Origin of the sequence: Inquilinus limosus (assembly GCF_002195995.1) — a bacterium.
In the GTDB taxonomy this organism is placed as follows: Bacteria; Pseudomonadota; Alphaproteobacteria; order DSM-16000; family Inquilinaceae; genus Inquilinus; species Inquilinus limosus_C.
This window is the reverse complement of the sequence record NZ_NHON01000018.1, coordinates 1-86,971: the sequence shown is the minus strand read 5'-3', so window position 1 is coordinate 86,971 and position 86,971 is coordinate 1. Positions and strand designations below refer to the sequence as shown.

The 86,971-nt window shown below is 70.6% G+C and carries 97 protein-coding genes and 1 tRNA gene; 53 read left to right on the top strand and 45 right to left on the bottom strand.

Going from position 1 to position 86,971, the window contains the following annotated elements:
• The coding region (locus tag BWR60_RS12560) for an ABC transporter ATP-binding protein (RefSeq protein WP_429913023.1) at positions 1–357 on the top strand (357 nt) is incomplete at its 5' end.
• Entirely contained in the window at positions 354–1,019 is a 666-nt protein-coding gene (gene ccmB / locus BWR60_RS12555) for a heme exporter protein CcmB (protein WP_088151352.1), read from the top strand. The genes BWR60_RS12560 and ccmB, both read left to right, overlap by 4 nt.
• On the opposite strand, the gene BWR60_RS37005 is transcribed toward ccmB, so the two are convergent.
• The gene (locus tag BWR60_RS37005; protein WP_179221739.1) at positions 1,016–1,291 is read right to left on the bottom strand and encodes a hypothetical protein; all 276 of its coding nucleotides are present in this window, start codon (positions 1,289–1,291) and stop codon (positions 1,016–1,018) included. The genes ccmB and BWR60_RS37005 overlap by 4 nt on opposite strands.
• A gap of 147 nt (positions 1,292–1,438) precedes the next feature.
• Between BWR60_RS37005 and BWR60_RS37000 the strand changes: the two genes are divergently transcribed.
• The 16 genes from BWR60_RS37000 to BWR60_RS12475 all read left to right on the top strand — a co-directional run bounded on the left by BWR60_RS37000 (position 1,439) and on the right by BWR60_RS12475 (position 13,530).
• Positions 1,439–1,855, top strand: a complete 417-nt coding sequence (locus BWR60_RS37000; RefSeq protein ID WP_179221738.1) for an SET domain-containing protein — start codon at positions 1,439–1,441, stop codon at positions 1,853–1,855.
• 60 nt (positions 1,856–1,915) lie between these two features.
• Positions 1,916–2,677: a heme ABC transporter permease gene (locus tag BWR60_RS12545; protein ID WP_088151350.1), complete on the top strand. Its 762-nt coding sequence runs from the start codon at positions 1,916–1,918 to the stop codon at positions 2,675–2,677.
• Positions 2,674–2,853, top strand: coding sequence for a heme exporter protein CcmD (ccmD, locus tag BWR60_RS12540; RefSeq protein WP_179221737.1), 180 nt, complete (start codon positions 2,674–2,676; stop codon positions 2,851–2,853). The genes BWR60_RS12545 and ccmD overlap by 4 nt, the downstream gene beginning before the upstream one ends.
• Positions 2,850–3,335, top strand: coding sequence for a cytochrome c maturation protein CcmE (gene ccmE / locus BWR60_RS12535; protein ID WP_088151349.1), 486 nt, complete (start codon positions 2,850–2,852; stop codon positions 3,333–3,335). The genes ccmD and ccmE overlap by 4 nt, the downstream gene beginning before the upstream one ends.
• Complete coding sequence (locus tag BWR60_RS12530; RefSeq protein ID WP_088151348.1) at positions 3,332–5,299, top strand: heme lyase CcmF/NrfE family subunit; 1,968 nt, start codon at positions 3,332–3,334, stop codon at positions 5,297–5,299. Before ccmE ends, BWR60_RS12530 begins: the two co-directional genes overlap by 4 nt.
• Before the next feature lie 19 nt (positions 5,300–5,318).
• Positions 5,319–5,855 carry a DsbE family thiol:disulfide interchange protein gene (locus BWR60_RS12525; protein ID WP_088151347.1) on the top strand — a complete coding sequence of 179 codons (537 nt, stop codon included), beginning with the start codon at positions 5,319–5,321 and terminating at the stop codon, positions 5,853–5,855.
• A 104-nt stretch (positions 5,856–5,959) separates the two neighbouring features.
• A complete protein-coding gene (locus tag BWR60_RS12520; RefSeq protein WP_230983033.1) occupies positions 5,960–6,400 on the top strand; it encodes a cytochrome c-type biogenesis protein in 441 nt (146 codons plus the stop codon).
• On the top strand, positions 6,397–7,785 hold the full coding sequence (gene ccmI / locus BWR60_RS12515) for a c-type cytochrome biogenesis protein CcmI (protein WP_088151346.1): 1,389 nt from the start codon (positions 6,397–6,399) through the stop codon (positions 7,783–7,785). Before BWR60_RS12520 ends, ccmI begins: the two co-directional genes overlap by 4 nt.
• A gap of 211 nt (positions 7,786–7,996) precedes the next feature.
• Positions 7,997–8,734: an ABC transporter ATP-binding protein gene (locus tag BWR60_RS12510; RefSeq protein WP_088151345.1), complete on the top strand. Its 738-nt coding sequence runs from the start codon at positions 7,997–7,999 to the stop codon at positions 8,732–8,734.
• 103 nt (positions 8,735–8,837) lie between these two features.
• A complete protein-coding gene (locus tag BWR60_RS12505; RefSeq protein WP_088151344.1) occupies positions 8,838–9,632 on the top strand; it encodes a transporter substrate-binding domain-containing protein in 795 nt (264 codons plus the stop codon).
• Positions 9,633–9,727: 95 nt separating this feature from the next.
• Positions 9,728–10,525, top strand: coding sequence for a transporter substrate-binding domain-containing protein (locus BWR60_RS12500; RefSeq protein ID WP_088151343.1), 798 nt, complete (start codon positions 9,728–9,730; stop codon positions 10,523–10,525).
• Positions 10,526–10,581: 56 nt separating this feature from the next.
• On the top strand, positions 10,582–11,319 hold the full coding sequence (locus BWR60_RS12495) for an ABC transporter permease (RefSeq protein WP_052120096.1): 738 nt from the start codon (positions 10,582–10,584) through the stop codon (positions 11,317–11,319).
• Between the two features lie 2 nt (positions 11,320–11,321).
• A complete protein-coding gene (locus BWR60_RS12490; protein ID WP_088151342.1) occupies positions 11,322–12,020 on the top strand; it encodes an ABC transporter permease in 699 nt (232 codons plus the stop codon).
• 184 nt (positions 12,021–12,204) lie between these two features.
• On the top strand, positions 12,205–12,681 hold the full coding sequence (locus tag BWR60_RS12485) for a GNAT family N-acetyltransferase (RefSeq protein WP_088151341.1): 477 nt from the start codon (positions 12,205–12,207) through the stop codon (positions 12,679–12,681).
• A gap of 107 nt (positions 12,682–12,788) precedes the next feature.
• Positions 12,789–13,223 (top strand): CBS domain-containing protein, encoded by a 435-nt coding sequence (locus BWR60_RS12480; RefSeq protein WP_088151340.1) that lies wholly within the window; start codon positions 12,789–12,791, stop codon positions 13,221–13,223.
• Between the two features lie 142 nt (positions 13,224–13,365).
• Positions 13,366–13,530 carry a DUF1328 domain-containing protein gene (locus BWR60_RS12475; RefSeq protein WP_218823471.1) on the top strand — a complete coding sequence of 55 codons (165 nt, stop codon included), beginning with the start codon at positions 13,366–13,368 and terminating at the stop codon, positions 13,528–13,530.
• Between the two features lie 66 nt (positions 13,531–13,596).
• Here the strand turns inward: BWR60_RS12475 and BWR60_RS12470 are convergent, their stop codons facing one another.
• The 3 genes from BWR60_RS12470 to BWR60_RS12460 form a co-directional block, all read right to left on the bottom strand.
• Positions 13,597–13,893 carry an addiction module antidote protein gene (locus tag BWR60_RS12470; protein ID WP_088151339.1) on the bottom strand — a complete coding sequence of 99 codons (297 nt, stop codon included), beginning with the start codon at positions 13,891–13,893 and terminating at the stop codon, positions 13,597–13,599.
• Complete coding sequence (locus BWR60_RS12465; RefSeq protein ID WP_088151338.1) at positions 13,890–14,186, bottom strand: type II toxin-antitoxin system RelE/ParE family toxin; 297 nt, start codon at positions 14,184–14,186, stop codon at positions 13,890–13,892. Before BWR60_RS12465 ends, BWR60_RS12470 begins: the two co-directional genes overlap by 4 nt.
• A 112-nt stretch (positions 14,187–14,298) precedes the next feature.
• Positions 14,299–14,374, bottom strand: a tRNA-Ala gene (locus tag BWR60_RS12460).
• Between the two features lie 192 nt (positions 14,375–14,566).
• On the opposite strand from BWR60_RS12460, the gene BWR60_RS12455 reads away from it, so the two are divergent.
• The gene (locus BWR60_RS12455; protein ID WP_088151337.1) at positions 14,567–15,529 is read left to right on the top strand and encodes a complex I NDUFA9 subunit family protein; all 963 of its coding nucleotides are present in this window, start codon (positions 14,567–14,569) and stop codon (positions 15,527–15,529) included.
• Between the two features lie 50 nt (positions 15,530–15,579).
• Here the strand turns inward: BWR60_RS12455 and BWR60_RS12450 are convergent, their stop codons facing one another.
• Together BWR60_RS12450 and BWR60_RS12445 are read right to left on the bottom strand one after the other, a co-directional pair.
• Positions 15,580–16,593: an alpha/beta hydrolase gene (locus BWR60_RS12450; RefSeq protein WP_088151336.1), complete on the bottom strand. Its 1,014-nt coding sequence runs from the start codon at positions 16,591–16,593 to the stop codon at positions 15,580–15,582.
• Positions 16,594–16,660: 67 nt separating this feature from the next.
• Positions 16,661–18,211, bottom strand: coding sequence for a glycosyltransferase family 39 protein (locus BWR60_RS12445; RefSeq protein ID WP_179221736.1), 1,551 nt, complete (start codon positions 18,209–18,211; stop codon positions 16,661–16,663).
• A 467-nt stretch (positions 18,212–18,678) separates the two neighbouring features.
• Here BWR60_RS12445 and BWR60_RS12440 point away from each other — a divergent pair, with 467 nt between their 5' ends.
• Positions 18,679–20,124 carry an NAD(P)-dependent oxidoreductase gene (locus tag BWR60_RS12440; protein ID WP_088151334.1) on the top strand — a complete coding sequence of 482 codons (1,446 nt, stop codon included), beginning with the start codon at positions 18,679–18,681 and terminating at the stop codon, positions 20,122–20,124.
• Between the two features lie 16 nt (positions 20,125–20,140).
• Positions 20,141–24,706: a glutamate synthase large subunit gene (gene gltB, locus BWR60_RS12435; protein WP_088151333.1), complete on the top strand. Its 4,566-nt coding sequence runs from the start codon at positions 20,141–20,143 to the stop codon at positions 24,704–24,706.
• Between the two features lie 162 nt (positions 24,707–24,868).
• Here gltB and BWR60_RS12430 read toward each other — a convergent pair whose 3' ends face one another.
• Positions 24,869–26,356 (bottom strand): FAD-binding oxidoreductase, encoded by a 1,488-nt coding sequence (locus tag BWR60_RS12430; protein WP_088151332.1) that lies wholly within the window; start codon positions 26,354–26,356, stop codon positions 24,869–24,871.
• Positions 26,357–26,420: 64 nt separating this feature from the next.
• Positions 26,421–26,801, bottom strand: a complete 381-nt coding sequence (locus BWR60_RS12425) for a tautomerase family protein (protein ID WP_088151331.1) — start codon at positions 26,799–26,801, stop codon at positions 26,421–26,423.
• A 118-nt stretch (positions 26,802–26,919) separates the two neighbouring features.
• On the opposite strand from BWR60_RS12425, the gene BWR60_RS12420 reads away from it, so the two are divergent.
• The 3 genes from BWR60_RS12420 (at position 26,920) to BWR60_RS12410 (ending at position 29,331) form a co-directional block, all read left to right on the top strand.
• Positions 26,920–27,771, top strand: coding sequence for a LysR family transcriptional regulator (locus tag BWR60_RS12420; protein ID WP_088151330.1), 852 nt, complete (start codon positions 26,920–26,922; stop codon positions 27,769–27,771).
• A gap of 134 nt (positions 27,772–27,905) precedes the next feature.
• A complete protein-coding gene (locus tag BWR60_RS12415; RefSeq protein ID WP_088151329.1) occupies positions 27,906–28,574 on the top strand; it encodes a glutathione S-transferase family protein in 669 nt (222 codons plus the stop codon).
• Between the two features lie 172 nt (positions 28,575–28,746).
• Positions 28,747–29,331, top strand: coding sequence for a nitroreductase family protein (locus tag BWR60_RS12410; RefSeq protein ID WP_179221735.1), 585 nt, complete (start codon positions 28,747–28,749; stop codon positions 29,329–29,331).
• A gap of 172 nt (positions 29,332–29,503) precedes the next feature.
• Here the strand turns inward: BWR60_RS12410 and BWR60_RS12405 are convergent, their stop codons facing one another.
• Complete coding sequence (locus tag BWR60_RS12405; protein ID WP_088151327.1) at positions 29,504–30,430, bottom strand: LysR family transcriptional regulator; 927 nt, start codon at positions 30,428–30,430, stop codon at positions 29,504–29,506.
• 117 nt (positions 30,431–30,547) lie between these two features.
• Between BWR60_RS12405 and BWR60_RS12400 the strand changes: the two genes are divergently transcribed.
• On the top strand, positions 30,548–31,561 hold the full coding sequence (locus tag BWR60_RS12400; RefSeq protein ID WP_218823467.1) for an aldo/keto reductase: 1,014 nt from the start codon (positions 30,548–30,550) through the stop codon (positions 31,559–31,561).
• A 9-nt stretch (positions 31,562–31,570) separates the two neighbouring features.
• Here the strand turns inward: BWR60_RS12400 and BWR60_RS12395 are convergent, their stop codons facing one another.
• From BWR60_RS12395 to BWR60_RS12385, 3 genes are all read right to left on the bottom strand, one after another.
• Positions 31,571–31,963 carry a type II toxin-antitoxin system death-on-curing family toxin gene (locus BWR60_RS12395; RefSeq protein WP_088151326.1) on the bottom strand — a complete coding sequence of 131 codons (393 nt, stop codon included), beginning with the start codon at positions 31,961–31,963 and terminating at the stop codon, positions 31,571–31,573.
• Positions 31,964–32,188, bottom strand: a complete 225-nt coding sequence (locus BWR60_RS12390) for an AbrB/MazE/SpoVT family DNA-binding domain-containing protein (protein ID WP_034831167.1) — start codon at positions 32,186–32,188, stop codon at positions 31,964–31,966. It lies immediately after the preceding gene.
• An 84-nt stretch (positions 32,189–32,272) separates the two neighbouring features.
• Positions 32,273–33,031, bottom strand: a complete 759-nt coding sequence (locus BWR60_RS12385; protein WP_088151325.1) for an MOSC domain-containing protein — start codon at positions 33,029–33,031, stop codon at positions 32,273–32,275.
• Between BWR60_RS12385 and BWR60_RS12380 the strand changes: the two genes are divergently transcribed.
• A complete protein-coding gene (locus tag BWR60_RS12380) occupies positions 33,030–33,782 on the top strand; it encodes a YcxB family protein (RefSeq protein WP_088151324.1) in 753 nt (250 codons plus the stop codon). The genes BWR60_RS12385 and BWR60_RS12380 overlap by 2 nt on opposite strands.
• A gap of 176 nt (positions 33,783–33,958) precedes the next feature.
• Entirely contained in the window at positions 33,959–36,568 is a 2,610-nt protein-coding gene (gene clpB, locus BWR60_RS12375) for an ATP-dependent chaperone ClpB (protein ID WP_088151323.1), read from the top strand.
• Positions 36,569–36,802: 234 nt separating this feature from the next.
• On the opposite strand, the gene BWR60_RS12370 is transcribed toward clpB, so the two are convergent.
• Positions 36,803–37,708: a LysR family transcriptional regulator gene (locus BWR60_RS12370; RefSeq protein ID WP_088151322.1), complete on the bottom strand. Its 906-nt coding sequence runs from the start codon at positions 37,706–37,708 to the stop codon at positions 36,803–36,805.
• Positions 37,709–37,820: 112 nt separating this feature from the next.
• Between BWR60_RS12370 and BWR60_RS12365 the strand changes: the two genes are divergently transcribed.
• Genes BWR60_RS12365 through BWR60_RS12355 form a run of 3 tightly spaced genes read left to right on the top strand, consistent with a single transcriptional unit; the run spans position 37,821 to position 39,356 of the window.
• A complete protein-coding gene (locus BWR60_RS12365) occupies positions 37,821–38,552 on the top strand; it encodes an SDR family oxidoreductase (protein ID WP_230983032.1) in 732 nt (243 codons plus the stop codon).
• An 11-nt stretch (positions 38,553–38,563) separates the two neighbouring features.
• On the top strand, positions 38,564–38,926 hold the full coding sequence (locus tag BWR60_RS38105; RefSeq protein ID WP_088151362.1) for an Atu4866 domain-containing protein: 363 nt from the start codon (positions 38,564–38,566) through the stop codon (positions 38,924–38,926).
• A gap of 46 nt (positions 38,927–38,972) precedes the next feature.
• Entirely contained in the window at positions 38,973–39,356 is a 384-nt protein-coding gene (locus BWR60_RS12355) for a VOC family protein (protein WP_088151320.1), read from the top strand.
• Here the strand turns inward: BWR60_RS12355 and BWR60_RS37630 are convergent.
• Together BWR60_RS37630 and arfB are read right to left on the bottom strand one after the other, a co-directional pair.
• Positions 39,353–39,631, bottom strand: coding sequence for a hypothetical protein (locus BWR60_RS37630; protein ID WP_144445606.1), 279 nt, complete (start codon positions 39,629–39,631; stop codon positions 39,353–39,355). The two genes, BWR60_RS12355 and BWR60_RS37630, sit on opposite strands and share 4 nt — an antisense overlap.
• Positions 39,628–40,044 carry an alternative ribosome rescue aminoacyl-tRNA hydrolase ArfB gene (gene arfB / locus BWR60_RS12350; RefSeq protein ID WP_088151319.1) on the bottom strand — a complete coding sequence of 139 codons (417 nt, stop codon included), beginning with the start codon at positions 40,042–40,044 and terminating at the stop codon, positions 39,628–39,630. The genes BWR60_RS37630 and arfB overlap by 4 nt, the downstream gene beginning before the upstream one ends.
• An 81-nt stretch (positions 40,045–40,125) precedes the next feature.
• Here arfB and BWR60_RS12345 point away from each other — a divergent pair, with 81 nt between their 5' ends.
• The 4 genes from BWR60_RS12345 to BWR60_RS12330 all read left to right on the top strand — a co-directional run bounded on the left by BWR60_RS12345 (position 40,126) and on the right by BWR60_RS12330 (position 43,774).
• Positions 40,126–41,034 (top strand): LysR family transcriptional regulator, encoded by a 909-nt coding sequence (locus BWR60_RS12345; protein WP_179221734.1) that lies wholly within the window; start codon positions 40,126–40,128, stop codon positions 41,032–41,034.
• Positions 41,035–41,129: 95 nt separating this feature from the next.
• Positions 41,130–41,864, top strand: a complete 735-nt coding sequence (locus tag BWR60_RS12340) for a gamma-glutamyl-gamma-aminobutyrate hydrolase family protein (RefSeq protein WP_088151317.1) — start codon at positions 41,130–41,132, stop codon at positions 41,862–41,864.
• Positions 41,864–42,763: a serine hydrolase gene (locus BWR60_RS12335; RefSeq protein WP_088151316.1), complete on the top strand. Its 900-nt coding sequence runs from the start codon at positions 41,864–41,866 to the stop codon at positions 42,761–42,763. The genes BWR60_RS12340 and BWR60_RS12335 overlap by 1 nt, the downstream gene beginning before the upstream one ends.
• 9 nt (positions 42,764–42,772) lie before the next feature.
• Entirely contained in the window at positions 42,773–43,774 is a 1,002-nt protein-coding gene (locus BWR60_RS12330) for a peptidoglycan-binding domain-containing protein (RefSeq protein ID WP_088151315.1), read from the top strand.
• Positions 43,775–43,785: 11 nt separating this feature from the next.
• On the opposite strand, the gene BWR60_RS12325 is transcribed toward BWR60_RS12330, so the two are convergent.
• Together BWR60_RS12325 and BWR60_RS12320 are read right to left on the bottom strand one after the other, a co-directional pair.
• A complete protein-coding gene (locus BWR60_RS12325; RefSeq protein ID WP_144445605.1) occupies positions 43,786–44,442 on the bottom strand; it encodes a hypothetical protein in 657 nt (218 codons plus the stop codon).
• A 14-nt stretch (positions 44,443–44,456) separates the two neighbouring features.
• Positions 44,457–46,724: an ATP-dependent helicase gene (locus tag BWR60_RS12320; RefSeq protein ID WP_088151313.1), complete on the bottom strand. Its 2,268-nt coding sequence runs from the start codon at positions 46,722–46,724 to the stop codon at positions 44,457–44,459.
• Positions 46,725–46,828: 104 nt separating this feature from the next.
• On the opposite strand from BWR60_RS12320, the gene BWR60_RS12315 reads away from it, so the two are divergent.
• Complete coding sequence (locus BWR60_RS12315) at positions 46,829–47,311, top strand: GNAT family N-acetyltransferase (protein WP_179221733.1); 483 nt, start codon at positions 46,829–46,831, stop codon at positions 47,309–47,311.
• Here BWR60_RS12315 and BWR60_RS12310 read toward each other — a convergent pair whose 3' ends face one another.
• From BWR60_RS12310 to BWR60_RS12260, 11 genes are all read right to left on the bottom strand, one after another.
• Positions 47,312–47,845, bottom strand: coding sequence for a hypothetical protein (locus tag BWR60_RS12310; protein WP_088151312.1), 534 nt, complete (start codon positions 47,843–47,845; stop codon positions 47,312–47,314).
• 40 nt (positions 47,846–47,885) lie between these two features.
• Positions 47,886–48,404, bottom strand: coding sequence for a pentapeptide repeat-containing protein (locus BWR60_RS12305; protein ID WP_088151311.1), 519 nt, complete (start codon positions 48,402–48,404; stop codon positions 47,886–47,888).
• Between the two features lie 194 nt (positions 48,405–48,598).
• A complete protein-coding gene (locus BWR60_RS12300) occupies positions 48,599–49,531 on the bottom strand; it encodes a DMT family transporter (protein WP_088151310.1) in 933 nt (310 codons plus the stop codon).
• Positions 49,532–49,685: 154 nt separating this feature from the next.
• Positions 49,686–50,621 (bottom strand): ABC transporter substrate-binding protein, encoded by a 936-nt coding sequence (locus BWR60_RS12295; RefSeq protein WP_088151309.1) that lies wholly within the window; start codon positions 50,619–50,621, stop codon positions 49,686–49,688.
• 80 nt (positions 50,622–50,701) lie between these two features.
• Positions 50,702–51,703 (bottom strand): ABC transporter permease subunit, encoded by a 1,002-nt coding sequence (locus BWR60_RS12290; protein ID WP_088151308.1) that lies wholly within the window; start codon positions 51,701–51,703, stop codon positions 50,702–50,704.
• Between the two features lie 13 nt (positions 51,704–51,716).
• The gene (locus BWR60_RS12285; protein ID WP_230983031.1) at positions 51,717–53,270 is read right to left on the bottom strand and encodes a sugar ABC transporter ATP-binding protein; all 1,554 of its coding nucleotides are present in this window, start codon (positions 53,268–53,270) and stop codon (positions 51,717–51,719) included.
• Positions 53,251–54,507 (bottom strand): ROK family transcriptional regulator, encoded by a 1,257-nt coding sequence (locus BWR60_RS12280; RefSeq protein WP_088151307.1) that lies wholly within the window; start codon positions 54,505–54,507, stop codon positions 53,251–53,253. Before BWR60_RS12280 ends, BWR60_RS12285 begins: the two co-directional genes overlap by 20 nt.
• A 181-nt stretch (positions 54,508–54,688) precedes the next feature.
• Entirely contained in the window at positions 54,689–55,402 is a 714-nt protein-coding gene (locus BWR60_RS12275) for a class I SAM-dependent methyltransferase (protein WP_088151306.1), read from the bottom strand.
• A gap of 10 nt (positions 55,403–55,412) precedes the next feature.
• Positions 55,413–56,354, bottom strand: coding sequence for a methylenetetrahydrofolate reductase [NAD(P)H] (gene metF / locus BWR60_RS12270; RefSeq protein ID WP_088151305.1), 942 nt, complete (start codon positions 56,352–56,354; stop codon positions 55,413–55,415).
• Positions 56,351–57,301 carry an ArsR/SmtB family transcription factor gene (locus BWR60_RS12265; protein WP_088151304.1) on the bottom strand — a complete coding sequence of 317 codons (951 nt, stop codon included), beginning with the start codon at positions 57,299–57,301 and terminating at the stop codon, positions 56,351–56,353. The genes metF and BWR60_RS12265 overlap by 4 nt, the downstream gene beginning before the upstream one ends.
• A gap of 219 nt (positions 57,302–57,520) precedes the next feature.
• Positions 57,521–58,162: an HAD family hydrolase gene (locus BWR60_RS12260; protein ID WP_088151303.1), complete on the bottom strand. Its 642-nt coding sequence runs from the start codon at positions 58,160–58,162 to the stop codon at positions 57,521–57,523.
• A 66-nt stretch (positions 58,163–58,228) separates the two neighbouring features.
• On the opposite strand from BWR60_RS12260, the gene maiA reads away from it, so the two are divergent.
• From maiA to BWR60_RS12245, 3 genes are all read left to right on the top strand, one after another.
• Positions 58,229–58,870, top strand: a complete 642-nt coding sequence (maiA, locus tag BWR60_RS12255) for a maleylacetoacetate isomerase (RefSeq protein WP_088151302.1) — start codon at positions 58,229–58,231, stop codon at positions 58,868–58,870.
• Positions 58,871–58,933: 63 nt separating this feature from the next.
• On the top strand, positions 58,934–60,199 hold the full coding sequence (locus tag BWR60_RS12250) for an MFS transporter (protein ID WP_088151301.1): 1,266 nt from the start codon (positions 58,934–58,936) through the stop codon (positions 60,197–60,199).
• On the top strand, positions 60,186–61,076 hold the full coding sequence (locus BWR60_RS12245; protein ID WP_230983030.1) for an amidohydrolase family protein: 891 nt from the start codon (positions 60,186–60,188) through the stop codon (positions 61,074–61,076). Before BWR60_RS12250 ends, BWR60_RS12245 begins: the two co-directional genes overlap by 14 nt.
• On the opposite strand, the gene BWR60_RS12240 is transcribed toward BWR60_RS12245, so the two are convergent.
• Entirely contained in the window at positions 61,073–62,065 is a 993-nt protein-coding gene (locus tag BWR60_RS12240; protein WP_088151300.1) for a quinone oxidoreductase family protein, read from the bottom strand. The two genes, BWR60_RS12245 and BWR60_RS12240, sit on opposite strands and share 4 nt — an antisense overlap.
• Before the next feature lie 93 nt (positions 62,066–62,158).
• On the opposite strand from BWR60_RS12240, the gene BWR60_RS12235 reads away from it, so the two are divergent.
• Positions 62,159–63,037 (top strand): LysR family transcriptional regulator, encoded by an 879-nt coding sequence (locus BWR60_RS12235; protein ID WP_088151299.1) that lies wholly within the window; start codon positions 62,159–62,161, stop codon positions 63,035–63,037.
• A 5-nt stretch (positions 63,038–63,042) separates the two neighbouring features.
• Here the strand turns inward: BWR60_RS12235 and BWR60_RS12230 are convergent, their stop codons facing one another.
• From BWR60_RS12230 to BWR60_RS12210, 5 genes are all read right to left on the bottom strand, one after another.
• A complete protein-coding gene (locus BWR60_RS12230) occupies positions 63,043–63,507 on the bottom strand; it encodes a hypothetical protein (protein WP_144445604.1) in 465 nt (154 codons plus the stop codon).
• A gap of 154 nt (positions 63,508–63,661) precedes the next feature.
• On the bottom strand, positions 63,662–64,963 hold the full coding sequence (locus BWR60_RS12225) for an O-acetylhomoserine aminocarboxypropyltransferase (RefSeq protein ID WP_088151297.1): 1,302 nt from the start codon (positions 64,961–64,963) through the stop codon (positions 63,662–63,664).
• 5 nt (positions 64,964–64,968) lie between these two features.
• Positions 64,969–65,475, bottom strand: a complete 507-nt coding sequence (locus BWR60_RS12220) for a CoA-binding protein (protein WP_218823466.1) — start codon at positions 65,473–65,475, stop codon at positions 64,969–64,971.
• A gap of 24 nt (positions 65,476–65,499) precedes the next feature.
• Complete coding sequence (locus BWR60_RS12215) at positions 65,500–66,342, bottom strand: enoyl-CoA hydratase (protein ID WP_088151295.1); 843 nt, start codon at positions 66,340–66,342, stop codon at positions 65,500–65,502.
• Positions 66,343–66,426: 84 nt separating this feature from the next.
• On the bottom strand, positions 66,427–67,290 hold the full coding sequence (locus BWR60_RS12210) for a hypothetical protein (RefSeq protein WP_088151294.1): 864 nt from the start codon (positions 67,288–67,290) through the stop codon (positions 66,427–66,429).
• Positions 67,291–67,761: 471 nt separating this feature from the next.
• Between BWR60_RS12210 and BWR60_RS12205 the strand changes: the two genes are divergently transcribed.
• From BWR60_RS12205 to rpsI, 5 genes are all read left to right on the top strand, one after another.
• Positions 67,762–68,346 carry a DUF308 domain-containing protein gene (locus BWR60_RS12205; RefSeq protein ID WP_088151358.1) on the top strand — a complete coding sequence of 195 codons (585 nt, stop codon included), beginning with the start codon at positions 67,762–67,764 and terminating at the stop codon, positions 68,344–68,346.
• A gap of 125 nt (positions 68,347–68,471) precedes the next feature.
• The gene (locus BWR60_RS12200; protein WP_088151293.1) at positions 68,472–68,894 is read left to right on the top strand and encodes a PaaI family thioesterase; all 423 of its coding nucleotides are present in this window, start codon (positions 68,472–68,474) and stop codon (positions 68,892–68,894) included.
• 228 nt (positions 68,895–69,122) lie between these two features.
• A complete protein-coding gene (locus BWR60_RS12195) occupies positions 69,123–70,265 on the top strand; it encodes a helix-turn-helix transcriptional regulator (RefSeq protein ID WP_088151292.1) in 1,143 nt (380 codons plus the stop codon).
• Between the two features lie 202 nt (positions 70,266–70,467).
• Entirely contained in the window at positions 70,468–70,926 is a 459-nt protein-coding gene (gene rplM, locus BWR60_RS12190) for a 50S ribosomal protein L13 (protein WP_088151291.1), read from the top strand.
• 4 nt (positions 70,927–70,930) lie between these two features.
• Positions 70,931–71,407 (top strand): 30S ribosomal protein S9, encoded by a 477-nt coding sequence (gene rpsI, locus BWR60_RS12185; RefSeq protein WP_088151290.1) that lies wholly within the window; start codon positions 70,931–70,933, stop codon positions 71,405–71,407.
• On the opposite strand, the gene BWR60_RS12180 is transcribed toward rpsI, so the two are convergent.
• The 3 genes from BWR60_RS12180 to BWR60_RS12170 all read right to left on the bottom strand — a co-directional run bounded on the left by BWR60_RS12180 (position 71,325) and on the right by BWR60_RS12170 (position 73,914).
• A complete protein-coding gene (locus BWR60_RS12180) occupies positions 71,325–72,311 on the bottom strand; it encodes a hypothetical protein (RefSeq protein ID WP_144445603.1) in 987 nt (328 codons plus the stop codon). The two genes, rpsI and BWR60_RS12180, sit on opposite strands and share 83 nt — an antisense overlap.
• 122 nt (positions 72,312–72,433) lie before the next feature.
• On the bottom strand, positions 72,434–73,387 hold the full coding sequence (locus BWR60_RS12175; protein WP_088151288.1) for a PDR/VanB family oxidoreductase: 954 nt from the start codon (positions 73,385–73,387) through the stop codon (positions 72,434–72,436).
• 8 nt (positions 73,388–73,395) lie between these two features.
• A complete protein-coding gene (locus tag BWR60_RS12170; protein WP_088151357.1) occupies positions 73,396–73,914 on the bottom strand; it encodes an MOSC domain-containing protein in 519 nt (172 codons plus the stop codon).
• Positions 73,915–74,066: 152 nt separating this feature from the next.
• Between BWR60_RS12170 and BWR60_RS12165 the strand changes: the two genes are divergently transcribed.
• On the top strand, positions 74,067–74,681 hold the full coding sequence (locus BWR60_RS12165; RefSeq protein ID WP_144445602.1) for a helix-turn-helix domain-containing protein: 615 nt from the start codon (positions 74,067–74,069) through the stop codon (positions 74,679–74,681).
• Here BWR60_RS12165 and BWR60_RS12160 read toward each other — a convergent pair.
• Complete coding sequence (locus BWR60_RS12160; protein ID WP_218823465.1) at positions 74,659–75,207, bottom strand: helix-turn-helix domain-containing protein; 549 nt, start codon at positions 75,205–75,207, stop codon at positions 74,659–74,661. The two genes, BWR60_RS12165 and BWR60_RS12160, sit on opposite strands and share 23 nt — an antisense overlap.
• Before the next feature lie 85 nt (positions 75,208–75,292).
• On the opposite strand from BWR60_RS12160, the gene BWR60_RS12155 reads away from it, so the two are divergent.
• From BWR60_RS12155 to BWR60_RS12135, 5 genes are all read left to right on the top strand, one after another.
• On the top strand, positions 75,293–76,414 hold the full coding sequence (locus BWR60_RS12155) for an aminotransferase class I/II-fold pyridoxal phosphate-dependent enzyme (protein WP_088151355.1): 1,122 nt from the start codon (positions 75,293–75,295) through the stop codon (positions 76,412–76,414).
• 344 nt (positions 76,415–76,758) lie between these two features.
• Complete coding sequence (gene argC / locus BWR60_RS12150) at positions 76,759–77,718, top strand: N-acetyl-gamma-glutamyl-phosphate reductase (protein WP_088151286.1); 960 nt, start codon at positions 76,759–76,761, stop codon at positions 77,716–77,718.
• Between the two features lie 7 nt (positions 77,719–77,725).
• On the top strand, positions 77,726–78,277 hold the full coding sequence (locus BWR60_RS12145) for a gamma carbonic anhydrase family protein (protein ID WP_088151285.1): 552 nt from the start codon (positions 77,726–77,728) through the stop codon (positions 78,275–78,277).
• 86 nt (positions 78,278–78,363) lie between these two features.
• Complete coding sequence (locus tag BWR60_RS12140; protein ID WP_088151284.1) at positions 78,364–79,269, top strand: SPFH domain-containing protein; 906 nt, start codon at positions 78,364–78,366, stop codon at positions 79,267–79,269.
• Between the two features lie 4 nt (positions 79,270–79,273).
• Positions 79,274–79,441 (top strand): Arc family DNA-binding protein, encoded by a 168-nt coding sequence (locus BWR60_RS12135; RefSeq protein ID WP_088151283.1) that lies wholly within the window; start codon positions 79,274–79,276, stop codon positions 79,439–79,441.
• Positions 79,442–79,598: 157 nt separating this feature from the next.
• On the opposite strand, the gene BWR60_RS12130 is transcribed toward BWR60_RS12135, so the two are convergent.
• On the bottom strand, positions 79,599–80,522 hold the full coding sequence (locus tag BWR60_RS12130; RefSeq protein WP_088151282.1) for a lysophospholipid acyltransferase family protein: 924 nt from the start codon (positions 80,520–80,522) through the stop codon (positions 79,599–79,601).
• Between the two features lie 315 nt (positions 80,523–80,837).
• Between BWR60_RS12130 and BWR60_RS36995 the strand changes: the two genes are divergently transcribed.
• Together BWR60_RS36995 and BWR60_RS12125 are read left to right on the top strand one after the other, a co-directional pair.
• Positions 80,838–81,014, top strand: a complete 177-nt coding sequence (locus tag BWR60_RS36995; RefSeq protein WP_179221732.1) for a hypothetical protein — start codon at positions 80,838–80,840, stop codon at positions 81,012–81,014.
• A 24-nt stretch (positions 81,015–81,038) separates the two neighbouring features.
• Positions 81,039–82,409: a tetratricopeptide repeat protein gene (locus tag BWR60_RS12125; RefSeq protein ID WP_088151281.1), complete on the top strand. Its 1,371-nt coding sequence runs from the start codon at positions 81,039–81,041 to the stop codon at positions 82,407–82,409.
• Between the two features lie 166 nt (positions 82,410–82,575).
• On the opposite strand, the gene BWR60_RS12120 is transcribed toward BWR60_RS12125, so the two are convergent.
• Entirely contained in the window at positions 82,576–83,304 is a 729-nt protein-coding gene (locus BWR60_RS12120; RefSeq protein WP_088151280.1) for a DUF6065 family protein, read from the bottom strand.
• Positions 83,305–83,403: 99 nt separating this feature from the next.
• Here BWR60_RS12120 and BWR60_RS12115 point away from each other — a divergent pair, with 99 nt between their 5' ends.
• Positions 83,404–84,180 carry a transporter substrate-binding domain-containing protein gene (locus tag BWR60_RS12115; protein ID WP_088151279.1) on the top strand — a complete coding sequence of 259 codons (777 nt, stop codon included), beginning with the start codon at positions 83,404–83,406 and terminating at the stop codon, positions 84,178–84,180.
• A gap of 58 nt (positions 84,181–84,238) precedes the next feature.
• Here BWR60_RS12115 and BWR60_RS12110 read toward each other — a convergent pair whose 3' ends face one another.
• The 5 genes from BWR60_RS12110 to coaA form a co-directional block, all read right to left on the bottom strand.
• Positions 84,239–84,472 (bottom strand): hypothetical protein, encoded by a 234-nt coding sequence (locus BWR60_RS12110; RefSeq protein ID WP_088151278.1) that lies wholly within the window; start codon positions 84,470–84,472, stop codon positions 84,239–84,241.
• 24 nt (positions 84,473–84,496) lie between these two features.
• Positions 84,497–84,661, bottom strand: coding sequence for a hypothetical protein (locus tag BWR60_RS36990; protein WP_179221731.1), 165 nt, complete (start codon positions 84,659–84,661; stop codon positions 84,497–84,499).
• Positions 84,662–84,762: 101 nt separating this feature from the next.
• The gene (locus BWR60_RS12105; protein WP_034847508.1) at positions 84,763–84,972 is read right to left on the bottom strand and encodes a cold-shock protein; all 210 of its coding nucleotides are present in this window, start codon (positions 84,970–84,972) and stop codon (positions 84,763–84,765) included.
• 209 nt (positions 84,973–85,181) lie between these two features.
• Positions 85,182–85,946, bottom strand: coding sequence for a phosphotransferase (locus BWR60_RS12100; RefSeq protein WP_218823464.1), 765 nt, complete (start codon positions 85,944–85,946; stop codon positions 85,182–85,184).
• Positions 85,947–85,948: 2 nt separating this feature from the next.
• Positions 85,949–86,971, bottom strand: a 1,023-nt coding sequence (coaA, locus tag BWR60_RS12095) for a type I pantothenate kinase (RefSeq protein WP_144445601.1), incomplete at its 5' end; no start/stop codon positions are given.

Genomic DNA, 86,971 nt, shown 5'->3' with positions numbered 1-86,971 from the left:
CGCCAGCGGCACATGCGTCGCCAGCATCACCAGCCCGCCGGCGGCCAGCGGCACATGCGTCGCCAGCATCACCAGCCCGCCGGCGGCGCGGTGCCGGGCGATGCGCCCCTCGTCCAGCAGCCACAGCGCCGCCGCCTGGCCCTGGCGCGGCTGGAGCTCGGCCGGGCGGCGCTGTGGCTGCTGGACGAGCCGACGCTCGGCCTCGACACCGCCTCGGTGGCGCGGCTGGAGGGGCGCATCGCCCGGCACCGCGCCGCCGGCGGGCTGGTGATGCTGGCGACGCATGTGCCGCTGGCGCTCGATGGTGCCCGTGGCCTGGCGCTGCAGGATTACGCGGCGGAGGAGCTGCCGCTGTGAGCGCCTTCCTCGCCCTGCTGTCGCGCGACCTGCGCCTGGCCCTGCGCTCGGGCGGCGATGTCGCCGCGGTGCTGGCCTTCTTCGTCATCACCGTGGTGCTGTTCCCGCTCGGCGTGGGGCCGGAACTGGCGCTGCTCGGCCGGATCGCCGCCGGCGTGGTCTGGGTCGCGGCGCTGCTGGCGACCCTGCTGGCGCTCGACCGCCTGTTCGCCCAGGACTATGAGGACGGGTCGCTCGACCTCCTGATGCTGTCGCCGCTGCCGCTGGAGGCCGCGGTGCTGGCCAAGGCGCTGGCGCATTGGCTGCTGACCGGCCTGCCGCTGATCCTGCTGTCGCCGCTGATGGCGGCGATGCTGGGGCTTCAGGCGGCGTCCTGGCCGGTGCTGGCGCTGTCGCTGCTGCTCGGCACGCCCTGCCTCAGCCTGATCGGCGCGGTCGGCTCGGCCCTGACCCTCGGCGCCCGGCGCGGCGGGGCGCTGCTGGCGCTCCTGATCCTGCCGCTCTTCGTGCCGGTGCTGATCTTCGGCGCCGCGGCGGTGGAGGCGGTGGCCACTGGCCTGACCGCCCGGCCGCACCTGCTGCTGCTCGGTGGCTGCCTCGCCGCCGCTTTGCCCCTGGCCCCGATCGCGGCGGCGGCGGCGTTGCGCCAGGCGCAGTCTTAGGCCGTTTCGGGCGCTGGGAGGTCTGACGCGTCGCGATCCGGGTCTTTGCGAGGCACATACTCAGTCACGAAGCCCTCGGTCCAACCCGTCCGGCCGAGTGTGACCTCGTGGATCTGGAAGCCTTCGGGATAGTCGATGAATCCCGGCTTTCCGCGCAGCCGGGCGATCGCGGCCTCGGCCTCCCCGACGGTCGCATAGGCGCCGATATGCAGCTCCGTGTCCTCGCGGTGGTCGTACTCGCGCACGAACCAGAGATCGTAGATGACCGTCATCGCCGCGTATCCCGGAGGCCTCGACGTCCGAACTATGGACAGGCCGGGCGAGAGCGGCAATGCGCACGAAGGAGTCGTCTCGGCCCTTCGTCCGGGGTGACGCGGGGGCCGGGCTCGCGTAATGCTGTGGGAAAAGGAACCCGGCCGATGCTTCTCGTCCCCACCACCGTCGGTCCCAGCCGGATCCAAGGGCTGGGCCTGCTCGCCGCCGAACCGATCGCCGCCGGCACCGAGGTCTGGCGCTGGCATTCGGTGTTCGACGTCTTCGTGCCCGACGCCCAGCTCGCCGGCCTGCCCGAGACCGGGCGCGACTTCCTCGAGCGCTACGCCTATCCGGCGCCGGAGCTGCCGGGCGGACTGTCGCTGAACCTCGACGACGCCCGCTTCATGAACCACAGCGACGACCCGACGCTGGAGACGGTGGGCGAGGTCTGCGTCGCCCGGCGCGACATCGCGGCGGGGGAGGAGCTGACCTGCGACTACGGCGCCTTCCACCCGGAGCTGCGCGACGCCATCCACGCCTCGGGCGCGGCCGCCGGCGGCCCGGCGGGGCGCGGCAATTGAGCCGCCGACACGCGCCCCGGCTTTGTCTATCCTGAGACCAACGACCGCCACGCCACGCCCATGCATCGCTTCGCCAACCCGGCCCGCTTCCTGCGCCTGAGCGCCGCCCTGCGGCCCTGGGCCCTCGGCGTCGCCCTGCTGACGCTCGGCGCCGGGCTGTGGTTCGCCCTGTTCGATTCGCCGCCGGACTACCAGCAGGGCGAGACGGTGCGGATCATGTACATCCACGTGCCCGCGGCCTGGATGGCGATGATGGTCTACACCACCATGGCCGTGGCCTCGGCCGTCGGCCTGGTGTGGAAGCACCCGGTGGCCGAGCTCTACACCAAGGCCGCGGCGCCGCTCGGCGCCGGCTTCACCGCCCTGTGCCTCTTGTCCGGCTCGCTCTGGGGCCAGCCGATGTGGGGCACCTGGTGGGTATGGGATGCGCGGCTGACCAGCGTGCTGATCCTGTTCTTCATCTATCTCGGCTACATCGTGCTGGTCTCCGCCTTCGACGACCCGCAGCGTGGCCTCAAGGCCGGCGCGGTGCTGACCCTGGTCGGCGCCGTCAACCTGCCGATCATCAAGTTCTCGGTCGATTGGTGGAACACGCTGCACCAGCCAGCCTCGGTGATGAAGCTGGGCGGCTCCACCCTGGACTCCTCGATGCTGGTGCCGCTGCTGCTGATGGCGGTGGCCTTCACCGCGCTGTTCGCCTGGCTGGTGCTGCTGCGCACCGAGACCGAGATCGCCGAGCGCCGCATCCGCGCCCTGCGCCTGGCCACCGCCATGGCGGCGCGCCGGGGCGAGACCCCCGGACTGGAGCAGCCGGCCGCATGACCAGCGTGACCGAGTTCCTCGCGATGGGCGGTTACGCGCCCTATGTCTGGACCGCCTATGGCGCCGCTTTGGTGGTGCTGGTCGGGCTGACCGTCGCCACCCTGGCGCGGCGGCGCAGCAGCCGGCGCAGCCTGGAGGCGCTGGAGCAGCTGCGCGGCCGCGGGAGACGGGCATGACCCGCAAGCGCCGCCGCCTGATGCTGCTGGGCCTCGCCGCCCTCGGCCTCGGCACCGCCTCGGCTCTGGCGCTGAGCGCCTTCCAGGACAATCTGCTGTTCTTCTACAGCCCGACCGAGCTGCATGACGGCAAGGTGGCGGAGGGCCAGCGCTTCCGCCTCGGCGGGCTGGTGGTCGACGGCTCGCTGCAGCGCCTCCCGGACGGGCAGACCATCACCTTCACCGTCACCGACACCGCCTTCGATGTGCCGGTGCGCTATGCCGGCATCGTCCCCGACCTGTTCCGCGAGGGCCAGGGCGTGGTGGCGCATGGCCGGGTCGCGGCCGACGGCACCTTCGTCGCCGACGAGCTCCTGGCCAAGCACGACGAGAAATACATGCCGCCCGAAGTCGCCAAGGCCCTCCAGGATGCCGGCCATCCCGGCGCGCCCGGCGCCGCCGGCAAGCCCGCCCTCCCGACCGGCACGGTGGCCGCGCAATGATCCCCGAGCTCGGCCATTACGCCCTGGTGCTGGCGCTGATCCTGGCCCTGGTGCAGTCGACCCTGCCGCTGTGGGGCGCCGCCCGCCGCCATCCCGGGCTGATGGCGATCGCCGAGCCGGCGGCGACGCTGCAGCTCGCCGCCATCGGCATCGCCTTCGCGGCGCTGACCTGGGCCTATGTCGTCTCCGATTTCTCGGTGGCGCTGGTGGCGAACAACAGCCTGTCCACCAAGCCGATGCTGTACAAGGTCACCGGCGTCTGGGGGAACCATGAGGGCTCGATGCTGCTCTGGGTCCTCATCTTGGCGCTGTTCGGCGCCGCGGTGGCGCTGTTCGGCGGCAACCTGCCGGCGACGCTGAAGGCCCGGGTGCTGGCGGTGCAGGGCATGATCGGCGTCGGCTTCCTGGCCTTCATCATCCTGACCTCGAACCCGTTCCTGCGGTTCGACCCGGCGCCGATCGACGGCCGGGACATGAACCCGTTGCTGCAGGATCCCGGCCTGGCCTTCCACCCGCCCTTCCTCTATCTCGGCTATGTCGGCTTCTCGATGGCCTTCTCCTTCGCCGTCGCGGCGTTGATCGAGGGCCGGGTCGACCCCGCCTGGGCGCGCTGGGTGCGGCCCTGGACCCTGGCGGCCTGGTCGTTCCTGACCGTCGGCATCGCGCTCGGCTCCTACTGGGCCTATTACGAGCTGGGCTGGGGCGGCTGGTGGTTCTGGGACCCGGTCGAGAATGCCTCGCTGATGCCCTGGCTGTCCGGCACCGCGCTCCTGCACTCCGCCCTGGTGGTGGAGAAGCGTGACGCGCTGAAGAGCTGGACCGTCCTGCTCGCCATCCTCACCTTCGGCCTCAGCCTGGTCGGCACCTTCCTGGTGCGGTCCGGCATCATCACCTCGGTGCACGCCTTCGCGGTGGATCCGGAGCGCGGGGTGTTCATCCTGCTGCTGCTGGCGATCACCGTCGGCGGCGCCTTCACCCTCTACGCCCTGCGCGCGCCGCGGCTGAAGCTGGGCGGCGTCTTCGCCCCGATCAGCCGGGAAGGGGCGCTGGTGCTGAACAACCTCCTGATCTGCACCGCCACGCTGACCGTGTTCTTCGGCACGCTCTATCCGCTGCTCGACAAGACCGTGTCGGTCGGCAAGCCCTACTACCAGCTCACCTTCGTGCCGCTGATGACGCCGGTGGTGGTGGCGATGGTGGTGGCGCCGCTGATGGCCTGGAAGCGCGGCGACCTATCGGGCGTGCTCGGCCGGCTGAAATTCGCCGCCGCCGGCGCCGTGATCGTCGCCCTGGCGGCGCTGTGGCTGCAGGGCGGCGGGCCGGTGCTGGCGCTGCTCGGCATCGCCTTCGGCGCCTGGGTGGTGCTCGGCGCCGCCACCGAGATCGCGGAGCGGGTGCGCCTGTTCCGGATCCCGCTGCGCGACAGCCTGTCCCGCGCGGTCGGCCTGCCGCGCAGCGCCTGGGGCACCGCCTTCGCCCATGCCGGGCTCGGCATCGCGCTCCTGGGCATGATCGGCTCCAGCTACTGGTCGACCGAGCGGCTGGTGCTGGCGAAGCCGGGCGACCGTATCGACCTTGCCGCCGGCTACGCGGTCGAGTTCGACGGCGTGACGGCGCAGCAGGGGCCGAACTACCAGACCAGCCTGGGCGACCTGAGGCTGCTGCATGACGGCGCCTTCGTCACCGACATGGCGCCCGAGAAGCGCTTCTACCCGGTGGCGCAGATGCCGACCAGCGAGGTGGCGATCCACACCACCCTGGCCGGCGACGTCTATGTCGCCCTGGGCGAGCCGCAGGCGGATGGCCGCTGGAGCCTGCGCCTCTACCACCACCCGCTGGTGCCGTGGATCTGGGGCGGCGCCCTGGTCATGGCCTTCGGCGGCGCCCTGTCGCTCAGCGACCGTCGGCTGCGGGTCGGCGCGCCGCGGCGGGCGGCGGCGCCGGCCGCGAGCCAGCCGGCCTGAGGATCGCGGAAGACCATCGATGCGCCGTCTCCTGTTCCTCCTGCCGCTGCTGCTGCTCGTTGGCCTCGCCGTCGGGGTCGGCACCAAGCTCCTGTCCGGCAGCGACCCGCAGGCCTTGCCCTCGGCCCTGATCGACAAGCCGCTGCCGGCCTTCGACCTGGCGGCGCTGCCGGGCCGGTCCGACGGGCTGTCGACCGGTGATTTCGGCAGCCGGCCGATGCTGCTGAACGTCTTCGCCAGCTGGTGCGTGCCGTGCCTGGCCGAGCATCCGGTGATCACCAAGCTCGGCCGCGAGGACGGCATCCCGGTGGTGGCCATCAACTACAAGGACAAGCCGGAGGACGCGCTGGCCTGGCTGAAGCGCAACGGCGATCCGTATCGCCGGATCGGCGCCGATGTCGAGGGCCGCACCGCGATCGACCTCGGCGTCTACGGCGTGCCGGAGACCTTCGTGATCGACAAGGCCGGCCGCATCCGCTACCGCCACCCCGGCCCGCTGACCCCCGACATCGTCGACCGCGAGATCCGGCCGCTGCTGGCGGAGCTGGCGAAGTGACCGGTTTTTCCTCCAGCAGAGCTGCTCTTTCTTGTCCCTCCCCCCGCGGGAGGGGGGTAGGGGGGACTCGGTGGGGGCAAGCGGTTCGGCTGGCGGTGACGGCCGTGTTCCTCGCTCTGGCTTTTGCCACCCCTGCCGGCGCGATCGAGCCGCAGGAGCAGCTGGCCGACCCGGCGCTGGAGGCGCGGGCGCGGGAGCTGGGGCAGGAGCTGCGCTGCCTGGTCTGCCAGAACCAGTCGATCGACGATTCCAACGCCGATCTGGCGCGCGACCTGCGCACCATCGTGCGCGAGCGGCTGAAGGCCGGCGACAGCAACGCCCAGGTGCTGGACTTCGTCACCGCCCGCTACGGCGACTATGTGCTGCTGCGGCCGCCGCTGCGGGCCGGCACGCTGGCGCTGTGGTTCGGCCCGGTGGTGCTGCTGTTCGCCGCCATCGCCCTGCTGATCCTGCGCCGCCGCCGGCGCCCGGCCGAGGCGCAGCCGCTGTCGGCGGAGGAGAGCCAGCGCCTGGCCCGGCTGATCGATGAGGAGCCTGCCCCGTGACCGGCTGGGTCTTCTGGGTCGTCGCCGCGCTGATGACCGCGGGCGCCGTCGCCCTGCTGCTGCGCCGGCTGTTCGCCACCAGCGCGCCGGGGTCGGCGGACTCCGACGCCGCGATCTACCGCGACCAGCTGAAGGAGCTGGAGCGCGAGCGTGCCGCCGGCGAGATCGGCGCCGCCGAGGCCGAGGCGGCCAAGGCGGAGATCGGCCGCCGCCTGCTGGCCGCCGCCGGCCAGGCGCAGCCGGCGGTCGCCGCTCCGGCCCTGCCGCCGCGCCGCGTGGCGTTCGGCCTGGCCGTGCTGCTGCCGGTGGCGGCGCTGGCGATCTATCTTGCCGAGGGCACCCCGAACCTGCCGTCGCAGCCCTTCGCCAGCCGCGACCCGGGCGAGCGCCAGGCGGTCCAGACGGCGATGACCGAGGCGCTGGCCCTGGAGCAGCGCATGGCCGCGAACCCGCAGGACCGCGCCGGCTGGGTCGAGCTCGGCCGGCGCTGGAGCCAACTGGGGGAGAGCGCGAAGGCGGCCGACGCCTATGGCCGCGCCATCGGTCTATCGGGAGGCGGACTGGATGGAACCGATCCGGAGCTGATCAGCCTCTACGGCATGGCCTTGGTCGGCGCCAATGGCGGCACCGTCACCGAGACCGCCCGCGCCGCCTTCCAGCAGGTGCTGTCGCTGCGCCCCAACGACATCCGCGCCCGCTACATCCTGGGGGTGGGCAACGCCCAGGCCGGTGACGACCGGGCGGCGCTGGAGTTGTGGCAAGGCGTCGTGCGGGATTCGCCGGCCGATGCACCATGGCTGCCGGAGCTCCGGCAGCGCCTGACCGAAATGGCGCAGCGCCTTGGCCTCGACCCGAAGACCGTGATCCCGGAACCGCAGCCGGCAGCCCGGCCGGCGACCGGCGCGGCCGGCGCCATCGCCTCGCTGTCGCCGGACGAGCAGGAGAAGGCGATCCGCGGCATGGTCGACGGGCTGGCGGCCCGGCTGCAGCAGTCGCCGGACGACCTGGAGGGCTGGGTCCGACTGGCCCGCGCCCGCGGCGTGCTGGGCGAGGCCGATGCCGCCGCCGACGCCTATGCCAAGGCCGCGGCGCTGGCGCCGGACAACAACGACCTGCTGCGCGCCTATGCCGATGCCCTGCTGAACGCGGGGCGGGGCGAGGATGTGCCGCCGGTGCTGGAGACCGGGCTGCGCCGCATCCTGGCGTCCAACCCGAACGACCTGCAGGCCCTGTGGTTCCTCGGCGTCGCCGCGCAGAAGGCGGGCCAGCCGGAGGAGGCGCGGCGCCTGTGGGGCCGGATGCGCGACCAGTTCCAGGAGGGCAGCGCCGAGCGCCGGGCGATCGAAGGCCGCATGTCCCAGCTGCCAGCCCCTGGCGCCGGATGACCGTGGCCCGACTGAATCCGCAACAATGCAAATGAAAACCGGCCCTGGACTTTCGCTCTCGCGGCTTCGGCGGCGCGCCGTCGGGCCGCGGTTGACCGGAGCCGGGAAACAATGCTTGTTTCGACTGCAACAAGAACTCGGGTGAGGCTTTTCCATCGTGGTCTCTGTTGCTGACGCCGCGGCCCCTGCGGGGGCGATCGTCGTCGAGGACATGCACAAGCGGTTCGGCAAGCTCGAAGTGCTGAAGGGCGTGTCGCTGAAGGCCCAGCAGGGCGACGTCATCTCGATCATCGGCTCCTCCGGCTCGGGCAAGAGCACGCTGCTCCGCTGCATCAACCTGCTCGAGATCCCCAATGACGGCCGCGTCTGGGTCAACCGCGAGCTGATCCGGATGCGCAAGCTGCGCTCCGGCGAGGCCGAGCCCGAGGACAGCAAGCAGGTCGACCGTATCCGCGCCCAGCTCGGCATGGTGTTCCAGAGCTTCAACCTGTGGTCGCATATGACCGTGCTCGAGAACGTGGTCGAGGCGCCGATCCATGTGCAGAAGGTGCCGCGCAAGGAGGCGACGGAGCGCGCCCTGGCGCTGCTGGCCAAGGTCGGCATCGCCGACAAGCGCGACCACTATCCCAGCCACCTGTCGGGCGGCCAGCAGCAGCGCGCCGCGATCGCGCGGGCGCTGGCGATGCAGCCCAAGGTGATGCTGTTCGACGAGCCGACCTCGGCGCTCGACCCCGAGCTGGTCGGCGAGGTGCTGCGGGTGATCCGCCAGCTGGCGGAGGAGGGCAACACCATGCTGCTCGTCACCCATGAGATGCGCTTCGCCCGAGAGGTGTCGAGCAAGGTCATCTTCCTGCACCAGGGCCGGACCGAGGAGGAGGGGACGCCCGCCGAGGTGTTCGACAACCCCCGCTCCGAGCGGATCCGGCAATTCCTCGCGGCACAGCATTGATGGGGGCCGCTTCGCCGCGCCGCTTGACCTCGGCCGGCGGTTTCGCGGAAATCGACCCATCCAACCCGGGGCCGCAGGGCCCCAGATCCGAACGGGAGACTTCATGATGAAGAGCTGGTTGTCGTTGGCCGCCGCCGCGGTCTTCGTGCTGGCCGCCGGCACCGCCTCGGCCCAGGACACGCTGAAGATCGGCACCGAGGGCGCCTACCCGCCGTACAACGCGACCGACGCCTCGGGCAAGCTGGTCGGCTTCGAGATCGACCTCGCCAACGCGCTGTGCGAGCGCGTCCAGATGAAGTGCGAGATCGTGCAGCAGGATTGGGACGGCATGATCCCCGCCCTGCTGAACAAGCGCTTCGACGGCATCATGGCCGGCATGTCGGTCACCGAGGAGCGGCTGAAGCAGATCGCCTTCTCCAAGCCCTACAGCACCACCCCGGCCTGGTTCGTCGGCGCCAAGGACGGCCTACTCAAGGACGCCAAGACGCTGGACGACATCAAGGCCGCGCTCAAGGGCAAGTCGGTCGGCGTGCAGCGCTCGACCATCCACCAGAATTTCCTGGAGCAGAAGATCCCGGACATCGACGTCCGGCTCTACGACACCCAGGACGACCTCAACCTCGACCTGCAGAACGGCCGCATCGACGCCGGCCTGGCCGACAGCCTGGGCTGGAAGGACTTCCTGGCCAGCGACGCCGGCAAGGGCTTCACCCATTTCGGCCCGGGCCTGACCGGCAAGGACGACCCGATCTTCGGCCTCGGCGTCGGCATCGGCCTGCGCAAGGAGGATACGGCGCTGAAGGACAAGCTGGACAAGGCGCTGGACGCGATGAACGCCGACGGCTCGCTGGCGAAGCTGTCGGTGAAGTGGTTCGGCTTCGACACGTCGATCAAGTAAGGCGAGGATCAAGCCGGCAGGGCAGGGCCGGGGCCGGCGATGCGGTGCCGGTCCCCGGCCCCAACCGGGACCGCAGGTCCCAACGGGAGAGGTTCATGAACAAGATCTGGTTGTCCCTGGTCGGGGCGGCGGCGCTGGCGCTGGGGACCGGTGCTGCAGCCGCCGATACGGTGCGCATCTGCATGGAAGGCGCTTACCCGCCCTTCAACAACACCGATTCCACCGGCAAGATCGTCGGCTTCGAGGTCGATGTCGCCAACGCCCTGTGCAAGCAGGCCGGCCTGACCTGCGAGGTCGTGCAGCAGGATTGGGACGGTTTCATCCCGGCGCTGCTGAACAAGCGCTGCGGCGCCCTGATGGACGGCATGTCGATCACCGAGGAGCGGCTGAAGCAGATCGCCTTCTCGGTGCCCTACACCGACACGCCGGCCTGGTTCGTCGGCGCCAAGGACGGCATCCTGAAGGACGCCAAGACCCTGGCCGACCTCCATGCCGCGCTGAAGGGCAAGACCATCGGCGTGCAGCGCTCGACCACCCACCAGAACTTCCTCGAGGCCGAGTTCAAGGACGCGAACATCAAGCTCTACGACACGGTCGACGAGCTCAATTTCGACCTGGTCAACGGCCGCATCGACGCCGGGCTGGGCGACAGCACGTCCTGGGATTCGTTCCTGAAGAGCGACAACGGCAAGAACTTCGTCCATTACGGCCCGACCCTGACCGGCAGGGACAACCCGCTGTTCGGCCAGGGCATCGGCATCGGCCTGCGCCAGGAGGACAAGGAGCTGAAGGCCAAGTTCGACAAGGCGATCGACTCCATGAAGGCCGACGGGTCGCTCTCCAAGCTGGCATTGCAGTGGTTCGGCTACGATCCGCTGGCTCCCGGCAAGTAAGAAGGCTGCGGGCGGCCTGACCGGCCGCCCCTCCCCATTCAGGCAGCGCGGCAAGGATGCAAGGACTGATCGATTCGCTGTCCCACTGGGCGCAGCTCTTCTCCTGGGGCGACCAGGGCTGGGGGGACGAATTCGTCCAGGCCGCCGGGATGACGGTGCTGCTCTCCACCGCCGCCTACATCTTCGGCGTGGTGGTCGGGCTGATCGCCGCCTGCCTCAAGGTCTGGGGCGGCGTCGTGCTGCGCGGGCTGATGGAGATCTACACCACCGTCATCCGCGGCGTGCCGGAGCTGCTGATCATCTACCTGCTGTTCTTCGGCAATGAGCGGGCGATCAACGCCATCCTCGGCATCTTCGGCATCACCCAGCCGTTCCAGCTGAACGAGTTCGCGATCGGCGTCTTCGCCGTCGGGCTGATCTCCGGCGCCTATTCGACCGAGGTGCTGCGCGGCGCCATCCAGGTCATCCCGCACGGCCAGATCGAGGCCGGCCGCGCCTTCGGCATGCACGGCTTCATGGTGTTCCGCCGCATCATCCTGCCGCAGACCATCCGCCTGGCGCTGCCGGGCCTGGGCAACATCTGGCAGCTGATCCTGAAGGACACGGCGCTGGTCTCCGTCGTCGGCGTGACCGAGCTGATGCGCATCAGCCAGGTGGCGGCGCGGTCGACGCGCGAGCCGTTCCCGTTCTTCATCACCGCGGCGATCCTGTTCCTGGTCATCACCACCTTCTCGACCAAGATGTTCCGGAAGGCCGAGGCGCATTACGACCGCGGCGTGCGGCGGGCGGGCTGACCATGGATCTCGACCTGATCCTCGACACCTTCGGCAAGCTGCTCGGCGGCGCCGTGGTGACGATCGAGCTGATCGCGCCGGCGCTGGCCGTCGGCGTCGTCCTGGCCATGGTGCTGGCGGTGATGCGGATGTCCGGCAACGGCGTCCTGTCGCGCATCTCCCGCGCCTATGTCTTCGTGTTCCGCGGCACGCCGCTCCTGGTGCAGATCTTCCTGATCTATTTCGGCCTCGGCCAGTTCCGCCCGCTGTGGGAGGCGCTGGGCGTGTGGGACTGGCCGCTGCGCGAGGCCTTCCCCTGCGCCGTGATCGCCTTCGCCATGAACACGGCGGCCTACACCAGCGAGATCATCCGCGGCGGCCTGCAGGCCGTGCCCTTCGGCCAGATCGAGGCGGCGCGCGCCTGCGGCATGTCGCGGTCGCTGGTGTTCCGGCGGATCACCGTGCCGATCGCCATCCGCCAGGCGCTGCCGGCCTATGGCAACGAGATCATCCTGATGGTGAAGGCCAGCTCGCTGGCGTCGATCATCACCATCATGGAGATCACCGGCATCGCCAAGCAGATCAACTCGCGCACCTTCGCCCCGTTCGAGGTGTTCACCGCCGCCGGCATCCTCTACCTGATCATGAACTTCGCGGTCGCGCAGGGCGTGCGGGCGGTGGAGTGGAGGCTGACCCCGCATCTGCGCCGGCGGCAGCACTGAGTGTCTGGCCCGAAACCCGCCCCGGCGGCCGTCTGACGCGGTTTTCTGCGCTTCCGGTGCTCACGGACCCAATGTCCGCTGCGCTCCGGTTCTCGAAAACCACGCCAGCCGACTCACCGGAACGGGTTTCGAGCCAGACACCGGCTGGCTGTCGTCGCCGGCAAACCCGGCTAGACTGGCGCCGATGTTCACCTTCACGCCGCTTCGCCCCGCCGACCTGCCGCGCCTGCGCCACTGGCTGATGATGCCGCATGTCCGGGCCTGGTGGGGCGACCCCGAGGCCGGCATCCGCGAGATCCGCCGGCTGATGGCGTCGGACTGGGCCGAGCCGATGCTGGTCGCCTGGCAGGGCCGCCAGATCGGCTATCTGCAGGCCTATGACGCGGCCTCGGCCGTGCCCGAGGGCGATGCCGAGCCCGGCAGCTTCGGCATCGACCTGTTCATCGGCGAGCCGAGCTATGTCGGCAAGGGGCTGGGCACCGCCTTCCTCGGCGCCTACACCGACCGGCTGCTGAAGGGCGGGCGCGCCGCGCGCATCCTGGGCCGGCCGGCGCGCGCCAACCACCGCGCCGTGCGCTGCCTGGAGGGGGCGGGGTTCCATCCGCTGGAGGATGAGGGCGGCCCGCTGCTGGCGATGGCGAAGGACCGGCCGGGCGCCTAGGTCCATGGAACGAGACGGCCGGGAAACTGCCGAGTCGCGGTCCGGCGCAGCCGTGTTATGCTTCCCAAAAAAGTTCGTTCCAAATCAGAACAGATCGGGGAATCGCCATGAACGTTGCCCGCATTCTGAGTGTGAAGGGGAACAGCGTCATCCATGTCGCGCCGGAGCTCCGGCTGGCCGAGGTCGTGGCGCTGCTGCGTGACAAGCGCATCGGCGCCGTCCTGGTCAGCGGCGATGGCCGCCACATCGACGGCATCCTGTCCGAGCGCGACGTTGTCCACCGCCTGGCCGACAGGGGCCCGGCGCTGCTGGACGAGCCGGTGTCCGCCATCATGGTGCGCACCGTCATCACCTGCGGCCTGGACGACACCGTGGCCGAGCTGATGGGGATGATGACGCAGCGCCGCTTCCGCCATCTGCCGGTGGTCGACGAGCAGGGGCTGATCTGCGGCATGATCAGCATCGGCGACGTGGTGAAGGCGCGGCTCGACGAGATCGAGAGCGAGGCCGAGAGCCTGCGCGAATACATCACGACCGGGTAGTCTGGCGGCTGATCCGGGCCCGATCCGGCCGGGCGAAGCGGGAACTGCCGGGCGGCAGGCCCTGTTCCTGGGAGTGAAGGTCCGTGCCGGCATCGCCGGCCGGCCGGCTCACAAGACCGAGGTGCCTGACATGTTCGGCAGTCTGCTCCACTGGGCCGTGGTGTTCCTGATCGTCGCGCTTGTCGCGGCCCTGCTGGGCTTCGGCGGCGTCGCCGGCACGGCCATGGCCGGCGCCAAGCTCCTGTTCTGGGTCGCGATCGTGATCTTCGTGATCATGCTGGTGGCCGGCCTGGTCAGGCGCGGCTAGCGCGGCCCGACGGCACGGCATCGACGGCCGGGCGTCCCGACGGATGTCCGGCCGTTGTCGTGAACGTCAGGCCGCCTCGTCCTTGCCCACGGGGGCTGCCGACAGACGCAGGCCCAACGCCTGCAGCACTCGCATTACGGTGCCGAGCTCGGGATTGCCGCCGCTGCTGAGCGCACGGTAGAGGCTCTCGCGAGACAGGCCGGACTCCTTGGCGATCTGGGTCATGCCGCGGGCGCGGGCGACAGTCCCGATCGCCTCGGCGATGAAGGCAGGGTCTTCGGTCTCGAAGGCGGCCGTCAGATACTCGGCCTGCGCTTCGAGGGTGTCGAGATAGCGGGCGGAATCGTAGGGGCGGGCAGTCATTCCGGTTGCTCCTTGGCCAAGGCCTTGGCCCGCGTGATGTCCTTTGCCTGTGTGCTCTTGTCGCCGCCGCACAGCAGGATCACCGTTACATCGCCCCGCTGGGTGAAGTAGACCCGGTAACCTGGACCATAGTCGATGCGCAGCTCACTGACGCCGTCGCCGACGGGCTTGGCGTCGCCGGGATGGCCGGCAGCCAGCCGATCAATGCGGACGGCGATGCGAGCGACCGCACGCTGATCCTCGAGGGCGTCGATCCAGCGGGAGAAGGCGACGGTCTCGACGATCGAACGCATGGTCTATTGTAGTTTATAAGCTACAGCCCGACAAGGCGTGCGGAGACGGGGCTGACACACATATGTGTGGGCCGTCGCCGGTTCGTCAAAGAATGCTATCGCCGAAGGGAGATGGTGGAGCTGAGCGGAATCGAACCGCTGACCTTCTCATTGCGAACGAGACGCTCTCCCAACTGAGCTACAGCCCCACTGAGTTCGGTCCCGGGCGGTTGGGCATCCCGGCGAACGGCGCGGAATATCGTGCCCGGTTGATGGCTTGTCAAGCGCCTGATCCGGCCTGCCGGCGTTTTTCCGCAGCGGTCGTTTGAAACCTCCGGCGGCTCGGATATAAGGGGGCCGGGCCGCAGCCAGGGCGGCCTGATCGGCTCGCAGGCGGGATCATGACGGACTCAATCGGCCAAAAGACGGTCACCCTTTTCGGCGGCACCGGATTCGTCGGCCGCTATGTGGCGCAGATGCTGGCCCAGCGCGGCTGGCGCATCATCGTCGCCTCGCGCCACCCGGACCGGGCGCTGCCGCTGAAGACGGCGGGCGCGGTCGGCCAGATCGTCCCGGTCTTCGCCGACATCCGCGACGACGGCTCGGTCGCCGCCGCGGTGGCCGGCGCCGATGCGGTGGTCAATCTCGTCGGCATCCTGTTCGAGCGCGGCAAGCAGCGCTTCGATTCCATCCATGGCGAGGCCGCGGGCCGCGTCGCCCGGGCCGCGGCGGCGGCCGGCGCCGGCCGCTTCGTCCAGATCTCGGCGATCGGCGCCTCGGCCGACAGCCCGTCCGCCTATGCCCGCACCAAGGCGGCGGGGGAGGCGGCGGTGCGCGCGGCGTTCCCGGGCGCGTCGATCCTGCGGCCCAGCGTGATCTTCGGGCCCGAGGACGGCTTCTTCAACCTGTTCGCCAACCTCGCCCGCACCGCGCCGTTCCTGCCGCTGTTCGGCGGCGGCACCACCAAGTTCCAGCCGGTCTATGTCCGCGACGTCGCCGCCGCCATCGTCGCGTGCCTGGAGCAGGACGGCACCGCCGGCCAGACCTATGAGCTGGGCGGCCCGCGGGTCTACACCCTGCGCGAGATCATGCAGCTGACCCTGCAGCAGACCGGCCGGAAGAAGCGCCTGGTCTCGCTGTCCTGGGGCATGGCGGCGTTCGAGGCGAAGCTGCTCGGCCTGCTGCCGAAGCCGCCGCTGACCTCGGACCAGGTGACGCAGCTCAAGATCGACAACGTGGTCGGTGCCGGCGCGCGGACGCTGGCCGATCTCGGCATCACGCCGACCCCGGCCGAGCTGATCCTGCCGAGCTATCTCGACCGCTACCGCCCCGGCGGCCGCTTCGGCAACAGCCAGGTCGCCTGATACGGCCGCAGGCCGGGTTCGCCACCCGCGAACCCGGCCTGCGCGATAATTCAGCCCTGGGTCAGCGCCCGGCCGAGGAAGGGCAGGCTCTCATCCATGCGGTAGTCGACCGAGGAGTGGTTGTCGGGGAACTCCTCATAGCGGTGCGGCACGCCCAGCCGCTCCAGCGACCGGTGCAGCCGGCGGGCGCCATAGACCAGGTTGTACTGGTCGATGTCGCCGCAATCGATGTACAGGCCCTTCAGCGACGTCAGCGCGTCGGCATGCCGGTCGGCGAGCAGCGCCGGGTCCCATGCCAGCCAGTTGGCCCAGCGCTCCTCGATCAGCTCGCAGGTGTCGGGATTGACCGGCAGCCGGATGCCGAGGAACTGCGACGGATCCGGGTCGTAGGTCGCCGCCATCGCCAGCCACATCAGGATGTGGAGGTCGGCATCCTGGATCTTCTTGGCCGATTCCAGCGCGGTGATGAAGCGCTCGATCGACCCCTCATGCTTGGCCAGTGCCCGCAGCACGCTCGGCATCTCCAGCAGATAGGCCAGCTCGAACGCCATGTCGCCGGAATGGCAGGCGGCGGCGCTCCAGGTGTCGGCCCGGCGCATGGCGTGGATGATCGAGCCGTAGCCGCCGGAGCTCTTGCCGAACACGCCGCGCCGGCCCGGGCCGCCGCAGCCCAGCCGCGCCTCCACCGCCGGCAGCATCTCGTCGATCAGGAAATCCTCCCACCGGCCCATGGCGGCGGAGTTGATGTACTGGTTGCCGCCCAGGCGGGTGAAGCAGTCCGGGAAGGCGATCACCACCGGCGGCAGCTTGTCTTCCGCGATCAGCCGGTCGGCCCGTTCCGGCACGTTCTCGCCGAAATTCTTCCAGTTGGTGTGGGCCGGCCCGCCGGCGGTGAAGCCGACCAGGTCGACCAGCAGCGGCAGGCCGCGCCCGTCATGCCCGGCCGGGATGTACAGGTCGACGCGACGCTCATGCGGGTCGCCGAGCAGGTTGCCCCGCAGCACCTGGCTGTCGATGGTGAAGCTGTCCAGCTGCCCGCGCGGGGCGGTCCGGTCCTTGCGCATGCGTTCGCTCCCCTTGGGGTTGTTGTCCCACCCTAGACCGAGTCCGCAGCGGCCGCACGCTCGGGGCTCAGAACTCGCGCAGGCGGATCGGCTGCAGCGGCAGGGTCTGGCCGGGCTTGACGAAGAGGACGACGAAATCGAAAGGCCGGCCGGTCACGCCGCGGACCCGCTTGGCGAGGCCGATCTCGGTGCGCCAGCTGTCCAGCCCCTGGTATTTCGCCGCCTCGCCCAGGCACCACTCATCATCCTTCAGGCAGATCACGGCCAGGCCGCCGCGGCGCAGCCGCTGGGCGTCGATCCAGGGGGCATAGGCCGGGGCGAAGGCGGTGAAGTCGGTCGGGTGGTCCGGGCTGTAGAAGGTGGCGCCCAGGGCATAGCTCTCGGTGCCGGCAACGATCGCCAGCGGTGTGCCGATCCGCTCGTGCCACAGCGTCGTCACCCGCTTGGCCAGCAGCCGGCGCGGCTCGGCCGCGTGCTCGATGTCGTGCCGCAGGGTCCAGGCGCCGGCGAAGGGCGCCACGGCGAGCAGCAGCAGCCCGACGATGCCGGCCAGCCGCGCCAGCCGGCGCAGCGCGTCCCGGTCGATCGCCAGGCGCAGCCAGACGATCGCGGCCAGCGGCGACAGGCTGAAGATCGGGATGGCGAACTGGGTGACGATCTTCACCTTGAAGGCCAGGGCGATCGCGACGGTCAGCAGGAACGGGCCGAGGGCGAAGATTGCCAGCGACCGGCGATCGCCCATGGATGACTCGGCGGGCCGGTCCTCCGGTGCCGACGCCCGGCCGCGCCGCCACAGCCAGGCCAGGGCGGCGCCGAGCAGCGCATGCAGGGCGAGGCATCCGGCGACGAACAGCCCGGCCTTGCCGAGGATCCTCAGCGTGTCGGAATGGCTCTTGCTGGCCATGTATTGCAGCGGGCCGATGGCCGCGTGCAGGTGCCACAGCACATGCGGCGCCACCGCCGCGGCGAAGACGGCGATGGCGACATAGGGGGCGGCGCTGCCGAAGAAGCGGCGGCGGTCGGGATGGGCCAGCGCCGCGGCCAGGCAGCACAGCAGGATGATGCCGCTGTAGTATTTCGACAGCATCGCCGCGGCGGCGGCCAGCCCCAACGCCACGGCGTTCGCCACGGCGCCGGCCAGGTCGCGCCGGTCGAAGGCGCGCAGGAACAGTAGCGTCACCAGCGGCCACAGCGACAGCAGCACCGAATTGGCGTTGAAGTTGAACGACTGGACCGTGAAGAAGGGCAGGGTTTCCAGCAGCAGCACCGCCGCCAGCCGGGCTGGGCCGGACAGGTACCGGCCGGCGATGGCCCAGACCGCGGCCAGCCCGATCGCGGCATTGGTCGAGGACAGCAGGTAGAAGGCCCAGTCGCGGGTGGGGAACAGGCTGAACCAGCCATGCACCACCCAGGCGTAGAAGGGCGGGTGCTTGTAGGTGCCGAGCGGCATCTCCTGCGCCCAGGAGAAGGCCTCGGTCATGTCGTTCTGCAGGTCCGACGGCCCGAGATAGAGCAGGCAGAAGCCGGTCCACAGCACGACATGCGCCGCCAGCAGCAGCAGGATGTCGCGGGTGTCGCTCTCGCAACGGCGGAGCGGGGCGCTGATCGCGATCGACATGAGGGCAGGCGGCCGGCAAGGGGAACCGGCCCGAGCGGTTAGGCCCGGCCGGGAGCGGTGTCCACTTACCTTCTCGTATGCCGGGGCGGGATCCCGCTCCGTCATTGCGAGGAGGCGAAGCCGACGAAGCAATCCATCGTTCCGCAGGGACTGCAGCATGGATTGCTTCGCTGCGCTCGCAATGACGGTTGTGAGTTTGACAACAACAGCACGCCGAGTGGCTTTCTTTCTCCTGATGCGTCCAGGGAGTATGTGATTCACCAATAGATCCGAAACGGATCTATTTTCCTTGAAACAATCATTCCGAAATGCTGCTCTAGCTGCGAGCGGCTCTTAACAACGGGAAATTAGTCAACAAATATGACCTAATCGCGAAAAATGGCTCGCCATGGCTGCACGAAATCCGTAAATGTCGTGGGCCTCGCCGATGCGGGGCGTATTCGACTCCGCGGGACCAGGAGCCGCCCATGGCGACGACGAAGATGCTGCAGTTCGTGAAGACCGCCGGCGAGATGCCGTCGAAACGCGCTGCCGAGACTCGCCGGCACGACTGGCTCGAGGTCTACGGGCCCTATGTCCGGCAGAAGGCGGAGGAGCAGTCGTCGCGCTGCTCGCAATGCGGCGTGCCGTTCTGCCAGGTGCATTGCCCGCTGCACAACAACATCCCCGACTGGCTGAAGCTGACCGCCGAGGGCCGGCTGGAGGAGGCGTATGAGATCTCCTCCGCCACCAACTCGATGCCCGAGATCTGCGGCCGCATCTGCCCGCAGGACCGGCTGTGCGAGGGCAACTGCGTGATCGAGCAGTCGGGCCACGGCGCCGTCACCATCGGCTCGATCGAGAAGTACATCACCGACACCGCCTGGGCCGAGGGCTGGGTCAAGCCGCCGGTGCCGCTGCGCGAGCTCACCCAATCGGTCGGCATCATCGGCGCCGGCCCGGCCGGCATCGCCGCGGCCGAGCAACTGCGGCGCCTGGGCTACCAGGTCCATCTCTACGACCGCTACGACCGGGTCGGCGGGCTGCTGATCTACGGCATCCCCAGCTTCAAGCTGGAGAAGGAGGTCGTGGCCCGCCGGGCCCAGTGGCTGGCCGATGCCGGCATCACCCTGCACCTGAACTTCGAGGTCGGCCGCGACGCCACGCTGCAGGAGCTGCGCGGCCGCCACGACGCCGTGCTGATCGCCACCGGCGTGTACAAGGCGCGCGACCTGCAGGCCCCGGGTTCCGGCCTCAAGGGCATCGTCGCCGCGCTCGACTACCTCACCGCCTCGAACCGCACCGGCCTGGGGGACGATGTTCCGGAGTTCTCCGACGGTACGCTGAACGCTGCCGGCAAGAAGGTGGTGGTGATCGGCGGCGGCGACACGGCGATGGACTGCGTCCGCACCGCCGTGCGCCAGGGCGCCGTCTCGGTGAAGTGCCTGTATCGCCGCAACCGCGCCAATATGCCGGGCAGCCAGCGCGAGGTGCTGAATGCCGAGGAGGAGGGCGTGGAGTTCGTCTGGCAGGCGGCGCCGGAGGCCTTCCTGGGCGACGACACCGTCACCGGCGTGCGCGCCCATTCGATCCATCTCGGCGTCGCCGACGCCACCGGCCGGCAGAGCCCGGTGGTGATCGAGGGGTCGGCCACCACGATCGAGGCCGACCTGGTGGTCAAGGCGCTGGGCTTCGACCCCGAGGACCTGCCGACCCTGTTCGACGCGCCGGGCCTGCCGGTGACGAAATGGGGCACCGTCCGGGTCGACCACAAGACCATGATGACCGCGGTCGAGGGCATCTTCGCCGCCGGCGATATCGTCCGCGGCGCCAGCCTCGTCGTCTGGGCCATCCGCGACGGCCGCGACGCCGCCGCCGCCATCCACAGCCACCTCGCCGCCAGGGCCGCCGTTCCGGCGGTCGCGGCGGAATAAGCGCGGGGAGCCAGCCATGAGCCAGTCCGAGAAGATGTCCGCCGGCCAGCGCTTCGTCCGCGAATACGACGCCAATGTCGCCCGGCTGGTCGAGGCCCATGCCTACGACCCGGCGGAGGAGCATGACGCCTGCGGCGTCGGCTTCGTCGCCACGCTGGACGGCAAGCCGCGGCGCGAGGTGGTGCAGGCCGGCATCGACGCGCTGAAGGCGGTGTGGCACCGCGGCGCGGTCGATGCCGACGGCAAGACCGGCGACGGCGCCGGCATCCATGTCCAGATCCCGCAGCAGTTCTTCCACGAGCATGTCGAGCGCGTCGGCCACCGGCCGCTGCCCGGCCTGATCGCGGTCGGCCAGGCCTTCCTGCCGCGCACCGACCTGGAGGCGCAGGAGAAGTGCCGCTGCCTGGTCGAGGGCGAGATCCTCAGCTTCGGCTACTACATCTACGGCTGGCGCCAGGTGCCGATCGACGTCGCCATCATCGGCGACAAGGCGAATGCCGCCCGGCCGGAGATCGAGCAGATCATGATCGCCAACCCCAAGGGGGTGCCGGAGGAGCAGTTCGAGCGCGACCTCTACGTCATCCGCCGGCGGATCGAGAAGGCGGCGCAGGCCGCCGGCATCGCCGATTTCTACCTGTGCTCGCTGTCCTGCCGGTCGATCATCTACAAGGGCATGTTCCTGGCGGCGCAGCTGACCGCCTTCTACCCGGACCTGCTGGACGAGCGCTTCGTCTCCAACTTCGCGATCTACCACCAGCGCTATTCGACCAACACCTTCCCGACCTGGCGCCTGGCCCAGCCCTTCCGCATGCTGGCCCACAACGGCGAGATCAACACGCTGAAGGGCAACAGCAACTGGATGCGCGCGCATGAGACGCGCATGGCCAGCCCGGTGTTCGGGGACGCGATCGAGGACATCAAGCCGGTGATCCAGGGCGGCAGCTCGGATTCGGCTGCGCTGGACGCGGTGTTCGAGGTGATGGTCCGCGCCGGCCGCGACGCGCCGATGGTCAAGGCCATGCTGGTGCCGGAGGCGACGCCGGCCGATGCCGATATCACCCAGACCCACCGCGCCTTCGTCAGCTACTGCAACGCGGTGATGGAGGCCTGGGACGGCCCGGCCGCGCTGGCGATGTATGACGGCCGCTGGGTGATGGGCGGCATGGACCGCAACGGCCTGCGGCCGATGCGCTACACCATCACCGAGGACGGGCTGCTGATCGCGGGGTCGGAGGCCGGCATGGTCCGGCTGGCGGACAGCCGCATCATCGAGAGAGGGCGCCTGGGGCCCGGCCAGATGCTGGCGGTCGACCTGCAGGAGGGCCGCCTGTACCACGATCGCGAGATCAAGCAGGTGCTGGCCGGCCAGCAGCCCTATGAGGACTGGACCAAGCGCATCAAGGTGATCGACGGGCTGATCCGCGCCGGCGGCGAGGACACCGGCGCGGCGATGCCGCGCGAGGAGTTGCGCCGCCGCCAGGTCGCCATGAACATCACCATGGAAGACCTGGAGCTGATCCTGCACCCGATGGTGGAGGACGCGAAGGAGGCGGTGGGGTCGATGGGCGACGACACGCCGATCGCCATCCTGTCCGACCTGAACCGGCCGCTGCACCATTTCTTCCGGCAGAATTTCAGCCAGGTCACCAACCCGCCGATCGACTCCTTGCGTGAGCGGCGGGTGATGAGCCTGCGCACCCGGCTGGGCAACCTGGGCAACATCCTCGACGAGGATGCCAGCCAGTGCGACCTGCTGCAGCTCGACAGCCCGGTGCTGACCAACGCCGAATACGAGGCGATGCGTGCCTATATGGGCACCACGGCGGCGGAGATCGACTGCACCTTCGACCGCGCGGGCGGGGAGCAGGGGCTGCGCGACGCGCTGCGCCGGGTGTGCCGCGAGGCCGAGGACGCGGTGCGCGGCGGCGCCACCCACATCGTGCTGACCGACCAGCATGTCGGGCCGGACCGGGTGGCGATCCAGATGATCCTGGCCACCGGCGCCGTCCACACCCACCTGATCCGCCAGTCGCTGCGCACCTTCACCTCGCTGAATGTGCGGTCGATGGAATGCGTCGACGTGCACCATTTCGCGGTGCTGATCGGCGTCGGCGCCACCACGGTGAACGCCTATCTGGCGCAGGAGGCGATCGCCGACCGGCAGCGCCGCGGCCTGTTCGGCGACCTGTCGCTGGACGCGTGCATGAAGCGCTACCGCCAGGCGGTGGATGACGGGCTGCTGAAGATCATGTCCAAGATGGGCATCTCGGTGATCTCGTCGTATCGCGGCGGCTGCAATTTCGAGGCGGTCGGCCTGTCGCGCTCGCTCGTCGCCGAGTACTTCCCGGGCATGCCCAGCCGCATCTCCGGCCTCGGCATGGCCGGCCTTCAGATGAAGGCGATCGAGATGCATGAGGCGGCGTGGACCGGCAACGTCGTCACCCTGCCGGTCGGCGGCTTCTACCGCTACCGCCAGGGGCAGGAGCGTCACGCCTGGGAAGGGCGGATGATCCACATGCTGCAGCAGGCGGTGGCGACCGACAGCTACTCGCTGTACCGCAAGTACTCCGACATGCTCCGGCACCAGGCGCCGGTGGCGCTGCGCGACCTCCTGGACTTCGTGCCGGTGCGGGAATCGGTCTCGATCGACGAGGTCGAGAGCATCACCGAGATCCGCAAGCGCTTCATCACCCCCGGCATGTCGCTGGGCGCGCTGAGCCCGGAGGCGCATGGCACGCTGAATGTCGCCATGAACCGGATCGGCGCCCGGTCCGACAGCGGCGAGGGCGGCGAGGACCCGGCCCGGTTCCGGCCGGACAAGAACGGCGACAACTGGAACTCCGCGATCAAGCAGGTCGCCTCGGGTCGCTTCGGCGTCACCGCGGAATACCTGAACCAGGCGCGCGAGCTGGAGATCAAGGTCGCCCAGGGCGCCAAGCCCGGCGAGGGTGGCCAGCTGCCCGGCTTCAAGGTGACGGTGGAGATCGCCAAGCTGCGCCACGCCACCCCGGGCGTGATGCTGATCAGCCCGCCGCCGCACCACGACATCTACTCGATCGAGGATCTGGCCCAGCTCATCTACGACCTGAAGCAGATCAACCCGGACGCCAAGGTCACGGTCAAGCTGGTCAGCCGCACCGGCATCGGCACCATCGCCGCCGGCGTCGCCAAGGCCAATGCCGACATCATCCTGATCTCGGGCCATGTCGGCGGCACCGGCGCCTCGCCCCAGACCTCGCTGAAATTCGCCGGCGTGCCGTGGGAGATGGGCCTGTCCGAGGTGCATCAGGTGCTGACGCTGAACCGGCTGCGCCACCGCATCCGGCTGCGCACCGATGGCGGCATCAAGACCGGGCGCGACGTGGTCATCGCCGCCATCCTCGGCGCCGAGGAATACGGCATCGGCACCGCCAGCCTGATCGCGATGGGCTGCATCATGGTGCGGCAGTGCCATTCCAACACCTGCCCGGTCGGCGTCTGCACCCAGGATCCGGAGCTGCGGGCGAAGTTCTCCGGCTCGCCGGAGAAGGTGGTCAACCTCTTCAGCTTCATCGCCGAGGAGGTGCGCGAGATCCTGGCCCAGCTCGGCTACCGCTCGATCAACGAGATCGTCGGCCGGACGGAGCTGCTGCGCCAGGTCAGCCGCGGCGCCGCCCATCTCGACGACCTCGACCTCAACCCGCTGCTGGCCAAGGCCGACCCGGGCGAGCATGCGATGTACTGCACGCTCGAGGGCCGCAACCCGGTGCCGGACACGCTGGACGCGCAGATGATCGCCGACGCCCGGCCGCTGTTCGAGCTCGGCGAGAAGACGCAGCTGACCTACTCGATCCGCAACACCCACCGCGCGGTGGGCACGCGGATGTCGTCGATGATCACCCGCAAATTCGGCATGACCGGGCTGCAGCCGGGCCATGTCACGGTGCGGCTGCGCGGCAATGCCGGCCAGTCGCTCGGCGCCTGGGCGGTGCAGGGGCTGAAGCTGGAGGTGTTCGGCGACGCCAACGACTATGTCGGCAAGGGCCTGTCCGGCGGCACCATCGTGGTCCGGCCCTTCGCGGCCTCGTCGCTGAAGACCAACGAGAACACCATCATCGGCAACACGGTGCTGTACGGCGCCACCTCGGGCAAGCTGTTCGCCGCGGGGCAGGCGGGCGAGCGGTTCGCGGTGCGCAACTCCGGCGCCACGGTGGTGGTCGAGGGCTGCGGCTCGAATGGCTGCGAGTACATGACCGGCGGCACCGCCGTGATCCTCGGTCCGGTCGGCGACAACTTCGCCGCCGGCATGACCGGGGGCATGGCCTTCGTCTATGACGCCGATGGCAGCTTCGCCCGCCGGGCCAATCCGGAGAGCGTGCTGTGGCAGCGGGTCGAGACCCGGCACTATGACGACCAGCTGCGAGCCCTGATCGCCGAGCATGTGCGCGAGACCGGCAGCGCCTGGGCCGCCTCGATCCTGCACGACTGGCCGATCGAGCGGTCGAAGTTCTGGCAGGTGGTGCCGAAGGAGATGGTGTCGCGGCTGCAGCACCCGATCCGGGCGGAGGCCGCGGACGAGGCGCTGCGGATCCCGGCGGAGTAAGTGCTCGGGTGGATTTGAGATCGACTCGTCGATCTCTTCCCCGTCATGGCGAGCCCCGAAGGGGCGTGGCCATCCAGGGCGGCTCGCACTGGCCCCTGGATGGCCACGGCGCTACGCGCCTCGCCATGACGGATCAATATTTCCAACCAACGGTATGATGGATCACGCCTCCGCGTAGCGCCGGAACAGCCCGTTGCGGAACACGCCCTTCGGGTCGTGCCGGCGCTGCGTCGCGACCATCTCATCCCAGGCGGGGTAGGCGCGGCGCAGCTGCTCGCCGGTCGCGTGCAGCCTGTAGGGCAGATAATAGGTGCCGCCGGTGTCGAGCGCGGCGTCGATCAGGCCGCGGGTCATGCGCTGCATCCGCTCCTCGCCGGCGGCGGACTTCTCCTGCACGAACAGCATGACCAGGCCGAACACGTCCTCGCGGGCATAGGCCAGGGCGCTGCGCTCGTCGCGGCGGACGTCGCGCACGGTGACGTTCAGGAGGTTGCCCTCGTCGCGCCGGATCACCGTCCGGGCCGCCTGGGCGAAATCCCACAGCCGGGCGCGGGGGACGAAATACTCGTGCAGGATGTCGGTCGATCCAGGCTTGCGGTTGGCGAACACTGCGGCCGGCTCGTTCAGCAGGCTGTTGCGGCTGGTCCGCTCGGCCAGCCAGGGCCCGGCCTCGCGCTCCAGCCACCAGCGCACCGCCTTGCCGGTGTCGCTGCCGGCGGCGTTGCGGAACACCAGCCGCTGCATCCCGCCAGTGTCCAAGGCGGGCAGGGGCAGCACCGTGCCGCGGGTCTCCGGCACTGGCACGTACCAGCCCAGCACCGCCTCCTCGAACAGGCTGCCGGGATCGACCGACAGCCTTCCATAGGCCATCTCCACCGGGGCGACCACGCGCTCGGCGTAAGCGGCGGCGTAGTCGCGCGTCGGCAGGCTGGCGAAGTCCGGCACGTACATCGCGTTGGGCAGGATGGCGATCTCGGCCTCCAGAATCACCCCGAACAGGCCGTAGCCGCCCAGCACCAGGCCGAACAGCTCATCGCCCGGGCCGCACTCCGCCACCGTGCCGTCGGCGGTCAGCAGCCGCAGCCGCCGCACCGTGCTGGCCGCCGGCGGGCTGTTGGCGTGCCAGCCATGGGCGTTGACGCTCAGCGTGCCGCCGATGCTGAAGTCGTTGTTCGACTGCATCACGGCGGGGGAGAAGCCCGCCGCGTTCAGCGCCGGCACCACGTCGCGCCATAGCGCCCCGCCGCCGACCCGCATGGTGCGGGCCCCGGCGTCGATCGCGATCCCGTTCAGCGGCAGCGCGTCCAGCGCCCAGCCGTCGCGCAGCAGGCTCTGCCCGCCCATCGAATGGCGCGCGCCGGACACGGCCAGGGGCGGCTCCTCGCCGGCCGCGATCCGCCGCAGCAGCGGCGCCAGCCGGGTGGCCGCCGCATCCGGTTCCGCCTCGGCGAAGGCGACGCCGCGCACCGGCGTCGGGTTCAGGCCGCTGGCATCGTCCAGCAAGGTGCGGGGCGGGGCCGGCGGCGGCAGCGCGGCGGCGTCGGACAGGCGCTGCAGCCAGGCCCCGCCGATGCCGCCCAACGCCGCCGCGCCCAACGTCACGGCACCGGTCGCCAGCACGCGCCGGCGCGTCGAACCCGTCCTGGCCATGATCTCCCCCCCTCGTCCCCGCCGGACATTCTAAGGCGGGGATGGGGGCGGAACCATGGCGGGGTCAGACGTACTGGGCGATGCCGTTGCCGAAGGACCAGTTCTCCTTCGCCACCTCGACCAGGCTGATGAACACGTCGTCGCCGCGCAGGCCGGGGCTCTCGGCCAGCCGGTCGGCGATGCGGCGGTACAGCGCCTGCTTCTGCTCGACCGTGCGGGTGTTGTTGGCGGTGATCTGGATGAACACGACATCGCCGGTCCGGGCCAGGCCGGGATAGGCCGGGTCGTAGTCGAAGCCGGTGTCGTCATGCTCGTGCACCAGGATGAAGCGGTCGTTCTCCGGCACGTTGAAGGTCTCGCGCATGGCCAGGTAGACGCCGTCGCGGATGGCCTCGATGTGGCCGGCGGGCTTGCCCTTGCGCAGCGAGATCCGGACGAGGGGCATGGCGTGTCTCCGATGTCGGGCGGCGGGTGCCGCGGTAATGCAGATGTAGCGCGGCCTTGATCATTTCGGAATGAACTTGATATCACTATCAGTGATTTCAGTTTGAAATGATGAAGCCATGCGCGCCCTCGATCTCGATGCCGTTCAGGCCTTCGTCCTGGTCGCCGACCACGGCAGCTTCACCCGGGCGGCCGACGCGCTCGGCGCCACCCAGTCCGGCATCAGCCTGCGGCTGAAGCGGCTGGAGGACCGGCTCGGCATCCGGCTGTTCGAGCGCACGCCCCGGCTGGTGCGGCTGACCCCGCAGGGCGAGGCCTTCCTGCCGCGCGCCCGGCGGCTGCTGGAGGCGCAGGACGAGGCGCTGGCCGCGGTCACCGCCGGGCCGCAGCGCCTGGTGCTGGGCATCAGCGACCATGTCGCGGGGCCGGAGCTGCCGATGCTGCTGGCCCGGGTGGCGGGGCAGGGGCCTGGCCTGGCGCTGGAGGTCCGCCTCGACTCGTCGCTGGATCTGCTCCAGGAATACGATTCCGGGGCGCTCGACGCGGTGATCGTCCGCCGTGACGCCGGCCGCCGCGACGGCGAGGTGCTGTTCCGCGACGAGTTCGGCTGGTTCGCCTCGACCGGCTGGCATCATCGGCCGGGCGAACCCCTGCCGCTCGTCACTCACAGGGAGCGCTGCGGCGTGCGGGTCGCGGCGTTGCGCGCGCTCGATGCGGTCGGCGTTCCCTGGGTGGAGGTCTTCGTCGGCGGCGGCGGTGCCGCTGTCGCAGCGGCGGCCATGGCCGGGCTCGGCGTCTCGCCCCTGGCCCGCCGGACGGCGCCGCCCGGCACGGTCGATATCGGGCCGCGGCTCGGCCTGCCGGCGCTGACGTCGAGCGAGGTGACGCTGCATTCCCGCCTGTCCGACGCGCGGCTGTCCGGCGCGCTGCGCGGCCTCGCCGCCGCGTTCCGCCTGCCGGTGGCGGCGTGACTCGGCGTCGCAGCCGGGCCGCAGGCATGATCAAACCGATTGGTTCCCGGCATCGGCGCGGGGGTGGCATGTGCCGGCGCAGCGCAACGCGGCCCTTACCGAAACTCCGTGCGATCGGTTAGAGTTCGCGCGCCATGCGAACCCTCTATCACATCTGGCTCTCCGCCCAGTCCCGCATCGTCCGGCTGCTGCTGGCCGAGAAGGACCTGCATTGCGACATCAAGGTCGAGCGGGTCTGGGAGCGCCGCGAGGAGTTCCTCGCCCTCAATCCGACGGGCGAGGTGCCGCTGCTGATCGAGCCGGACGGCACGACGCTGACCGATGTCTGGGTCATCGTCGAGTACATGGAGGAGATGCATCCCGAGGTGCCGCTGCTGGGCGACACCACCCTGGCGCGGGCCGAGACCCGGCGCCTGCTGGTCTGGTTCGACCAGAAGTTCGGCCGCGAGGTCACCGAGAACCTCGTCGGCGAGAAGTTCATGAAGCGGGTGACGCGCAGCGGCCAGCCCAGTTCGGATGCGATCCGCGCCGGCCGGCAGAACGTGCACTACCACCTCGACTACATCTCCTACCTCGCCGAATCGCGGCGCTGGCTGGCGGGGGACGAGTTCAGCCTGGCCGACATCGCCGCCGCCGCCCATCTCTCGGTGGTCGACTATCTCGGCGACGTGCCCTGGGACAGCCACCCCGAGGCGCGGCAATGGTATTCGCGCATAAAGTCCCGCCCCAGCTTCCGGCCGCTGCTGGAGGACCATGTTCCCGGCATTCCGGCGCCGGCGCATTACCGCGACCTGGATTTCTGATCCGGGTGCCCTTATGTTGGTTGTTGAGAGTGAATCTCAACTAGATGGACTCACAATGATCGTCATGGCGAGCCCCGCAGGGGCGTGGCCATCCAGCGGCTCGATAGTCGAGACAAGAGGCCCTGGATCGCCACGTCGCTGCGCTCCTCGCGATGACGGCAAGGGGTGCGAGATGGACGCGTTGGACCTTCTGCTGAAGCGCCGCTCGGTGCCGGCCCGCAACATGGTCGAGCCGGGGCCCGACGCCGCGGCGCTGGAGCGGATCCTGCGGGCCGGCACGCGGGTACCGGACCACGGCAAGCTGGCGCCCTGGCGCATCCAGGTGCTGCGCAAGGACGGGCAGCGGCGCCTCGGCGAGACGATGGCGGAGATCTTCGCCCGCGAGAACGCCGAGGCCAACGAGGCGCAGATCGAGGCAATGCGGCAGAAGCCGGCCCTGGCGCCGCTGCTGCTGGTGATCACCCACAAGCCGCAGCCCGGCAAGATCCCGGAGCTGGAGCAGATCCTGTCCGGCGGCGCGCTGTGCCAGAACATCCTGATGGCGGCGCACGCCCAGGGTTTCTGCGGCAGCTGGATCACCGGCTGGCCGGCCTTCCACCCGAGGATCGTCGAGCTGCTGGGCCACGACCCGGCGACCGACAAGATCCTCGGCTTCATCTATCTCGGCACCCCGTCCGAGCCGATGGAGGACCGCCCGCGCCCGGCGCTGTCCGACGTGGTCTCGGAGTGGTCCGGTCCGCTGGTCCAGGTGGCCTGAAGGGCCGTACTTTCCCAGCCTCGAAGCCCTGCACAGTCATTGCGAGCGCAGCGAAGCAATCCAGGGGCCAATGCGCACCGGCCCCTGGATTGCTTCGTCGGCTTCGCCTCCTCGCAATGACGGTGAAGGATAGGCGTTCGGAACGTCGGTCTTCGATCAGCCCTTCGCCCCCTCACGCTGCCGCGGCGGCCACGCGCTCCGACTCCATCAGCGCCAGGAAGGCCCGGGCCGCGGGATTGACCGGGCCGTCGCCGGCGCCGCGCTCGGCATGGGCGACGCCCAGCTCCCAGCAGATCTCGGGCGGGGCCAGTGTCGCCACCGCCAGCGGCGGGCGATGCGGGTCGGCCGGATGCGCGGCGATGATCGCTTCCGGCACCAGGGCGATGCCGAGTCCGAGGGCGACGAGGTCCAGCGCGGTCGGCAGGTCGTTGACCTCGAAGCCGGTGCGGCGCTCCACCCGGATGCGGGCGAAGGCCTGGTCGACCAGCTGGCGGGTGCCCCAGTCGGTCTGGAAATCGACGAAGGTCTCGCGGCCCAAGCGACTGAGAGGTACGTTCTTGCGGCCGGCCAGCGGATGGTCGTGGCGGCAGGCGGCCACCAGCTCCTCACAGGCCAGCATGGTGGCCTGCACATCGGGCGGCGGCGCCGGCTGCATCGGCACGAAGGCCAGGTCCACCCGGCTGTCGCGCAGCTTCTCGAACAGCCGGTCCGATCCACCCTGGCACAGCCGGATCTCGACCCCCGGATGGGCGGCGTGGAAGCGGGCCAGCAGCTCCGGCAGGTCGACGAAGGGTGCCAGGCTGTGGGTGGTGCCGATCGCCAGCCGGCCGCGGGCCAGGCCCTGCACCTGGGCCACGGCGTCGCGGGCGCCCTGCGCCGCGGCCAGCACCCGCCGCGCCTCCTCGGCCAGCACCCGGCCGGCGGCGGTCAGGTCCACCCGCCGGGTGCTGCGGATGAACAGCGGCGCGCCCAGCTCTTCCTCCAGCGCCCGGATCGAGGCCGACAGGCCGGACTGCACGATGTTCACCCGCCGGGCGGCGCGGGTGAAATGCTGCTCCTCCGCCACCGCCAGGAAATGCTCCAGCTGCCTCAGATCCATGGGTGCGCCCGATCCTGCGATTGTTCTCGGATCATGCTGAATGCGATCTGAACATTCAATTGGAACGCTGAATGCGATGCCGTCATTCTCCATGTCTGACATGACGGGAGCAGACCGATGAGCGAGACCCACCTGCCGACGCGGCGTTTCGGCACCACCGACATGGCGATCACCCGGGTCGGCTTCGGCGCCTGGGCGATCGGCGGCTCCGGCTGGGCCGCCGCCTGGGGCGAGCAGGACGACGACGCCTCGGTTGCCGCCATCCGCCACGCCGCCGCGGTCGGCATCAACTGGATCGACACCGCCGCCGTCTACGGCCTCGGCCATTCCGAGGAGATCGTCGGCCGCGCCCTGCGCGAGATCCCGGCGGACAAGCGGCCCTATGTCTTCACCAAGGGTGGGCTGATCTGGGACGAGGCCAACCGCACGGCGGTGCCGAAGCGCGTCGGCGCCCCCGCCAGCCTGCGGCGCGAGGTCGAGGCTTCGCTGCGGCGGCTCGGGGTCGAGCGGATCGACCTGTACCAGCTGCATTGGCCGGCCGAGGACGGCACGTCGATCGAGACGCTATGGCAGACCTTCCTCGACCTCAAGGCGGAAGGGAAGGTGCGGGCCGTCGGCCTGTCCAACCACAATGTCGAGCTGCTGGCGCGGGCCGAGGCGGTCGGCCACGTCGACACGCTGCAGCCGCCCTTCTCGGCGATCCGGCGCGACATCGGGGCGGCGGAGTTGCCCTGGTGCGCGAAGCACGACACCGGCGTCATCGTCTACAGCCCGATGCAGTCCGGCCTGCTGACCGGCGCCTTCACGGCGGAGCGGGCGGCGGCGCTGCCGAAGGACGACTGGCGCTCGCGCTCGCCGCATTTCACCGGTGACGGCCTGGCCCGCAACCTGGCGCTGGCCGAGGCGCTGAAGCCGGTGGCGGCGCGCCGCGGCACCTCGGTCGCCGCCGTGGCGGTGGCCTGGACGCTGGCCTGGCCGGCGGTCACCGCCGCCATCGTCGGCGCCCGCGGCCCGGCGCAGGTCGATGGCTGGCTCGACGCCGCGACGCTGGAGCTGACGCCGGAGGATGTCGCCGAGATCGCCACGGCCATTGAGGCCACGGGAGCGGGCACCGGTCCGGTGCGGCCGTAACCGTCGCGACTATGGCTGCAGGGGGATGAGCCGCGGCCTCAGCCAGGCCGCGAGCTCATCCTCCGACACCTCGCCGGCCGCCAGGGCCAGCCAGATCGTCAGGCATTCGGCATCGTCCGCGGCGATCTCCTGCCCCGCGAGGGCCAGGAAGGTTTCGGTGACCACGAAGGCCACCCGCTTGTTGCCGTCGACGAAGGGGTGGTTCCGGATCAGGCCGAAGCCATAGGCGGCGGCGAGGGCCGCGAGATCGGGCGCACCATAGGCGAGCAGGTTGCGCGGCCGGTCGAGGGCGGAGTCCAGCAGGCCGGCATCGCGCAGGCCCGGGGCGCCGCCATGCTCCGCCAGCTGCTCGTCATGCAGCGCCAGGACGACCGCGCGGCTGATCCAGCGCGGCGCGTCCACCTACTTCGCCAGCTCCCGCAGCAGGTTGCGCCGCTTCTTCATCACCTTGCGGGCGGCGTCCATCTGCGCCTCGAAGTCGGGGTCGTAGGGCGTCAGCCGGTAGCCGTCCGGCGCCTCGGTCAGGTAGAGCGTGTCGCCTTCCTGGACATGCAGCCTGGTCAGCACATCCTTGGGCAGGACCGCTCCGACGGAATTGCCGATCGCGCGCAGCTTCAGGGCGACCATGGGAACCTCAAGGATCGTGATCACGCATGTAATAACATGCGATCGATCCTCGTCCGGTCAAGACTGCTGTTGCCTGCCGGCGGCCTAAGCGACCGTCAGCGTGTCTCCCTGCGCGATCCGGCCCTCTCCGATCACCTCGACATAGATGCCGCAATCGGCGTGGCGGAAGCCGGTCATCAGTGCCTTCGGGATGTTCAGGTCGCGCTCGCCGGTCGCCGGGTTGACATTGGTGGCGGCGCAGCGGGTGATCCGTGACACGACCTTCAGCCGCGCCGATCCGATCGTCAGCTCCCGCCCGATCCAGTCGAACTCGGCCCAGGCCGGCAGGCCGCCAAGGATCAGGTTGCCGCGGAAGCGCCGCGGGTCGACCGGGGCGCGCGTCACCCGCTCGATGTCCTTCACCGAGGCCTGGTTGATCAGCGAGACCAGCTTCTCCGGCTTGTCGGTGAAGGCGATGCCGGGGGCGGCGACGATCTTCAGCGCGCCGCGCGCATCCTTCATGAAGGCATTCAGGAACTGGTTGATCAACTCCTGCCCGATCGGCATCGACAGCAGGCCGCGCGCCACCTGCTTGCCGTCGCGCTTCAGCGTCAGCGCCTCGGTGGCGTCGTCATAGTCGATGCCCAGCAGGGCCAGTCTCTCATCAGTCATCAACTGCAGGAACTGCCGCTTCGGCTGCCAGCTCGGTGCCGTCGGGTCGCACTGGCTGGCGCCGTGGACGATAGCGAAGCGCCGGTCATGCGGCAGGGTCCCGCCGGACGACAGATCGGCGGCAGCGAGCTTCTGCCCGGCCAGACCCTTGACGGGGTAGCGGTACAGGTCGACGAGGCGGGCGGCGGTCATGGCGGTCGATCCGACGATACGGGAGAAAACCCTAGCGCGTTATCGCCAGCGGAAACAATCAGCGCGCCGAGGATCGCCGCTATGCGCGATTGGTACGTCCTGGCGAGCCGCCCCTCAGCTTTGCCGACGGCACTTCACCAGCTATGCTTGGCATAAATTTTTAGGATGGCCGATTTTGAGCACGCCACTGTCATCCGTCGAGCAGAAGCGGATTGAGTTCTCCTATAGCCTCGACAGATCGGATTATGTCGAATTCAGCGTCTCTCGGGCCAATCGGCCGGAACTCAGGGCGAGGAATCGGAAGCGGTTTGCTGTCGAGTTTCCCGTATGGGTGTTGATCGGACTGGCACTGCTGGCTCTGATGAGAGGTGGCCTGGACAAATATATAACACGCTCGACGGTGTTGTTCTTCTGTCTGGGGCTTATGCTGGTTGGATTGGCGTGCATCGTCTTTCGACAGCAAATTCTCCGCCGCTCCATCCGTCGAACCATCGGTTCCAATCCTGGCGCCACATTCGAGGGGCGGGTGGATCTTACCCTTGACGAGCAGGGCGTCGACTGCCGTTCCGACGGGACCCGCTCGCGGATGGAATGGCGGGCCTTCCACGGAGTCGAGGAAAGTCCGACCCACATCTATCTGATGCTGAGCGAGATCCAGGGCCTGATCATCCCGAAACGCGATCTCAGCCCCGCGCTAACATCGGAGATCGTTCGCTTTTCGAAGGAGTGCCTGGCGCTGAACCGCATCTGAGACCCGGCCTTCGCGACACGATCGCTACTGCCGGCGGGAAGGTTGCGACGGCCCTTGTTGCGGCGCGGCCACACCCCTACATCAGTCCTGCATCCTCCCGGATCGCACATGACGTGGATCAGGGCGGGGTCGGGCTTCGAGCAAGACGACCGCGCCGGACAGTGGAGACAGAGTGTATGGACCTTCAGAAGTTCACCGAGCGCAGCCAGGGATTCCTCCAGGCCGCTCAGACCGCGGCCTTGACCCGCGGCCACCAGCAGCTTTTGCCCGAGCACCTGCTGAAGGTGCTGCTGGATGACGAGGAGGGCCTGGCGGCCAACCTCATCCGCAGCGCCGGCGGCCGGCCCGAGGCCGCGTCCCAGGCGGTGGAGCAGGCGCTGGCCAAGCAGCCCAAGGTCGAGGGCGGCGGCGGCCAAGTCTATATGAGCCGCGAGCTGGCCCGCGTTCTGGACCAGGCGCAGGATCAGGCGAAGAAGGCCGGCGACCAGTATGTCGCGGCCGAACGCCTCCTGCTCGCGCTCGCCATCGCCAAGGAGACCGGGGCCGGCGCGGCCCTGGCCCAGGCCGGCATCACGCCGCAGACGCTGAACCGCGCCGTCGACGCCATGCGCAAGGGCCGCACCGCCGACAGCGCCACGGCCGAGGGCCAGTACGATGCCCTGAAGAAATACGCGCGCGACCTGACCGAGGCCGCGCGGTCGGGCAAGCTCGACCCGGTGATCGGCCGCGACGAGGAGATCCGCCGCACCATCCAGGTGCTGTCGCGCCGGACCAAGAACAACCCGGTGCTGATCGGCGAGCCCGGCGTCGGCAAGACCGCGATCGTCGAAGGGCTGGCCCTGCGCATCGTCAATGGCGATGTGCCGGAGAGCCTGAAGAACAAGCGCCTGCTGGCGCTCGACCTCGGCGCGCTGGTGGCCGGCGCCAAGTTCCGCGGCGAGTTCGAGGAGCGGCTGAAATCGGTGCTGCAGGAGGTGACGACCGCCGCCGGCGAGATCGTGCTGTTCATCGACGAGATGCACACGCTGGTCGGCGCCGGCAAGGCGGACGGCGCCATGGACGCGTCGAACATGCTGAAGCCGGCCCTGGCGCGCGGTGAGCTGCATTGCGTCGGCGCCACCACGCTCGACGAGTACCGCAAGCATGTCGAGAAGGACGCGGCGCTGGCCCGGCGGTTCCAGCCGGTCTTCGTCTCCGAGCCGACGGTCGAGGACACCATCTCGATCCTGCGCGGCCTGAAGGAGAAGTACGAGCTGCATCACGGCGTGCGCATCACCGACGGCGCGATCGTCGCGGCGGCCACCCTGTCGAACCGCTACATCACCGACCGGTTCCTGCCCGACAAGGCGATCGACCTGGTCGACGAGGCCGGGTCGCGGCTGCGCATGCAGGTCGACAGCAAGCCCGAGGAGATCGAGGCGCTGGACCGGCGTGCCATGCAGCTGAAGATCGAGCGCGAGGCCTTGAAGAAGGAGACCGACACCGCCTCGAAGGACCGCCTCGCCAAGCTGGAGCAGGACCTGGCCGAGCTGGAGGAGCAGTCCTCCACCCTGACCGCGGCCTGGACCGCGGAGAAGGAGAAGCTGTCCGCGGCGACCAAGGTGAAGGAGCAGCTGGACCAGGCCCGCGGCGAGTTGGAGCAGGCGCAGCGTTCCGGCAACTGGGCGCGCGCCGGCGAGCTGACCTATGGCGTGATCCCGGACCTCGAGAAGAAGCTGAAGGAGGCCGAGGCGGCCCAGGCCTCGCACATGGTGCGCGAGGAGGTGCAGGCCGACGACATCGCCGCGGTGGTCAGCCGCTGGACCGGCGTGCCGGTCGACAAGATGCTGGAGGGCGAGCGCGACAAGCTGCTCCATATGGAGGACAAGCTGAAGACCCGCGTCGTCGGCCAGGACGAGGCGCTGACGGCGGTCGCCAACGCGGTGCGGCGCGCCCGCGCCGGGCTGCAGGACCCGAACCGGCCGATCGGCAGCTTCCTGTTCCTGGGCCCGACCGGCGTCGGCAAGACCGAGCTGACCAAGGCGCTGGCCGAGTTCCTGTTCGACGACGACACGGCGATGGTCCGCATCGACATGTCCGAATACATGGAGAAGCACGCGGTCAGCCGGCTGATCGGCGCCCCGCCGGGCTATGTCGGCTATGACGAGGGCGGCGCGCTGACCGAGGCGGTGCGGCGCCGGCCCTACCAGGTGATCCTGTTCGACGAGGTCGAGAAGGCCCATCCGGACGTCTTCAACGTGCTGCTGCAGGTGCTGGACGATGGCCGCCTGACCGACGGGCAGGGGCGGACGGTCGATTTCCGCAACACGCTGATCGTCATGACCTCGAATCTCGGCTCCGAGCATCTTGCCGTGGCCTCGATCGAACAGGGCGAGACCGAGGGCGAGATCGACTTCGTCAGCCGCGAGAAGGTGCTGATGGCGGTGCGCCAGCACTTCCGGCCAGAGTTCCTGAACCGGCTCGACGAGATGATCGTGTTCCGCCGGCTCAGCCGCGCCAACATGACCGGCATCGTCGAGATCCAGCTGCAGCGCCTGCGCCAACTGCTGGCGGACCGCAAGGTGGTGCTGGAGCTGGACGACAAGGCCAAGGGCTGGCTGGCAGACCAGGGCTACGACCCGATCTACGGCGCACGGCCGCTGAAGCGGGTGATCCAGCGCGAGCTGCAGAACCCGTTGGCGACGGCGATCCTGGAGGGTCGGGTGGCCGATGACAGCACGGTCAAGGTCACGGCCGGCGAGGACGGGCTGGTGCTCGAACCTCAGCCGCTCGCCGCGGCAGCCTGAAGGCCGGGACGGGAAGGGGCGCTGCGGCGCCCCTTTTTCTTTTGTCTCGGGATGCCGAGCGTTTTCGCGTTGCCTCTCCCGCCWGGCGGGAGAGGTCGGGCTCGCGCAGCGAGACCGGGTGAGGGCTGGCCCGGGCCTCGACGAAATCCCCTCACCCGGAGCCGCTTCGCGTCTCCGACCTCTCCCGCAAGCGGGAGAGGCAACGCCTTACCAGCCGGGCTGAATTCCGATGGCCTACACCGTGATCTCGAACACGAAGTCGAGAAAGGCGCGCACCCGGGCCGAGGGCAGGCCGCGGGAGCGGTGATAGGCGTAGACCGGGAAGCGCTCATCCGACCAGTCGGGCAGCAGCCGGACCAGCCGGCCGTCGGCCAGCAGGTCGCGCACGCTGAACTCCAGCGGCTGGCCGATGCCCTGGCCTCCCAGCAGCGCGCCGATCAGGCCGCCGGCGTCGTTGACCGTCAGCCGGCCCCTGACCGGCACCGACAGCACCTCGGCCTTGCGCCGGAACTCCCACTCATAAGGCCGGCCGGTCGCGGCTTCCTTCACCAGCACGCACTCATGATTGTCCCGCACCAGGTCGTCCGGGTGCTGCGGCCGGCCGCGCCGGGCCACATAGTCGGGCGCGGCGCAGGTGATCACCCGCGTCTCCAGCAGCAGCCGGCTGTTCAGGCCGGACGGTTCCGGCTCGCCGAAGCGGAGCGCGATGTCGAAGCCTTCGGCCACCAGGTCGCCGATGCGGTCGCGCACCACCAGCTCCAGCTCGATCTCCGGATGCCGCGCCATGAAGGCGCTCAGGCGCGGCGCCAGGACATAGTGGCCGAAGGCGGCGTCGGCATTCACCCGCAGCCGGCCGCGCACGGCGGTGGCGCCGCCCGACGCCTCGGCCGCCCGCTCCTCGATGCCGGTCAGATGCGGCATCACCCCGTCATAGAAGCGGCGGCCCTCCTCGGTTAGCGTCACCGCCCGCGGCGTGCGGTCGAACAGGCGCACGCCCAGCCGCGCCTCCAGCCGGGCCACGGCGCGGCTGACGCCGGACTGGGTCAGTCCCAGGCTGTCCGCCGCCCGCACGAAGCTGCCGGCCTCGACCACCGCGGCCAGGGCGCTGATGCCGCTCAGCAGGCGACCGTCGAAGGGCATGAGCACGACTTCCAGTCATCGAAATGATGTCGACTATGCGCTCGTGTCGTGGCGGGTCAAGCCATAGGGTCCCCGGCAGCGGCGATCGCCGCCGCAACCGATGGAGATCCCCATGGAAGGCAAGATCATCGCCGTCACCGGCGCATCGAGCGGCATCGGCGAGGCCGTGGCGCGTCATTTCGCCAAGGCCGGCGCCGCCGTGATGCTGGGCGCCCGCCGCCTGCACCGGCTGGAGGTGGTGGCGGAGGAGATCCGGTGCGACGGCGGCCGGGTGGCGCTGCGGCGCCTGGACGTCACCCGCCGCGAGGATGCCGAAGCCTTCGTCCAGGCCGCGGTGGCGCAGTTCGGCCGGCTCGACGTCATCGTCAACAATGCCGGGGTGATGCCGCTGTCCCCGGTGGCGGACCTCAAGGTCGAGGAATGGGACCGGATGGTCGACGTCAACCTCAAGGGCGTGCTGTACGGCGTCGCCGCGGCGCTGCCGGTGTTCCGGGCCCAGGGCAGCGGCCACATCGTCAACGTCACCTCGGTCGCCGACCGGCGCATCGTGCCGACCGCCGCGGTCTATTCGGCGACCAAATACGCCGTGCGCGCCTTCTCCGAGGGGCTGCGGCAGGAGATCGGCGGCGGCATCCGGGTCACGGTCGTGGCGCCGGGCGCGACAGAATCGGAATTGGCCAACGGCATCTCCGACCCCGAGCTGCGGCGGGCGGCGATCGAGGATTACCGCCGCGACCTGCTCCCGGCCGAAGCCATCGCCCGCGCGGTCGCCTATGCCGTCGCCCAGCCGCCGGAGGTCGACGTCAACGAGCTGGTCGTGCGCCCGACCGCCCAGGCCTATTGAGCGCCGGCATCATGGCACCCTCCCGCATCGCCCTGGCGGTCCTGGCGGTCCTTGCCGCCCCGGCCGTCGACGCCCGAACCCCGACCACCTCCGCGCAGGCCACCACCATGACACGCACTGACCTCTCCGAAGCCGACCTCGTCGGCATGTGGGTGACCGAGAACGGCCATATCCGGCTCGAGCTGCTGGCCGGCGGCCGCTATGACGAGGCGCGCGGCGCCCGGCGCAGCGCCTATACCGGGCGCTGGGAGATCCGCGGCCCGGGCCGGATCTTCTTCGCCGACGATTCCGGCTTCACCGCCACCGGCACGGTCGCCGACGGAACCCTGGAGGTCGGCGGCGACCACTTCCGCCGGGAGGGGCGCTGGGACTGACCGGCGCGCCGTCCTATCCTCCTCGGAACGAGGAGAATAGGACGGCATGATCCGCATCGACCATCTCGACCATCTGGTGCTGACCGTGGCCAGCATCGAGGCGACCTGCGACTTCTACATCCGCGCCCTGGGGATGCAGGTCGAGACCTTCGGCCAGGGCCGGACGGCCCTGCGCTTCGGCAACCAGAAGATCAACCTGCACCAGGCCGGGCATGAGTTCGAGCCGAAGGCGCTGCGGCCGACCCCGGGCTCGGGCGATCTCTGCTTCATCGCCGCGACGCCGCTGGAGGAGGTGATCGGCCATCTCCAGCGGCTCGGCATCGCGATCGAGGAAGGGCCGATGCCCCGCACCGGCGCCACCGGCCCGCTCCGCTCGGTCTATCTGCGCGACCCGGACGCCAACCTGATCGAGATCTCGAACCCGGCCTAGGCCTGCGCCTCCGGGCTGTTCGGATCGTGCCGCCAGGCCTTCAGCACCTGCGGCGCCGCGAACAGCGCCACCAGCAGCAGCACCGGGCTGGGCCGGACCAGCAGCAGCCCCAGCATGATCGGCGCGCCCAGCAGCCAGACCCGCGGCGACAGGATCGCCGTGATCCGGCCGCCGTCCAGCGGCGACCAACATAAGCGGGCAAGATGGCGGCAATTTGAAGCGAATTCCGGTTTACGCCGGCAGCGACCTGATCCCGCCGGCGCGCGTGGCGTCAATCGTCGCCGGTGCTGCCGCGCAGCCGCTTCACCGATGCCCGCTTGCTCTTGCTGTCGAGTCGCCGGATCTTGCTGCCCAGCGTCGCCCGGGTCGGCCGGCGTTTCTTGGGGGCGACGGAGGCACGCTGGAACAGCTCGACCAGCCGGGCCAGCGCCTCGGCCCGGTTGCGCTCCTGGCTGCGATGCTCGCGGGCGGTGATCACCAGCACGCCGTCCTTGGTCAGGCGCTGGCCGGCCAGAGTCTCCAGTCGCGCCCGCATGTCCTCCGGCATCCCGGCGCGGTCGATCGGGTAGCGCAGCTGCACCGCGGTGGCGACCTTGTTGACGTTCTGCCCGCCCGGGCCGGAGGCGAGGATGAAGCTCTCCTCGAAGTCGCGCTCGTCCAGCGCGATGCGGGCGGTGATCCGGATCATGGCCGGGACCCTCGCACGGCCGGGCGCGCTTGTCATGCCTTCACCAGTATGCCATCCCGGTCCGGGGAGGATGACGGCACGATGACCATCAGGCTGAGGCATATCGAGGCGCTGCAGGCGGTGCAGAAGGCCGGGTCGATCACCGGCGCGGCGGAGCTGCTGAACGTCTCGCAGCCGGCGGTCAGCAAGCTCTTGCGCCATGCCGAGGACCAGCTGGGCCTGCGGCTGTTCGAGCGGGTGAAGGGCAAGCTGGTGCCGACCCGCGAGGCCAAGCTGCTGGAGGTCGAGATCGACCGCACCTTCGCCGGGCTGGAGCGGATCTCCAGCATCGCCGCCAATCTCCGGCGCGGGCGCGAGGGCCATGTCCGCATCGCCTGCCTGCCCAGCCTCGGCTTCGGCTTCATGACCGAGCAGATGGCGTCGTTCCATCGCCGCCACCCCGGCGTCAGCTTCGACCTGCGCACCCACCACACCCGCGAGATCCTGGATCTCGTCGCCACCAACGATCTCGATCTCGCCATCGCCTATGAGCCGGCGCTGCCGCCGGGCATGCGCAAGATCGCGATCGGCACGTCGCGGCTGGTGCATCTGTCGACCACGCCGCTGGCGAAGGGGGAGGCGGCGGAGATCACGCTCGACCGGATCGATGTGCAGACGCTGATCGGCGTCGACCCCGACACCTCGATCGGCGCCACCCTGTCCGACGCGTTCGGCCGCGCCGGCATCCGCTACGCGCCGCGCAACCTGATCCAGACCTACTATCTGGCGTTGCCGCTTGTGCGTTACGGCACCGGCTCGGCCATCGTCGATGAGCACACCGCCCAGGCCTGGGCGGTGCCGGACGTCACCGCCCGTGCCATCGTGCCGGAGATCACCCTGCCGATCACGGCGCTGCACCACGAGAACTACCCGCTGTCGCAGGCGGCGCATCTGTTCCTCGACCACCTCACCGGCAAGCCGACCCAGCGGACGCGAAGCTCCAGGCGATAACACCCGGTGCGGAGCCCATAACCGGCCGGAATTTGACACCCGCCAAGGCGGCGGGCATCACCGAAGGACCCGTTCCGCTTTCCCGCAGGACCGCCATGCCGACCGCGAAACCCGTCATCGGAGTGACCCTGGATGCCGAGGAGCCGGGCGGCTACTCCGCCTCGCCCTGGTATGCGCTGCGGCAGAACTATTGCGGGTCGCTGGCCGAGTTCGGCGCCGTGCCGCTGGCGCTGCCGCATCTGGTCGACGCGGCGGAGCATTACCTGGACCTGTGCGACGGGATCGTCGTCACCGGCGGCGGCTTCGATGTCGACCCCGCGCTCTGGGGCGCCAGCTCGGTGCATGAGACGGTGAAGACCAAGCCGGTGCGCACCCAGTTCGAATGGGCGCTGGTGCAGGGCGCGGTGGCACGGAACAAGCCGGTGCTCGGCATCTGCGGCGGCGAGCAGCTGCTGGCGGTGGTGCTGGGCGGCACGCTGGTGCAGCACATCCCGGCCGAGATCGACAACGCGCTGGACCACAGCCCGGAGCGGAAGATCCACGACCCGGCCGGCTGGAAGGCCGCCCATGAGGTCGAGGTCACGCCCGATACGCTGCTGGCCCGGATCACCGGCGCGGCCCGCTTCGGCGTCAACAGCTCGCACCACCAGGCGGTGAAAGCGGCCGGGCCGGCGCTCATCGTCTCCGGCGTCGCCCCCGACGGGGTGGTCGAGGCGGTGGAGCATCCGGGGCAGCGCTTCTGCCTCGGCGTGCAGTGGCACCCCGAGTACCTGCGCAGCGAGGCCGACCGCGCCGTGCTGGCGGCCTTCGTCGCCGCCTGCGCCGCGTGATGGCCGGGCTCGACGCGGCCGCGGCGGGGGCGGCGCTGGTCCGGGACCTGCTGGACGAGTTCAAGGGCGAGGTCGGGCCCGGGGATTTCGGCCTGACGGTCCGGATCTATCCCGGCCGGCTGCGCGACGGTGCCGCCGACCGCTATTCCGACGGGGCGGTGTTCGGCCATCGCGACGAGGTCGCGGTCTACCCGGCCAGCACCAGCAAGAGCTTCTACCTGGTGGCCTTCCAGCATTGGGTCGAGACCGGGCAGCTGCAGCCGGACGGGGAGGATCTGCGGGCCCTGTCGGCGATGATCCGCCAGTCCAGCAACGACGCCACCACCTACCTGTTCGGCCGCATCACCGGCACCACGCCCGGTGGCCCGCTGCCGGAGGCGGAGATGGCGGCGTGGTGGGAGAAGCGCCAGGCGATCCATCGCTGGTTCGAAAGCTGGGGCTGGCCGGAATTCGAGCGGCTGCGGCTGTGGCACAGCACCTACGAGGATTCGCCCTATGGCCGTGAGAAGGCGGCGCGGGCGCATGGCGGCAACCTGATCGCCCCGCGCGCCGCGGCGGCGCTGCTGCACGGCATCGTCGCCGGCCAGCTGGTCTCGCCCGCCGCCTGCGGCCGGATGCTGGACCTGCTCGACCGGGAGCCGGAGCGCGACCCGGACCGGCTGCCGCCCGACTACACCGACCAGGTGCGCGGCTTCCTGGGCGAGGCGCTGCCGCGTGACGCCCGGCTGTGGTCCAAGGCCGGCTGGACCAGCGAGACCCGGCACGACATGGCCTATTGGGAAGCCCCCTCCGGCCGCAGCCTGATCGCCGCAGTGTACACCACCGGCCCGCATATGGCGCAGAGCCGCCGCTTCCTGCCGGCGGTCGGCGCCCGGCTGCACGCGCTGCTCGAAGGGTAGGGGATCCGGATGTCGCCTGTCTGGCACGATGACGACCGCTCGCCGAACTATGCCCATCTGGCGGCACCCTTCGCCGACACCGTCTTCGCGGTGGAGGCAGGGACCTTCGAGACGCTGTGCCGCCTGTCGCGCTTCCGGCTGCGCGGCGCGCGGATCCTGTTCGGGCTGCGCGGCTGCGCCCTGGCCGAGCCGGACTCGGCCGGGCACTGGGCCGGGGCGCTGCGGCTGCGCGAGGCGCGGCCGGATCACCACGTTCCGCGCTGCGTCCTCGGCGTCTGGGACCGGCCGGCGGGGCGGCTGATCGCCTGGCCCGGCTCGACCGTGCCGAACGCCCACTACATGCGCCGCCAGGCCGAGGCGCCGGAGCAGCGCATCGCCAACATGCTGGCGCCCGGGCTGCACCCCTATGTGATCGGCCCGCATGTGCCCGCCGGCCGCCCGGCGGAGGAGGGGGCGTTCCAGCTCGACCGCACCGTCGAGGTGCCGGTCTGGCGCTCGCCCGACGCCGCCGGCTACGACCTGTCCGGCCGCTTTGACATCTGCGCGCCGGAGGACAATATCCACGCTGCCGGCTGGTCGGGCGACGGCATCGAGTTCTCCTCGGCCGGCTGCCAGACCCTGCCGGGCAGGCATCTGCCGCCGGCCGCGCCGACCGGCGACTACGCCGCCTTTCGCGTCGCGGCCGGGCTTGCCGCCAGCCCGGACCTGGCCGAGACCGGCCTCGCCTTCGACGACCTGCTGGTCACGGGCCGGCATCTGCGCCTGGTGGTGGAGCGCGGGGCGGACCTCGCTTTGGCGCGGCTGATGCCGGGGTCGAGCGGCCCCGAGGTGCGGCTGCTGCAGGACGCCTTCATCGGCCTCGGGCTGATCCCGGACTGGGGCTTTACCGCCGGCGTGCTCAACGGCTTCACCGCCAAGGCGCTCTACGACTGGCAGGCCGCCTCCGGCCGGGTCGCGGACGGCGTGCTGCGGCCGCAGGAGGCGGCGGCGCTGGGCTTTTCGCTCGGCTGAGCTGCCGCCGGTTACGGCGCGGCCTTCAGCACCAGCGGCGACAGGTCGGTGATCTGGTCCTTCAGCGCCGCGGCCAGCCCGGCCGGGCAGGCGGTGCCGACGCCGGACAGGTTGCACAGGCGCAGCGCGTCGATGTCGGCGCCGCCGGCGGCGATCGCCTCGGTCGACAGCGGCAGATGCGCCTTGTCATAGGCGGCCAGCGGCCAGATCCGGCGGGCGACGTAGATCGCCTCGCGGCCGACGGCGATGTGCAGCAGCTGCATCTCACCCTGGCCGTCGGCCTTGCGCCTGGTGCAGCCGAGCGCGGTGCGGACGGTGCCAGCCGGGTCGGTCCGGACCTGGCCCTGGACCACGTCGTCGCAATCTTGCTTCAACGCATCCGCGCTCTCACGGATGAAGTCGGCCGGGTCGCTGTCGCCCAGCCCGCCGATGCGGGTCACGGTGATGCTGCCATCCGCGGCCTGGGCCGGGTCGGCCTTGCGCCACTCGACCACCGTGGTGCTGCCCTCGGTGCCGGCGAAGCTGCGGCTCCAGCCGGCGGGCAGGGTCAGGGCGGCGATCTCGCCATTGCCGCCCGGCAGGACCACCGTGCTGCCCACCTCGGCGGCGGCCGCGCCGGATGCCGCCAGCGCGGCGAGCAGCGCCAGCGCAGCGCCTCGAACCATCATCGTCATGCTGCTGCCTATTGTCCTGCCTCGGTCGCGGGGACGACGAAGCTGTCCATCACCCGCTTCTCGCCGGAATGGTCGAAGGCGATGGTCAGCTTGTCGCTGTCGACGCTGCGGACCTCGCCATAGCCGAACTTCTGGTGGAACACCCGGTCGCCGACGCCGAAGGCGCGGGCCGGGCGCGGCCGGGACTGCACCTCGTAGCCGCTGCCCTCGATCACCGTCGGGGCCCGGCGCATGAAGCCGCCCTGGGCCGGCGCCGTCCACAGCCGGGTCGGCGCCGCCTCGGCCGCGTATCGTCCGCCGCCATAGCCGGTGTCGCCGAAGCCGGTCTCCGAGGTCACCTCGACATGGGCGTCCGGCAGCTCGCCGACGAAGCGCGAGGGCAGGGCGGTCTGCCATTGTCCGTGGATGCGGCGGTTGGCAGCGGCCGAGACATAGGCCCGGCGCTTCGCCCGGGTCAGCCCGACATAGGCCAGCCGCCGCTCCTCCTCCAGCGCCGCGATGCCGCCATCGTCCAGCGCGCGCTGGTTCGGGAACACCCCTTCCTCCCAGCCCGGCAGGAAGACATGGGCGAATTCCAGCCCCTTGGCGGCGTGCAGGGTCATCAGCGTCACCTGCTCGCCGGTCTTCCCCGTCTCGTTCTCCATCACCAGGCTGACATGCTCGAGGAACGCCTGGAGGGTCTCGAAATCCTCCATGGCGTTGATCAGCTCCTTCAGGTTGTCCAGCCGACCCGGGGCCTCGGGCGACTTGTCGGCCTGCCACATCGCGGTGTAGCCGCTCTCGTCCAGCACGGTCTGGGCCAGCTCGACCTGCGAGGCCTGCTCCGACAGGCGGCGCCAGCGCTCGAAATCGCCCATCAGGGCGCGCAAGCTCCCGCGCGGCTTCGGCTTCAGTTCGTCGGTCTCGATCAGCCGCAGCGTCGCCTCGGTCAGGGCCACGCCCTGGGCGCGGGCGACCGTGTGCAGCAGCTGCACGGTGGCGTCGCCCAGGCCGCGCTTCGGCACGTTGACGATACGCTCGAAGGCCAGGTCGTCATCCGGCTGCGCCACCACGCGCAGATAGGCGATGGCGTCGCGGATCTCCTGCCGCTCGTAGAAGCGCGGGCCGCCGACCACGCGATAGGGCAGGCCGAGCGTCAGGAACCGCTCCTCAAACTCGCGCATCTGGAAGCCGGCGCGGACCAGCACCGCGATCTCGTCCAGCGTCACCTGCTGGCGCTGCAGCCGCTCGATCTCGTCGCCGACCCAGCGCGCCTCCTCCTCGCCGTCCCAGACGCTGCGGACGATGACGGTGTCGCCGCCCTGCTCCTCGGTGAACAGGGTCTTGCCCAGCCGGCCCTGGTTGTGCGCGATCAGATGGCCGGCCGCGCCCAGGATGTGGCTGGTGGAGCGGTAGTTCTGCTCCAGCCGGATCACGGCGGCGCCGGGGAAGTCCTGCTCGAAGCGCAGGATGTTGCCGATCTCGGCGCCGCGCCAGGAATAGATCGACTGGTCGTCGTCGCCGACGCAGCACAGGTTGCGGTGCTTCTGGGCCAGCAGGCGCAGCCACAGATACTGCGAGACGTTGGTGTCCTGGTACTCGTCGACCAGGATGTAGCGGAACCGGTCCTGGTAGTCCGCCAGGACGTCGGCATGCTCCTGGAAGATCGTCAGGTTGTGCAGCAGCAGGTCGCCGAAGTCGCAGGCGTTCAGCGTGCGCAGCCGCTCCTGATAGGCGGTGTACAGCGCCAGCATGCGGCCCTGCGCCACCTCGCCGGCATCGGCCGGCTTCAGCTTGGCCGGGGTCAGGCCGCGGTCCTTCCAGCGCTCGATCACGCCCAGCAGCACGCGCGCCGGCCAGCGCTTCGAATCGATGTTGTCGGCCTCCAGTAGCTGCTTGATCAGCCGGATCTGGTCATCGGTGTCGAGGATCGAGAAGTTGGAGCGCAGGCCCACCAGGTCGGCATGCCGGCGCAGGATGCGGGCGGCCAAAGCGTGGAAGGTCCCCATCCACCAGCCTTCGGTCGGGGTGCCCAGCAGGTGGGACACGCGCTCGCGCATCTCGCGGGCGGCGCGGTTGGTGAAGGTGACGGTCAGCACCTGGCTGGGCCAGGCGCGGCGGGTCGACAGCAGATGGGCCAGGCGCGTGGTCAGCACCCGGGTCTTGCCGGTGCCGGCGCCGGCCAGCACCAGCACCGGGCCGTCCAGCGTCTCGACCGCCTGGCGCTGCGCCGGGTTCAGATTCTGCAGGTACGGCGGCTCGAAGCCGGCCGGCATGTTCCGGGAAAGTTCGACCATCCCCTGTCTATAGCATGACCGGGCTGCGCCGAAACCGCTGGCGTCGGGTTGACGCAGCCCGGAGGCCCGTCGAGGATCGCCGCGACCCGAACAGAGAGCCTGCCATGACCGACCTCGTGATCCGCCCCGCCGAGCCCCACGACGCCAAGGAGATCCTGGCGATGATCACCGAGCTGGCGGTGTTCGAGAAGGAGCCGGACGCGGTGCTGGCGACCGAGGCCGACCTGCTGCGCGACGGCTGGGGGCCGGAGCCGAAATTCGAGGCGCTGATGGCCGAGCGCGGCGGCCAGGTGCTGGGCTTCGCCCTGTTCTTCTCCAGCTACTCGACCTGGGAGGGGCGGGAGGGGATCTATCTCGAGGATCTCTATGTCCGCGACGCCGCCCGCGGCCTCGGCGTCGGCCGGGCGCTGGTGACCCGGATCGCGCAGCTGGTGGTGGAGCGCGGCGGCAGGCGGCTCGACCTCTCGGTCCTGACCTGGAACCCGGCGCGGGAGGTGTATGAACGGCTCGGCTTCGACCACAAGTCGGATTGGACCGGCTACCGCCTCACCGGCGACGCGCTGACGGCGCTGGCAGAGAAGGGCTGATCAGCCGGCCGACCGGTTCCGCTCCCGGAAGAACTCCAGGATGATGCAGAGGACCAGCGGCACCAGGTTGACCGCGACGATCGTCCCGGCCAGGCCGGTGCCGAGGTAGACGCCGAGCGACAAGGCCCCCTGGAACGGGTCCAGCCCGATGCCGTAGGCTGGTGTGATCGACATCGCCCCGCCATCGGCGACCACGGTCAGCGGCAGTCGTGCGATCATGTGGAAATGGTAGGCGACGCCGCCGGCATAGACGATCGGGATCTGCACGGCCTGGACCAGCAGCGACAGGCCATAGCCGAGGCCGCGGCGCTTCCACAGCAGGGCGCCGGCGACGATGCACAGCACCATCAGCAGGGCGGCTCCGGTCAGCACAAACCACTGCGTCGGGGCGATGATCGCCGTGCCGTCGCGGTAGATCCGCTCGCCGAGCTCGGTCAGGCCGACGATGCCGCCGACGATCTGGATCACCCCGATGACGCGGTCGAGGGGCAGGGCGAAGCCGCGCGGGCTGCGGTTGCGGTCGGTGCTGGTCATCGCTTGCTCTGTTCGCTCTTCGGATACCGCGGTGGCCGCGCTACTCGCACAGCCCCGTCGAGCCTTCGGCGCAGATCTTGGCGCCGTCGGTCCAGGTGGCGCCGGACAGGTCGGCGTCGCGGAACACGGTGCCGCGCAGCTCGGCTCCGGTCAGGTTGGCGCCGCGCAACTCGGCGCCGACGAAGCGGGCGTTGCGCAGGTCGCTCCTGCTCAGGTCGGCGCCGCTCAGATCGGCCTGGGTGAAGTCGGAGTTGCCGAGCCGCGCCGAATCCAGCTTGGCGCCCTTCAGGCTGGCATTGATGAACTTGGCGCCATAGGCCTCGGCGTTGGTGAAGATCGCCCCGTCCAGCACGGCGCGGATCAGGCTGACCTCGCGGAGCTGGGCGCCGGTCAGGTCGACGCGGCTCAACGGCCGTTCATCGAACAGGCAGCGCCGCCAGTTGACCCCCGGGGCCGCGGCGTCGGTGCAGCCGGCCCATGCCGCGGCCGGACCGAGCAGCAGGGCGAGGGAGAAAGCGAGGGCCCGGGCGACTCGGGTGCCGAAGGATGCGACCGACATGGCCGGACAGTCACAGATTCCCAGGACTCAGCGCAAGCGCGCCGACGTCCGAGTCCACTCCGAAACCCTACTCCGGCGGCCATCTGACGCGGCTTTCTGCGCTTCCGGTGCTCACGGACCTCATGTCCGCTGCGCTCCGGTTCTCGAAAGCCGCGCCAGCTGACTCGCCGGAGCGAGTTTCGGAGCGGACTCTCTCACATGGATTTGCCGACCGGGCGGACGATCCGGCGCTGCCGCTCGCGGAAGGCGATGAACAGGCTGGAGCCGACGATCACCGCGGTGCCGAGCAGTTCGATCGGGGTCGGGAACTCGCCCCAGGCGAGGAAGCCGAGGCCGAGGGCGAAAATCAGCGAGGCATAGTCGAAGGGCGCGATCACCGAGGCCGGGGCCAGCTGATAGGCCTTGGTCATCAGGATCTGGGCGATGCCGCCCAGCACGCCGACCGCGACCAGGATCGGGATGTCGATCAGGTCGGGCCACACCCCGACGAAGGGCAGGGTGGCGGCCCCGACCACCGCGCCGGACAGGGTGAAGTAGAAGACGATGGTGACGTTGGATTCGGTGTCCGCCATCTTGCGGATCGAGACCATGGCGAAGGCCGTGGCCAGGGCGCCGGCCAGCGCCACCAGGGCGCCGAGCGAGACACCCGTCGCCGGGCTCGGATGCACCACCAGCAGCACGCCGACGAAGCCGATCACCACCGCGCTCCAGCGATAGACCCGCACCGTCTCGCCGAGCAGCGGGATGGCCAGGATGGTGATGAACATCGGCGCGGCATAGCCCAGCGCCGTCGCGGTCGCCAGCGGCAGCAGGCTCAGCGCGGTGAAGCCGCAGAACATCGAGACGAGGCCGGAGCCGGAGCGGCGCAGATGCCCGCCCAGCCGCTCGGTGCGCAGCACCCGGAAGCCGCCGAGGCGATGCACCAGCCACAGCACCGGGATCATGGCGAAGAAGCTGCGGACGAAGACGATCTGGCCGACCGGATACTGGTCGCCCAGCTGCTTGATCAGCGCCGACATGCAGGTGAACAGGGCGGCCGAGGCCAGCTTGTAGCCGATGGCGGGCAGAATGGAGGCCGGGGCCGCTTCGTCCGCGGACCCTTTCGGTTCGGCCTGGGAGATCGTCATCGGAAACGGGGCCCGTTGCGGCTCGATCGTTCCCTAGAGACTTACGCCGGACGAATCGGCGGGGCCATCGACGATCGCGCCGGGTCTGCCATGCATGGCGGCAGCGGGCAGGGCGCCCGGGCCGGATCCGCGGACCCGGCCCGGGCGGCAAGGCTTACTCCCCGGTCCAGCCCTTGTAATCCTTGACGTTGTCGCGGGTGACGAGCGTCGAGGGGATCAGGGTGGGGTCCTGGGCCGGCTTCTGGCCGTTGAGCAGGCCGACGCCTTCCTCCACCGCCTTGCGGGCCATGGAGAACGGATCCTGGGCCGAGGACGCCTGGATCAGGGTGTTGCCGGTCAGCGCGGCGACGATGTCGGGCGCGCCATCGACCGACGTGATGATGATGTCGCTGCGGCCGAGCTGCTTGGCCGCCAGGTCGGCGCCGATCGCGGTCGGGTCGTTGATGGCGAAGACGGCGTCGATCTTCTCGAACCGGGTCAGCAGGCTCTGCATCACCGCCAGGCCGCCGTCACGGGACCCCTTCGCGTCCTGGTCGTCGGAGAGGATCTTCAGGTCGGGCAGCTTGTCCCAGACGTTGTGGCAGCCCTTGACCCGGTCGGTCACGGCCGAAACCTGCGGGCCGTTGACGATGACGACGTTGCCCTTGTTGCCCAGCTTGTCGGCGATGTACTTGCAGGCGATCTCGCCGGCCTGGACGTTGTCGGTGGTCACCGTGGCGTCGGCGCCCTCGGCCGCGGTGTCGACGGCGACGACGATGATGCCGGCGGCCTGCGCCTTCTTGATCGCCGGGCCGATGGCCTTCGGGTCACCCGGGTTGAGCAGGATCATGTCCACGCCGGCGGCGATGAAGTTGTCGATCTGGGTGAACTGCTTGCCCAGGTCGTAGTCATAGCCGACGGCCTGGACCTCGACATTCGGGTTGGTCTTCTTCGCCTCGAACTCCGCGCCCTTGGCCAGGGCGACGAAGAACGGGTTGCCCATCGAGCCGAGCGAGACGCCGATCTTCTTGAGATCCTTCGCCTCGGCGACGCCGGCGGCGCCGACCGAGAGCGCCAGCGCGACGCCGGCGAGCAGGACATGTTTCAGCACGTGGATCCTCCCCTGGTCTGTGCGATGGAGCCGGCGGGGCGACCAGAATCCCCGCCGGCCCTTTCCGGAAGCTCGGAACCTCAGGTGCGGGCCGATCCCTGCAGGCGCAGCCGGTCGAGCGCGACGGCGCCGATGATGATCAGGCCCTTGATGATGTACTGCCAGACGTCCGGCACCCCGACCAGGATCAGCCCGTTCGACAGCACGGCGATGATCAGCGCGCCAACCAGCGTGCCCCAGATCGAGCCGATGCCGCCGACGAAGGAGGTGCCGCCCAGGATCACCGCGGCGATCGCGTCGAGCTCGTAGCTGACGCCGAGCTGGGTGCCGTTGGCAGCGTAGAGCCGGGCGGCCGACATCACCCCGCCGAGGCCGGCGAGCAGGCCGGAGGCGCCGTAGACGAACAGCAGCACCCGCCAGACCTTGATGCCCGACAGCCGCGCCGCGTCCGGGTTGCCGCCGACCGAGTAGATGTGCACGCCCAGCACCGTCCGCCGCAGCACCAGCCAGGAGATCACGATCACCAGGAAGGCGATGATCACCAGCCAGGGCACGCCGAGGACGGTGCCGTTGCCGATGAAGTCGAAGGACAGGGACGGGTTGAACACCGTGGTGTCGCCGCCCAGCAGGCGGGCGATGCCGCGCACCGCGGTCAGCGAGCCGAGGGTGACGATGAAGGGCGGCAGCCGCAGGAAGGCGATCAGCACGCCGTTGGCCAGGCCGAAGATCAGGCCGGCGAGCAGGCCGAACACGATGCCGACCAGGCCCAGATCGGGGATCAGCGACCCGATCACCGCGACCATGGCGGAGGCGGCCAGGATCGAGCCGACCGACAGGTCGATGCCGCCGGTCAGGATGACGAAGGTCATGCCGGCGGCCAGCACGGTGTTGATCGCCGCCTGCTGCATCACGATCGAGACGTTCTGCCAGGAGGCGAAGCGCCCGCCCTCGCTCATGAAGTAGAAGGCGATGCAGAGCAGGATCAGCACCGGCAGCATGCCGACGGTCCGGATCAGGCCCTGGATCATCAGCCGGCGTTCGGCGTCGCGGTTGACGGCGGAGGTGGCGGCGTTGTCGGCCATGGGTGACGATCCCTTACTGGACAGTGGCGGCGGCGGGGTCGGCGATGCCGGTGGCGAGGGCCATGATCGCCTCCTGGGTCAGGGGGCGGCCGGACGCGCCGCCGGCCTCGCCCTCGATCCGGCCCTCGCGCATCACCAGGGCACGGTCGGCGATGCCGATCACCTCCGGCAGCTCCGAGGAGATGACGATGACGCCGATCCCGGCCTTCGCCAGCCCGTCGATGATGCGGTAGATCTCCGACTTGGCGCCGATGTCGACGCCGCGCGTCGGTTCGTCGAGGATCAGGATGCGCGGCTTGGTTTCCAGGAGGCGCGACAGCAGCACCTTCTGCTGGTTGCCGCCGGACAGCGCGCCGACCGTGACCTCCGGGTTGGCCACCCGGATCTTCAGCGCGGCGATGGCGTCGCGGGCGCGGACCTTGGCCCGGCCGCGGTCGAGGATGCCGCCTGGGCCGGCATCGGTGCCGCAGACCACCAGATTGATGTTGTCCTGCACCGACATGTCCAGGAACAGGCCCTGGCCCTTGCGGTCCTCGGTCAGGTAGGCGATGCCGGCGGCGATGGCGTCGCCGGGGCCGTGGATCTGCAGCGGCTTGCCGTCCAAGCTGACCTCGCCGGACGTCTTCGGCTCGGCGCCGAAGATCAGCCGCGCCAGCTCGGTCCGGCCGGAGCCGACGAGGCCGGCGATGCCCAGCACCTCGCCCGCGTGCAGCTCGAAGCTGCAGCCGCGCACCCGGTGCCCGTCGGCGATATCGCGGACCGCGAAGATCACCCGGCCGGCGCTCTCATGCGCGTCATGGTCCTTCTTGTAGAAGCCGGAGATGTCGCGCCCGACCATCATCTTGACCAGCGCCTCGGCCGACAGGCCGTCGCGGTCCAGCGTGCCGACATAGCTGCCGTCGCGCAGCACCGAGACGCGGTCGGACAGCTCGTAGATCTCCGACATCCGGTGGCTGATATAGATGATCGCCAGCCCCTCGGCCTTCAGCCGGCGGATCAGCTCGAACAGCCGGTCGGTCTCGCGCGCCGACAAGGCCGTGGTCGGCTCGTCCATCACCAGGATGCGGGCCTGGGCGTGGATGGCGCGGGCGATCTCGACCAGCTGGCGCTCGGCGATCGACAGGGTGCCGACCAGCGTGGTCGGGCGGAAGGTCGCGCCCAGCCGTTTCAGCACGTCCTCGCAGCCCGCCATCATCGCCCCGCGGTCGACGAAGGGGCCGGATTTCGGCTCGCGGCCGAGATAGATGTTCTCCGCCACCGTCAGGTTCGGCGACAGGCTGAGCTCCTGGTAGATCACGGCGATGCCCAGCTGCTTGGCGGCGAGCGGGCCGTTGATCGTCACATCGCGGCCGTCGAGGCGGATGGTGCCGCCGGCATCGGCCTGGTAGGCGCCGGACAGCACCTTCATCAGGGTCGACTTGCCGGCGCCGTTCTCGCCCATCAGGGCGTGGATCTCGCCCGGATAGACGGTCAGGTCGACCCGGGTCAGCGCCTTCACCCCCGGGAAGGTCTTGGAGATGCCATGCATCTCCAGGATCGGCGTGGGGCTAGTCTGCGGCTGCAGCATGGTCGCGCCATCCTCTCTCATCGGCGCTGCGGGTCAGGATCGAGGCCCGCGGCGAGAAGCTGAAGAACATCGGCAGGCTGGCGGCGCCGATGGCACCGGCATCGCAGCCGAAGGTGCCGTGCAGCAGGCGCGGCGGCTGGCCGGCCTCCGGCACGGTGGCGGCCAGCCGCGACTGCAGCCGGCCGATCAGGGCGTCGATCAGCCCGTCGTCGATATCGGCGTCGATGATCACGCTGCGCACTTCCAGCAGGGCGGCGGCGGACCAGATCGCGTCGGTCATGGCGTCGACGCAGTCGCCGATCCATTCCGCCACCGGCGGCCGGGCGGCGGCGATCGCGGCCTTGAGGTCGGCGCGGCTGCCGCCGGGGAGATCATGGAAGGCGAGGTGGCGCGACAGCGCGTTCAGCGAGGCACGGGTCAGCAGGATGTCGCGGCCATCGGCGGGGGCGGGGGCGGAGGCCAGGCGCCCGGGCCCGACCGGCAGCAGCGCCACGTCGCCGGCATTGCCGGTCGGGCCGCGCAGGCAGTCGCCGCCCAGCACCACGCCGCCGCCGATGGCCGGGCCGATGAACAGGTACAGGAAATCGTCGATGCTGCGGCCGATGCCGTAGAACAGCTCGGCCACGGCGGCGGCGGTGCCGTCATTCTCGCCGAAGACGGGCAGGCCGGTCGCCTCCTCCAGCATCGCCGGGAAGTCGACCACGTCCCAGGCGGCGAAATCGGCCGGCGGCAGGTCCAGCTGGTGCAGCCAGGCGCCGAGATTGTAGGGCTGGGCCAGGCCGATGCCGGCCAGCTTCGGCCGGTCGGCGGGGCTCAGCACGTCCAGCAGCCCGGCCACGTCCTGGCGGGCGATGCGCAGCGCCTCGGCCGGGGCGGGCAGCAGCCCGTCATGGCTGCGGCGGGCGATCACGGACCCGCCGAAATCGATCAGCACGGATTCCATGCTGCGGCGGTCCAGCCGGACGCCGATGCCGAAGGCGCCCTGCGGCGCCAGCCGGTACAGGGTGGCGGGCTGGCCGCGGCCGCCGTCATGCCGCTTGCCCAGCGAGACGATCAGGCCATCCGCCTCCAGCTGGGCGATGATGCCGCCGATCGCGGTGTTGGTCAGCTCCGCCTGCCGGGCCAGCTCGGCCTTCGACGCCTCGCCGGCGCGGCGCAGGGTCTGCAGCACCAGCCGCTCATTGTAGCGGCGGAGCTGCAGGGAATTCGTGCCGCGGCGGATGGCGGACCGGCGCAATTCCTGATCGTCCTCCCGACGCGTGGAAGATTAATTGAACGTGGTGGAATTAATCCGATGGCTTCCGCGCGTCAAGGACAGTTTATCTCGTTTTCGCTTTGAATCCCGACATGAGCTTTCTGCGCGTGCCAACAATTGTATCGTCAAGCGAGCATCTGCTCAAGCTGGCGGCAGGATTCCGTCAGGCCGCGCCGGGGAGATCGGCGATGCGCCACAGGCCCAGCGCCTTGTCGCGATAGGCGCCGCCCTCCTCGGTGCAGCCCTCGACGATGACGCGATGCGGCGCCGGCAGGCCGAAGGGCGGGCGCTGCAGGTTCAGAGGCCGCCAGTCGCCATCGGCGATGACGCGGTTGCCCTGCAGCTCGAGGAAGGTGGTGGTCAGCAGCCAGGTCGAGCCGGAGCGGCGGAGATTGGCGAAGGCGGCGCCGATGCTCTCGGCCGAGAGATGCACCAGGCAGTCGCGGCACAGCACGACATCGGCCCTGGGCAGCGCGTCGCGGGTCAGGTCCAGGCGCAGGAAGCGGCGCCGGTCGGTCTCGCCGTAGCGGACGATGTTCTTGGCCACCAGGTCGGCGACGATGTCGGCGCCGGTGTAGGCAATGCCCTCGAGATCGGTCCGGCTCATCCAGCCGAAATCGCCGCAGGGCAGGTCGAGCAGCGAGGTGGCGCCGAGCTCGCGCAGCAGGGCCGGGATCGCGGCGCGCAGCTGGGCGGTGCCGTCCAGGCCGGAGCCGAGGCCCGAGCGTGACTCTTCGGCGCCCCAGACATTGTTGCGCCAGATGTAGTCGAAGGTGTCGGCCAGCCCCAGCCCGGCCAGCGCATCGGTGTGCCGGCGGTAGACGCGCTGGGCCAGCGCCTCCGGGCGGTCGGTGTCGGCGAGCGGCTCATCCGTCATCGCGGGACCTTCAGGCGGCGCAGGCCTCGGCGCGGCGCGGGCGGATGCCGAGGAAACGGCAGATCGCCAGGGTCAGCTCGGCCCGGTTCAGGGTGTAGAAGTGGAACTCCTCCACCCCATGGGTCTGCAGCAGGCGGCACTGCTCGACCGCGACCGAGGCGGCGACCAGCTGGCGCGTGTCCGGCGTCTCGTCCAGCCCCTCGAACAGCATCTCCAGCCAGTCCGGGACGGCGGCGCCGCAGGCGGTCGCGAACTCCTTGGTCCGGGCGAAGTTGGTGATCGGCAGGATGCCGGGGACGATCGGCAGGCCGATGCCCGCCGCGGCGGCGTGGTCGCGGAAGCGCAGGAACGCCTCGGTGTCGAAGAAGAACTGGGTCAGCGCCCGGTCGGCGCCGGCATCGGCCTTGCGCTTCAGGTTGTCCAGGTCGAAATCGGCCGAAGGCGCCGCCGGATGCACCTCCGGATAGGCCGCCACCGAGATGTCGAAATCGGCGATGCGGCGCAGCCCGGCCACCAGGTCGGCGGCATAGGCGTAGCCGTCCGGCCGCACCTGGTAGGGCGCGCCGCCGGGCGGGTCGCCGCGCAGCGCCACGATGCGGCGGATGCCGGCGGCCCACAGGGCGCGGGCGACGCCGTCGATCTCCTCACGCGAGGCACCGACGCAGGTCAGGTGCGAGGCGGTGGGCAGGCCGCTGCCGTCCTGGATCCTGGTGACGATGCCGAAGGTGCGGTCGCGGGTCGACCCGCCGGCGCCATAGGTGACCGAGACGAAGTCCGGCGCCAGCGGCGCCAGCCGCGTCACCGTCTCCATCAGCGTCGCCTCCGCCGCCTCACTCTTCGGCGGGAAGAACTCGAAGCTGACGATCGGGTCGTGGCGGCCGATTTCGGCCGCGGCCGGATCGCGGCGGCCGGCTTCGGCCGAGGCATTCGCATGGGAAATGTTGGTCGTCATGCTGCGGCCTTCCGTTGCGCCGCCCGCCTGGCGGGCCAGATGGTGACGGTCAGGGGGGCGCCGGGCAGATGCACCGGCGGTTCGGCGTCGAAACCGGCCCGCTGCAGCCAGCGGGCGAAGATGTCGTCCGGGAAGCCGAGCCAGCGATGGGCATGCTCGCTGCGCAGGTTCTCGACATCATGCGGCGCGAAATCGGCGACGATCAGCCGGCCGCCGGGGCGCAGCACCCGCGCCGCCTCGGCGATCGCCGCGGCCGGGTCCTCGAGATGGTGCAGCACGTGGTGGACCAGCGCCACGTCGAAGGATTCGCCGGGCACCGGCAGCTGGTACAGGTCGCCCTGGCGCACCTGGCAATGGCGCTGCAGCCCGGCGCGCTCGATATTGGCGCGGGCCACCGACAGCATCTCGCGCGACAGGTCGATGCCGACCGCGCGCCGCACCCGCTCGCCCAGCAGGATCAGCATGCGGCCGCTGCCGGTGCCGAGGTCCAGCAGGTCGCCGATCTCGCCGGGCGGCAGCAGGTCGACGATCGCCTTCTCCACCGCGCTGTCGGCGATGTGCAGGGTGCGGATCTCGTCCCAGTGCGAGGCGTTGTCGCGGAAATAGCCGGCGGCCATCTCGGCGCGCTGGCGCTTCACCGCCTCCAGCCGCTCCAGGTCCAGCCCGACGGTAGCGTCGGCGTCCGGGATCAGGTCGACCAGGCTGCGCGCCAGCTCGGCCACGGCGCCGCTCTCGGCCAGGCGGAAGAAGGCGAAGGTGCCCTCGCGGAACCGGTCCAGCAGCCCGGCCTCGGCCAGCAGCTTCAGGTGGCGCGACACGCGCGGCTGGCTCTGCCCCAGGATCTGCGTCAGGTCGGTGACCGACAGGTCGCCATGGGCGCACAGCATCAGGATCCGAAGCCGTGTCGGCTCGGCCGCCGCTTTCAGCCCCTGCAGCAGACGCTCCACGATCCTCCGGCCTCCTGCTCCTCAGCTTGCACCAAGGGCAGGATAGCAAACTCCCAGCAAGACATAAACATGTCTTTATGTGTTTGTTCGATCGGCCTGCAGGAGTGCCCCACAAACGTCATTGCGAGGAGGCGAAGCCGACGAAGCAATCCAGGGGCCGGTGCGGGCCGGCCCCTGGATTGCTTCGCTGCGCTCGCAATGACGGTGAGAGGCGGTGGCCTACAGTGCCCCCATCTCGACCAGCTCCCGCCGTGCCTGCTCCGGCGACTCGAAGCGGATCGCGCGCATGCCGACGGCGCGGGCGCCGACGACATTGTCCGGGTTGTCGTCGATGAAGATGCAGTCGGCCAGATCGAGGCCGAAGCGGCTCTCCAGCAGCTGATAGATCCGGGCATCCGGCTTCAGCAGCTTCTCATGGGCGGAGACGATGACACCGTCGAACCAGCCCAGGAACGGGTACTTCGCCAGGGCCACGGCAAACTTCTCGGCCGAGAAGTTGGTGATGGCATAGACCTTGTCGCCCCGGTCCTTCAGCCCCTTCAGGATCTCGACCGTGCCGTCGATGACATGGGGCACCATCTCCTCCCAGCGCTCGTCGAAGGCGCGGATCAGGTCCTCGTGATGCGGGAACTCGGCCACCTTGGCGGCGATCGCCTCCGGGAACGGGACGCCGCCATCCATCGACAGATTCCAGTCATGGGTGCAGACTTCCGCCAGGAATGTTTCCATTGCCGCCTCGTCCGCGAACAGCTTGCGATAGAGATGCCGCGGGTTCCACTCGAGCAGCACGGCGCCGATGTCGAAGACGATGGTGGGGCGGCCCGAATTCGAGGGTGACGTGTCCGGGCGTGACGAGGTCATGGCAAGAGGCTCCGCTTCGGGCTATGTGGAATCGCTGGTAGCACGCGGGGAAAGCCGACCCAAGCCATGAAGCTGCACACCTATTACCGCTCCTCGGCCGCCTATCGGGTCCGCATCGCCATGGCGCTGAAGGGGCTCGACTACGATTCGGTGTTCCACCATCTGCGCCGGGGCGAGCAGGCGGCCGAGCCGTACCGCTCGCTGAACCCGCAGAAGCTGGTGCCGGCGCTGGAGGGCGAGGGGGCGGTGATCACCCAGTCGCTGGCGATCATCGAGTATCTCGACGAGACGCACCCGAATCCGCCGCTGCTGCCGGCGGACCCGGCGGGCCGCGCCCGGGTGCGGTCGATCGCGCTGTCGATCGCCTGCGAGATCCACCCGATCAACAACCTGCGCGTGCTGCGCTACCTGCGGACGCCGCTCGGCCATGACGAGCCGGCGATCGAGGAATGGTACCGGCACTGGGTGGCCGAGGGGCTCGGCGCGCTGGAGACTCAGCTGTCGCGGTCGCCCGATACCGGCGCCTTCTGCCATGGCGCGATGCCGACCATCGCCGATTGCTGCCTGATCCCGCAGCTCTACAACGCCCGCCGCTTCGACTGCGACCTCAACCCCTATCCGACTCTGCTGGGGATCGAGGAGCGGGCGGTGGCCCTGCCGGCCTTCGCCGAGGCGGCGCCGGAGCGCCAGGGCGACGCCGAGGCCTGAGACCAGCGTGCCGGGGGGCGCGCCGAACCCCGCCCAGAGCGGCGGCAACGACGAGGGGGCAGCATGACGACGGAGACGGCCGACACCAGCCCGACCGCCTGGTTCCAGGAGATGGCACCGCCGGAGCGGCGGACGTTCTGGGCCTGCTTCGCCGGCTGGGGCCTGGACGCGATGGACGTCCAGATCTATTCCTTCGTGATCCCGACCATCGTCGCGCTGTGGAGCCTGACCAACGCCCAGGCCGGCCAGATCGCGACGGTGACGCTCTTGTGCTCCGCCGTCGGCGGCTGGCTCGCCGGCCTGCTGGCCGATCGCATTGGCCGGGTGCGGACGCTGCAGCTGACCATCCTGTGGTTCTCGGTCTTCACCTTCCTCAGCGGCTTCGCCCAGAACTTCGAGCAGCTGCTGATCGCCCGCGCCCTGATGGGCTTCGGCTTCGGCGGCGAATGGGCGGCCGGCGCCGTGCTGATGGGTGAGGTGATCCGCGCGGAGCATCGCGGCAAGGCGGTGGGCACGGTGCAGTCGGGCTGGGCCATCGGCTGGGCGGTGGCGCTGATCGCCAAGACGGTGCTGTTCCTGGCCTTCGACCCGTCCGTCGCCTGGCGCTACCTGTTCTTCATCGGCATCCTGCCGGCGATCCTGGTGTTCTTCCTGCGCCGCTTCGTCGACGAGCCGCCGGTGTTCGCCGAGACGCAGCGCCGCATCGCCGAGACCGGCGACCGGCCCGGCCTGCTGGAGATCTTCTCCGGCCCGGTCCTGAAGACCACGATCCTGACCTCGCTGCTGACCACCGGGGCCCAGGGCGGCTACTACGCCATCACCACCTGGCTGCCGAGCTACCTCAAGGGCCAGGGCCTGTCCGACATCGGCAGCAGCGGCTACCTCGCCGTCGTCATCGCCGGGTCGTTCACCGGCTATCTGGTCGGCGCCTATCTCGCCGACCGGATCGGGCGGAAGCGGCTGTTCTTCGTGTTCTCGCTGTGCGCCATCGTCATGGTGTTCGCCTATACCAGCCTCAACCTCAGCAACGAGATGGTGCTGCTGCTGGGCTTCCCGCTCGGCTTCTTCGGCTCCGGCTATTTCAGCGGCGTCGGCGCCTTCCTGACCGAGCTGTTCCCGACCCGGGTACGCGGCTCCGGCCAGGGCTTCGCCTACAATTTCGGCCGTGGCGTCGGCGCCCTGTTCCCGATGCTGGTCGGCTATCTCAGCGCCAGCATGTCGCTGGGCCAGGCGATCGCGATCTTCGCCATCGGCGCCTACGCCCTGCTGTTCCTCGCCGCTTTGGCTCTGCCCGAGACCAAGGGGAAGACCCTGCATGCCGATGGCTGAGCCGCTGCCCACCGCGCCGCTGTGCCAGGGCCCGGACCCGGCGCCCCGGCCGCCGCGCCGGATCGCCCTGCCGGCGGGCGCCTGCGACACCCACGCCCATGTCATCGGCGGTCTTCCCGACTATCCGCTGGTGGCCAGCCGCAGCTACACCCCGCCAGAGGCGCCGCCCGCCGCCTATCTCGGCATGCTCGATGCCGTCGGCATGGCGCGCGGCGTGCTGGTCCAGGTCAGCGTCCACGGCACCGACAACCGGCTGATGGTGGAGACGCTGGAGGCCAACCGCGGCCGGCTGCGCGGCATCGCCGTGGTCGATGCCGGCGTGTCCGACGCCGAACTGGCCCGGCTGAAGGAGGCCGGCGTGGTCGGCCTGCGCCTCAACGTGCTGTTCGGCGGCGGCGTCGGCTTCGACCAGCTCGAGCGCCTCGGCGACCGCTGCCGCGAGCTGGGCTGGCACCTGCAGTTCCTGCTCGACGCCCGCACGCTGCCGGAGCTGGCGCCGCGGCTGGAGCGGCTGCCGGTGCCTTTCGTCATCGACCATATGGGCCACATGCCGGCCTCGGCCGGGACCGGCCATCCGGGCTTCCAGGCGCTGCTCGGCCTGCTGCGGCGGGGCCAGGGTTGGGTCAAGCTGTCCGGCGCCTTCCGCGTCTCGACCGCCGGATCGCCCTATGCCGACACGACCCCCTTCGCCCGCGCCTTGGTCGAGGCCGCGCCGGACCGGATGGTGTGGGGCAGCGACTGGCCGCATGTCGCCCATCCCGGCGACATGCCGAATGTCGGCGCGCTGCTCGACCTGCTGGCCGACTGGGTGCCCGACCCGGCGCAGCGCGACGCCGTCCTGGCGGCCAACCCGGCCCGGCTGTACGGCTTCCGCTAGACCTCCAGCAGCACCGACCCGCTGGTGCGGCCGGCCTCCAGCGCCCGGTGGGCCTCGGCCGCCTCGGCCAGGGGGTAGACGGCGCCGATCAGCGGCCGCAGCCCGGCCTCGACCTCGGCCAGCACCTCGGCCGCGGCGCGGGGATAGATCGCCGGGTCGGGCAGGTAATGGCGCAGCACGCTGGGCCGGGCCAGGGCGATCGACCGGGCCGGGCCGAGCTCGCCGACATCGATGGTCGGCAGGCTGCCGCCGACCTGGCCGAGGCTGGCGACCAGCCCGTAGGGCGCCATGGCGTCGAAGGTCCGCAGCAGCGTGTCGCCGCCGACGCCGTCGATCGCCATGTCGGCGCCGCGGCCGCCGGTGATCTCGCGCACCGCGGCGACGAAGTCGGTCTCGCGGTAGAGGATGACGTGGTCGGCGCCATGCGCCTTGGCCACCTCCGCCTTGCGGGCGTCGCCGACCGTGCCGATCACGGTGGCGCCGCGCCGCCTGGCCCATTGCGTCGCGATCACGCCGACGCCGCCGGCCGCGGCCTGGATCAGCACCGTGTCGCCGGGCCTGAGCGGCCGCACCCGCTCGAACAGCATATGGGCGGTCAGGCCGCGCACCAGCACCGCGGCGGCGACGTCGAAGCCGATGCCGTCGGGCAGGCGGATGGCGCGCTCGGCCGGCAGCAGCCGATGCCCGGCATAGCTGCCGGCGGGCAGCCCGGCATAGGCGATGCGGTCGCCCTCGCGCAGCCCGGCGACGCCCGGCCCCACCCGCTCGACCGTGCCGGCGCCCTCGACGCCCAGCCCGGCGGGTAGGGCCGGCTGACCGTACAGGCCGGTGCGGTGGTAGATGTCGACGAAATTGACCCCGGAGAAGGCCTGCCGCACCAGGATCTCGCCCGGGCCCGGCTCGGCCAGGGACACGGTGTCGAGCGACAGCGCCTCCGGCCCGCCAGGGGCGTGGATGCGGATGGCGCGGGTGCTGGTGGTCGTGGACATGCGGCCTCCTCGGTTGGGTCGGCCGAGGATGGATCGGTCACGATCCGTGCGGAATTCCGGGAGATCGCACGGGATCCGTGCAAGACTGCACGGATGGAATGGGGTGACGTCCGCTACTTCCTGGCCCTGGCGCGGGCCGGGTCGCTCTCCGCCGCCTCGCGCCGGCTCGGCGTCGAGCACACCACCGTCGCCCGCCGGGTCGATGCGCTGGAGGCGGCGCTGGGCACCCGGCTGTTCGACCGGCTGCCGCGCGGCTGGCGCCTGACCGCCGAGGGCGAGCGCCTGGTCGACGATGCCGGGCGGCTAGAGGAGGAGGCGCTGGCCTTCGCCCGCCGCGCCGCCGGCGGCACCGGCGTCGCCGGGCCGGTCGCGGTCTCGGCCCCGCCCTTCCTGGCCAACCACTTCCTGGCGCCGCGGCTGGGCCCGGTCCTGGCCGCCCATCCCGGCCTCGTCCTGACCCTGATCGGCGAGAAGCGGGCGGCGATGCTGGGCCAGCGCGAGGCCGACCTGGTGCTGCGCCTGTCGCGGCCGGCCGAGCATGGCGCCGTGGCGCGCCGGGTCGGCACCATGGCCTTCGGCCTCTACGCCGCGCCGTCCTACCTGGCGGGCCGGCGGCCGGAGGACTGGGTGTTCCTGGGCGACGACGAATCCGCGGGCGAGCTGCCGCAGCACCGCTGGCTGCTCGCCTTCGCCGGGTCGCGGCCGCTGGTGCTGCGCAGCAACGACATGACGACGCTGTTCCAGGCCGCCCGTGCCGGCATCGGCATCGCCGCCCTGCCGTGCTTCGTCGGCGAGGGCGATCCCGGCCTCGCCTGCGTCGAGGCGGACCAGGACGGCGTCGGCAGCCGCGAGATCTGGATCGGCATCCATGAGGACCTCCGCCGCTCGCCCCGGCTGCGGCTGGCGATGGACGCGATCGCCGCGATCTTCGCCCGCGAGCGCCGGCTGCTGGAAGGTGCCGGCGCTCGCTAGCGATGTCAGGAGCCGACCGGCTTCATCTGCAGCCCGGGAACGACGGTGTTCGGCCGGGGCGCCGTCGCGCCGGGAACCGTCACGCCGGCCACAGCGGGCACCAGGGTGATGTTCACCGGCGAGGTGTATTTGTTGTCGGCGCCGCTGGCGGAATCGATCGCCCAGCCGATGCCGCCGCCCAGGATGACGTTGCCGACCGTCGCCCCGGCCACATCCGATTTGTTCAGGAAGGTCGCCGTCTGGTACCCCACCTTGTCGCAGGAGATCGTGATGTCGTGCTTGGTCTTCTTGATGGTCGTCGCCGCCGGCGTCGCCGGGATGGTCGCGATCACCGTGCCTTCCCGCTGCAGCTGACACTGCGCCCCGGACGGGTTGGTGTTGACCGCGATCTCCTGGGATGTGCCCTCGATGATGGAAGAACAGGCGCTCAGGCTCGCCGCCGCGGCGAGCGCCACTACAAATCGCTTCATCACTATCCCCCAACGAAAATGCGCGAACGCATGAATCAGTCAAAAATTGACTAAAACCTATCATTATATGTGTCGGGAGCAGGAGTAAAGGGCATCGCCGCCGTCCGTTCGCATCGGCCGGGCCCCGCGGCGCGGGCCCGGCCGATGCGGAGGCTCAGGCCCCGGTCGCCGCCCGCAGCGCCTGGTCGAGGTCGGCGATGATGTCGCCGACCGATTCCAGGCCGATCGACAGGCGGATCACCTCCGGCCCGGCGCCGGCGGCCTTCAGCCCCTCCGGCGTCAGCTGGCGGTGGGTGGTCGAGGCCGGGTGGATGATCAGCGACCTGGCGTCGCCGATATTGGCCAGGTGGCTTAGCAGCTCCACCCCCTCCACCACCTTCACGCCGGCGTCGAAGCCGCCCTTGACGCCGAAGGTGAAGACGGCGCCGGCGCCGCGCGGCAGGTACTTCTTGGCCAAAGCGTGGTACTTCGAGCCCGGCAGGCCGGCATAGTTCACCCACTCCACCGCCGGGTGGGTCGACAGGAACTCCGCCACCTTCTGCGCATTCTCGATGTGCCGGTCCATCCGCAGCGACAGCGTCTCGATGCCCAGCAGGGTCAGGAAGGCGTTCAGCGGCTGCTGGTTGGTGCCCAGGTCGCGCAGGCCGACGGCATGGCCGTAGAAGGTGTAGGCCAGGTCGCCGAACGTCTCGAAGAAGCGCAGCCCGTGATAGCCCGGCTCCTCGGCGGTCAGGCCCTTGAACTTGTCGGACTGGGCCCAGTTGAAGCGGCCGGAATCCACCACCACGCCGCCGACCGAGGTGCCGTTGCCGGACAGGAACTTGGTGGTGGAGTGGACGACGATGTCGGCGCCGTGCTCGATCGGCCGGCACAGATAGGGCGTCGCCATGGTGTTGTCGACGATCAGCGGCACGCCCAGCTCGCGCGCCACGGCGGCGATCGCCTCCAGGTCGCTGATCACGCCGCCGGGATTGGCCAGGCTCTCGACGAAGATCGCCTTGGTCTTCTCGTTGGCGGCGCGGCGGATGTTCTCCACATCGCCCACATCGACGAAATGGGTGACCCAGCCGAAGGCGCGCTTGAAGCTGTTGCCGAGCTGGTTGATCGACCCGCCATACAGCTTGTTGGCGGCGACGATCTCGGCCCCTGGCTCCATGAACGGGAACAGGGCCAGCAGCTGCGCGGCGTGGCCGGAGGAGGTGGCGGTGGCGCCGACCCCGCCCTCCAGCGAGGCCATGCGCTCCTCCAGCACCGACACGGTCGGGTTGGTCAGGCGGCTGTAGATGAAGCCCAGCTTCTGCAGGTTGAACAGCGAGGCGGCGTGGTCGACATCCTCGAACACGTAGGAGGTGGTCTGGTAGATCGGCGTCTGCCGCGCGCCGGTGGTCGGGTCGGGCCGCGCGCCGGCATGGATCGCCAGCGTCTCGAAGCCCGGGCCGCCGTTACTCTCGGACATGATCCTCACCCTCTTTTCTGGATCTTCGACGAAATCACGCGCGACGAGGTGCCCATCCAGCTCAGCTCGCCGTTCAGCCGCGCCCATTCGATCTTCGGGCAGCGGTTCATCACCACCCGGATGCCGGCGGCCTCCGCCTTCGCCGCGGCGGCGTCGTTGCGCACGCCCAGCTGCATCCAGATCACCTTCGGCCGCACCGGCAGGGCCAGCGCCGCGTCCACCACGCCCGCCGCGGCCTCGCTGTTGCGGAAGATGTCGACCATGTCGACCGGCACCGGCACCTCGGCCAGGCTGGCATACACCGTCTCCTTCAGGATGGTCTGGCCGGCCACGCCGGGATTCACCGGGATGACGCGGTAGCCCTTGCCCTGCAGATAGGTCATGGCGAAATAGCTGGGGCGGTTCCAGTTCGGGCTGGCGCCGACCATGGCGATGGTCTTCACCTCGCGCAGGATGCCGCGCAGATAGGCGTCGTCGTAGCGTTCGTGGGTCATGGGGCGTTCGTGGGTCATGGGGCGCTCGTGATCCATCGCCGCTCAGCGCCCCTGCCAGACGGGCGGGCGCTTCTCCAGGAAGGCATCGATGCCTTCCTCGGCGTCTCGGGCCAGCATGTTCCGGGTCATGACCTCGCTCGCATACTCATAGGCTCCCTGCAGCCCCATCTCGGCCTGCTCGTAGAAGGCTTCCTTGCCGATCGCCAGGGTCAGCGGCGACTTGGCCCCGATCTGCCGGGCCAGGCCCATCGCCTCCTCCGCCAGCCGCTCCGCCGGCACCACCCGGTTGACCAGGCCCAGCTCGCGCGCCCGCCCGGCCGTGACCGGGTCGCCGGTCAGCAGCATCTCCATCGCCGGCTTGCGGCCGACGGCGCGCGACAGCGCGACCATGGGGGTGGAGCAGAACAGGCCGATATTCACGCCGGGCGTGGCGAAGCGCGCCTCGGCGGCGGCGACGGCCAGGTCGCAGGTCGCGACCAGCTGGCAGCCGGCGGCGGTGGCCATGCCCTGCACCTGCGCGATCACCGGCTTGGGCAGCCGGGTGATGGCCAGCATCAGGGCCGAGCATTGGGCGAAGATGCGTTCGTAATGCGCGCGGCTCGGGTCGCCGCGCAGCTCCTTCAGGTCGTGGCCGGCGCAGAACACCGGGCCGGCAGCGGCCAGCACAACCGCCTTGACCGACTCGTCCTGGCGGATCGCCTGCAGCTCCGTCTCCAGCGCCAGCATCAGCGCCAGGGACAGGGCGTTGCGCGCCGCCGGCCGGTTCAGGGTCAGCACGGCGACGCCGTCGGCATCGTGCCGCAGCAGCAGGCCGCTCGCCGCCGCAGGGGCGGGGGGCTTCGGGCCGATTGGCGTCGAGCCAGCGGGCAGCGGGTCGGCGGACATGGCGGTTCCTCGGGCCGGTCGGTGCGGACGCACTCTACCCCGAGGATCGTCGGATGAAACAGCCGTGAACGGGGGAGAGGCCGGTCACCCGGTGTCGTGACCGTCCGGGATGTCGCGATAGGTGCCGAGGCCGAGGGAGCAGCAGATGCGCTCGGCGATGGTGGCGGTGGTCTCGGTGTCGAGCCAGGCGACGACCTCGGGCTCCTGCATCCGGACGGCGAGCAGGGCCCGTAGCGCTTCCAGCCGGGGCGTGTCCGTGATCTCGGCGAAGGCCCGGCCCATGGCGGCGGCGACCGCGCGCCGGCGCCCGGCCCGCTCGGCCTCGACCGTTTCGGGGTCGCCGGCCGGCCGGGGCGGCCGCGGCGTGGCGGGCCAGCTGCGGACGCCCCAGCGGCGCCATTCCTCGGCCAGGCCCAGGCCGCAGCACAGCCCGGCCAGCACCGCGCCGATCGCCCGGTCCTCGACCCGCACCGCCACGTCGTCGTAGAGGCTGTCGAGCCGCATCTCGAGATCCTCCTCCAGCCGGCGGCGGCGGCGCGGATCCCGGACCTCGTCGCCGATCATGCTGGCCATGATCTCCTCGACCTCCTCGCGCTGGCGGGCGCGGCGGGCCTGGCGGCCGGCCTCGCGGGCGGCGGCGGCGATCCGTTCGTCGGCGCACAGCCGGTCGGCGGCACGGGCGCGCAGGGCCAGCGAGCGCTGCACCGAGCGGGAGAAGCGGCTGAAGGCCAGCCCGGCCTCCTGCGCCTCGGCCCGGGCGTCCTGCACCACGACCTCATCGGCCTTGGGCTGGGCGGCCCTGGCCTGGGCGGCGACGGCGCGGGCGCCTTCGGCCTCGGCGAGCTGCATGGCGATCTCGGCCAGGCGGGTGAGCATCTGGATCTGCTGCAGCGCGAGGCTGCGGCAATAGGCCTGGACGTCGAGATCGGATTCCGCACCTCTTTGCATGGAACGTATCATGAACAAGATCGCGAGGCCGCGCAATGAAACATTGCGTGACCTTAACCGGCGCGGCCGGCGCCAACCTGGATCGCCACGCCCTCCGGGCTCGCGATGACGGTGAGGGTTGGCGGGGACGGCTCCAACCGGACCGTCATTGCGAGCGCAGCGAAGCAATCCATCCCACCGCATGAGCCGGCGCCGACCTGGATCGCCACGCCCCCTTCGGGGCTCGCGATGACGGTGAGGGTTGGCAGGACCGCTCAACCCACGCCGTCATTTGCGGCTGTGGCGAAGCCGCGCCCGGACGTCGCCCGCGTCTCCTCGAGGGCACTTGCCGCCGGCTCGACCGGCCGGATCGGCTTTCGAGGGGAGCGACGATGGAGGCCCGGCCTGCGGCAACCGGTCTCGGCGCCCCAGAAAGTGATTGATCGAAAGTTATCTACCTTCTAGTAGGTAGATAACTTCTGGAGAATGGACATGCAGCTTCCGATCACCGATTCCCAGCCCGCCGCGCCGTCATCCGGCTGGCTCAAGCGCTACTACACCATCCGGTTCGCGGTCGCGGCGGCCTGGGTCGCCCTGGCCTTCACGGCGGCGAAGGACATGCCGCAGCTGTCGGCCGTCATGCTGGTCGCCTATCCGGCGTGGGATGCCCTCGCGAACCTGGTCGACGCCCGGCGCTCCGGCGGGCTGGGCCGCAACCGGACCCAGATGCTGAACGCCGGCATCAGCGTGCTCACCGCGATCGCCGTCGCCATCGCCCTGGGTCGCGGCATGAACGCCGTGCTCGGCGTCTACGGCGTCTGGGCCGTGCTGGCCGGCGCCTTCCAGCTCGCCACCGCCGTCAGGCGCTGGGCGTCGTATGGCGCGCAATGGGCGATGATCCTGAGCGGCGCCCAGTCGGCCCTGGCCGGGCTGTTCTTTCTCAAGCAGGCCGGGGGCGCCGAGGCCGTCGGCATCGCCGCCATCGCCCCCTATGCCGCGTTCGGCGCCTTCTACTTCCTGGTCTCGGCGATCTGGCTCACGGTGAGCGATGCGCGCCGGAGCCGCGCCGCCGCCTGACGGCGCCAACCGAGGCGAGCCGATCTGAAGCCTCCACTCGCCGCCAGGCCCATGCCGGGCAGCCGAGGCTTGCGGCCGCCGTCGCGCTCGGCCCTACTGGCGGGAACCGGGAGAGGAGGGCGGCGATGCAGCCGGCGATCGAGGCCGAGGTGGTGGAGGCGATCATCCGCGACGGCGTGCCGCTGATCGGCGCCTTCGGGGTGACGGTCACGGCGCTGGGTGCCGGCACGGCGACGCTGGTGATGCCCTGCCGCGAGGACTTCGTGCGGCCCGGCGGCACCATCACCGGCCCGGCCCTGTTCGGCCTGGCCGACGTGGCGCTCTACGCCGCGGTGCTCAGCCGCATCGGCCGGGTCGAGCTGGCGGTCACCACCTCGATGGCGATCAACTTCCTGCGCCGCCCGGCGCTGGTGCCGGTGGTGGCCGAGGCCCGGCTGCTCAAGCTCGGCAAGCGCCTCGCCTATGGCGAGGTGCTGCTGTTCTCGGAAGGCGAGCCGGAGCCGGTGGCCCATGCCACCGGCACCTATTCGATTCCCCCCCAGGCCTGAGGAGACCGCTTCCGCCGATGGCGCGCCCAGCCCCGGCGCACCGCGCCTCAGGGGACCGATGTCGGCTCGATGCCGGTGCGAAAGGACTGTCATCCTGTCGCAATACTAACCGTCATACCAGTTATGGCAGGGCGGCCACAATCCGGTCCCGAGGATTGCCATCTTCCGCCCGTCTTCTGGGGCCGTTGCGGAGCCATGCGATTTCAATAAGGCATTCGGGGCGGGGGCATGCAGGCGGAGGCGGTGTTCGGTGCGGTCGAGCGGATCTATGACGCGGCCGCGAGGCCGGAGGGCTGGGCGGACAGCCTCGGCATCCTGCGCGGCCTGGTCGGGGCCGACCATGCGGTGCTGCTGACCCGCGAGGCGGGTCGGCCCGCCGCGGGGCTCGGCGTCGGGGTCGATGGCGGCGCCGTCAGGCGCCTGGCCGAGGCGGCGGGCGACGGCGGCGCGGCGGCGGACTGGCTGCAGTCGATCCCGGCGCGGCGCGCGGTGGCGTCGTCCAGCCTGATCGCCGATGCCGATTTCCTGCGGACCGAGATGTACAACGAGGTGGTGCGGCCGATGAACGGCTTCCGCGCCGGCGTCTACGCGTGGCAGGGCCGCCTGAGCTCGCGCATGGTCGCGGTCTGCCGCCCGCGGCAGATGCGGGACTTCGAGCCGGCGGAGCTGACGGCGCTGCAGCTCGTGATGCCGCATTTCGCGGCGGCTGAGCGGCTGCGCCGGCGGCTGGCCGCCAGCGAGCTGCTGGTGGCGGGCAGCCAGGCGGCCCTGGATGCGCTGGAGTCCGGCGTGATCCTGGTCGACCGCGAGTGCCGGCCGCTGTTCGTCAACCGGCGGGCGGAGGAGATCGGGCGGCAGCATCGCGGCCTGCGTCTGTCCTCGGCCGGGGTCGCCGCGGCGCTGCCCGCCGAGACCGGGCTGCTGCGCCAGATGGTGGCGGCGATGGCGGCGATCCTGGCGCGGCCGGCGGAGGGCGCCCTGGCGCGCGGCGCCGCCGCGGCCTCGACCCGGCTGTGCCTGTCGGACCCGCAGGGCCGCGCGCCGCTGGTGCTGACGGTGGCGCCGGTCACCGCCGTCGATCCCGTGGACGGGCGCTGCGGCCCGGCCCGCGCGGCGATCTTCATCGCGGCGCCGGACGAGGCGCGGTCGGTCGACGGGCGCGCCCTGATGACCGCCTTCGGCCTGACCGCGCGGGAGGCGGAGGTGGCGTCGCGCCTGGCCTCCGGCGCCACCATCGGCAGCCTGGCGGCGGAGTGGGGCGTCAGCGTCAACACCCTGCGCGGCTATCTCAAGGCCGTGTTCGGCAAGACCGGCACCTGCCGCCAGGCCGACCTGGTGCGGCTGGTGATGCAGGGCTTCGCCGCGGCGTGACTGCGGCTATGCTGCGGAAACGCTTGCGATCCTGCGGCCTACGCGGAAGGTATTCAAATACCGTTACGCTAAGTGACTGTGGTTTCGCCGCTTTTTTCCGTTGACGCGGCCGGTCCGCACGCGTAGACAGCGGCCTCTCGCCGGAAGCCCTCCCCAGGGCGGCCGGCGGCATCCGTTCCCGACCCTCGATCAAGGGCCCGTCATGAAGACATATTCCGCCAAGCCCGCCGAGGTGGAGAAGAAGTGGATCGTGGTCGACGCCGACGGCGTCGTTCTCGGTCGGCTCGCCAGCATCATCGCGATGCGCCTTCGCGGCAAGCACAAGACCACCTTCACCCCTCACGTCGACACCGGCGACAACGTCATCGTCGTCAATGCCGAGAAGGTCCGTCTGACCGGCAACAAGCGCCAGGACAGCGTCTTCTACTGGCACACCGGCTATGCCGGCGGCATCAAGGGCCGGTCGAAGGGCCAGATCCTCGACGGCGCCCATCCGGAGCGCGTGATCGAGAAGGCGGTCGAGCGCATGATCACCCGCGGTCCGCTGGGCCGGAAGGTCATGGGCAACCTCAAGGTCTATGCCGGTGCGGCGCATCCGCACGAGGCGCAGCAGCCCGAGGTGCTGGACGTCGCTGCCATGAATCCGAAGAACAAGAGGTAAGGCCGTGGCCGATCTGCAGTCCCTCTCCGATCTGAAGCCGACCCTCGAAGGCGCCGTGGCCGAGGCCGCGCCGGTGGAGCCGAAGCGCGACGCCCAGGGCCGCTCCTACGGCACCGGCCGCCGCAAGGACGCGGTCGCCCGCGTCTGGATCAAGCCCGGTAGCGGCAAGGTCACGGTCAATGGCCGCGACCAGGAGATCTACTTCGCCCGCCCGGTGCTGCGCATGCTGCTGAAGCAGCCCTTCGAGGTGTGCGACCGGTCGAACCAGTTCGACGTCGTCTGCACCGTCACCGGCGGCGGCCTCTCCGGCCAGGCCGGCGCGGTCCGGCACGGCCTCAGCCGCGCCCTGGTGGCCTATGAGCCGGGCCTGCGCGGCGCGCTGAAGGCCCATGGCTTCCTCACCCGCGACCCGCGCGTGGTCGAGCGCAAGAAGTACGGCAAGGCCGGCGCCCGCCGGAGCTTCCAGTTCTCCAAGCGCTGATCCGCACGACTTCGGATCCGTTGTTCGGAAAGGGGCGCCCTCGGGCGCCCCTTTTTCGTTGCGCCCGGTTCCGGTCCGACGGCCGGCGGCGCGGCGACGGCGTGGTCGCGACCAGGGTCGGGATGACGACGGCCGAGGCAGGGGCCGAGGTGGGGGCCGGCTTGATCGGCCCCCCGGCCAGGCTGGGGGCGGCGATGGTGGTCGCCACGGTCGGGATCACCGCCGGCTTGGTCGGCTGGATCGCGGTGACGCCGGCGAAGCGCCGGCCGTAATCGCTGATCCGCACGCCGTTGTCGTCGGCCGGGTCATAGGCGCCGGCGGTGGCGATGAAGCGCTCGGTGCCGTCCGGCCCGCCCAGATGCATCATGGCGCGCAGCCCGTCCCAGGTGATCGGCACGCCGGCGACATAGCCGCCGATATGTCGGTTCAGGCCGCGCTGCGCGATCTCGCGGTCGAGATGGGCCAGGTGCAGGCGGAAGGCCGCGATCTGCGCGGCCGGCGTGTCCAGGAAGTCGCCGATCGTCCGCACCTGCGGATAGCCCGGGATGTGGAAGGTGCCGCGCCAGCGGTTGCGCGTGTCCTCCGCCGACAGCGGCCCGCCCGGGTCGTAGATGCCGGCGATCGCCGCCGCCGATTCGCCGAGCTGGAACAGCCCGGCATAGCCGCCCTTGTTCATCTGCAGCGGGTCGCGGCTGCTCTCGGCCGCGGCCAGCAGCTCGGCGAAGGCATGGTCGCTGGAATGCAGGATCTCGTCCGGCACCTCCGGACCCAGCGCCAGGCCCGGGACGAGCGGGGAGGCGGGCACGGCGAAGTCCGGCGCCGGGTGATTCGTGGCCGGCGCGGCCGTCATCAGCAGGCTGCCGGCGACGATGGCCAGCACGGCGTTGCGTCGAGATGGGGTCATCCGATCGCCGCTCTGGTGAATCCGCGGGCCGCATGGTGCCGGCCGAAGCCGAGCGAGGCAAGCAGACTTTGCCGGCTGGGACACCGTGACTCAGCCGACGCCCGCACACCCGGCATCAGCGTTCACAGATCCAGCACCAGGCTGGGGCCGGCGCAGCCCGAGACGCAGGGCGTGACGAATTCGGCCCGGTCGGCGGCGCGCATCGCCAGGTCGCGATGGACCGGCGTGCCGGCCAGGTAGCGGGTCTTGCAGTCCAGGCAGATGCCGGCCTCGCAGGACGCGCCGATCTCGACGCCGGCCTCGCGCAGCGCCGCCAGGATGGTCCGGCCCGGGGGCACGGGGATGCTGCGGCGCGACCGCGCCAGCTCGACCGTGAAGCCGCCGTCGCCCGCCGCGCCGTCCGCGGGGCCGAACAGCTCGGCATGGAAGCGGCCCTCGAAGCCAGGCCCGGCCGCCTCCTCGACGGCGCGGATCATCGCCGCCGGGCCGCAGCAATAGACATGGGCGTCCGCCGGCAGGCCCGCGATCAGCGCCGCGATGTCCAGCCGCGCGGGCGCGTCGCCGCGGCTGAAATGATGCCGGACCTGGCCGGCGGCGGCCAGCGGCGCCAGCTGCTCCAGGAAGGGCGTGGCCGACGGCGTGCGCGTGCAGTAATGCAGCTCGAACCCGGCGCCGGACGCGGCCAGCGCCGGGATCATCGACAGGAACGGCGTGATGCCGATGCCGCCGGCGATCAGCACGTGGTGCGGCGCCATCGCCAGTGGAAAGTGGTTCCGCGGCAGCGACACCGGCAGGACGCTGCCTTCCGCGACGTCGCGGTGCAGGCATGCGGACCCGCCGCGGCCGGCCGCCTCGCGCTTGACCGCGATGCGATAGCGCCTGGCCTCGGCCGGGTCGCCATGCAGCGAATACTGGCGGACCGCGCCGTTCGGCAGATGGACGTCGATATGGGCCCCGGCGGTGAAGGGCGGCAGGTCCCAGTCGTCGGGGTCGGCCAGCTCGAAGGACAGCACGTCGTCCGCGACCCGCCGGATGCGACGGACGACCGTGGTGACGCGATGGATCAGCTTGGGCATCCGGGCGCTCATTCCGGCCGGACGGCGTCGCCGCAGCGCGCCGGCCCGCCTTCCAGGATGCGGGCGTTCAGGCCCGACCGGTGCAGCAGCAGCGTGAAGATCTCCTGGCCGGTGATCTGCTCGATATGCCGGCACGGCGTGCTCAGCCGGGTGCCCTCCACCAGCGCGGGGCCGATCCGGAAGCGCCGGCCCACCAGGTGGTTCAGCGGCACGCCGCGGGTGGTGACGTTGCGGCGATGGTCGCCGGCCGACAGGATGACGGCATGGTCGCGCCGCAGCGCCTCCAGCGTCTCCGCCTCGAACAGCGTGATCTGCCGGCCGTCCTCGGGCCGGTCGGAATAGAAGCCCTCGCCGGTGGCGTAGCGGTCGCCGGCCACGCCCACGCCGGCGATCAGGGTCAGCTCCGCGGCGGACCGCATCGGCAGGAACGAGCGCGGGGCGAGGTGCAGCGCCTCGACCGTGCCTGCCCAGGTCGCGGCGGCCGGGCTGGCGTCGAGGCCGGCCGCGCCGGCATCGGGGCTGGTCATGGCGCTCGTCTCCATCGGACGTTCCTGTCGGGACAACTTTGTTGTCCAGAAGACAAATTGATGGCAGAGGTGGAGTTGTGGCGCAAGATGTTTGTGCAGGCGGCGATGATCCTTACACTGCCGTGCAGCGTTACGCTTCCGGGGGTGTAGGTTTGTCTGACGGACAAAGGGCGATCGAGGCCGGCGGCGTCTCCCGCGGTGTCCAGGCACGGGCGCTGCGGCTGCGGCGCGGCCTGACGCTGGAGGCGCTGGCGGCCCAGGCCGGGCTCAGCAAGGGGCATCTGTCCCGCTTCGAGCGGGGCGAGAAGTCGCTGTCGATCGCCGCCCTGCTGCGGCTGTCGCAGGCGCTGCAGACCTCCGTGTCGGCCCTGCTCGGCGAGGGCGGCGGCGACGCCGTGCTCCACATCGTGCGGCGGGACGGCCGCCAGGCCCGGGCGCTGGCGCCGGAGGATGCCGGCTATGCCTTCTCGTCCCTCAGCCGGGCGGGGGATGCCGGCGCCGCGGATGTCTTCATCGTCGACCTGCCGATGGCGGCGGTCCGGGATTCCGAGTTCCACCACGCCGGCGAGGAGATGATCTTCGTGCTGGACGGGTCGGTGGAGGTCGAGGCCGCGGGGCAGGTGACCGTGCTCGGCAAAGGGGATTTCCTGCAGTTCTCCGGCCTGCTGAAGCACCGGCTGCGGGGGCGGGACGCGGTGAACCAGGTCCTGATCATGGTGTCCGGCGGGGCGGCCCCGGCGCCCGTCACGCCTGGCTCACCACCTTGACGAAGCGCACCGCCCCGCTTTCGGCGCGATAGGCATAGGGCCGGTCGCTGGCCAGGCGCAGGGCGTGGCCAGCGGGGGCGGCGAGGGTGCTGCCGTCGACCTCCAGCACCAGCGTGCCCTCCAGCACCCGGATCAGCTCCACCGTCCCGGCCGGGTCCGGGCTGGCGTCGTAGCGGGCACCGGCCGCCAGCGCCCAGTCCCACAGCTCGGCCCGGCCGCCGGAGGCGACCAGCCGGGCGCTGCCGGCCTCGGATTGCCACATCGTCGCGAACGCCTCCGGCGGGATCACCCGCGCCGGGGCCGCCGCCTCGCCGCCGACCAGCTCGGCGAAGCCGATGCCCAGCGCGGCCGCTATCTCCGCCAGCGTGGCGATGCTCGGGTTGGTCTCCGCCTTCTCGATCAGCGCCAGCATCCGGGGCGACACGCCGCTGCGCTCGGCCAGCGCCGCCTGGCTCAGGCCGCGGGCCTGGCGCTCCTGCCGCAGCTTTAGGGCGATCCGCTGCAGCACCTCCTGCGACGATGTCATCGGCAGCCCTCTCATTCGCATCTTGTTGCCGATCGACATGTAATATATTGCAGTACCGATGGCGACGGATTTCGGGGATGCGGCGATGACCTTCCAGCCTTTCGAGCTCGAGCAGTGGCAGTCGGAGTGGGAGCACACGGTCGAGTACAACCTGGCCGACAGCTCGGTGCGCTGTGCCGCGGTGCGCGAGGTGCTGGGGCCGGACGCGGTCGACCGGCTGCTGGACCAGGTGCTGTTCTACCCGCAGGTCAACGGCACCGACGCGCTGCGGGCGCGGATCGCCGGGCTGTACCCGGGCGCCACGGCGGACCAGGTTCTGGTCACCGCCGGCGCGTCCGAGGCGAACCAGATCCTGTGCCAGGCGCTGCTGTCGCCGGGCGACGAGATCGTGGTGATGGAGCCGGGCTACCGCCAGGTCTGGGGCATCGCCCGCAACCTCGGCTGCACGGTGCGGAGCTTCCCGCTGCTGCCCGACCAGGGCTGGCGGCCGGATCTCGACGCGCTGGAGGCCGCGGTCGGGCCGCGCACCCGGATGATCGCCATCGTCAATCCGAACAACCCGACCGGCAGCATCCTGACCGCGGAGGAGGCGGCGCGGATCACCGCCATCGCCCGGAAGGCCGGCGCCTGGCTGCATGTCGACGAGGTCTATCGCGGCACCGAGCGGCTGAGCGACACCGAGACGCCGAGCTTCTGGGGCGGGTATGAGCGCACGGTGGTGGTCGGCAGCCTGTCCAAGGCCTATGGCTTGGCCGGGCTGCGCGTCGGCTGGCTGGTCGGGCCGAAGGACCTGGTCGAGGCGGCGTGGCGCCGGCACGAATATGTCGTCATCGCCACCGCCGGCCCGTCGATGCTGCTGGCCGAGCTGGCGCTGGAGCCGGCGACGCGCGGCCGGCTGGTGGCCCGGCAGCGCGAGCTGTCGCGCCGCGGCTGGGAAGGGTTGGAGCGCTGGATCGCCGCCAGTGACGGGCTGGTCTCGGCGGTGCCGCCGGCGGCCACGGCGCTGGGCTTCGTCCGGGTCCATCTGGATCTATCTTCGGTCGCGGTGGCCGACGCCATCCGCCGCCGGTCCTCGGTGCTGGTGGCGCCGGGCGTCTATCTCGGCGCCGAGCATCACCTGCGCATCACCCATGGCTACGAGCATGCGCCCGCGGCGCTGGATCGCATTTCGACGGTGCTGCGGGATCTGAAGGCGGGAAGGAGCTGAGGGTCGGGGCCGGCCTTCCCCCTCACCCTCCCGCCGCCAACGCGGCGGGCCCCTCCCTCTCCCCGAGGAGAGGGGGGGTCGGGGCCGGCCTTCCCCCTCACCCTCCCGCCGCCAACGCGGCGGGCCCCTCCCTCTCCCCAAGGAGAGGGAAACTTTACCTCTCCCCCGGGGAGAGGTCGAAATCGCGTCAGCGATTTCGGGTGAGGGGGTGGCGCCGGCCCATCCGCTCGCCTGAGCCCTCGGCCCTCGTCCCGCAAATATCGGCCATGACCGCGTTGCCGGTTCGGCCCCGGCCCCGGATGTGTTAAGTCTCCAGCCTCTGATTTCTTTCCGAGGGCAAGGCGATGCCGGCGACGGTGTTCATCGATGGCGAGGCTGGAACGACGGGGCTGCAGATCCGCGACCGTCTGGCCCGCCGCGCCGATGTCGAGATCGTCAGCCTGGCCGACTCCGAGCGCAAGGACCCGGCGGCGCGCCGGCGCCTGCTGAATTCGGTCGACGCCGCCATCCTGTGCCTGCCCGACGACGCCGCGCGCGAGGCGGTGGCGATGGTCGAGAACCCGGATGTCCGGGTGATCGACGCCTCGACCGCCTATCGCACGGCCGAGGGCTGGACCTACGGCTTCCCCGAGCTGGCGCCCGGCCAAGCCGAGGCGGTGGCGGCGTCCAGGCGTATCTCCAACCCCGGCTGCTACCCGACCGGCGGCATCGCCCTGCTGCGGCCGCTGATCGACCGCGGCCTGGTGCCGGCGGATTACCCCGTAACCGTCAACGCCGTCAGCGGCTATACCGGCGGCGGCAAGAGCCTGATCGCCCGCTACGAGGCCGAGAAGAAGGGCGCGCCCTTCTACCTCTACGGGCTGAAGCTGGCGCACAAGCATGTGCCGGAGCTGCAGCGCTGGTCAGGCCTGGCCCATGCGCCGATCTTCGTGCCCTCGGTCGGCACCTTCGCCCAGGGCATGCTGGTGTCGCTGCCGTTGCCGCTGTGGTCGCTGCCGAAGCAGCCCTCGGCCGCCGACCTGCACGCCGCGCTGGCCGAGCACTACCAGGGCCAGCCCTTCGTCACCGTGGCGCCGCTGGCCGACAGCGAGGCGCTGGCGGAGCTGGAGCCCGAGGCGCTGAACGGCACCAACCAGTTGCGGCTGTTCGTGTTCGGCAATGCGAAGGAGCGGCAGGCGCTGCTGGTCGCCCAGCTCGACAATCTCGGCAAGGGCGCGTCGGGTGCCGCGGTGCAGAACCTGAACCTGGCGCTGGGCCTGGCCCCGACCGCCGGGCTGCTGCCGGCTCGGCCGCAGGCGGCCTGAGGACATCATGGCGGCGGGTGCTGTGATCCTGCCCTATCGCGACAAGCTGCCCCGGATCGCGCCGGACGCCTTCATCGCGCCCGGCGCGGTGGTGATCGGCGATGTCGAGATCGGGCCGGGCTCCAGCGTCTGGTTCGGCTGCGTCATCCGCGGCGACATGCAGCCGATCCGCATCGGCGCCCGCACCAATGTCCAGGACGGCACGGTGATCCATGTCGCCTCGGCCGACGGCCCGACCCATATCGGCGACGACGTCACCATCGGCCACATGGCGCTGATCCATGCCTGCACGCTGGCGGATCGCAGCTTCGTCGGCATGAAGGCCTGCGTCATGGACCGGGCGGTGGTGGAGAGCCGGGCGATGGTCGCGGCCGGGGCGCTTTTGACCCCCGGCAAGCGCGTGCCGGCCGGCCAGCTCTGGGCCGGCAGCCCGGCCCGCTTCGTGCGCGCTTTGACCGACGAGGAGCACGCGCACCACCGCAAGCTGGCCGAGGGCTATGTCGCGCTCGGCGTCGAATACCGCGCCAATGTGGTGCTGGACGCCGGCACCGCCCTCTGACCCTTCCCTGGCCCCGCTCTTGCCCGATGGCTTCGCTTCGTCTATTTATGATATCATAAATAGATCATGAAAGGAGCTTTCCTGCCATGAGTACCGCCCCTGCGATCAGCGATCGCGCGGCCAGGACGGCCAGCGGCTACGCCGCATTGGCGCTCGCCCTGGTGATCCTGGCGGTCCCCGCCTATCTCCTGATCGCGGTGATCCGGGGGACGGCGGGCCAGGACGGCAGCCGGGTGATCGCGGTCCTCTGCATCCTGGCGGTCGCCCTCATCGTCCGCGGCCTCTATGTCGTGCAGCCGAACCAGAGCGCGGTGCTGCTGCTGTTCGGCGCCTACACCGGCACCGACGGGCAGCCCGGGCTGCGCTGGGCCAACCCGCTGGCCAGCAAGCGCAAGGTCAGCCGCCGGCTGCAGACCCAGGAGATCCCGGCGATCAAGGTGAACGACGCCGCCGGCAACCCGATCGAGATCGGCGCCGCCGTGGTGTGGCATGTCCGCGACGCCGCCAAGGCGGTGCTGCAGGTCGACGACTATGCCGGCTTCGTGCGGCTGCAGAGCGAGACGGCGCTGCGGCGGATCGCCAGCACCCATCCCTATGACGATTGGGAGGAGGAGACGGCGGCGTCCGCCGGCAGGATCTCGCTGCGCGACGGCGGCGAGCAGGTGACCGACGAGCTGGTGCAGGAGCTGCGCCAGAGGCTGGAGCGGGCGGGGATCGAGGTGGTCGAGGCCCGGATCACCCATCTGGCCTATGCGCCCGAGATCGCCGGGGCGATGCTGCGCCGGCAGCAGGCCTCGGCGGTGGTGGCGGCGCGGCGCACCATCGTCAAGGGCGCGGTCGACCTTGTCGACGAGGCCTTGACCGGGCTGCGCGAGAAGGCGATTGAGATCGATCCGGAGCGCAAGGCGGCGATGATCTCGAACATGCTGGTGGTGCTGGTGGGGGACAAGGATGCGACGCCGGTGATCAACACCGGGACGCTGTACAGCTAGGCGGATGGCCGGCCGTCCCCCGGGCCCGGAGCGCACGCCCTTCGCCCTGCGGATCGATCCGAAGCTGCTGGAGATGGTCAAGCAGACGGCGAATGCCGATCTGCGCAGCGTCAACGCGCAGATCGAGGTGCTGATCCGCGAGGCGCTGAAGCGGCGGGGGGTGCTGAAGTGATCGGGCGGCGGGCCTTTTCAGGACGCCCGTCTCTCACCGTCATTGCGAGGAGGCGAAGCCGACGAAGCAATCCAGGAGCCGGTTCGCGCTGGCCCTGGATTGCTTCGCTGCGCTCGCAATGACGGTGTTGGGAATTCTGAAGCTCCCGCCTCGCTGCCTAATCCTCGTTGCCGGCGGCCAGGCTGGCCTTGTAGGCCAGGACGCGCTGCCGCAGCTTGCGCGGGCGCGGCATCATCCAGCGCTTGTGCAGCCACAGCCACTGCTCGGGCCGGCCGCGGACCCAGCCCTCGACCACCCCGTTCAGCGCGATCGTCGCCGCCTCGATATCGGCCTTGCGGTCGCCGCTGCGCGGCATCGCCAGCGGCGGCTCGAACACCGCGCGGTAGCGGGCGCCGGCCTGGCGCTCGATCCTGACCGGGATCACGGCGCAGCCGAGATGGTAGGCCATGGCCACGGCGCCGGGCGAGGTCATGGCGTCATGGCCCATGAACGGCACCTTCAGCCCGCCATTGTAGCGCTGGTCGACCATCATCCCCAGCACGCCGCCGGCGCGCAGCACCGACAAAGCGCGCTTGGCGTCCGACCCCTCCATCCGCTTCTCCAGCAGGATGGTGCCGACCGAGCTGCGCATGCGGTGGAGCAGCCAGCCCACCAGCGGGTTCTTCGGCGGCCGGGCGATGGCGGTGAAGGGCACGCCGTGATTGGCCGCGACCGCGGCCCCGACCTCCCAATTGCCGAAATGGCCGATTGCCATGACCACGCCGCGGCCGCCGTCGCGGGCGGCCAGGAAATGCTCGATGCCCTCGACCTGGACGCGGCGGGCGCGCCGGCCCTCGCTGCGGCGCAGCCGGCCGAGATGCGGGAACTCGGCGATCACCCGGCCGAGATTGTCCCACATGCCGCGGATGACGCGCTCGCGCCCGGCGGCCGACAGCTCCGGCATCACCAGGCGCAGATTGGCGTCGGCGCGGCGCGAGGCGCCAAGGCGCGGGCCGATGGTGCGGCCGACCCAGCCGCCGAGGCCGGAGGCGGCGTCCAGCGGCAGCGCCCGCATCAGCCCGTACAGGGCGTAGAGCGGCACGGCCTGCGCGGCGGCAGCGACATGATGGCGGCCGCGACGGCGCCACTGCTTCCGGAGGCGTCGGACATGCGCGGACCAGTCCGGTCTGACCGGGTCCTGGGAATCAGCTGTGCGGGAAATGGGCGGCCTCGGTGTGCTGGGGACCGGTCGCTGGGCGGTCCGCGGCGGCGTTCGTTGGTGTTACACGTGACATGAACGCATATCCGCCGCCAGATGTTTCGCGTTTCCGTATATTTCTTAACACGAAACGGCCCGGCCTTGCGCCGGATCGGCGAAACGCCATATCACGGCGGCCCAGCCCGAAAGGAGTGGCAGATGAAGAAGCCCGTGCCCAAGGCCGGGCCGAAGCGGCGCGATCCGCATGCCCTGATCGCCCGCCGGCTCGGCCACAAGATCGTCCCGTCCGGCAAGGTCTACAGCCGCAAGGACAAGCACCGAAGCCCCCGCCGACCGGACGGGGGCTTCGCCATTTCTGCCCTTCGGGTATCCTGACCGGGCCAACAGGAGGATCCGGCCATGGGGCTCATCGACAGCCGCGGCGTTCCGGTCTCGACCGCCAGCCGCGCCGCGCTCGACCGCTACGAGGCGGCGGCCGAGAAGCTGCACAGCTATGTCCGCGACCCCTTGGCCGAGATCGACGCGGCGCTGGCCGAGGATCCGGGCTTCGTCATGGGCCATTGCCTGCGCGGCACGCTGATGGCGCTGGCGACCGAGAAGGCGGCCGAGGCGCCGCTGCGCCAGAGCGTCGAGGCGGCGGAGGCGCTGGCGGCGGGGGCGAATGAGCGCGAGCGCGGCCACATCGCGGCCTTGCGCGCCTGGCTGGACGGCGACTTCGCCGGCGCGGTCGATGGCTGGGGCCGGGTGGCCGAGGCCTGGCCGCGCGACGGGCTGGCGCTGCAGGCGGCGCATCTCGGCGATTTCTATCTCGGCCACACCACGCTGCTGCGCGACCGCATCGCCCGGGCCCTGCCGGCCTGGGACGAAGCGGTGCCGGGCTATGGCTATGTCCTCGGCATGCACGCCTTCGGCCTCGAGGAGACCGGCGACTACCGCACCGCCGAGGCCACCGGCCGCCGCGCCGTGGCGCTGCAGCCGCGCGACCCCTGGGCGATCCACGCCGTCGCCCATGTGCTGGAGATGGAGGGGCGGCTGCCGGAGGGTGTCGACTGGCTGTCCGGCCGCAGCGGCGACTGGGCGCCGGACAACATGTTCGCCTTCCACAACTGGTGGCACCTCGCCCTCTACCATCTCGACCTCGGCGACACCGAGACGGTGCTGCGGCTGTATGACGAGGCGATCCGGCCGCGTCCCTCGCCGGTGGCGCTGGAGACGCTGGACGCCACGGCCCTGCTGTGGCGGCTGCATCTTCGCGGCGTGGACGGCGGCGCCCGCTGGGCGGATCTCGCCGACACCTGGGCGCCGATGGCGGAGGACGGCTACTACGCCTTCAACGACATGCACGCGATGATGGCCTTCGTCGCCACCGGCCGCGACGCCGATGCCGGCCGGCTGCTGGCAGCGCAGGCTCGGCGCGCCGATTCGGGCGGCACCAACGCGGCGATGACGGCCGAGGTCGGGCTGCCGGTGTGCCGGGCGCTGCGCGCCTTCGGCGCCGGCGACTATGCGACGGCGGTGGAACTGCTGGGGCCGGTGCGGGCGGTGGCGCACCGCTTCGGCGGCAGCCACGCCCAGCGCGATGTGCTCAATCTCACCCTGGTCGAGGCGGCGCTGCGGGGCGGCCAGGCGGATCTCGCCCGGTCCCTGGCGGCCGAGCGCGTCGAGGCCAAGCCCGGCAGCCCCTTCAACTGGCGCCTGACCGTGAGGGCATTGCGGCTGGCCGGCGACGAGGCGGGGGCGGTTGCGGCGGAGAAGAGGGCCTGCGGCTAGACGAACGCGTTGCCTCTCCCGCTTGCGGGAGAGGTCGGAGACGCGAAGCGGCTCCGGGTAAGGGGAGTTCGTCGAGGCCGGGACCAACCCTCACCCGGTCTCGCTGCCGCGAGCCCGACCTCTCCCGCCAGGCGGGAGAGGCAACGCAAAAGGGTTCGCCTAGATCCTACCCCTCCCGAAACGGCCTCAACCTCAGCTTGGTCTGGTGCTCGGGCGCGGGGGTGCCGTCGGTGTCCAGGCCGCGGTAATAGCCCTTCTGCCATTTCGCCTCATTGGCCTCGGTGCCGGGCACCGGCAGGTCGGCCAGGAAGTCGGCGCGGCCGCGGTGGAAGGCCCAGTAGCGCGCCTCGAGCTCCGGCTCGTCGGACAGCGGCCGGATCTCCGGCTCCGCCGCCTCGACCGTGTCGCGCGCCAGCGGGAAGAACAGGCAGAACGGCTCGCCGGCCGCGAACTCGACCATGTGGTTCGGCCGGGTGAAGCGCCAGTTCATGGTGAAGCCGTAGGGCGACCAGTCGGTCTCGACCACGCCGGTCAGGGCCGCGATGCCGTCCTTCGGCGCGTTGACCGGGCCGGAGACCCAGAGGTTGCAGCCCGGCTCGGTGCGCAGCAGCAGCGGCACGTGGAAGGTCAGGATGCCGCTGCCGAAATGCCCGACCGCCGGCGCCGGCGTGTCACCGGGCGCCTCGACCCGCACCGAGTCCGGCGCCGAGCCGCCGTCCCACCAGGCGCGGATCGGGGACGGGCACAGGATCTCCCAGCCATGGGCGTTGGCGATGTTCAGCGGTAGGCAGCGATAGGCGAAGCCCTCGGGCGTCGCCGACATCCAGTCGCGCGTGGCCGGGGCCGGCCGGATCTCGGGATGCGCCCCGCCGATGGTGTAGGCGATCAGCTTCATGGCGGTGATGGTAGCCGCGGCCGGCCGCGCCGACGACCCTGTTGGTGGCGCCGCAATTGTCCGACTAAGATCCTGGCCGAATCAGAACCGGGAGGAACCATGCGCCTGCTCGCCGCCGCCACCTTGCTGCTCGCCCTGCCTGCCGCCGCCGCGGCCGCGGCGGACCGCACCGACACGCTCGACGCCGTGGCCAAGGCCGGGGTGCTGAAGGTCTGCACCACCGGCGACTACAAGCCCTTCACCTATCTCGACCCGGCCAAGGGCGAGTACCAGGGCATCGACATCGACATGGCGAAGGACCTGGCCGCCGCCATCGGGGTGAAGGCGGAGTTCGTGAAGACCAGCTGGAAGACGCTGATGGCGGATTTCACCAGCGGTGCCTGCGACATGGCGATGGGCGGCATCAGCGTCACCCTGCAGCGGCAGAAGCAGGCCTTCTTCAGCATCCCGATCGATGTCGACGGCAAGACCCCGATCACCAAATGCGAGAATGTCGACAGGTTCGCGACGGTGGAGCAGATCGACCAGCCCGGCGTCCGGGTGATCGAGCCGCCGGGCGGCACCAACGAGGCCTTCGCGCGCGAGCACATCAAGACGGCGCCGATCACCATCTTCCCGGACAACACCACGATCTTCGACGAGATCCTGGCCGACCGGGCCGATGTGATGATCACCGACGCCAGCGAGACCCGGCTGCAGCAGAAGCTGCGCCCGGGCCTGTGCGCGGTGCATCCGGACCAGCCCTTCACCTTCGCCGAGAAGGCCTATCTGCTGCCGCGCGGCGACGTGGTGTTCAAGGCCTTCGTCGACCAGTGGCTGAACCTGCGCCTGCACGACGGCAGCCACGCCAGGTTCAGCGCCGCCTGGTTCGGCTGAGGCACGAAAAAGCCGGGCTCTGCGGAGCCCGGCTCGGCGTTGGACCGTCGGGCGCTGGCTATTGGCCGCGCAGCCGGGTCATGGTCTTGATCGGGCCGCGCGGATTGCCGGACATCTCGGCGATCTTGCGGTCCTGCGCCTCGATGAAGGCGCGCACGGCATCCTCGCCGTCCAGCCCGTCGGCCTCGGCGCGCGGCACCTTGCGGTTCGAGCTCAGCGTGCCGTCCTGGTAGACGATGTTGAACAGCACGAAGGTGCTGTCGTTCGACTGCTTCTTGGTGCTCCGGGCCATGGGGCTCTCCGGTGACGGGTCGGGTCAGGACGGATCGGTCTCGTCGTCCTGAGGCGGCTCACCGCTCTCCTGGGCGGCCTTGCGGCGGGCGCTCTCTTCCTCGCGCTTCTGCAGCTTCTCCTGCTTCTTCTGCTCCTTGAGGCGGTTACGCTCGCTGCGCTGCTGATTGTAGTTCGGCTTGAACGGCATGACGGCCTCCCTCTGGCGCGATGCGTCGCATCGCCGGTCTCTCACGAGAAAAGGAGCGCCCGACGGCGCGGGCGCTCCTGATCCGCTCCGCAGTCGAAGGCTCAGACGGCCTTCAGATTCTCCGCCGAGGTCTTGCCGCGCTTCGGATCGCGCTGCTCTTCGTAGGAGATCTGCTGGCCTTCGTTCAGCCCACGCAGGCCGGCGCGCTCGACGGCCGAGATATGGACGAACACGTCCGGGCCGCCGCTCTCCGGCTGAATGAAACCGAAGCCTTTGGTGCTGTTGAACCACTTGACGGTGCCGATCGGCATCGCTTTTCCTCCAGTTGAGGGGTTGCGCCGCGCGCAGCCGCGCGACGCATCAGACGGTAACGGGGAAAGGCGAGGGATCCGCGGCCGCAAGGGCATGGCAGGCCGGCCGTCCGAACCAGAATGACCCCGTAAACATGGGGGACGACGGCCCCGATGGCAAGTTCGACGGCGGAAACCGCCTGGAACGCCGGGTTTCGCAGCCCTCAGGATCAAGGCAACGGTCCGGCCTCCGCCAGCCGCAGCAGCGCTTCCGCCTGGTCCGGCACGCCCTCGGCCAGGCGGGCGGCGGCAACGACGGGCAGCCAGGCCAGGATGCGGTCCCGGCCGATGCCGGAGCCGGCGGCATAGGCCTCGACATAGGCGGCGGCGACGTCCGGCGCCACGGGGTGGATCAGGACATAGGAGCGGCACACATCCGCCGCCGGATCGCCGGCGCGGGCGTCCAGCCAGTCGACCACCACCTCCCGGCCCGGCGGGCCCAGGATGTTCCAGGGGTGGAAGTCGCCGTGGCACAGCCGGTCGCCCGCCGGCAGCGCGGCCAGGCCGGCCAGCAGCCGCCGCGCCAGGGGCCGGCCCAGCGTCGCGGCCGCCCGGCCGATATCCGCCGCCAGCCGCTGCTTCAGCCCGGCGAGATGCGTCCCCGGGCAGTCATGGATCGCCCGGTGCAGCCGGACCATCCGCTGCAGCCCGGCCGCCACGGCCGCGGCGCCGGGGCGCATCGCCTCGCCGAGGGGCGGGCCGTCCGCCCGGGTCATGGCGATGCCCCAGCGGCCGTCGACCTGCCCGACGGCGCGGACCTCCGGCACCGGCAGCCCGTGGGCCCCGACCAGGGCCAGCACCGACGCCTCATGGAACGCCGACGGCTTCGGCGCGGTCGCCGTCATCCGGTACAGCTTCACCGCCAGGGCGCCGCTGTCGAAGACCTCGGCCTCCTTGCCCGATCCCAGCAGCGGTCCCAGCGGCGGCAGCGCCATGGCTACATCCGGCGCAGCGCGACGGCGTCGACCGAATGGTCGGCGGCCTTGTGCAGCACCAGCCGGGCGCGCTGCCGGGTGGGCAGGATGTTCTCGCGCAGGTTCACGCCGTTGATCTGGTCCCAGATCTCGCGGGCGGCGCGGCGGGCCTCGGCCTCCGGCAGGTCGCGCTGGTGGTGGAAGTAGGAGGACGGGTCGCGGAAGGCGGTGCGCTGCAGCAGCAGGCGGCGCTCGACGAACCAGCGGGCGACATCCTCCTCCTCGGCGTCGACATAGACCGAGAAGTCGAAGAAGTCGGAGGTGACGACCGAGGCGCCGGCCGGGGCCTGCAGCACGTTCAGCCCCTCGAAGATCAGGATGTCCGGCTGCCGCACCACCTGCTTCTGGCCGGGCAGGATGTCGTAGGTGAGGTGGGAGTAGACCGGCGCCTCCACCTCCGGCCGGCCGGACTTCACCGCCGCCAGGAAGCCGATCATCCGGCGCAGGTCGTAGCTTTCGGGGAAGCCCTTGCGGCGCATCAGCCCGCGCTCCTCCAGCACCTTCCTCGGCCACAGGAAGCCGTCGGTGGTCACCAGCTCGACCCGCGGATGGTCGGGCCAGCGCGACAGCAGCAGGCGCAGCAGCCGGGCGAAGGTGCTCTTGCCCACGGCGACGCTGCCGGCGACGCCGATGATGTAGGGCGGCGGCGGGCCCGGCCGGCCGAGGAAGGAATCCTGCACCCCGTCCAGCGCCCGGGCGGCGGCGACATGCAGGTTCAACAGGCGCGACAGCGGCAGGTGGATGTCGGCGACATCGGCCAGCGACACCGGGTCGTTCAGGCCGCGCAGCTCGGCCAGCTCGGCATCGGTCAGCGCCATCGGCGTGGTGTCGCGCAGCGCCGCCCATTCGCCCCGGGTGAAACGGTCATAGGCGGCGGGCCTCGGCCTCCGGCAGGTCGCGCTGGTGGTGGAAGTAGGAGGCCTCGGCCTCCGGCAGGTCGCGCTGGTGGTGGAAGTAGGAGGACGGGTCGCGGAAGGCGGTGCGCT

Coding starts and splice junctions, on each gene's coding strand:
- BWR60_RS12415 (WP_088151329.1), top strand. CDS start 27,906: ATGCGAACCCTCTATCACATCTGGCTCTCCGCCCAGTCCCGCATCGTC.
- BWR60_RS12340 (WP_088151317.1), top strand. CDS start 41,130: ATGCCGACCGCGAAACCCGTCATCGGAGTGACCCTGGATGCCGAGGAG.
- BWR60_RS12505 (WP_088151344.1), top strand. CDS start 8,838: ATGATGAAGAGCTGGTTGTCGTTGGCCGCCGCCGCGGTCTTCGTGCTG.
- BWR60_RS12220 (WP_218823466.1), bottom strand. CDS start 65,475: ATGACCCACGAACGCCCCATGACCCACGAACGCTACGACGACGCCTAT.
- BWR60_RS12160 (WP_218823465.1), bottom strand. CDS start 75,207: ATGACATCGTCGCAGGAGGTGCTGCAGCGGATCGCCCTAAAGCTGCGG.
- BWR60_RS12530 (WP_088151348.1), top strand. CDS start 3,332: ATGATCCCCGAGCTCGGCCATTACGCCCTGGTGCTGGCGCTGATCCTG.
- BWR60_RS38105 (WP_088151362.1), top strand. CDS start 38,564: ATGGCACCCTCCCGCATCGCCCTGGCGGTCCTGGCGGTCCTTGCCGCC.
- BWR60_RS12440 (WP_088151334.1), top strand. CDS start 18,679: ATGGCGACGACGAAGATGCTGCAGTTCGTGAAGACCGCCGGCGAGATG.
- BWR60_RS12120 (WP_088151280.1), bottom strand. CDS start 83,304: ATGAAGCTGATCGCCTACACCATCGGCGGGGCGCATCCCGAGATCCGG.
- BWR60_RS12230 (WP_144445604.1), bottom strand. CDS start 63,507: ATGAAGCGATTTGTAGTGGCGCTCGCCGCGGCGGCGAGCCTGAGCGCC.
- BWR60_RS12380 (WP_088151324.1), top strand. CDS start 33,030: ATGGCGGTCGATCCGACGATACGGGAGAAAACCCTAGCGCGTTATCGC.
- BWR60_RS12370 (WP_088151322.1), bottom strand. CDS start 37,708: ATGCCCTTCGACGGTCGCCTGCTGAGCGGCATCAGCGCCCTGGCCGCG.
- rplM (WP_088151291.1), top strand. CDS start 70,468: ATGAAGACATATTCCGCCAAGCCCGCCGAGGTGGAGAAGAAGTGGATC.
- BWR60_RS12545 (WP_088151350.1), top strand. CDS start 1,916: ATGCATCGCTTCGCCAACCCGGCCCGCTTCCTGCGCCTGAGCGCCGCC.
- BWR60_RS12405 (WP_088151327.1), bottom strand. CDS start 30,430: ATGGATCTGAGGCAGCTGGAGCATTTCCTGGCGGTGGCGGAGGAGCAG.
- BWR60_RS12400 (WP_218823467.1), top strand. CDS start 30,548: ATGAGCGAGACCCACCTGCCGACGCGGCGTTTCGGCACCACCGACATG.
- BWR60_RS12305 (WP_088151311.1), bottom strand. CDS start 48,404: ATGTCGGTCGCATCCTTCGGCACCCGAGTCGCCCGGGCCCTCGCTTTC.
- BWR60_RS12260 (WP_088151303.1), bottom strand. CDS start 58,162: ATGACCTCGTCACGCCCGGACACGTCACCCTCGAATTCGGGCCGCCCC.
- BWR60_RS12200 (WP_088151293.1), top strand. CDS start 68,472: ATGCAGCCGGCGATCGAGGCCGAGGTGGTGGAGGCGATCATCCGCGAC.
- ccmD (WP_179221737.1), top strand. CDS start 2,674: ATGACCAGCGTGACCGAGTTCCTCGCGATGGGCGGTTACGCGCCCTAT.
- BWR60_RS12225 (WP_088151297.1), bottom strand. CDS start 64,963: ATGTCCGAGAGTAACGGCGGCCCGGGCTTCGAGACGCTGGCGATCCAT.
- BWR60_RS12110 (WP_088151278.1), bottom strand. CDS start 84,472: ATGGCCCGGAGCACCAAGAAGCAGTCGAACGACAGCACCTTCGTGCTG.
- BWR60_RS12135 (WP_088151283.1), top strand. CDS start 79,274: ATGGCCGGCCGTCCCCCGGGCCCGGAGCGCACGCCCTTCGCCCTGCGG.
- BWR60_RS12105 (WP_034847508.1), bottom strand. CDS start 84,972: ATGCCGATCGGCACCGTCAAGTGGTTCAACAGCACCAAAGGCTTCGGT.
- BWR60_RS37000 (WP_179221738.1), top strand. CDS start 1,439: ATGCTTCTCGTCCCCACCACCGTCGGTCCCAGCCGGATCCAAGGGCTG.
- BWR60_RS12170 (WP_088151357.1), bottom strand. CDS start 73,914: ATGACCAGCCCCGATGCCGGCGCGGCCGGCCTCGACGCCAGCCCGGCC.
- metF (WP_088151305.1), bottom strand. CDS start 56,354: ATGACGACCAACATTTCCCATGCGAATGCCTCGGCCGAAGCCGGCCGC.
- clpB (WP_088151323.1), top strand. CDS start 33,959: ATGGACCTTCAGAAGTTCACCGAGCGCAGCCAGGGATTCCTCCAGGCC.
- BWR60_RS12500 (WP_088151343.1), top strand. CDS start 9,728: ATGAACAAGATCTGGTTGTCCCTGGTCGGGGCGGCGGCGCTGGCGCTG.
- BWR60_RS12175 (WP_088151288.1), bottom strand. CDS start 73,387: ATGCCCAAGCTGATCCATCGCGTCACCACGGTCGTCCGTCGCATCCGG.
- BWR60_RS12485 (WP_088151341.1), top strand. CDS start 12,205: ATGTTCACCTTCACGCCGCTTCGCCCCGCCGACCTGCCGCGCCTGCGC.
- BWR60_RS12205 (WP_088151358.1), top strand. CDS start 67,762: ATGCAGCTTCCGATCACCGATTCCCAGCCCGCCGCGCCGTCATCCGGC.
- BWR60_RS12420 (WP_088151330.1), top strand. CDS start 26,920: ATGCGCGCCCTCGATCTCGATGCCGTTCAGGCCTTCGTCCTGGTCGCC.
- BWR60_RS12180 (WP_144445603.1), bottom strand. CDS start 72,311: ATGACCCCATCTCGACGCAACGCCGTGCTGGCCATCGTCGCCGGCAGC.
- BWR60_RS12325 (WP_144445605.1), bottom strand. CDS start 44,442: ATGATGGTTCGAGGCGCTGCGCTGGCGCTGCTCGCCGCGCTGGCGGCA.
- BWR60_RS12330 (WP_088151315.1), top strand. CDS start 42,773: ATGTCGCCTGTCTGGCACGATGACGACCGCTCGCCGAACTATGCCCAT.
- BWR60_RS12310 (WP_088151312.1), bottom strand. CDS start 47,845: ATGACCAGCACCGACCGCAACCGCAGCCCGCGCGGCTTCGCCCTGCCC.
- BWR60_RS12450 (WP_088151336.1), bottom strand. CDS start 16,593: ATGCGCAAGGACCGGACCGCCCCGCGCGGGCAGCTGGACAGCTTCACC.
- BWR60_RS12285 (WP_230983031.1), bottom strand. CDS start 53,270: ATGCTGCAGCCGCAGACTAGCCCCACGCCGATCCTGGAGATGCATGGC.
- BWR60_RS12115 (WP_088151279.1), top strand. CDS start 83,404: ATGCGCCTGCTCGCCGCCGCCACCTTGCTGCTCGCCCTGCCTGCCGCC.
- BWR60_RS12525 (WP_088151347.1), top strand. CDS start 5,319: ATGCGCCGTCTCCTGTTCCTCCTGCCGCTGCTGCTGCTCGTTGGCCTC.
- BWR60_RS12385 (WP_088151325.1), bottom strand. CDS start 33,031: ATGACCGCCGCCCGCCTCGTCGACCTGTACCGCTACCCCGTCAAGGGT.
- BWR60_RS12145 (WP_088151285.1), top strand. CDS start 77,726: ATGGCGGCGGGTGCTGTGATCCTGCCCTATCGCGACAAGCTGCCCCGG.
- maiA (WP_088151302.1), top strand. CDS start 58,229: ATGAAGCTGCACACCTATTACCGCTCCTCGGCCGCCTATCGGGTCCGC.
- BWR60_RS12245 (WP_230983030.1), top strand. CDS start 60,186: ATGCCGATGGCTGAGCCGCTGCCCACCGCGCCGCTGTGCCAGGGCCCG.
- BWR60_RS12465 (WP_088151338.1), bottom strand. CDS start 14,186: ATGCGTTCGATCGTCGAGACCGTCGCCTTCTCCCGCTGGATCGACGCC.
- BWR60_RS12300 (WP_088151310.1), bottom strand. CDS start 49,531: ATGACGATCTCCCAGGCCGAACCGAAAGGGTCCGCGGACGAAGCGGCC.
- BWR60_RS12490 (WP_088151342.1), top strand. CDS start 11,322: ATGGATCTCGACCTGATCCTCGACACCTTCGGCAAGCTGCTCGGCGGC.
- BWR60_RS12210 (WP_088151294.1), bottom strand. CDS start 67,290: ATGCAAAGAGGTGCGGAATCCGATCTCGACGTCCAGGCCTATTGCCGC.
- BWR60_RS12235 (WP_088151299.1), top strand. CDS start 62,159: ATGGAATGGGGTGACGTCCGCTACTTCCTGGCCCTGGCGCGGGCCGGG.
- BWR60_RS12125 (WP_088151281.1), top strand. CDS start 81,039: ATGGGGCTCATCGACAGCCGCGGCGTTCCGGTCTCGACCGCCAGCCGC.
- BWR60_RS12290 (WP_088151308.1), bottom strand. CDS start 51,703: ATGGCCGACAACGCCGCCACCTCCGCCGTCAACCGCGACGCCGAACGC.
- BWR60_RS12510 (WP_088151345.1), top strand. CDS start 7,997: ATGCACAAGCGGTTCGGCAAGCTCGAAGTGCTGAAGGGCGTGTCGCTG.
- BWR60_RS12495 (WP_052120096.1), top strand. CDS start 10,582: ATGCAAGGACTGATCGATTCGCTGTCCCACTGGGCGCAGCTCTTCTCC.
- BWR60_RS12425 (WP_088151331.1), bottom strand. CDS start 26,801: ATGCCCCTCGTCCGGATCTCGCTGCGCAAGGGCAAGCCCGCCGGCCAC.
- argC (WP_088151286.1), top strand. CDS start 76,759: ATGCCGGCGACGGTGTTCATCGATGGCGAGGCTGGAACGACGGGGCTG.
- gltB (WP_088151333.1), top strand. CDS start 20,141: ATGAGCCAGTCCGAGAAGATGTCCGCCGGCCAGCGCTTCGTCCGCGAA.
- BWR60_RS12320 (WP_088151313.1), bottom strand. CDS start 46,724: ATGGTCGAACTTTCCCGGAACATGCCGGCCGGCTTCGAGCCGCCGTAC.
- BWR60_RS12390 (WP_034831167.1), bottom strand. CDS start 32,188: ATGGTCGCCCTGAAGCTGCGCGCGATCGGCAATTCCGTCGGAGCGGTC.
- BWR60_RS12140 (WP_088151284.1), top strand. CDS start 78,364: ATGAGTACCGCCCCTGCGATCAGCGATCGCGCGGCCAGGACGGCCAGC.
- BWR60_RS12240 (WP_088151300.1), bottom strand. CDS start 62,065: ATGTCCACGACCACCAGCACCCGCGCCATCCGCATCCACGCCCCTGGC.
- arfB (WP_088151319.1), bottom strand. CDS start 40,044: ATGATCCGGATCACCGCCCGCATCGCGCTGGACGAGCGCGACTTCGAG.
- BWR60_RS12355 (WP_088151320.1), top strand. CDS start 38,973: ATGATCCGCATCGACCATCTCGACCATCTGGTGCTGACCGTGGCCAGC.
- BWR60_RS12275 (WP_088151306.1), bottom strand. CDS start 55,402: ATGACGGATGAGCCGCTCGCCGACACCGACCGCCCGGAGGCGCTGGCC.
- BWR60_RS12335 (WP_088151316.1), top strand. CDS start 41,864: ATGGCCGGGCTCGACGCGGCCGCGGCGGGGGCGGCGCTGGTCCGGGAC.
- BWR60_RS12480 (WP_088151340.1), top strand. CDS start 12,789: ATGAACGTTGCCCGCATTCTGAGTGTGAAGGGGAACAGCGTCATCCAT.
- ccmE (WP_088151349.1), top strand. CDS start 2,850: ATGACCCGCAAGCGCCGCCGCCTGATGCTGCTGGGCCTCGCCGCCCTC.
- BWR60_RS12365 (WP_230983032.1), top strand. CDS start 37,821: ATGGAAGGCAAGATCATCGCCGTCACCGGCGCATCGAGCGGCATCGGC.
- BWR60_RS37005 (WP_179221739.1), bottom strand. CDS start 1,291: ATGACGGTCATCTACGATCTCTGGTTCGTGCGCGAGTACGACCACCGC.
- BWR60_RS12195 (WP_088151292.1), top strand. CDS start 69,123: ATGCAGGCGGAGGCGGTGTTCGGTGCGGTCGAGCGGATCTATGACGCG.
- BWR60_RS12315 (WP_179221733.1), top strand. CDS start 46,829: ATGACCGACCTCGTGATCCGCCCCGCCGAGCCCCACGACGCCAAGGAG.
- BWR60_RS36990 (WP_179221731.1), bottom strand. CDS start 84,661: ATGCCGTTCAAGCCGAACTACAATCAGCAGCGCAGCGAGCGTAACCGC.
- BWR60_RS36995 (WP_179221732.1), top strand. CDS start 80,838: ATGAAGAAGCCCGTGCCCAAGGCCGGGCCGAAGCGGCGCGATCCGCAT.
- BWR60_RS12100 (WP_218823464.1), bottom strand. CDS start 85,946: ATGGCGCTGCCGCCGCTGGGACCGCTGCTGGGATCGGGCAAGGAGGCC.
- BWR60_RS12455 (WP_088151337.1), top strand. CDS start 14,567: ATGACGGACTCAATCGGCCAAAAGACGGTCACCCTTTTCGGCGGCACC.
- BWR60_RS12410 (WP_179221735.1), top strand. CDS start 28,747: ATGGACGCGTTGGACCTTCTGCTGAAGCGCCGCTCGGTGCCGGCCCGC.
- BWR60_RS12445 (WP_179221736.1), bottom strand. CDS start 18,211: ATGTCGATCGCGATCAGCGCCCCGCTCCGCCGTTGCGAGAGCGACACC.
- BWR60_RS12250 (WP_088151301.1), top strand. CDS start 58,934: ATGACGACGGAGACGGCCGACACCAGCCCGACCGCCTGGTTCCAGGAG.
- BWR60_RS12430 (WP_088151332.1), bottom strand. CDS start 26,356: ATGGCCAGGACGGGTTCGACGCGCCGGCGCGTGCTGGCGACCGGTGCC.
- BWR60_RS12155 (WP_088151355.1), top strand. CDS start 75,293: ATGACCTTCCAGCCTTTCGAGCTCGAGCAGTGGCAGTCGGAGTGGGAG.
- BWR60_RS12345 (WP_179221734.1), top strand. CDS start 40,126: ATGACCATCAGGCTGAGGCATATCGAGGCGCTGCAGGCGGTGCAGAAG.
- BWR60_RS12470 (WP_088151339.1), bottom strand. CDS start 13,893: ATGACTGCCCGCCCCTACGATTCCGCCCGCTATCTCGACACCCTCGAA.
- BWR60_RS12215 (WP_088151295.1), bottom strand. CDS start 66,342: ATGTCCGCCGACCCGCTGCCCGCTGGCTCGACGCCAATCGGCCCGAAG.